The sequence below is a fragment of the Microbacterium longlingense genome (assembly GCF_058349825.2).
Window position 1 is genome coordinate 55,415 of record NZ_JBYRJA020000007.1, and the last position, 104,113, is coordinate 159,527.

The window sequence follows — 104,113 nt, forward strand, 5'->3', positions numbered from 1 at the left end:
CCCCGTCGTACGTCCGGTGAGGGCTCACGGCGCCGGGCGTGACGGGGTGCCGGTCCGCGAGCTCGCCGAGCCCCCCGGTGATGAGCGCATAGGCGACGGGGGCAGGATCTGGCATGGTGCTGTTCCTCTTCTCGATGGATCCCGGGCGCGACGGTCGCGACGGGAGCGGATGGGGGCCGGGTGTCAGCGCAGCGCGTACCGGGCGATCGCGGCCGGTCCGGCCAGGTCGAAACCGGTGGACGCGGACAGCGCAGGGTGGCGGAGTGCCACGTGGGCGTCGCGCCAGTACATCCCGATCGCGTGCCCCTCGAAAGCGGTGCTCGAACCGCTGATCAACGACAGCGCGTGCGTGGCGTCCGCGGCCTCCTGCACGGCCGCCGACAGGTGCGTTCTGGCCGCGGCCATCACCGGGGGCGTCACCGCCTCCGCTCTGGCGCACGCGTCGAGCAGGTCTGCGGCGTGCAGCAGGGTGCGCTCAGCGCCCTCCAGCCGGTGGACGGCGCGCACGAACGTCGCCGGAGCACTCGACGGCGGCGGGTCAGCGGGCGTCGCGAACGGCAGCGGCGGGCGGGCGGGCGGGTCGGTCAGCCGCCGCGCCACCGCGGCCGCGAGGGCCGATGCCGCCCCGATGCCGCACGCCGCCAGCCCGAAGCTGGTGCGCAGCGGCTTGGGCACCCGCAGCGCCAGCGTGTCGCCGCGGCCGTCGCGCTCGAGCTCTGATCCGGTCATCAGCTGCCCGCGGACCACCTCGACGTCATCCGCGACGAGGGTATGGCTGGCGGTGCCGCGCATCCCGATCGCATTCCACGTCTCCGCCACCGTGAAGCAGCTCATCGGCAGCACCAGGAAGACCCGGCCGAGATCGTCGTGCTGCGCGTCGACCGTGCACCATGTCGCGTGCGACGCATTCGACGCGTTGGGCCACCGACCGGAGAGCAGCAGGCGCGTGCCATCGACACGGACCCGCGCGTCGAGCCCGCCGTACACGCCGCAGAACAGGATGCTCGGATCGTCGTCGGCGCTCGGATCCGCCGCCCACGGCGACCGGGGCACGCACTGCGCCGTGGCCGCATGCGAGTTCGACACCACCCCGTTCCACGCGGCAGCGGGGTGATAGGGCGCGAGAGCCAGCGCCATCCGCACCACCGCGACCACGCCACCGCCGAACCCTCCCACGCGCCGGTCGGCGGTGAGGCGGAAGCAGCCGAGCCCGCTGAGCAGCGCCACGACCCGGTCCGAGACGACGCCGGCGCGGTCTGCGGGCAGTGCGTCGGCGCGGAGCTCGTCGGCGTGCGCGTGGATGCCGGCGACCACATCGTCCAGCCAGCGCTCGCCGAGCGCGGCGGAGACCCCGATCTGCGGCGCGGCGGCCGGGATCGCGCGTGCCTGGTTCATGGTGACGGGTGCTCTTTCCATCCGATGCCGACAAAGTTAGGCCAGGCTTACCTGACACGTAATAGTCTGTGTCACGCGTGCGGCTGTGTCGGTTGCCGTGGCAACAAGGACGGAGATTCGCGGATGTCGATCACGATGCTCCCGCTCGTATCGCCGAGCCGGGACTCCCGGCCGGGATGGCGCGACGGGGAGCTGTTCCACGGCCTCGACGAACACGACTTCTCGTGCGTGCGCTCGTGCCTGGGCGCACAGGTGCTCACCCTCGGCCGCGGCAGCCGGGTGCTCTCCAGCGCCGAGAGCGACGGCCGCATCGGCGTGCTGCTGGCCGGCGTCGCCCTGGACAACACCGAGACCATCGAGGGAGCCAGCTCGATCACCGACGTCATCGCCGCGGGGGGCCTGTTCGGCGACGGCTGGGACTCCGAGCACAGCGCATCGCGCGTGGTGGTGGCGGCGACGGAGGTCCGGGTCGTGTTCCTCCACTCCGAGCGGCTGGTCGGCGGATACTCGCGATGCGCCGTGCGCCCGCGCGTGGTCGACAACTTCCTGCGTGCAGTCCTCGCCAAGAACACCCGGCTGCGCGAGCACCTCGAGCTCGTCTCGCAGCGCTCCCTGCGGGAGCGCGTGCTGGCGTATCTGCGATCGCACGAGGGGGCGTCGGCGGGCGCGGTGTTCGAGATCCCGCTCTCGCGCGCGCAGCTGGCGGAGTACCTGCACGCTGATCGCGCGGCCCTCTCGCGCGAGCTCTCCCGGATGAGCGCAGAGGGCATCCTGGTGTTCCACCGCAACCGCTTCCGCCTCGCCCCTGCCTAACTCAGGCAGAGTCTGCGCACGGCGCCCGAAAGCCGCGCGGGAAAGCGTTCGCGCGGGTTTTTGCCTGAGTTGGGGATAGCGGCGCGGGGCGCGCCTAGGCTGAGGAGATGTCCGCCTACACCTGCGTCCTCTGGGATGTCGACGGCACGATCGCCGACGCATCCGCCGGCATCCTCCCCCGCCTCGCCGAGGTTCTGGAGTCCTTCGGAGTGCCGCGGCCCCCTGTCGAGGAGCTCACCCACTGGATCGGGCCCCCGCTCGGAGAGTCGTTCCGCGATCGCGCCGGCCTCGGCCCGGAGGGGGCCGTCGAGGCGGTGCGCCGCTATCGGGCGCTCTCCTCGCGCTCGGACTACGCCGAATCCGTCCGGCTGTATCCCGGCGTTCCCGAGCTGATCCGCGAACTGCACGCCCGGGGCGTCCCGCAGGCGACCGCGAGCTCCAAGCCGCGCGACCAGGTGCAGGCCATCCTGGACCACTTCGACCTCACCCGCTACTTCACCGTCGTGGAGGGAGCGTCATCGGATCCCGACGTACTGGACACGAAGAGCACCGTGCTGGGCCGTGCGCTCTCCCGGCTGGAGGCAGAGGGAATCGACCTGTCCCGGCCGGTGCTGATCGGAGACCGCCATCACGACGTCGAGGGCGGGGCGGAGTACGGCGTTCCGGTGATCTTCGCCGCGTGGGGCTTCGGCGAGCCCGCCGAAGCGAAGGGAACGGTCGCCACCGTGACCGACACCGCCGAGCTGCGCAGCCTGCTCCTCGGCTGACCGACGCGGGCATGCCGCCCGAAAAGCATGAAGCCCCGGCGCTGGCCGGGGCTTCATTGTTGGTGGCTCAAAGAGGACGAATGTTCTCCGCCTGCAACCCCTTGGGACCCTGAGCGACGTCGAACTCGACGCGCTGGTTCTCCTCGAGGCTGCGGTAGCCGTTGGACTGGATGGCGGAGTAGTGCGCGAAGACGTCTGCACCACCCTCATCGGGGGAGATGAAGCCGAAGCCCTTCTCCGCGTTGAACCACTTGACGATGCCCTGGGTGCTCATGAATTGCCGTTCTTCTGGGGGGATTTCATCGATGATGAACGCATCGATGGTGCCCACGCTAACCGAATGAGTCCCCGGATCACGCATTCTCGTGCCGCGAAGGGGCAAAAGTTGCATGAATGTTCTTTCGCGAGCCCCCTGGCGAACGGAAAAACACCGCAGCCTCCGACGCGGGGGGCACGGCGGAGGCTGCGATGGACGGGATGCGTCGGAAACAGGTTACATCCTTGTCCCCCACATGGGGGACAAAACGCGCACCAAGATCCGCAAACTTCCAACCCGCAGAACATAGACAACCCATAGGTCACCCATAGTCTTTGCGGGGCGTCCTCGGCGTGACCGCTCAGACCGACCGTCGAAACTCGGGTTATCCCATCCGCCGAGCGCCGCTCGCAGAGACACGGAGGACCCCATGCCCGCCGGATTCCCCGACCCCGTCCACACACCCAGCGGCCCCGCGTACGAGGGCCGCCTGCTCGACCGCCCAGACGAGGAGGTCGTCGACCAGGGGGTCGGCTTCGATCTGCGCACCCTCCTGAACCGGCGGTCGATGCTGGGACTCTTCGGCATCGGAGCGGGGACCGTGGCCCTCGCCGCATGCGCACCGGCCGTGACCGCTGCCCCCGCGGCGAGCCCCTCCTCCTCCGCAACGCCGTCGTCGAGCGTGAGCCCGTCCGCGGCTCCCGCAGCGACCGCGGAGCTGCCCGCCGGAGAGATCCCGGACGAGACGGCAGGCCCCTACCCCGGGGACGGATCCAACGGGCCGGACGTCCTCGAGGAATCCGGCATCGTCCGCGCCGACATCCGTTCCAGCATCGGGCAGAATGCCCCCGTCGCGGGCATCGCGCTGACCTTCGCGCTGTCGCTCACCGACATGTCGGGCGGAGACCGTCCGTACCAGGGGGTCGCCGTGTACGCCTGGCACTGCGACGCCGCGGGGCGCTACTCGATGTACTCGAGCGGCGTGGAAGGAGAGACCTGGCTCCGCGGCGTGCAGATCGCCGATGCCGACGGCCGGGTGAGCTTCACCTCCATCGTGCCCGGCTGCTACACAGGCCGCTGGCCGCACATCCACTTCGAGGTCTATCCCGACCTGGCAGCGACGTCGGACGCCGCCAACGCGATCGCCACGTCGCAGCTCGCCCTACCCGAATATATGCTCGGCGACGTATATTCCGACCCCGCCTATGCCGGATCGGCCCAGAACCTCGCCGGCGTCACTCTCGACAGCGACAACGTCTTCGGCGAGGACGGCGGCGTGCTGCAGCTCGCGACCGTCACCGGCGACGCATCGTCGGGATTCACCGCGACGCTCGCGGTGCGGATCGACCCGACGACCGAGCCGGCCGGGGGCGGGATGCCGGGCGGGAACGGGCCGAACGGCGGCGACGCACCGGGGCGCTGACCCCGCCGTGAGCCGGGCCGGGCGAGATCGATCCGCGCGCCCGGCTCACTCGGCGTCGTCGGCCAGATCCGCGTCCGTCACGACGTTCCCGGTCTGGTGGGGGCGGATCCAGGGATCCGTGTCGTAGCCCTGCCGACGCGCCTCGGCGAGGTACTCCGCCTCGATATCCTCCGGCACCCGGTAATCGCGGGCCAGGAGCCACAGGAACTTGTGGTCCGGCGTGCCGACGAGCGCGTAGCGGTAGTCCTCATCGATTCGCAGCACCCAGTAGTCGGCGCGCGTGCCTGGCACCCAGCGCAGCACCGCCGGGAGGAAGCTCACCCGGAGCCGGCCGGCGTGGTCCTCGTCCGGCACCGCCTGGCCCAGCGCCTGCACGGGCTTGCCGTCCTCGTCGATGCACCGGTTGTCGACGGTCACCGTGCCGTCATCCCGCAGCGAGTACTCCGCGGTGACGTCGCGCGCGCCGTCGTCTTCGAATCGCATGGGCAGCCGTCCGATCTCGAACCACCGCCCCAGATACCGCTTCAGATCCAGATCGTCCACCGAGGTCACGTCGTCATCCGTCATACCCCGATCCTCCGTCAGGTCCGGCGCCGGCGGAACCCCCGCGGCGACACGCTCAGAAGACGTGCAGGAACCGCCTACGCCGTCGCCGAGATCGCATCGCGCAGCGCGTCGACGATCGTCGACTGCCACTGCAGCACGTCGTGGCCGGAACGATACTCGCGGTAGTCGATGAGCGCTCCCTGAGCGCGCAGCAGCGCCGCCGCCGGCCGCGCCCGCTCGACCACGATCGTCTCGACCGCGCCGGCCTCGATCAGCACCGGCGCGCCGGAGGTCGCAGCGGAGCGCTCCTCGAACCATCCGGCGTCCCGCCGCCAGGGCGTGAGCGGGGCAGGCCACCAGAACGACGGCGACTGTGCGACGGCAGCGCGGACAAGACCCGGATGCCGGGTCGCGCACGTCGCGGCGAAGAGGCCGCCGAAGCTCTGCCCCGCGATGATCCATGCCGTATCGGGAACCACGCCGGACGCCGCGTCGCGGACGGCGGCGAGAAGCGCGGCGGAGTCCGCATCGCCGGTGTAGTCGAGCTCCCGCTGCACAGGGCCGCCGGATTCGAGGAAGAGCACGTGCACGTCAGGGAACTCCCCCCGCTCACGCCGGGCGGCGATCTCCGCCGTCACCGGGAACGCACTGCGCCAGACCTCGCCGTCCACCAGCAGGATCACCGGGGAGCCGTCGTCTGCGGCCGGGGTCTTCCAGTGGTGCAGCGCCAGCAGCTCGCCGTTGCCGGGGCTGGGCACGGCGGGCAGCTCGGTCGTCTCCCGCGGCGCGCTCCGCCAGAGCGCTGTCTGCGGCGCCCGCGGGCCGCGCGCGACGGCGTGCGCGGGGATCTCGCGTCCACCCGTCGCCATGCTCGCCTTGCTCGGCATCCGTTCTGCGGCGAAGACATCCGTCTCCGCAAAGCGCGACACAGCCGCGATGACGCGGATGTCCACGCGACCGTGCAGCACCGGCGGCACCGGCTGGGGGAGCACGACGAACAGGTAGCCGGCCTGCCAGTCGTCCGGCATGCGCAGGGTGAGCGCGTGCACCTCGCTGCCGGAGATGCGCTCCAGTCTGGTGTCCTCGATGTCGAGCGGGTCGCTGACGTGGTTCAGCTGGACGACGACACCGTGCGGCGCAGCGCCGATCCAGATGAAGGTGACGCGCATCCAGCCCTCGTCGTCTGCCTCGATCAGCGGGGTGCCGATGCTGCGCACCCGATCACGGAAGCGCTCGACGATGCCGGCGCGCTCCTCCGGCGCGGCATCGTCCAGCGCGGCGCGCACGGCCTCCACGGCCTCGGATCGTGCGCGCGGCAGGGGCCAGGAACGCATCGTGTGGGGCGGCGTGGACCGCGCACGACGCTCAGCGACGGCTGCCTCAGGACTCCGCACGATCGGCCTCTCTCTCCGGCGGTGACGACCCGGCGGGGCAGGGTGCCGCGCACGGGCGCGTGATCGCCCTGCTCAGGGTACCCTTACCACCGGCGCGCCCGAGGAGCCGAGGGTCCGGCCGTGCGCGGCCGGCCAGCCTAGGGCCAGCGCAGGTCGAGGGTGTCCTCGACCCGAGCCCGCTCCGCTGCGACGTCGAAGTCGGCCGCCGGCCAGTGCGGGCAGATGCCCTGCAGGGTGTCGATCACGATCCGCTGCACGGCAACGCGGGCATACCACTTGGCATTGGCCGGCACCACGTACCACGGGGCATCCGGGGAGTTCGTCCGGTCGATCGCGGTCTGGAACGCGGCCATGTACTCCGGCCACAGCACCCGCTCGTCGACATCGCCGCTGTTGTACTTCCAGTGCTTCGCCGGCTCGTCCAGGCGCGAGAGCAGCCGCTCCGCCTGCTCCTGCGGGGACACGTGCAGCATGATCTTCACGATCCGGGTGCCCTCGTCGACCAGGCGGCGCTCGAAGTCGTTGATCGCGCCGTAGCGCCGCTCGATCTCCTCCGGCGGCGCGAACGAGCGCACCCGCTGGATCAGCACATCCTCATAGTGGGACCGGTCGAACAGCCCGATCACGCCGGGGCCGGGCGTGCGCGGCTCGACACGCCAGAGGAAGTCGTGCGCACGCTCCTCGGCGGTGGGCGCCTTGAAGGCGCTCAGCTGGAGCCCATAGGGTTCGAGCTGGGCGAAGACGTGGTTGACGATGCCGCCCTTGCCCGCGGCGTCCATCGCCTGCAGCACGACCAGGACGCGATCCTTGGCGCCGAGCCTGCTCTGCGCGAAGAGCTTCTCCTGCAGCTCGCGCAGGTCCTGCGCGCGCAGCTGCAGCTCAGCGAGCCCCTTCTTCTTCCCGCCGGATGTGCCGGGAGTGGCGTCCGGGTCGACGTCGCGCAACGCGAAGCCCGGCGAGACCCGCAGCAGTTCGGCGACATCGGCATCCCAGAACGACGAGGACATGGAGCTCCTTCCGATCCGACGCAGCGCCGCTCAGCGCTGCTGGTCGGACAGCTTATCGAGGGCCTGGGCGATCCGCGCCACCACGTCGGCGGCGACCGCCGCGTCGGCATCATCGATCTCGTCGATGGTCGCGACGAGCGCGGCGTGGTGTCCCCCGACGGCGATCCCGACCTGCTCGAGCGCGGCGGGGGTCGGCTTCAGGTGGTGTGCTCTCCGGTCCGTGGGGTGCCGCACGCGCTCGACATACCCTTTGCTCGCGAGCCGGTCGACGACGTTGGTCACGTTGGCGCTGGACGTCCCCAGCATCGGGATGAGATCTTTCGGGCTGATGTCGCGCCCGTCGCGCGCCGCCTGCACGAGGTACCGCAGCGCACGCAGGTCGAGGCTGGAGAGACCAGAGGCGCGCAGCGCGCGGATCTCATGCACCCGTTCGGCGCGGGCCAGGCGCAGGAGCGCCGTACTCAGCGCCCGGCCTCCCGCTGTCGCCGGAGGATCGGCGTAGAGGTGCTCTTCCTCGTTCCGGATGATCGTCTTCGGCATGGTCCGTCCCCCTGGTGCTCGCCTCATCGCCCTGCGCGGTCACGCGACGGCGACGACCGCGGCCATCGCGTCGACGAGAGCCGGGAATCGTCCGACCCCGGCGCCCTTCGAGTCGAGGGAGGTGAACCCGTCGCCGTCCCGCTCGATGCTCCCGAGGAAGACTCCCCGACCGCTGCCGACCCAGAACCCCGGTTCGACCTCGGCCCAGGTGACGGCATCCGTCGATGCTGCGGCGTTCTCGCCGGCGATCATCGTCATGTTCGCGACTCCATCCTAGAGGCGTGGTCTTCGTCGAGTGCGCCGTCTGTTCCCTGCGCGTATCGCCGCATGGCGACACGACAGGGGCGGCCCGCGACGGCGTCTGCGGGCCGCCCCTGTGCGGTGAGCGGTGCGCTCACTCGGTCTTGCTGCGGCGTCCCGTGATGAGGCCGTAGATCAGCAGAACGACGACCGATCCGCCGATCGCCAACGCCCAGCTCTCGATGGAGAAGAACTTCTCCATCGACGCGTTGAAGATCAGGCCGCCGAGCCAGCCGCCGACCATGGCGCCGATGACGCCCAGGACGAGGGTGGCGATCCAGCCTCCGCCCTGCTTGCCGGGCAGGATCGCCTTCGCGATCGCTCCGGCGATGAGTCCCAGAAGCAGGAATCCGATGAAGCCCATGATGTCGTCCTTGTCTGTCGTGTATCCCGATGTCGCATCCTCGAACCGCGGCAGCGGCGGATGCTATTCGCCCAGCACGTCCTTCGCGGCGTCCTTGACCTTCTCGCCCGCCTTCTTGGCGTCGGCCTTGACCTGGGTCGCCTTGCCCTCCGCGACCTTCTCGTCATCGCCGGTGATCTTGCCGACCATCTCCTCGGCCTTGCCCTTCAGCTTGTCCATGCCGGCAGACATCTTGTCCTCAACGCTCATGACTTCCATCCTTCATGTGGGAGTAACTGAATTATTCATCGTGTAACTAATTCAGTGTGTGATCTACTTTCTAACAGCGATCATCTCGCGGATCAAGCGCTCTCAGGAGATGCTCAGCGTCCGTCACGGCGGGCGGGATGAGGCAGGCTTGTGGCGTGAGCGTGTGGGTGTGGTCCGCGAAGATCGGTGTGCTGTTCGGGCTCGTGGTCTTCGCCGCGGTGTTCGTCCCGGCGGTCGTGGTGCAGTACCGACGCTACGGCGGCCTCAGCTTCCGCCGGCTTCTCGGCACCGCCGCGGTCAGCGTCTACATCGCCGCCCTCGCGAGCTACACCTGGCTCCCGCTGCCGGACGAGAGCAGCGCGGCCTGGTGTGCGCAGTACGGCGTCGACGGCATGCAGCTGCGTCCGTTCGCCTTCGTCGACGACATCCGGACGGAGGTCGCGGACGTCGGAGCCCGGGCAGCGCTGACGTCGAGCGCGGTGCTTCAGGTCGTCTTCAACGTCGTCCTGTTCCTGCCCTGGGGCGTGCTCGTGCGCGGCTACCTGCAGCGATCGATCGGGATCGCGACGCTGAGCGGCGCGCTCGCCTCGCTCCTGATCGAGGCGACGCAGGCGACCGGGCTGTGGTTCGTCTACCCGTGTGCATACCGGTTGGCCGACGTCGACGACCTCATGGCGAACACGCTCGGCGCGTTCCTCGGCGCGCTGATCGCCCCGGCGCTGCTGTTCTGGATGCCGCGGCGCGAGGCCCTGAGCTCGCGCCGCCTCACCCCGCGCCCGATCACCGCGTGGCGCCGCCTGCTGTCGATGCTCATCACCTGGTCTGCGGTGACCATCACGTCCGGCGTGGTGAGCGTGAGCATCCGTTTCGCGATTCTCTCGTTCGGCGGCGAGATCGACACGACGCTGCTCGAACGGGTCGACCTCGGGATATATGCCGCAACCGTGATATTCCTCATCTACGTACCTGCGGTGCGCGGGGACGGCTCGTTCGGCCAGCGCATCGTCTGGCTGGCGCCGCGCTGGCCGGGTGGCGATGGCAGCCTCTGGCGCGGGACGCTCGTCCGGCGGGTGCTGCGTGCGAGCGTCGTGGCCGTGCCGATGGTGCTCGACGCGGCCTTCCCCGAGTCCGTCGCCGGCGTGCTCCTGGCGATCGTGTTCCTGGGCTCGATCGTCACCGTCCCTTTCACCGTCACCAGACGCGCCCTCTCCGGCTGGATCAGCGGCGCCGTGATGGTGGATGTGCGCAGCGAGACGCCACCGTCCCCCGACACCGCAGCAGGCGCCTGACACCGGGGCAGGCCGTTTCCGCCGGAAACAGCCTGCTGCGGTGTCTTTTGCCTGTTCTGGCGCGGCTCATCTTTCGGAGAGCACCAGCACCCTGTCGATGCGCCAGATCGTGACCAGCAGGCCCGCCAGCGCCAAGATGCCCGCTGCCACCGCAACAGGAACGAACCCGAAGACCCCCGCGGCCACCATGCCCAGGCCGCCGGCGATCACCATGAGGATCGCTGTGACGGTGGTGAAGAAGGTGAAGTCGGTCCCCGCGCTCTCCGGCCGGGTGAGATCCATCGAGATCGTATAGACGATCGCGAAGGCCGCGCAGAACGCGGCGTTGGCGAGGGCCACGACACCCAGCACCACCCCGGGGGAGGTCTGCCCGAGCGCGATCGGCAGCACCCCGAACGTCGCCACGACCTGCAGCACACCGAGCCAGATCAGTGCGCGCCGGCGGCCGATGCGCGAGACCAGATACCCGGCGCCGATCCCCGCGGCGATGCCGACGCCGCTGCCGCCGATCACCACGACCACCCCGATCTGCCCGGCGTCCCACCCCGCCGCCACCAGGATCGGCCGAACCAGGTTGTATGCCACGGTGAACCCGACCGTGTAGGCCGGAATCAGCAGCAGGCACCACCAGCGCACCGCCGGACGTGCGAAGAACGCCAGCGCAGACCCGAGGGTGACTCGCGGCGCCGGCAGCGCCGCCGTGGTCTCCCGCTCTCGCCAGGCGAGGATGAGCGGGAGCGGAAGGAGGCTGAACACCGCCAGCACGAGCGCGGCGACCTGCCAGCCGGCGAACTGGTAGATCACCAGTACCAGCCCGCCGCCGACGACCTGGGCCACCGCGGAGCCGGCCGACTGGAAGCCGTTGCCGATGCCGCGCTCCGCCGGGCGCAGCAGGCGCACCGCGGCGGCATCCGCGGCGATGTCGTGGGTCGCCGCAAGCAGGAACAGCAGCGCGAACATCCCCAGCAGCGCACCGAAGTCATCAGCCGGATCGAAGAGCGCCAGCGTCGCGATGCCGAGCCCCAGACCGGTCTGCGTCACCAGCAGCCAGCCACGGTAGTGTCCGAGGCGCGACGAGCCGAAGCGATCGACCAGCGGCGCCCAGAGGAACTTCACCGTGAGGATGATCGCAATCCCGGCCGCAGTGCCGATCGCTGCGAGAGGCACCCCCTGGGCCTGGGCGATCGTGAGGAACGCGTAGGTGAAGAACCCGAGACTGAGGTTCTGCGTGCCGTACAGGGCCGCGATGAGGGCGAGTCGGCTGCGGCGCCCAGCGGATTCCGGCGATGGCGCCTCTTCCGAGGCCGATTCTGCGGTGTCGGTCGTTGTCATCTCAGTGCTCCTCGACGAGATCCGGTGATGCGGTAAGGGGATCGGCGAGCGTGTCGGGCCCCTGCGCCGCCACGAGCTCGCGGTAGCGGGCGCAGTCGCGCAGCAGCTCGTCGTGCGTGCCGGTGCCCGCGATCTCCCCGCGATCGACGACGACGATGCGATCCGCATGCTGGACCGTGCTCAGCCGATGCGCAATGACGATCACGGTGCGCGCGGCGGCGAGCGTCGACAGAGCGGCCTGGATCCGGTCTTCGGTGCCGGGGTCGACCGCGGCGACCGCCTCGTCGAGGATGAGCACCGGGGAGTCCTTCAACAGGGCGCGGGCGATCGAGAGGCGCTGCCGCTGACCGCCGGAGAGGTCGGACCCGCCGTCCGCGAGCACGGTGTCGAGTCCATTCGGCAAGGCGGCCACGACGTCGTCGCACTGCGCTGCGCGCAGAGCCGCCGCGATCTGCTCGTCCGTGGCATCCGGCCGCCCGAGCACGAGATTCGCCCGCACCGTGTCGTCGAAGAGGTAGACGTCCTGGAAGACCGTGGTCACCGCCGCCGTCACACCGGAGCTGCCCAGCGCGCGCACGTCGGCTCCGCCGATCACGACCGCTCCGGCATCGACGTCCCACAGCCGCGCGATCACGCTCGCGATGGTGGACTTGCCCGACCCCGACGCACCGACGAGGGCGGTGACACGCTGCTCCTCCGCACGCAGCGATACTCCGCGCAGCGTCTCCTCGTCGCCGTAGCCGAACGACACGTCTCGCAGCTCGACCGCACACCCCTGCGGCCGTGCGGGGACGGCCGGCTCCGGCAGCTCCGGAGCGTCCCAGACCTCCCCGATGCGCGCGGCGATCTGCTGCTGGCTGCGCCGGTATCCGGCGAGCGCGGTCAGCTCCTGAATGGGCTGGTACAGAGAGAGCGACAGGAGGAGGAACGCCAGGAGGCTCGCCGGGCCGACCGAGCCTGCGGCGAACAAGGCCGCGCCGACCGCGATCAGGAGCACCTGCCCCGACTCCACGGCGATCGAGCCGAGGGTCGTCGCGGGAGTCGCCTTGACCGACATCGCGATGCTCGCCCCAGCCAGCCGCTCCACGGCGTCGTCGTAGCGCTGGGCGACCGACGATTCCGGGTTTCCCCGGAGCACGGCGGCACCGCGCGCCTGCTCGAGCATCACGGCGGTCGCATCGTGACGGGCCGCGTGCAGATCGGCGAACACGCGGTGATAGATCCGATCGCTCCACACCGTGAGCGCCCAGAAGACGGGGATGCCGGCAAGCGCGGCGAGCGCGAGTCTGGCGTCGATGATCGACAGCACGATGATCGCGCACACCGGCTGCACGAGCGCCGCGAACACCTGCTGCGGGATGTTCTGGAAGTCGACCATCGGGATATCGCTCGTGACCACGGTTCCCACCCGCCCGCGATCGACCCGCTGGAAGAACCCCAGCGGCACACGGCGCAGCCGGTCCAGGACCGACAGCTGCAGATCCGCCTTGGACCGCGCTGCCAGCTGCCACACGAGACCGTTCGCCCACACGGACGCCCCGAGCCTGGCGATCAGCGCGAGGACGAGGGCGCCGGTGATCGCCCAGACCAGCTCCGCGTCCAGCCCGGTCCTGCCCGGGAGCGCCCCGACGGCGGCGAGGATCGCGACCAGCACGGCGATCACGGGGGCGCCGCGCAGCAGGGACTCCCCGACCAGGCGCACGAACCCGCGGCGGACGAGCGGTCGCCAGCTGTGCCCGTACAGGGTGCGCCACTGCCGGAGGAAGCCCATGGACCCCACACCGGTGCGCACGATGGCCTCGGGCCCCTCCCCGCCTCCCTGGGCGCTGGGCCCGTCCGTGCTCCGCTGCGCCGCGCCGGTCGGGTCCGGCTGCCGCTGCGCATCCTGGCCGGCACCGGGCTCGCCCGCCGCCTCCAGGCGCCACCCGTCGGATCGGAGGTACGCCTGCCACAGCTCGCGGTAGGGGCGATGCCGGTCGAGCAGATCGGCGTGGGTGCCCTGCGCCGTGATCCTGCCCTCGTCGACGAAGGCGATCGCGTCGCACCCGGTGATCGTGGCCAGCCGGTGTGCGATCGCGATCACCGTGCGGCCTCGGGTGAGCGCGGCGATCGCGTCGAGGGTGCGGCGTTCGGTCGCAGCGTCGAGGGCCGCGGTCGCCTCGTCGAGCACGATGACGGGGGCGTCCTTCAGGAGCGCGCGGGCCACCGCGATGCGCTGCCGCTGACCGCCGGACAACTCGGTTCCCCCGGCGGTCAGCGACGTATGCCAGCCCTCGGGGAGGTGCTCCGCCACGTCAGCGAGCTGGGCATGCCGCGCGGCGCTCTCCACCTCGGCGTCGGAGGCCGAGGGACGCGCGATGCGGATGTTGTCCAGCAGGGAACCCGCGAAGACGTACTCGTCCTGCTGGATGAAGGCCACGGTCCGGGCGAGCACCGTTGCGGGGATGTCGCGCACATCCACCCCGCCGATCGTGACAGCGCCGCGGTCGACGTCGAAGAAGCGGGCGAGCAGCCGGGCGACGGTCGACTTGCCGGACCCGGTGCGGCCGACCAGCGCCAGGGAGGTGCCGGCGGGGATGCTCAGTCCGATGTCGTCGAGCACCACCTGGCCGTCGCGGTATCCGAAGCCCACACCGTCGAAGGCGATGTCGAAGCGATCGGGTGTGCGGGGCTCGGCCGGTTCGGTCAGCTCGTCCTCTGCGAGGATCTCCTGCACCGCGCTCGCAGAGAGCTGCACCCGGGCGATGATGGTGGCGAGGGTGCCGACCAGGCCGATCACGGGTGTCAGGTAGCCCAGCCCGAGCAGGAGGAACAGCACCATCGTCGGCAGGCCGACCGTGCCGTCGATGAGCCGGATCCCCGCGCCGGGGATGAGCAGGGCCACGGTGAACGCGGTCGCCACGCCCATCGCCGCGACGAGCCATCGCAGCGCACCGGATGTCGCGGCGTCCTGCAGCTGTGCGCCGCGGCGCACGGCCTCGCGCGCACGGTCGTCATCGGCATCGGCACGCACGTAACTGCGGATCAGCACGATCCCCTGCAGGTAGCCCATCACCGCGCGGTTGAGGACGAGGGCGTGCGCAGCGAGCTCACGGTTGTTGCGCTGCGCGAGCATCATGCCGACGGCGGAGATCGCCACGAGCAGCACCAGTGATACCAGGGCGATGAGGGCGAGACGGGCATCGACCACGAACAGGACGATCGTGGTCGCCACCGGCACCGATATCGCAGCGGCGCCATCGGGGATGCCGTGGGCGAGCGCCTCCTCGAGCTGTTCGACGTCATCGTGCAGCACCTTCTTCATCTCGCCGCTCGATCGCGCCTGCACGCGGCCCAGGGGGAGCCGCTGCAGTTTGTCGCCGAGGGCCAGGCGCAGGTCGCGAAGCGCGCGGTAGGCCGTGACGTGCCCGACGTGCACGGCGATGCCGTTCGCGGCCGCACGGACCACAAGGGCCACGGCGGTCCACAGCACGATCCCGGGGATCGCCGCCGGGTCGTCTTCGACGAAGAGGGCGACGGTGACGGCGTAGACCGCGATGTACGGCGCGAGCGAGCACGCGGCGCCGATCATCGAGGCGAAGGCTGCGGTGACAAGACCGGCGCGATGACCGCGGATGGCCGCCGACAGCGTGGCCGGCAGCCGGCGAGGAGGTTTGGTAAGGCTCACCTGAGTGAAAATAGCGATCGGTGCGCAATAAATCAATAGTCGTGTATTTATTTGCCGACGCCGTCGGGCCATGCGCGTCCGGCTCCTAGGATGAGGGGATGAGCGCCGCGCCGAAGGGGAAGCCGCGCGGCCGGGGCCGGCCGGCCCGTGACGCGGGACTCGCGCTGAACCGTGACCTGATCGCCAGAACAGCCTTGGACATCGCCGGAGCCGAGGGCTTTCCTGCACTCACCATGCACCGGCTGGCACGTGAGCTCGACGTCACCCCGCGCGCGCTCTACAACCACGTGCGCGACCGCCAGGACGTCGTCGACGCCGTCGCGGCCCTCATGATGCAGGAGCTCCCGGAGCCCACACTCGATCCCGCGGACTGGCAGACCTCGCTGCGCGACGCGTACCAGCGCGCACGGACGGCGTACCGCCGGTTTCCGCGCGCGCTGCTGATCCCCATGGACGAGACGGTGAGCGCCGGGGAGATCCCCCCGAAGCGCATCCTGCTCGCCGAGGACATGCTGCGCTTCTTCGTCGGCATCGGCCTGACGCTCGAGCAGGCCGTCGCCGTGCGCGGGGCCTTCCTCGTCGACGTGTTCGGCTTCGTCCTCACCATCGACTACCGGTACGACACCGCCGACCCCGTCACCCGCGCTGCGATCGCCCAGCCCGTTCCGGCGGCCTGGCTCGCTGCCAGACCAGACGTCTCCGCTCCGCTTTCGCTCGCCGCCGCCAGCGGCACCGCCCCCACGAACGACGAGATGTTCGACGCCTTCGTCGACCTCCGCGTCCGCGCTATCGAGACGCTCCTCCCTGCACCGCCCCGCGGGTGACCACCGCCCCGCGGGTGACCACCGCCCCGCAGGTGACCACCGCCCCGCAGCGCCAGAACAGGCGGGCAGCACCGGGGCAGGCTGTTTCTGCCGGAAACAGCCTGCCCCGGTGCCTTTTGCCTGTTCTGGCGCGGAAGGTGGCTTGCCATAACGGCAAGCGACCTTTATCGTTGCCGTCATGGCAAGCAACGTCGAATCGGAACGGCCCGGCGATGCCTCGCTCTCGGCGTCCGCCGCGCAGGACGCCCTCGCCACAGTGGGGGCCGACGGCGCCCGGCTCGCCGACCGGATCGTGACGCCCTGGTGGTATCACCTGACCCTGGGCGCTGTCACCGGCGCCCTCGTCGGCGCCCAGGCCCTGCCGGTGACGCTGTCGATGGCGCTCATCGTGGCGGCGATCGTCACGATCCCGGTGCTCATGTCGACTTACACCCGCCGCTACGGCGTGTGGGTCTCACGACCCATCGGCCGTGGCTCGCGCGCGCTGCTGTACGTGATCATCGCGGCCCTGATCGTGCCGATGGTCGCGGCCCTCGGCCTCCGGATCGTTGGCGCGAGCGCATGGTGGGCACTCGTGCCCGTCGGGGCGGCCTGCGCGGCCACGGTCGTGCTGGGACGCTGCTATGACGCCGTCCTGCGCAAGGAACTGCGCAGGGGCGCGGCGGTATGACCGCCGCACCGGCGTTCAACGAGGTCGTTCACGCGCCGATCCGGCTGCGTGTCTGCGGTCTGCTGCGCCATATGGTGGAGCTCGAGTTCGCCGTGATCCGCGACACCCTCGGCCTCACCGACGCCCATCTGTCGAAGAATCTCAAGGTTCTCGCCGACGCCGGGCTCGTGATGCTGCGCAAAGAGCGCTCCCCGTCGCGCGCCGACTCCCGACGCCTCACCTGGGTGGCCCTCACCCCCGCGGGCAACGCGGCTGTGGAGGGGCACCTTGCCGCGCTCGCGCAGATCGCCGGGGGCGAGCCTCTGAGCTGAGCCGCCCGCAGCGCCAGAACAGGCGGACAGCACCGGGGCAGGCTGTTTTCGGCAGAAACAGCCTGCCCCGGTGCCTTTTGCCTGTTTTGGGGCGGGATCAAACAGGATGACGTTGCCCGGCCCCGGCCCGGCGGAAGCGCGGGTGCAGCAGCACGAACGCGGCGACGAGCCCCATGATCGCCATGCCTACGATGATCGGCAGCGGCGGCCACACCCCGTAGAGCAGGGTGCTGGCCGTCGGCGCGACGACGAAGGTGAGGCCGTTGGTCGCGCCGATGAGACCGGCAAGACCGCCCTGCTCGTCGCGGCTCATGAGGAGCGTCGGCCCGGCGGTGTAACCCGGCATCGCGATGCCGAGCCCGAGACCGATCAGCAGGATCGCCACGAGCAGGGGCCACAGCCCGAGGTCCGGGACGAGCAGCGTGAAGCCCAGGAAGGCCGTGACCGTCCCGACCCGGAGCAGCGTGGCAGGCGACCACCCGCTGCGGGGCACGATCACCGCCTGGGCCACGACCATGCCGATGCCCGCGGCGAGCAGAGACCCCCCGGTCACGACACCGGTCATCTCGCTGCCCAGCCCCAGGCGGTCCTGCACGACGAAACCGATGAGGACCTGCATGAACCCCAGCGCGGTGAACATGCCGAAGCCGGCCAGCAGGAACGGCCAGACCCGGGTGTCCGTGGGACGCACCCGCGTCGGGTCGGCGATGAGCGTGTGCCGCGGCTCACGCCGCAGTCGCACGGCGACCAGCACGAGCGCCACCGCGAGCAGCACGGGCACGACGGCGATGGGGGCGAGCAGGCCGAATCCGGCCAGCGCTCCGCCCACCACCGCACCGCCCACCATCGCCACGCCCTGCACCGCTCCCACGCCGGCCATCCCGCGGGTGCGCGTCTGCTCATCGTGGGTGACATCGGCGATGTACGCCTGCGCGGTGGGCGCGATCGCCGAGATCGCCGCGCCGAACCCGACGCCGCGCAGCAGCACGAACAGCGCGAACAGCACGCCGCCGGAGAGCGCACCGCGCATGCCGGCGGCCGCGACGAGCGCGAACAGCGTCATGACCACGACCGCGATCCCCAGCGCCAGCGTCAGCACGCGCTTGCGCCCCCACGACTGCGACCGCCGCCCCCAGAACTGGCTGCTGAGGACGACCATGGCCGCCGCGACGCTGATCGTCACCCCGATCTGCCACGCGCCCAGGCCCACGTCGCGCGCGAGCGGGGCGATGATCGGGTTCAACGTCATCTGGCCGAGGTAGGCCAGAAAGACGGTCGCGAGCAGGAGCGGGATCTGCGGCCGCTCTCCGCGCGGTGATGCCACGGCGGCAGCGGCGGATCCGGTGGCGCTCACGCTCGTGCCCGCAGATCCGGCACGGTCCTCCGGTCGGTGACGGCGATCACGGCGCGACCACCGTGATCGTCCCGACCATCGGCGGATGCGGGGTGCAGTGGTAGCCGAACACCCCGGCCTCGTCGAAGGTGTAGCGGAACTCGCCCTCCGTGACGATGTCGCTCGCGAAAAGTCCATCGTCCGAGACGACATCGTGGGGCATGCCGGCGGAGGTCATGTCCCAGACCACGGTGTCGCCCGCCGCGATCTCGAGCTCGGCCGGCACGAACCTCAGTCCGTCGATGCTCACGACGTGCTCGGTGCCGGGTGATCCGCATCCGGCGAGAGCGAGGGCGAGGAGCGGTGCCACGAGCGCTGCGGCGAGAGGAGGGCGGTGGGACATGGGGGTTCCTTCCGGATGGTCGGTGTTCTTCAGCGGACGTATCGGATCGGCGCGGTCATGCCCGCGGCGAAGTGGTAGGCGTTGTGGCAGTGGATCATCCACCGGCCGGGGTTGTCCGCGTCGAAGTCGAGCACGGCGGTCTGGCCGGGGAGCACGACCTCGGTGTCGCGGCGCAGGCCGCCGTGACCGCGCGAGGCGAAGGTGTGGCCGTGCAGGTGCATCGGGTGCCACATGGCGGTGGCGTTGGTCATCTCGATGCGGATGCGCTCACCGACCCTGGGCCGCATCGCCGCGGCGCTCTCCCCGGCGATGCCCCAGACATAGGCGCCGGGCACCTGCATGAGCTCGAGCCGCCACACGTCGTCCGGCTCGCGCTCGTCGAGCATCGCCGCAGCGGCGGGCCGCAGGTCGGCGTCCGTCACGATGTGCCGGTCGAGCTCGGGGATGCGGGTCGCCGCGGCACCGCTCGGCGTCGCGCCGACGGCATCTGCGCTCGCGATCACGGCGAGCGCTGCCCCGCCCGTGCCCCCTTCCGCGCGGGCGACGAAGGGCCACGCACCGGAGGCCAGGTCGACCAGGAGATCGACGCGCTGCGCGGGGGCGATGAGCACCGCGTCCGCCGCGCAGGGCTCCGCGTCGAAGCCGTCTGTCGCGATCACGGTGACCCGATGACCGGCGAGGGCGACCCGGTAGGGCGTCTCTGCTGCCGCGTTCACCACCCGCAGGCGCACCAGCGACCCCGCCACGACCTCGATGCGCTCCGGATCCTCGGGGGGACGACCGTTGACCAGATGCACCGGATAGGAGATGTGCTGCACCGGCCCGCCCAGCAGCGCGGAGGAGCCCATCCCCTGCGACACGAGCGACGCCGCGACGCTCCCGGGATGGGCGGGCGCTGCGCTCTCCCCGCCGTGCCGGTGGCTGTGACCCTCGCCGGTGCCGCCGAGCGCGGCGAGCACCTCGGCCGGGGTCGTGACGTCGAGCAGCCAGTCGTCGAGCACCAGGACGACGTCGACGTCGGCGCCGCTGCGGTCGTCCGGGTCCTCGACGACGATGGCCCCGAACATGCTCCGGTCGGCCTGCAGGCCGGTGTGGGAGTGATACCAGTAGGTGCCGTGGTCGGGCAGCACGAAGTCATAGGCGAACGTGTCGCCGGAGGCGATCGGACGCTGGGTGTCCGGCGGCGCGCCGTCCATGTCGTTGCGGATGCGCAGGCCGTGCCAGTGCACGGAGGTCTCCTCGGGAAGGCGGTTCTCGACCTGCACCGTGAGGCGGTCGCCGCGCGACGCGCGCAGCACCGGACCGCACGCGGCGAGCGCGGCGTCCGCCGAGTACCCCCAGGTGCCGGTCATCCGGCCAGACGGGAACGGAACCAGCCCGCTCTCGGCGATCAGACGCTGGCGTACGACGGCGCCGCTGCGCGGCCGGCGCTCCTCGGCGGCGGCCACCTCCGGGTCCGTGGCGAGGATGTCGGAGGGTTCCCCCGAACCGCAGGCCGACACCGCGCCGATGCCCGCCAGACCGAGCGCGCCGATGCCGCCGGCGCGCAGCAGGCCGCGCCGGGAGATCGCTGCCGTCATCGGTCCGCTCCTGCCGTTCGCGCGCGCAGGGTGCGCAGCGGCACGACGACCGGCAGCCCCGATTCGCGGTCGTGGGTCACGGCGGCCTCGACGTCGAAGACCGCGCGCACGAGCTCCGGCGTCACGACGTCGGCCGGTGCGCCCGCGGCGAGCACGGCACCGTCGCGCATCGCGATGAGGTGGGTGGCATAGCGCACCGCCTGAGACAGATCGTGGATGACCGCCACGACGGTGCGCTCCCGCTCAGCGACCAGGGTGCGACACAGTTCCAGGACGTCGAGCTGGTGGGCCAGGTCGAGGAACGTCGTCGGCTCGTCGAGCAGGAGCACCGGGGTCTGCTGGGCGAGGACCATCGCGATCCACACCCGCTGTCTCTGGCCGCCGGACAGGCGGTCGACCGGGAGCGCAGACAGCTCGGTGACCTCGGTGATCGCCATCGCGTCCGCCACGGCCGCCTCGTCGAGCGCCGACCAGCGTTGCAGGAGGCGCTGGTGGGGGTAGCGTCCGCGGGCGACGAGCTCGGCCACCCGGATGCCGTCCGGCACCCGGGCGTGCTGAGCGAGCAGCCCGAGCCGCGCCGCGAGTTCGCGGGTGCTCAGCCCGCGGATGTCTGCGCCGTCGAGGATGACGCGCCCGGCACGCGGCGGGAGCTGGCGCGCGAGCGCCTTCAGCGCCGTCGACTTGCCGCACCCGTTGGGGCCGACGATCATCGTGACCGATCCGGTCGGGATCGTGAGGTCGAGGCCCCGTGCGACCGGGGCGCGACCGTATCCGAGTGTCACCGATTCGAGTGCGATCATCGCCGCGATGCCTCCCGGAGGATGAGCCAGAGCAGATAGGCGCCGCCCAGCACAGCGGTGACGACACCCGCCGGAACGGAGACGGGGAAGAGGTGCGCCGCGGTGATGTCGGAGACGGCCAGCAGCAGTGCGCCGGTTGCTGCGGCGCCGGTGAGGGTCGCGCCGGCGGACCCGGCCAGGATGCGCGCGAGCTGCGGAGCGACGAGCGCCACGAACGCGATGGGCCCGGTGATGCTCGTGACAACAGCGGTCAGCAGCACGCCGACGACGAGCAGCGCGATCCTGCCGCGCTCGACCGCCAGACCCGTCGTGCCGGCGATGACGTCGCCCAGCTCGAGCTGGTGCAGGGCGGGCGCGAGCATGCCGGCGGCGACGAGAAGCGCGATCACCCCCAGCGATACCGGGACGATCTGAGCCCACCGCACGTCGGCGAGCGTGCCCTGCCCCCAGATGCTCGCGGTGGTGGCCACCGACGTCGACATGCGCAGCAGCAGGATCGTGTTGACCGCGGTCAGCGCAGCGGAGACCGCGATGCCCACCACGACGAAACGCATGCCGGACAGTCCGCGGCGGTAGGCGAGCAGGTAGACGACGGCGGCCGCTCCCAGACCGCCCACGAGCGCCAGGCCGACGACGGCCAGCGGGTGCTCTCCCCACTGCAGCGCCACCAGGGCACCGGTGAAGGCTCCGGCGCCCAGGCCGATGACATCGGGGCTGCCGAGCGGGTTGCGGGTGAGCGATTGGAAGATCGCCCCCGAGACGCCGAGCGCGGCCCCGAAGACGAGTCCTGCCACGGCACGCGGCAGGCGCCATTCCAGCACGACCGTCGCCGAGAAGCCGGTATCGGCACCGCCGAGGATCGCCCAGACCTCGCCCAGCGGAACACCGTATGCGCCGAGCGCTGCGCCGAGGAGGAAGGTCGCCGCTCCCCCCAGAACGGCCACCAGGACCAGCAGGAGCACGCGTGTGTTGACCACGGCGGACAGACCGGTGATGCGCAGGGTGCGCCGCCACCGACCGAGCTCCACGTGCGCGGCGGAGACCGCCCCGCGGTTCGCTCCAAGGATCGCCGGCATCAGCGATCCTCCGGCTCTCGTCCGCCTCGCGCGAGGAGCGCGAGCACCGGTGCGCCGATCAGTGCCGTGACCAGGCCCGCCGGGGCCTCCCCCGGCGGGATCAGCACGCGGCCGATCATGTCGGCGATCAGCAGCAGCAGGGCTCCGGCGACCGCGCTGAAGCCGAGCGCCCAGCCGGTCCGCGGACCCACGAGCGCCCGCGCGACGTGCGGCACCATGAGCCCGACGAACAGGATGGGGCCGGCGAGCGCCGTGGCGCCTCCCGCGAGCAGCATGACGGCGATCGCCGCGCCCAGGCGGGTCAGGCCCACGGGCACGCCCAGGCCGCGGGCCGCCTCGTCCCCGAGGACGAGCTGGGCGAGCTGGCGGGCGATGAACACCACTACGACGCCTCCGGCGGCGATGACGACGGCGCCCTGCGTGATGGTGGTGAGGTCACGGCCGGCGACCGTGCCGGACATCCAGCCGCGGAGCACATTGAACCGCCCGGGGTCGAGCACGGCGAGCGCGGTGGAGATGCCCAGGAGCACCGCGGAGATCGCGACCCCGGCGAGCAGGATCGTGAACGGGGACCCCTTCCCCACCGTGAGGGACAGCGCGTAGACGAGCATCGAGACCAGGAGCGCACCGGCGAGGGCGAAGCCCACGTATCCCTCGAAACCCACCACACCGATCACGCCGACCGCGATGACGACGGCGAGTCCGGCGCCCGCATTGACCCCCAGGATCCCCGGATCGGCGAGCGGGTTGCCGAGGAGCGCCTGCATCACCGCACCCGCCACGCCCAGCGCGGCGCCGACCAGCAGCGCGGTGAGCGCCCGGGGCAGGCGCATCTCGAAGACGATCGTGGCGACCGCGTCGTGCCCGGCGCCATCGCCGCCCCGCAGCACATCGAGGATCTGCCCCGGCGGCGCGTCCCCCGCCCCGACGAACAGGCTCAGCACGGCCATCACTGCCGTCAGCAGCACCCCGCCGCTGAGCAGCGCCAGGCGTCCCCCCGGACCGCCCAGGCGCTCCGCCGACCGCGGCGGCCGGGCCCGTTCGCTCCGTGGCCCCGTGCCCATCTCCGCATCGATGCCCGGGGCGACGGCGCGCGACCCGGCCTCAGCCCGCATCGATCCGCCAGCGGAGCGACCCGCTGCGCTCCGCCCAGAACCCGGCGTAGGTCGGGCTCGTCCCGAGAAGGGTCTCATGATCGCCCACCGCCTCGACGGCGCCGTGCCCGTCGAGCACGACGATCTGATCGGCCTGCCGGATGGTCTGCAGCCGGTGCGCGATCACGATCAGGGTCTTCGAGCCGGTGAGCTCCGCCAGGCCGCGCTGGATGAGCGCCTCGCTCTCGATGTCGAGTGCTGCCGTCGCCTCATCGAGCAGCACGATCGGGGCGTCCTTGAGCAGGGCGCGCGCGATCGAGACGCGCTGGCGCTCGCCGCCGGACAGGGTGCCGCCGCTCTCGCCGATCGGGGTGTCGAATCCCTGCGGCAGCCGCTCGGCGATCTCGGTCACCCCGGCACGGCTGGCCGCATCGGCCACCGCATCGTCCCCGGCATCCGCTCGTCCGAGCCGGATGTTCTCGCGCAGCGTGTCCTCGAACAGGTAGACGTCCTGGAACACCACAGAGACGCGGGAGAGCACGCCGGCTGTGCCGATCTCGCGCACGTCCTTCCCGCCGATCCGGATCGCCCCGGCGTCGACGTCGAAGAACCGCGCGATGAGGCGGGCGAGCGTCGTCTTGCCGGACCCGGAGGGACCGACGATCGCCGTCATGGTGCCCGGCTCGACGCGGAACGACGCGCCGCGCACGACGGGCGCCCCGGGGACGTAGGAGAAGGCGACGTCATCGAACTCGACCGAGGCATCCGCCGGCTCCACCGGCGTTTCCGGCTCGGACAGCAGCGGCTCTGTGATCAGGCGGTCGATCTCGCGCAGCGTGCGCAGCGCCATGTCCAGGCCCTCGCCGAAGGGCAGCCCGTGCATCGCGAACCAGGTGGTGACGATCTGCAGCATGAGCAGCGCGATGAAGGTCGGCGCATCGAGGACGCCCGCCGTCACCCGCGCCACGGCGATCGCGATCACCGCGAACATCACCGCGTAGGTGAGGAAGCCGTAGACCGCCATCCCCCGGCCCCGCGCGGCCAGCGCGCGCTCCGCGGCCGTCCGCTGCTGCCCGATCACGCTGCGCACGGCCCGCTCTGCCAGCGAGTCCGGCCCCGCCGCCCGTACCGCCGGCTGCGCCGCGGCGAACTCCAGCACACGAGCGGCGCCCTCGTGGTTCATCTCGTCGACATGTCGTTCCAGACGCTGACCGCGCACCCGGGTGATCGTCCACACGGCAACGACCAGCACCACGCCCGCCAGCATCGCGGCGCCGACCACCGGGTCGACCAGGAGCACCGCAGCGCCCACCACGAGCGGGGCGACGACGGCCTGGAGAACGGCGCGCAGGATGGACTCCGGGGCGTTGGCCGCGAAGGTCACGCCGCGGGCGGTGAGGTGGCTGATCGCTCCGGCGCGCTCGGTATCGAACCAGCCGAGCGGCAGCCGCATGATGCGCTCGCCGATCACCTCGTGCATCCGCAGGATCAGGGTGGCCCCGGCGCGCTGACCGAGCACGGTCCCCGTCATCTCCAGCGCCACGGCAGCGGCCCCGAAGCCCGCCACCCACCACAGCACCGGCAGGGCATCGGCCGGCTCGCCGGAGAACAGCGCCCGCGAGAGCGGGATCAACGACAGCAGCAGCGCGGCGACGCACAGGGCGGCCGCGACCGCCACCACGAGGTACGCCCCCAGGCGCCGCCGGGCCGGGCCGTCGGCGAACCGGAACAGCAGTCGGATCATCGTGCCTCTCCTCGTTCTGCGGCCGGTCCTGCCGGGTCCGCCTCGGTCCGCTCCTGCACGACGGGTGCGTGCTCCCGGCCGTGCTGGTAGGCGTTCCACATCCGTGCGTAGAGCCCGGCTGTGCCCTGCAGCGCGTCATGCGTGCCCCGCTCGACGATGCGCCCGCCATCGAGCACGAGGATCTGATCCGCGCCGATGATCGTGTGCAGCCGGTGCGCGACCACCAGCAGGGTGCGCCCCCGCATCAGGGCGGCGAGCGCCTGCTGGATCGCGGCCTCGGAGTCCGGGTCGGCGAACGCGGTCGCCTCGTCGAGCACGAGCAGCGGCGCGTCCATGAGCACGGCGCGCGCGATCGACAGCCGCTGCCGTTCCCCGCCGGACAGCCGTGCCTCATCGCCAACGATCGTGTCGTACCCGTGCGGCAGGTGCAGGATCCGCTCGTGGATCTGCGCGGCGACCGCGGCATCCACCACCTCGCCGTCGTCGGCGTCCGGTCTGGCCAGGCGGATGTTGTCGCGCACGGACATGCGCATCAGATAGGGCTGCTGGAAGACGAACGCCACACTCCGGTAGAGCTGCTGCGCGGTGAGGTCGCTCGTGTCGGCGCCGCCCAGTCGGAGGGTGCCCTCATCCGGGTCGAGGAGGCGGGGCACCAGGGCTGCCAGCGTCGACTTGCCGGAGCCGGATGGTCCGACCAGGGCCGTCACCGTGCCCGGCTCCAGCGCCGCCGTGACATCCTGCAGGGCCTGCGGACCGTCGGCGTAGGCGAAACCGACGCGATCGATCTCGACGCGCTCCCCGGAGGGGAGCAGGGCGGGGTCGCCGGCGGGGGCGGCGGGAATGGCGAAGAAGTCCGCGATGCTCTGCGCTGCGCCCGTGGCCTCGCGCAGGAACTGCCGCATCTGAGCCAGCAGGTACAGCGGGCCGGCGATGTTGGCGGCCAGCAGCACCGAGGGCAGCAGCAGGATCGGATCAAGACCGGCGAAGACCACCAGCAGGGCGGTGCCGACCGCAGAGGCGACGATCGCGAACGCGGGCGCCGTGAACGCCATGATGAGGGCTGATCCGTAGACGGTCTGCTCCATCCACTCGCTGTAGCAGCGGTGGTGGCGGGCCGCGGCGTCCTGAAATCGGCGCGGCCCGCGCGCGGACGCCTCGAAGACCTTGATCGGCGCGATGCCTCGCACGAACTCGACGACGGCCGCGTTGAGGTCGGCGAGGGCGCCGTTGTACTGCTCGAAACGCTGGGTGAGGTCCTTCATCATCAGCGGCATGCTCGCGACAGCGCACACGAGCGGGATAAGCGCGATCAGGCCGATCCGCCAGTCGAGCGCGAACAGCACGACGAGGCTCGCGATCGGTCGCACGACGCCGTTGGCGGTGTCGGGCACGACGTGCGCGATGAGCTGGTGCACCTTGGACACGTCGTCCTGCACCACCTTCTTGATGCGGCCGGATCCCGCCCGCGAGAACCAGTCCAGACGCAGGCGCAGCGACTGGGTGATCTGGCGCTGGCGCAGGTGCTCGGCGAACCGCGCGTCCGCGATGTGGCTGATGCTGTACCCGGCTGTGCTCAGCGCCTGGGCCGCGATGATGCTCGCCATGAGCCAGCACAGGACCATGAACGCCCGCGCACCGTCGGTCTCGTCACCGCCCAGCGCCGGGGACAGCGTGCGGGCGAGCTCGATCGCCAGGAGCACCGGCGCGATGCCGGCGATCGCTCCGAGCGCGGAGAGCACACCGGCCACGATCACGCGCCCGCGCACGGGCGCCGCGAGCTGGAAGAAGGTCACCCGCTGCCCGGTGTCGCTCTGCGCGGGTGCGTGATCGGTCATGCGTCAGCCCCCGATGGCCGCGCGGAAGTCGGACCACCGCGCATCGGCGTCTGCCGCGGTGCCCGGCGCGCCGGATCCGGCGGCGAACCCGGCGAGGTCGCGCAGCACCCAGTAGGTGTAGAAGGCGCTGCCGCCGCTCCAGAGGTCGCCGTCGACGACCACGGAGTGCCCGGCCTGCACCGCACCGAGCGAGGCGTACAGCGGCAGACCGGTGATGCCCTCCAGGTTGTACTGCGCCGCCACGGCCACGGCGAGGACGTCTGCGTCGTGATCGGGCAGCTGCTCCGGGGAGAACGGCGTCCAGCCGCCGAACGCACTGCCCTCGGCCGGAACCTGGTCCTGAAGCGCCGGACCGCTGAACCCGGAGTCGGCGATCGCGGCGTGCAGCGAGTTCGCGGCGTCCATGTACAGGGGCATGTTGTCCTGCGCCCACGACATCAGCACGGACAGCGCCTGGGGCGCGTCACCCTGGGCCGCGGCGTTCTCGGCGGTGAGCGCGTCGAGAGCGGCCGCCACCTGCGCTGCCTGGTCGGCCCGATCGAAGTACTCGCCATAGGCCGCGATGATCTCCTGGCCGGGGGCGGTGTACAGCGCACCGATCGTGGGGGCGACCGAGGAGTAGTCCGGTGCGGCCATACTGAAGCCCTCGGCCGACGTGGCCACGATGAGGTCCGGTTCGAGGGCAGCGACCTCCTCCAGCTCGGGATAGAACGACGTGGTCGAGACGATCTCGATCCCCTCGCCCTCGAGGATCGCGCGGGGGATGGTGGTGCGCCAGGAGTCGAACACCACCTGGGGTGTGATGCCGATGCTCAGCAGGTTGAGCGCGGCGGGCTCGTCCAGCGCGACGACCATCTGCGGGTCGGCCGGAATCGTCGCCTCGCCGGTCTCGCTCGTGATCGTACGGGTCTCCCCCGCGGCGGCCGGAGCGGCGGTGTCGGTCTTCGGAGCGGCGGCGGCGCACCCCGAGATCAGCGCGGCGAGCGCGACGGATGCGCCGACGGCGGCAACGCGTCGGGAAGCGGATGCTGGCACAGGTGGTCCTCTCTCGGTGCGGACGACGCGAACGGGTTCGGTCCGCTGTCGGATTACTAGAACAGAGTTCTAGTCACGCCAAAGATATGCTGAGGCTTACCTAACCTGCAAGTCTGCGACCGCGGGGCCGGATCAGGGCAGGCGCGACTCGAGCCCGGCGATCAGCGCGTCGATCAGCATGCGGTAGTACTCCGCGTTCAGCGCGCGCCCCGCCCCGTCCGGGTCGTCGGACAGCGGCGCGATCACCTCGTCGATCATGCGCCCCATGCCGGCGCTCTCGCCCCGGAGCGCCTCGAACTCCCGCCGCATCGCCGCGTGATCGCGCGGGCCGTCCTCACCGCTCTCCAGGCGCTCGTCGCCCATCATCACCGTCATGACCGCGGAGTTCACCAGCATCGCGTAGACCATCGCGGGGCGATCGAACCCGGCCTCGGCCAGCTTGGAGACGCCGATGTCGAAGTGCGATCGCACCGCCGCGAAGGAGGGGCCGTGCATCATCAGCCACTTGGCCGAGCCGGGGAACTCGCGCAGCATCGGGTAGATGTCCAGCAGGAAGCCGCGGAAGACGTCCTGCCAGGGCTGGGCAGGATCCGGCGGGTCGAGGTGCCCGGCGAGACGCTCGATGACGCCGCGGATGATCTCCGGCCTGCCGCCGATGTGGTGGTAGATCACGGAGGGGGCAACATCGAGAGCCGCCGCCAGGTCGCGTACCGTCCAGGCGTGCAGCCCGCGACCACGCGTGAGCTCGACCGCCTGGTCGACGATCTTCGTCGGGGTCAGCCCGACACGGCGATCGGGACCCTTGGGGGCAGCGGCGGTTCCCATCCATTCAGGCTAATCGGGCCGGCGGCGCGACGGGCCCGCGCCAGCCTCCGGCGCGTCTCGCCGCGCGCCAAGAGGCCATCAAGCAACCCTCGTTGACAGTGGTCCCCCCAGCACCTAGCGTTGACACCATGGAGTCAACCCAGGTTGCTAATACCGCCGCAGACACGAGCGATCCGCGTGCCGGCCTGCGCGCGGTGGCCTCCCTGCGCGCCCTCACCGAACGCCTGGAGCTCGCGCAGGTGGAGGCAGGGCTGCGCGCCGGGATGACCTGGCAGGGCGTCGCCGACGCCCTCGGCGTCACCCGCCAGGCCGTGCACAAGAAGTACGCCAAGCGCATCGACCAGACCATCCCCGTCCCCCGGAGGAGCTCATGAGCCGCTTCGTCGACATGGCCGCCACCGGCCACAACCTCTCCCTGATCGCGATGGAGGAGGCATCGCGCTATGGCCAGCGCACCGCCGACATCGACCACATGCTGCTCGCCCTGACCGTGAGCGAGCAGACCGCCGGGCAGGTGCTGCGCGGCCTCGGCGTCACGCTCGACGCCGCCCGCGGAGCGCTCGAACGGCAGCACGCCGACCAGCTCGCATCCCTGGGCGTCGTCGCCGATCCGCCGCCGGGACCCATCGTCTTCCACGAGACCGGCGACTACACGTGGGGCGAACGCGCCCTCGCGATCATCCGCCGTGCCGGCAACAGCGGCGCAGACGCCGCCGCCGTCCTGAACGAGCTCCTGGACGAGCCCAGCGGGCTGATCGAGGAGCTGCTGCGCCGCTGCGGCACGACGACGCAGACCGTGCGCTCGCGCCTCGCCGAGGCGCAGCGCATTCCCGCACACCCGACGCCGGCCTCCCGCGACGCCCTGGAACGGCGCGGGACCGCTTTCGCGCCGGCACCCGCCGACCGGGTATGGGCGCTGCTGAGCGACCCCGCGCGGATGCCGGAGTGGAACGCCGCGCTCGGCACGATCATCGACCCGCCCGCCGAACCCGCGCCCGGTGCCGCATGGTTCGGCACGGCGCGGGAGCACCGTCCGGACGGCAAACCGCTGGCCGTGCGCGCCGATCAGCGGCGCCGACGCATCGAGCTCTTCCGATGCGATGAGCCGCGCACGATCACGTGGCGGCTGTCGCTGCCCGATTGCCCGCGTGCGAACAAGCAGCGCATCTCGGTCGAGCTCGAACCGGCCTCCGGGGGGACCCAGCTCGTGGTCTCGGTCGCCTGGGAGCGCCACCCCGCTCGTCGCCGGATACCGGTCCTGGCCTTCCTCCTGCGGCCGCTGCAGCGGTTCGCCCTGTGGATGCAGACCACGCAGCTCGGCATCGGGATCGGCCGGGTCTTCCGCGAGACCGCCTCCCGGCCGGGAGCGGCCTGACAGAGCACCCGGCGGACGGGCGTCCGCCTACTCCGCCGGCTCTTCCGGAGCGCCGGAGCCCGGCCGGGGGCCGCCCTCGCCGGGCGCTCCCCCGAAACCCGCATCACCGCCGGGCGCGCCTCCGAAACCGCCGGGCATGCCGCCCATCCCGCTCATGCCGCCCTCTCCGGCGACGGCGCTGCCGAGCGTCTGCCCATCGGCGACCACCGCGTAGGTCTCCCCGGCACGGACATCCGGTGAGGAGAGAATGAGGCTGCTGGCGCTCTTGGCCACGGTGACATCCGCGATCACATCGCCCGCTTCGTCGATGACCGAGACCGATTGTCCTGCCGCGAGCTGGGCGCTCACGAGCACCCATCCCTGCGCGTCCGCGCTCGGTGTCTGCTCCATGCTCCCGGGGCCGAGCGCCACGAGCGTTCCCCCGGTGACCGAGAGCTCGCCGTTGGCGTCCAGCGATCCGTTGCCGCCCATCGTGGGGCCGTTCACCACGATGGTGCCGCCACTGATCGTCAGGGTGCCGTTGGAGTCCAGCCCGTCGCCCTCCGCGTCGACACGGACATTCCCGCCGCTGATCTCGAGTCGTTCACCGGTGTCGCCGAATCCCTCTCGCCCCTGGGCGGCAGTCGTCCCGGTCAGCAGCGCCTGCAGTTCGGCGTTCCCCGATGCATTGAGGCCGTCATCCGTCGCGGTGACGTCGACCGTGCCGCCGCCGATACCGATGTTCGCCGCCTCGATGCCCTCGGTCGAGGCCACGACCGTGACCGCGGTCACCGGGCCGTCCGGAGCCTCCCCGATCGAGACCACGGCCTCGCCCTTCAGGCCGTCGTCGACGACGGACACCGTGACGCGTCCTCCGGCGACCACCACATCGGTGAAGGCCTGGAGCCCGTCATCGCCGGCGGTGACGTCGACCGTGCCGTCCGCGATGAGGATGTAGCCGCGCGTGGCGTCGATGTCGGCGGCTCCATCGTCACCGTCGCTCTTCAGCCCGTCACCGCCCGCCGAGACCCGGACCTCGCCGCCCTCGACGACGAGGGCGTCTTTGCCGCGGAGGCCGTCATCGGCCGCCGTGACGTCGAGGGAGCCCCCCAGGATGACCAGGTCGTCCTTCGACGTGATGCCGTCGTTGCCGTTTCCGGTGACGGTCAGGGAGCCGCTGCCGCTGATGGTGAGATCCTCTGCCGAGAAGATCGCTGCGTTCGCCTCGGCGTCTGCGGCGTACTCTGCGGTGTCGGCGACGCTGTTGACGCTGCCCGGAGCAAGGTGGATCGCCGCATCGTCTGCCGTCTGGATGTCGATGGCCGCGCCGGCGTCATTGGCGATGTCGACGCCGTCGAGGATGATCGTCACCAGTGCGTCGTCCGGCGCAGCCACCACGACCTGGCCACTCAGCTCTCCGCTGAGCCGGTACACGCCGGCGGCGGTGATCGTCACGGTCGAGCCGCTGACGGTGACACCGTCCCCGCCGCCGGTGGCCGTGTCGCCGGCGAGCACGACGTCGACCGCATCCGCCTCGTCCCACTCGTCGGTGTTGACCGTGGTGTAGTCGGCGTTCTCCGCCATGACGGCCTCGGGCGCGAGATCGCCCGCGGCCGCGGTCAGGGTGGCTGCCGGGGCCTGCGTGGCGGCGGCACCGAACGCCGACGCCACCGGTTCTGCCGAGCACCCCGCGAGCAGGACGCCGGTGGCCAGGACTGCGGTGGTGAGGATCAGGGCGGGACGTTTCATGATGTTCTCCGTGCTTCGGCGGTGGTGCGGACATGATCGGTGTTGCGCGGGCGCGGGACGCCAACGTCTGCCGACGCGAGGGGGCCGCTGAGGCTGCGCGCCCATTTGTTGCGCGGCAGGTCGGGGCGCAGGGCAGCCGTGCCGGTGCCGAACTTGCTGATGCCGCTCGGCCGATGCCCCGTGCGCCAGAGCGCCCTGTCCAGGCAGCTCGCACCTCCAGGCGACTTCGACTCGACGATCACGTGGTCGCGGAGCCGGGTGCGGCGGTCTGCGGCGTCCGCCCATTCCACATCGACGTCGACCGTGGCGCGGCTGCCGTCCGGCAGCAGGAGCGTGGCCCGGCGATAACGACTCACCAGTGAAGCCCGCAGCCGGTCGACGATCGCGGGGTCATGCCCCTGGTCGCCGAGGATCCCGGCAGCGAACGCACGGCCCGCTGCCGTCAGTCGCGCCCGGTCGGCCGGATCCCAGGCGATCCGCTGCTTGATCGTACTGCCGCGCCCGTTCTTGGTCTTCACCTCGAGGAAGCAGCCGCCGGTGTCGAGATAGCTGCGGGTGCGCAGCTTGAATCGGCGACGGCGGCGCTGGGCGGTCAGCCGATAGGCCAGATGGTCTGCGGTGTCGAAGTAGACCGAGTCATAGCGGAACTCCCGCACGCCGTCGATCTCCAGGACACCGGTGCGCTGGTCGATGCCGCGCAGGATCGCCCGCGCGTCGTGCGCGGGAATCAGATACTTCCGGTCGACCCGCGTCATCAGTGCTGCCGCCCCCACCAGCTCGTCCAACGACACCGCCCGCAGACCCGCGAGCGGAAGCAGCGTGGTCATGACAGGGACTCCGCCCTGGCCTCGTCACGCAGCACCGCACGCGCAGCATCCGCGCGGGCGATGCGGGGCGGCGCGGCGTCCCGCGAACCGGTGCCGCTATGCCCCGGCACGGCGGCATGCCCGACCGGGGCGGGGATCCGGTACCGGACGTCGACGAGCGTGCTGTCGTTCACGAGGTCCAGACTCTGCACGGTCAGCGCGGTGACGGTTCCGCCCAGGCGCTGCCCGAGCTCGGCGCGCAGCTCCTGCTCATCGGCGATGGCACGGTCGAGGCGGACCACCTGCTGGCGGCTCCGTGCGAGCAGCGCCGGGTGGTCGGCGAACCACATCACCGCCACCACGAGGACGATCAGTGCCGCCGGAAGCGCGACGCTGGTCGTCGCCAGACCCGCGATGAGCCCCATCGCGAGCGCGGCGAAGTAGTAGGCCACCTCGCGCTGCGAGATCTCCGTCGACCGCAGCCGGATGATGCTGAGCACCCCGAACAGCCCGAGCCCCAGACCCACTCCGACCTCTGCCGTGCCGAGCACCGTCGCCACCGCCAGGACCCCGACATTCACGCCGAGGAAGGCGACCACCAGATCACGCCGCCGGTGGCGCCGGTAGTACACGCCGAGGACGAGGATCAGAGCCGCCGCGAGATCGACGGCGGCGAGGATGATGCTGGCAGTGGTCATGGGAACTCCTTCTGTCCGGGAGAGACGCGCTCTCCCACCCCTTCAGCCTTCCCGCCGGCCCCGTCCGGTGCGTCGCCCTGGCGCAGGCATTGCCCGTACAGCGAACGCGGTACGCCGGATGCCGCGTCGGGGCGATCCGGTCGCGCAAGCACTCGACCAGAATGAACACATGGCAGCCACCGAGACCCCGCCGCGCGGTGTGTCAGACGCACGCTGGCGCCTGCCCGCCTGGGCGGGCGATCTGCTGGGCGGCCTGGTGGTGATCATCACCTCACTGGTGCCGGGCCCGCGGCCTCCGATGCCGCACGATCCCATCGGCATGCTCGTCCCGGCGCTGACCGTCGCGGCGCTCGTCATGATCCCGCTGCGTCGGCGCTGGCCGATTCCGGCCCTGGGAGCCAGCGTGGTGCTCTACGGCATCACCGTCGTCGCGAGCACGCCGGCGACCGGCATCGGGATCGTCGCGGTGATCGCCGCGTACAGCACGGGGGCACGCACGTCACGCCTGGCGACGCTCGCCGCCGGAGGGGCAGCGACCGCCGTCGTCGCCACACTCAGCCTCACCGTCGCCGACTTCGGCGTGATCGACCCGCGGGTGTTCCAGATCGCCGCCGGGATCGCCGTGGCTGCGGCTCTCGGCGACAGCTCCCGCTCCCACCGGGAGTTCCTGCGGGTCGCGACCGAGCGGGCGGAACGCGCGGAACGCACCCGCGAGGCCGAGGCTCAGCGCCGGGTCGCCGAGGAACGCCTGCGCATCGCACAGGACCTTCACGACACCGTGGCGCACCAGATCTCGGTGATCAGCCTGAGCGCCGGGGTCGCCTCTCATGCCCTCGAAGGCCGTCCGGACAAGGCCAGGACGGCGCTGGGCACCATCCGCACCGCCTCACGCGAGGTGCTGGCCGAGATCGGCGACCTGCTGCGCTACCTGCGCGCCGACGCGGAGCCCGCACCGCCCCAGCCGGGGCTCGACGACCTCGACGCTCTCGTCGCGCGGGTCTCCGACGCCGGGCTGCGCGTCGACCTGCAGCGCGCGGGAGCACTGGATCGCGTACCGGCGCCGCTCGGCCGCGCCGTCTACCGCATCGCGCAGGAGGGCCTGACCAATGCGCACAAGCACGGCTCCGGTCGGCGGGCCGTCGTGCGCATCGTCGCGGAGGACACCGCGGTGACCGTGACGGTCATCAATCCGATCTCCAACAGGACCCGCAACCAGCCGGAGCCGCCCAGCGGCGGGCTCGGGCTGACCGGCATCCGCGAACGCGTCGCAGCAGTGCGCGGATCGGTGACGGCGGGAATCTCGGACGGGGCCTTCACCCTCGCCGCCCGACTGCCGCTGCGACGGGAGGACCGCACATGATCCGGGTGCTGGTGGTCGACGACCAGGCGCTCATTCGCCAGGCCGTCACAGACATCCTGAGCGACCACGACGACATCGACGTCGTAGGGGAGGCCGTCGACGGGGCAGCAGCGGTCGAGCAGGCGCGCATCCTGCGTCCGGACGTGGTGCTCATGGACATCCGGATGCCGTTGGTCGATGGCATCGAGGCGACCGCGCGCATCTGCGCTGAGCCGGAGAACGCCGACACCCGGGTGCTGATCCTCACGACCTTCGAGGAGGACGAGTACGTCCTCGCCGCACTGCGTGCCGGTGCGGGCGGCTTCCTCGGCAAGGGCGCGGAGCCCGAGGAGATCGCCCGCGCCGTGCAGGCTGTGCACGCGGGCGACGCGCTGCTGTCGCCCGCGGCGACCCGGAGCCTCATCACGCGATACGTCGCCGGCCCCGGCGCAGCACCGAGCGCCGCCGCGCGGCCCGAGCTCGACACCCTGACGGAGCGGGAGCGCGAGGTGCTCCTGCTGGTCGCCCGGGGGCGGTCGAATCAGGAGATCGCCGCAGAGCTGTTCATCTCACCGCACACCGCGAAGACGCACGTCAACCGCATCATGGCCAAGGTCGCTGCCCACGACCGCGCACAGCTCGTGATCCTCGCCTATGAGAGCGGCCTGCTGGTTCCCGGCGCCTAGTGTCGCGGGTCGTTAGTTCCTAAATGTTTGGTGATTCGGGAGAACTGGCTACGGAGAGTTCTCCGGCTCCGGCATTGACGCTCTGGGATGGTGATCCAGACGACGCGAATACCGTGGTTTCGCGCTCAAATTACACATTTTTCACCGCGTACCTGAGTGGTGTCTCATACGCGTCGGCGCGCGTGTAGCACGAAGAGAATCCATCTCGCCGCACGTCGACACGTGCCTATGATCCAGTCGGCTCGTTCTCCGGATTATAGGCGGAGAAGCCGTTGACAATGCGGAATCGAGGCCCGACCTCTCGCTGGACTGTGCGCACGAGATCAAGGCCTTCTTGATACCAAGCGCGGCCGACTTCGATATCGGGCCAACGAATCTCTGAGATCGGATTAAGCACTGTCTCCCAGACTTCATTCCATTCTCGGAGACGGTGTCGAGTATCGGGAGAGAGCTCGAGGCCGGTAAGAAGCATGCGGCCGGACCACCATTCCGGCCAGAGCTTCACGACAACGACGGGTCCTTCCTCCGCTGTTCCCATGCGAGACACACTACAGACGCGGGAGGACGAGGCAGGCATGACGCCGGCGATGTCCAGCTGCCGGGCGGGGGAAGCTCCAACGACCAGAGAATGCGGAGCACCGTATCAAGTGTCGGATTCGGTGATGCTGTTCCGGGTAAGCGCGATCGAGCTGCCGCAGGAACGCGAGGAACTCGTGCCAGCGATGCTTGGGCTTGACCGCGCCGCTAACGTGTCCGGTCCCGGTCTCCGCCGCCGCAAACAATGTCGTCCTGCCGTTCCCTGCCGTTCCCTGCCGTGCCGCTTGTCGTCATGGGTGCGTTTCTCCGCGTCGCCGATCCGCACATTCGCCACACCCTCCGCCGCGACCAGCACGATCCGACCCTCAGTGCCGGCCGTCTTCTCCGAGCCCGTCTGATCGCGTTTCGGCGCGTTGCTCATCGTGATCTCTCATCCCGTCTCGCACGCCCTTGCGCACGGCGAGATAGACGAGGTACGCCATGACGGCGAGCATGAGCGCTGTCAGAGCCAGTGATGTCAGCGGATCCATCGACTTTCCTCCCTCAATGCGCTTTCCACCCTAACGAGCGTCCCCAGCCGGCGGGCATCACCCTGCTTTCACCGGGCGGGGAGACCGGCCGAGACAGCGGCCGGGACGGATGCCGCGGTGACGGGGGCGCTGCCCGCGCCGTTGACGAGGGGGATCACGTCGCGCGCCACGCGCTCGAGCTCCTCCCGCACCGGGGAGGCCTGCAGCAGCAGGGTGTCGACGCCCGCGTCCTGGAAGGCGAGAATGCGCTCTGCCACCTGTTCCGGCGTGCCGACCAGGTTCGGACGCAGCCCGCGATTGGACACCGAGTAGTCCCGGAGATCCGGAGCATGCTCCAGCTGCGACTTGGAGATGAAATCCCGGTAGGACTCATATGCCGGCCCCTCGGCGACATCCGTGATGCGATCCAGCTCGGCCAGGGCCTCTGCCTCGGTGTCGCGCACGATGATGTACGCGGCCATGCCGACGTGCCGCAGCGGCAAGAGCCCGGCCTCGGCCCGGCGCCCGCGCATCTCATCGATCTTGGTGCGCAGCTCCTCGACAGTGCCCCCGTGGGTGACGTAGGCGTCGGCGAACCGCGTGATCGACGCCTTGCCCGCTGGCGACTCGCCACCGGCGTACACGACAGGCTGACGCGCGGGCTTCGGCTGCAGGTACGCGTCCTCGATGCGGTAGTGGTCCCCGGCGAACCCGAACCCGTCGCGCTCCCAGAGGCCCCGCAGGACGGCCACGAACTCCTCGGTGCGCGCGTAGCGATCATCGTGCGCACTGAAGATGCCGCCGTACTGGGCCGCCTCCTGCGCCCACCACGCCGAGACGACGTTGAGGCTGAACCGTCCGCCGCTCAGGGCGTCGAGCGTGGCGACCTGCTTGGCCGTGATGGCCGGCAGATGGAAGCCCGGACGCACCGCCGTCATGATCTCCAGGCGCTCGGTGCCGGCGGCGAGCACCGTGGCCACCGTCCAGGCCTCCAGGCTCGGCGCATCGATGCCCTTGATGTCGTTGAGGTTCAGCTCCGGCACGAGCGTGAGGTCGAAGCCGTGGCTCTCCGCGAACCGGGCCAGCTCCAGGGTGTAACCGACGTCGACCGGTACACCCTCATCGGCGACGTTGCGCAGCCAGCCCCCGAAGATGGGCGTCCAGTAGCCGAACCTCATGCCGCCTCCCGCGATTCCCCGCCGGCCACGCCGCTCTGCTCCCCCAGCAGGTCGCCCAGGTATCGGGCGATGCGGCGGGGGCCGGAGACGGGCGCCGAAGCGTCGACCTCCGGGTTGTAGTTGGTGTTGGTGTTGATGTCGTACGTCACCGTGCGTCCATCGTCGGTCTCGATGAACTCGATGCCCGCGATCTCGACGCCGGCCGCCGCCAGCAGCGCCTCGTAGCGGCGGATCAACGGGTGCTCCGCGGTGATCTCCGCGCGCAGCGAGAACAGCTCGGCCGGGCCGTCCAGCACGCAGGCGTCGCCGGCCTCGGCGGGATCCGGGATCGCGCACGCCTCGGCGGGGCACAGCTCGAAACTGCCCCCCGAGGTGTCGACACGCACCGCGTAGAGGAAGCGCCCGCCGGCGAACTCGGCGCGCGTGATGAACGGCTCGCTGCCCACCAGAAGCTCCTGCACGAGGGTGATGCCGTCGACCGGTTCCTCGAACGCGGGCCCTGTCACGTAGTCGGCGAACGCCCCGTGATCGTCGAACCGCCGCACCCCCAGGCCCTTGCCGCCCTGGTTGTGCTTGACGATGAACGGCGCGGGGAACGCCCGTGCTGCCTCGATCAACCCGGCCGGGCCCGGCACGGCGACCGTTCTGGGCACATCGAAACCGTGAGACCGCAGCAGCGCGTGCTGCGCCGCCTTGCTCACCTCGAGCTCCAGGACCGCGCTGCCGTTGACGACCCGGCGCCCATGCGACTCCAGCCAGCGCAGCAGCGCGCGCCCGTGCTCCTTGGCCCGGTCGTTGCCGCGGGTGTGCGCCGAGGCGCTCAGCCGCGACCAGTAGACGCCGTCGGCCGGCACCGCGTCGAGGTCGATGATGCCGGCCGCATCCGCGGTGACCAGCACCTCCTCGACCGGCACCCCCTCCGCAGCGAAGGCCGCCCGCAGCGGCGGGAACCAATCCGGGTTCTCATGGACGACGTACACCCGTGGCGATGACGCACTCACGACGCGGCCCCCACGGTCTCCGGCCGCTGCGCGCCGATCGCCCACACATAGGGCACCGGGGTGCCGTTGATCGCCCAGTCGCCCACGATGCGCTCCTTGAAGATCACCGGGTTGTGCGAGGAGACGGTGCGCGCATTGCGCCAGAACCGGTCGAGCTTCTTCGCCTCCGACGCCGCGGAGGCGCTGAGCGCGTTGAACAGCTTGCTGGTGGCCTCCAGCGCGATATCGACGAGCACGATCTGCCCCTGCGCGGAGTCCAGCTCCGCCCGCTGATTCGCCCGTTCCTCGGCATCCGGGTCGTCCCGGAAGTGCGCCAGGTAGGCGTCCTGCGCGGATCCGGCGGCGCGCACGGCGATCGCACGAGCGGCGAACGCCTGCGCTGTGGCGACCCCGACGGTCTGCTGCACCAGCGGATCGTCCCCCCAGCGGGCCGCAGAGCCGTGGCTGAAGACCCGGTTGCGCAGCCGGGCGTGCTCGGCCACCTCACGCGCCGCGGCATCGACGATGCCGGCGAGCGTGGCCAGATGGACGAGCTGATAGAACGCGGTCTGATAGCGGAAGCGGTCGGCGAACACGGTGATGTTCTCCGGCTCGACGCGGGCACCCGCGAGCAGGGTGGTCCCGGAACCCGTCGTGCGCTGACCGAAGCCGTCCCAGTCGTCGCTGATCGTCACGCCATCCTGCCGCGCGTCGACGATCGCGATCACCGGCACGCCGTCCTCCGCGCGCGCGGCATAGACGTCGAGCCACTCGGCGAAGATGCTGCCGGTGCTGTAGTACTTCGCTCCGGTGACCACCAGACCGCCGGTGTCCGGGTCGGCGGAGACACGGGTGCCCACATCGCCCACCAGCACGTCTCCGACCTCCGTCCAGGCGTTGCCGACGATGTCCCCCGCCACGAACCGCGCGAACCACGCCGACTGATCGCTCGTGACGTGCTGGTTCAGGCGGTCCTCGACGAAGGCGAAGTGACCGCGCAGCGCCTGCGGGATGTTGGAGTCCGCCGCGGCGAGCTCGGCGAGCAGCTCGATGAGCTGCGGCAGCGAGGCCCCGGCGCCGCCGAACGCCCGCGGAACCCGCACGGCGCCGAACCCTGCCCTCTTGAGCAGCTCGATCTCCTCCCGCGGCAGCCTGCGCTCCCGTTCCCGCTCGACCGCCCCGGCCGCGATGCGCGCGAAGATCGGGCGGAAACGCGCCGCGAGCTCGTCGTCGTCTGCACCGAGCGACACGTCATCGCGACGACTCTCCAGAACCTGGGTCATGTGCTTTCCGTCCTCTCGCAGCCCGGCCCTCTCGCAGCACCGGCATCGGCTCTCCGCACGCTAGCGCCTGACCGCGCCCCGCTCACGGGTGAGCGCCTGTGTGACGTCATGATCCGGCCCACAGCGCAACACGCGGCAATACCGGGTAACACGCGCTGCCGATGGTTGACAGCACCCCCAGCCGCTCCGAATAGTGCCGTCAGGAGCCAGACCCGTCCGAGCCGCCGCGGCGAGGGGGATACCTGTCCCGGCCGGCCACGGTCCCCATCCGCTGCCCGCCATCCATCGCCCGCCAACCGCCAGCCCTCAGGGAGTGACCACCATGTCCGAGCCATCCACCATCCGCGAACCACTGACGTTCGCGTACTGGGTGCCCAACGTCTCCGGCGGCCTCGTTGTCTCGACCATCGAGCAGCGCACCGGCTGGGACTATGACTACAACGTCCGCCTCGCGCAGACCGCCGAGCGCGTCGGATTCGAGTACGCGCTGAGCCAGGTGCGCTACCTGTCCAGTTACGGCGCAGCGCAACAGCACGAGTCCACGTCCACGAGCCTCGCGCTGCTCCTGGCGACCGAACGGCTGAAGGTCATCGCCGCCGTGCATCCCGGGCTGTGGGAGCCGGCGGTACTGGCCAAGTTCATCCTCACCGCCGACCAGTTCTCGCACGGACGAGCCGCGATCAACGTCGTCTCCGGGTGGTTCAAGGACGAGTACACCAAGCTGGGCCTCCCCTGGCTCGAGCACGATGAGCGCTATCGCCGCGCCGCGGAGTTCATCGAGGTCGTTCGCCGGCTGTGGACCGAGGAGAACGTGCAGTTCCACGGCGACTTCTACCGCGTCAACGACTTCACCCTGCGTCCCGGCCCCTACCCGGTGCCGGGACGATCGCATCCCGAGATCTTCCAGGGCGGCAACTCCACCGCCGCCCGCTTCAACGGCGGCGCCCACGCCGACTGGTACTTCTCCAACGGCAAGGACTTCGACGGTTTCACCGAGCAGTACGACGAGGTCACCCGGGTCGCCGCGGAACACGGCCGAACGGTGCGCTTCGGGCTCAACGCCTTCGCGATCGTCCGTGACAGCGAGGCGGAGGCGCGTGAGCAGCTGCGCGAGATCATCGCCCAGGCCGACGCCGAGTCGGTCGAGGGCTTCCGCCGTTCCGTGCAGCAGGCGGGGGCATCCACCCACGACCGGAAGGGGATGTGGGCCGACTCCGCGTTCGAGGACCTCGTGCAGTACAACGACGGCTTCCGCACCCAGCTGTTCGGCCCCCCGGAGCAGGTCGCGCGCCGCATCGTGGAGTACAAGAAGCGCGGCGTGAACCTGTTCCTCCTCGGCTTCCTCCACTTCCAGGAGGAGCTGGAGGCTTTCGGCGAGCAGGTCATCCCGATCGTCCGCGAGCTGGAGGCCGAGCTGGAAGCCGAGCTGGACCGCACCGGCGCCGCCGCTCTGCCGCGCTGACCTCCGCGCAGCGCAGGGCCGGTCGCCAGACCCCGCACCCCGCCCTCGCCCGGGCGACCGAGACCCCCGACATCTGAGGAGACCCCATGTCCACCCCCGTCCCCACCCTCACCCACGCGCCGGACCGCCTGCTCGACCGCTGGACCGACGCACCCCGACCCCGCACCGCAGACGACTGGCTGGCGCGAGCCCAGGAGGTCGCGGACATCCTGGCCGCCGACGCCGTCGAACGCGACCGTGCCGGGGCCTCGCCGCGCGCCGAGGTGCAGCTGCTCAAGAACGCCGGTCTGGTGACCGTGCTCGGCCCCGCCGCGCACGGCGGGGCCGAGCTGCCCTGGTACGTGGTGAACCGGATCGTGCGGATCATCTCGCGCGCCGATGGCTCGATCGGGCAGCTGCTCGGCTACCACTACCTCTGGGCCTGGGCGGTGCGCCTGGTGGGAACAGAGGCGCAGATCGCCGCCGTCGAGGAGCTCTACACCACGGGGGCGCTGTTCTTCGGCGGTGCGGTGAACCCGCGCGACAGCGATCTGGTGATCACCGAGGACGACGACGAGCTCGTGTTCACCGGCCGCAAGTCGTTCTCGACCGGGGCGGGTGTGGCCGACCTCGTGGTGCTCGAGGGCGTGCTGGCCGGCACGGACACCCACGTGTTCGCGATCGTGCCGGCCGATCAACCAGGCCTCGTGTTCGGCGGCGACTGGGACAGCCTCGGCCAGCGTCTGACCGAGTCCGGTTCGGTGGAGATCCGTGATGTCCGGGTGGACTGGTCCGCCGCAGCCGGCTTCGTCGACCGCGTGTATCAGCCGCTCGTCTACAACACCCTCAACGTGCCCGCCCTGCAGGCGGTGTTCAACAACATCTATCTGGGCATCGCGCAGGGCGCTCTTCAGGCTGCCGCCGCGTACACGCGCGAGCACACCCGCGCGTGGCCCTATGGCGGCGAGGGCAAGCAGCGCGGCTCTGAGGAGTTCTACGTGCTCGAGGGATACGGCGACCTCAGCTCACGGGTGTGGGCGGACGAGGCGCTGATCGATATCGTCGACCAGGAGATCAGCGCGGTCCTGCATGCCCCGCGCGCAGAGCTCACCGAGCGCCGTCGCGGCGAGATCGCGGTGCGCGTCGCCGCCGCCAAGCTGCGCATCATCGAGGACGGCCTCGATGTGGCGACGAAGATCTTCGACCTCACCGGCGCGAGGGCCAGCGCCAACCGCGTGGGTCTGGACATCTACTGGCGTAATCTGCGCACGCACAGCCTGCACGACCCGATCGCCTACAAGCGGCACGAGGTGGGCCGCTTCGCGCTGCTCGGCGAGGTGCCGCAGCCCAGCTGGTACAGCTGAGGCGCGCACCGGCGCGGGACAGCCCCTTCCCCTCACGGCAGAACAGCCGGAGAGGGGGAAGGGGCGAGTTGGCCGCCAGCGGGTCGGGCGGGTACCCTCGGTGCGGGAGCCCTGTTCTGATCCCCGGCACGATGCCGGAGGACCGGGGCTCGTCCTGCGGATGGGGAAGTGAGGTGAGTGTCCGATGACCGGAGATAGTCATAGGCCGGGCACCGCGCCAACTTCCTCTCCCGCTCGTAGCTCTCGCTGAGCGGCAGGTGAGGTTCGCGCGGTTTCCGGCGCGAGTCCTCCCCTGTCGGCATAAAGGGCGCCCCGTGGATCGCGGCGGCACGGCATCGTCGTGCCCGCCAGAGGCCCACGCGTGCCCGATGCGAGAAAGAGAGTCCTGCGATGACGAACGAGCAGGCACAGGCACCGACCGCCGTGATCGACACCATCACGCAGTCCCTGAACGACCGAGACCTCACCCGGCTGGCCGCAGCCGCCGGCAAGCTGACCACGTGGCAGTTGGTCGGCGTGATCGAAAGGCTGAACCAGCGCCAGCGCGCGGTCGTCTACCGGCTCCTGCCCAAGCAGCAGGCCCTCGATGTGTTCGAGGCCCTGGATCCGTCGATCCAGGGGGAGCTGGTGGAGGCGCTGAAGGACAGCGAGGTGGCGACGCTGTTCGCCGACCTCCATCCGGATGACCGCGTCTGGCTGATGGACGAGCTGCCGGCGCTCGTCGCGCGCCGCCTCATGCAGGGTCTGCCGGAGCGGGAGCGGCAGCTGACCGCCGAGGTGCTCGGCTACCCGCAGAGGTCCATCGGACGACGCATGAGCCCGGAGGTGATCTCGACCCACCCGGAGCTCACGGTCGGCGAGACGCTGACGCGCCTGCGGCCGCGGGTGCACGACGCCGAGACCGTCTATACGCTGCCCGTGCTGGATCACGAGCGTCGCGTGGTGGGCGTGGTGACCCTGCGCGACCTGCTCGGCGCCGACGATCCCACCCGCGTCGAGGCCGTCATGAACGACGCGCACACCGCGCTCGCAACAGAGGACGCCGAGGTCGCCGCCCGGCGCTGCGCCGACCTGGGCGTGCTGGCGCTGCCTGTTGTGGACAGCGAGTCGCGGCTCGTCGGCATCTTCACGATCGATGACGCGGTGCGCATCCTCGAGCGCGAGGAGAGCGAGGACGCGGCCCGGCAGGGTGGCTCCGAGCCGCTGAACCGCCCGTATCTGTCCACGCCGGTGCTGAGCATCGTGCGCTCCCGGGTGGTCTGGCTGCTGGTGCTCGCGATCGGGGCGACGCTGACCGTCAAGGTGCTGTCGGTGTTCGAGGCGACTCTCGAGCAGATGACGGTGCTCGCGCTGTTCGTTCCGCTGCTGATCGGCACCGGCGGCAACACCGGCAACCAGGCCGCCACGACCGTCACCCGCGCTCTCGCGCTCGGGGATGTGCGGCCCCGCGACGTGATGAAGGTCTTCACCAGGGAGCTGCGCACCGGCACCCTGCTCGGCCTGCTGCTGGGCGGGATCGGCTTCGCGATCACCAGCGTGGTCTATGAGCCGAGCGTCGGACTGGTGATCGGGCTGACCCTGGTGGCGGTATGCACCGTCGCGGCCACGATCGGCGGGATCATGCCCCTGGTCGCGCGGGCGATCCGCGTCGACCCCGCGGTGTTCTCCAACCCGTTCATCACCACCTTCGTCGACGCCACGGGCCTGATCATCTACTTCCTGATCGCCCGGGCGGTGCTCGGCCTGTAGGCGCGGCCCGGACGGGGCCGCGTCCGGTCTGAACAGGGCCGGGGCCGCTGCGGATTCGATCCCGCAGCGGCCCCGGCTTTGGTTCAGATTCGTTGCTTCTTCTTACGAAATCGACCGAAGTCGGGTCCAACTCCTCTATCGTGGAACGGTCAGAGAGAGGTGTGACGATGCGGACGACGAATTCTCCGAGTCCCGGAGAGCTGTTCCGACTGGTGCGGACCGGCGATGCGTCGTCCCGTGCCGACCTCGCCCGCCTCACCGGGATGAGCGCGTCGACGGTCGGGATGCGCGTGGACGAGCTGATCGCTCACGGCTACGTCGAAGAGGCCGGCCAGGGCGCATCGCAGGGCGGCCGCCGGCCGCGCCGCCTCGTGGTGCGCACCGGCGATACCGTCGTCGCGGCCGCCGATCTGGGCGAACGGCACGTCACCATCGTGCTGATGAACCGACGCGGCGAAGTCCTCGCCGACCTCATCCGGCCGCTGTCGCTGCTCGACGGGCCGGAGCCGACCCTGGCCGAGACGTGGCGCAGCGCCCAGGAGCTCGCCGAGACCCTGCCGGTCCCGGTGCGCATCGAGGGCATCGCGATGAGCCTGCCCGGCCCGGTCGACTCCCGCGACGGCCGCCTCCTGGCCCCGATGCGCATGCCGGGCTGGAACGGCGTGATCGTGGCCGACCTGCTGCGCGAGATCACCGGCCTGCCCTGCCACGTCGACAACGACGCCAACGCCCTCGCCCTGAGCGAGCGCACGGCGCGGAACCGATCGGTCGACGACCTCGTCTTCGTCAAGGCCGGGAGCGGGATCGGCTGCGGCATCATCGCGGGTGGCGTGCTGTACCGCGGATTTCGGGGCGTGGCCGGAGACATCAGCCACGTCGCGATCGCCGGAGCTCCGCCGGTCATCTGCTCCTGCGGCCGCGCGGGGTGCCTGGACGTGGTCTCCAGCGGATCGGCGATCGTCGACGCCCTGCGGGAGACCGGCGTCGAGGTGAACCACCTCGAGGACGTGCTGGCCCTCGCGGCCGACGCGCACCCGCGGGCCACCAGCCTGCTGCGCGAGGCGGGTCAGCGCACCGGAGACGTGCTGGCGACCATCGTGAACTTCTTCAATCCGCAGGTGCTGGCCCTGGGCGGCCAGCTCGCCACGGCGGAGGCGTTCGTCGCCGGTGTCCGGCAGGCGATCTACACACTGTGCCTGCCGATGTCGACCGACCTCCTGGAGATCAGCGTCGCCGCGGGCGGGCCGCTCGGCGGCGCGCGGGGGATGGGCGACGCGCTGCTGGCCGAGCTGCTGGGACCGGAGCGCGTGGATGCGCAGATCACCCCAACTAACTCCGATAAACAATAAACTAAGCGGTGTTTATCAAATTCACTAGTTAGTTTCTTCTTCTTTGACCTAAGCTGGGTCGCGTGATCGACCGCCCCCTTCCCCGTATCGCGATCGCCGGCATGGCGATCGAGTCCAGCACCTTCTCTCCCCACCGCGCCGGAGCGCGCGACTTCCAGCGCGTCGAAGGCGACGCACTGGTCCAGCGCTACGCCGCGCTGCGTGAGGGCCCGCTCGCGGACGCCGCGCACTGGCTCCCCGTCTACTACGCCCGATCGATCCCCGGCGGTGCCGTGCTGCGCGAGGTCTACGACGAGATCAAGACCCGCATCCTCGACGGCCTGCGCGACCTCGTCGCGCAGGCGCCGCTGGACGGGCTCTTCTTCGACATCCACGGCGCCATGAGCGTCGACGGCATGGACGACGCCGAGGGCGATCTGATCACCGCGATCCGCGAGGTGATCGGCACGAACACCGTCGTCTCGGCGTCGATGGACCTGCATGGCAACGTCTCAGACGCCCTCGTCTCGCAGGTCGACCTGATCACCTGCTACCGCCTCGCGCCCCACGAGGACACCTGGGAGACGCGCGACAGAGCGATCCGAAACCTGGTCGACGCCCTCCAGCGCGGCGTCACCCCGCGCCGGGCGCACGTGACCGTGCCGATCCTCCTGCCCGGCGAGAAGACCTCGACGCGCGTCGAGCCGGCCAAGAGCCTGTACGCCCGCATCGACGAGGTCGAGCAGCGCCCCGGCGTGACCGACGCGGCGATCTGGATCGGCTATGCCTGGGCGGATGAACCGCGCTGCCACGGCGTCGTCGTCGTCACCGGCGAGGACGACGCCGCGATCACCGCGGCCGCGGAGGAACTGGGGCGCGCCTTCTGGGACGCCCGGGACGACTTCGCGTTCGTCGGACCGCCCGCGACCCTCGCCGAGGGCGTGGACGCCGGACTCGCAGCAACCGAGATCCCCTATCTCATCAGCGATTCCGGGGACAATCCCGGCGCCGGCGGCACCGGGGACGTCACCTGGACGCTCGCACAGCTGCTCCAGGATCCGCGCCTCACGGCCGAGGGCGCCCCCACCGTCCTGGTCGGCTCGATCTTCGATCAGGAGGCGATCGCACGCCTGCGCGCTCACGAGGTCGGCGAGACCGTGACCATCACCGCCGGGGCGCGCGTCGATGACGGGCCGCACGGCCCCGTCACCATCACCGGCGTGCTTCACAGCCGCCATACCGGCGATGTGGACGCCGGGGAGATCGTCGTGATCCGCGTGGGGGGCCTGCATGCCATCGTGACGGAGTATCGCAAGGCCTACCACGACGTCGCGGACTTCACGGCGATCGGCCTGGATCCGCATACCGCCCAGATCGTCGTGACGAAGATCGGCTACCTGGAGCCGACGCTCTACGATCTCCAGCGCGGTTGGACGCTCGCGCTGACCCCCGGCGGCGTGGATCAGGAGCTCGAGCGCCTCGGCCACCAGCGCATCCAGCGCCCGATGTTCCCGTTCGATCGCTTCGACACGGATCCTGACCTGGGCGCCCGCCTGTTCGGCTGACTCTCTTCGTCAGTTCGTTCGTTATTAGATTAAGTTAGTTACAAAGCCGTAATAACTTTGCGTTATTAATTGCACTTACTTCGTGCACCATGAAGTACGACATCGAGATTGCAGCAACCTGCTCTCGCGCGATGGACAAACAAGGAGGTTTTATGCGCACTTCAGCGACGCGACGCCTGATCGCACCACTGAGCCTGATGGCCGCTGCCGCTCTCGTCGTGACCGGATGCACCGCATCCGACACGACGCCGGCGGGTGGATCGGAGGGCTCCGTCCCCGACTCCGTCAGCTATGCCCTGCCCGCCGGCACCGGACCCAACTGGATCCTGCCGATCTCGAGCCCCGACACGATGGCCACGCACAACAGCGCCATCAAGGCCACCATGTGGCCGCGTCTGTTCGAGTACAACGGCACCAGCGGCGCGATGGAGTGGGACCAGAAGGCATCCGCTGCGAAGGAGTACACCTTCAGCGACGACCACCTCTCGGTCACCATCACCCTGGCCGATCTGACCTGGTCCGACGGCGTTCCGGTATCCGCGCGCGACGTGGAGTTCTGGTACAACCTGGTGCGCTTCAACGCCGAGAAGACCGGCGGCTACTCCGCCGGCCGTATCCCGGACAACATCACGGCGTTCGAGATCGTCGACGACAAGACCTTCACCCTCACCTTCGATCAGGTCTACAACGAGGAGTTCCTCCTCGCCAACCAGCTCAGCCTGGTCTACCCCATGCCGCAGCACGCGTGGGACAAGACCAGTACCGACGGCGAGATCGGTGACTTCGACCGCGACGCCGCCACGGCCGTCGAGGTCTTCGACTACCTGTTCTCCGAGGCGAAGGACATGAAGACCTACGCCACGAACGAGCTGTGGCAGACCGTCTCCGGCCCCTACCAGGTCAAGAGCTGGTCGGACTCCGGCGAGGTCCAGTTGGTCGCCAACGAGAACTACACCGGCGAGGACACCCCCTCGATCACCACCGTGACGTTCCTGCCCTTCACCTCCGCCGACGCCGAGATGAACGCCGTCCGCGCCGGCGAGGTGGACTACGGATACATCACCAGCGCACAGCTCACCAGCGAGCAGCAGTTCGTCGACCTCGGCTACCGGGTCGAGCCCTGGGCCGGCTGGTCGATCACCTACATGCCCTACAACTTCGCCAACCCGGAGAAGGGCGCCTTCTACCAGCAGCTGTACGTGCGTCAGGCCCTGCAGCACGCGATCGACCAGGAGACCATCTCCGAGGTCGTCTGGCACGGCGCCGCCACCCCGGACTACGGCCCCGTGCCGCAGACCCAGGACTCCGCGTTCCTCTCGGACGTGCAGAAGAACAACCCCTACCCGTTCGACCTGAAGAAGTCCGAGGAGCTGTTCAGCAGCCACGGCTGGACCAAGAACGCCGACGGCATCTTCGAGTGCACCGACCCCGGCACGGGCGACGCGCAGTGCGGCGAGGGGATCGCGGCAGGCCACACCGCCGAGATCGTCGTGACGACGCAGAACGGCTCGCAGGAGACCGACAACATGATGGCGGAGATCCAGTCGTCGCTGGCCAAGGCCGGCGTGAAGATGACGATCGACGCCAAGCCGCTGGACTCGGTGCTCACCGAGGCCCAGTCCTGCAAGGCAGAGGGGTCGACCTCCTGCACGTGGGAGCTCACCTTCTTCGGCACGGCCGGCTCGTGGTACTTCCCGGCCTACCCGACCGGTGAGCGCGTCTTCGCGAAGGAGACGAAGTGGAACGCCGGGCAGTACGACAACCCCGAGGCCGAGGCGCTCATCAACCAGATGACCGCGTCGACCGACACCGAGGTCGCACAGAAGTACTCCGAGCTGCTGGCGGTCGACCTGCCCGTGATGTGGATGCCGAACCCGGTCTACCAGGTCTCGGTCATCAAGGACGGCCTCGACGTGGCGCACCAGGACCCGGGTGCGTCGTTCTTCCCGCAGCGCTGGTCCTGGACCGACTGAGCGCGGTCACCGACGAGTAAGGCAAGACATGGTGCAAGCAGCGCGGAGCACGAAGCCGGCGATCGGCAATCGCTTCGGAATATGGCGATTCCTGGCCAGACGCCTCCTTCAGGGCGTCGTGGTCATCCTGATCGTGACCCTCATCGTCTTCGCGCTGCTTCACCTGGCCATGCCGGAGGGCCCCGCTCTCGGGATCCTGGGCATGCAGGCCACACAGGAGCAGATCGACGCATTCAACGCCGAACACGGCTATGACCTGCCGCTGTGGCAGCAGTACCTCGTCTTCCTCTCGCAGCTCGCCGTCGGCGACCTGGGCGATTCGTTCAAGCTGAACCGCCCGGTCGCCGACGCGATCGGCCAGCGTCTGCCGAAGACGATGGTGCTCGCCCTCATCTCGATGCTCGTCGCGCTGGTCATCGCGATCCCGATGGGCATCTACCAGGCGGTGCGTCGCGGCAAGATCGGCGACTACGTCCTGACCACGTGGAACTTCGTCATCTACTCGACGCCGTCGTTCTTCCTCGGCCTGATCCTGGTGATCGTCTTCGCCCAGTGGCTGCGCTGGGTGCCCGCCCTGGCCCCCCAGGGCGACACGGTCGGACAGGTCCTCGCCAACCCCGCGGGACTCGTCCTGCCGGTGGCCACGGCGGCGCTCGGCATCATCGCCACCATCTCGCGCTACATGCGCTCTGCCACGATCGACAATCTCAGCGAGGACTACGTGCGCACCGCGCGCGCGAAGGGCACGCCGATGGCGGTCGTCGTGCGCCGCCACGTGGTGCGCAACTCCCTCACCCCCGTCATCGCGATGCTCGGGTACTACCTGCCCGTGATGTTCGGCGGCATGATCGTCGTCGAGTCGCTCTTCAACTACCCCGGCATGGGGCTGCTCTTCTGGACCAGCGCCCAGACCGGCGACTACCCGGTTCTGCTCGGCTGCGTGATGGTCATCGCGATCGCCACCGTCGTCGGCTCGCTCCTGGCCGACCTCGCCCAGGCCCTGCTCAACCCGCGCACCCGAGGAGAGCTGTCATGACGACCGCCACTGTTTCCGCGGCCGGCGCGTCGGCGACGCCCCTGCGCCGCGGCCTGCGCCGCTTCCGCCAGAACCGGCTCGCGATGTTCGGGCTCGCGATCCTGGTCCTGTTCATCGTCTTCTGCTTCCTCGGACCCCTCGTGCATCCGACCGACCAGGTGCACACCGACCTGAAGAACGCGATGCTGCCTCCCGGCTCTCCCGGGCATCCGCTTGGCACAGACGATGTCGGCTACGACGTGCTGGGCCGGCTCATGATCGGCGGGCAGGTCTCGATCCTGATCGGCCTCGCTGCGGGCGTGCTCGCCACCGTGATCGGCACCCTGTGGGGCGCGCTCTCCGGCTATATCGGCGGACCCGTCGACGCGATCATGATGCGCATCGTCGACGCGGGCATCGCGATCCCGGCGACCTTCCTGCTGCTGATCCTCTCGGCGATCATGCAGCCCAGCGTCCCGCTGATGATCCTCGTGATCGGTCTGGTCTCCTGGCTGGTTCCGGCTCGCCTGGTGCGCGCAGAGTCGATCTCGCTGAAGTCGCGCGAGTACGTCCTCGCGCTCCGTGCGATGGGCGGGACCCATTCCCGCGCCGTGCTTCGCCACATCGTGCCCAACACGGTCGGCACGATCGTCGTCAACGCCACCTTCCAGGTGGCCGACGCGATCCTCCTCGTCGCATATGTCTCGTTCCTGGGCATGGGCCTGCAGAAGCCGGCCACCGACTGGGGCGCCATGCTCACCGGCGGGATGCAGTACACGTACTCCGGCGGCTGGTGGCTGATCTTCCCCGCCGGCCTGTGCATCGTGCTCATCGTCGTCGCCTTCAACGCGATCGGCGACGGCCTGCGCGACTTCTTCGACGTGAAGGGACGCGACCGATGAACGCGGCCACCCCCCTGCTGTCCGTACGCGACCTCTCGGTCACCTTCCGCACCGACGACGGCCCCGTCGAGGCCGTCACCGGCATCGACCTGGAGATCCGCTCCGGCGAGGTGCTGGCGCTGGTCGGCGAGTCCGGGTCGGGGAAGTCCGTCACCGCGATGGCGATCCTCGGGCTGCTGCCCTCCACCGCGACGGTGTCCGGCTCGATCGCGCTGGCCGGCCGCGAGCTGACAGCGCTCAGCGAGGCGGAGCTGAACAGCGTGCGCGGCCGCGAGATCTCCATGGTGTTCCAGGAGCCGATGACCGCGCTGAACCCCGCGATGCGGATCGGCGACCAGATCGCCGAGGCGCTGCTCAACCACGGCGCCAGCACCCGCTCCGAAGCGCACCAGCGCGCCGTCGAGCTGCTGCGCCGCGTGGGGATCCCCGAGCCGGAGCGCCGGGCGTCCGGCTTCCCCCACGAGATGAGCGGCGGACAGCGCCAGCGCGTGGTCATCGCGATCGCCCTGGCCTGCGAACCGCAGCTCATCATCGCCGACGAGCCGACCACCGCCCTGGACGTGACGGTACAGGCCGAGATCCTCGACCTCATCCGCGACCTCGCCGCCGAGCGCGGCACGGCTTTCCTCCTCGTCACCCACAACATGGGCGTCGTGGCCGACGTGGCCGACCGTGTCGCGGTGATGTACCGCGGCGACATGGTCGAGGTCGGCACCACCCAGCGCGTGCTGCAGCAGCCAGAGGCCGCGTACACCGAGCGCCTTCTCGCCGCGGTGCCACGCCTGCCGGAGGTCGCAGCGCTTCCCGCGGCGACCACCCCCGACGCGACCCCGGATCCCGGCCGGGTCGCCGCCGCCGTGCTGTCGCTGCGCGAGGCGAGCGTGACCTACCGCAAGGCCGGCAAGAGCTTCACCGCGCTCGATGCGGTGAGCATCGAGATCGCTCCCGGCGAGATCCTCGGCCTCGTCGGGGAGTCGGGGTCCGGCAAGTCCACGCTCGGGCGCGTCGCGCTCGGGCTCGCGCCGATGTCGGGCGGCGAACTGCGGCTCTTCGGCGAGCGCCTGGGGCGCGGCGGCCTGCGCGGACGCGCGGAACGGCGGCTGCGCGGACGCGTCGGAGCGATCTTCCAGGACCCCGGGTCGAGCCTGGACCCGCGCACGACGATCGGTGAGGCGATCGCCGAGCCCCTGATCGTGCAGCGCGCCGCCCGTCCGCTCGCGCGACGGGAGCGCGCCGCGCGCGTCGCAGAGCTGCTCGAGGCGGTCGAGCTGCCTGCGGCCTATGCGCGCCGCTACCCGCACGAGCTCTCCGGAGGCCAGCGCCAGCGCATCGGCCTCGCCCGGGCGATCGCCCTCGAACCGGAGCTCATCATCGCCGACGAGCCGACCAGCGCCCTGGACGTCTCGGTGCAGGCAGCGGTGCTCGAGGTGCTGCGCGCCCTGCAGGAGCGGATGAACTTCGCCTGCCTGTTCATCAGCCACGACCTGGCCGTCGTGCACGAGTTCTCCGATCGCGTCGCGGTGATGCGCGCGGGCCGCATCGTCGAGCTCGGCAGCACGGACGACGTCCTGCTGCGGCCGACGCACCCCTATTCACAGCAGCTGCTCGCCTCGGTCCCGGTGCCGGATCCAGTGCAGCAGGCCGAACGCCGACGGCTGCGCCTGCAGGTCGGGAGCCCCGCATGAACCGTGACATCGCCCTGGAGCTCATCGCGCAGGGCCCGGCCGACGTGCGCGTGGCCACCGGGATCGGCGCTCGGCGCGTCGAGCTGTGCCAGGCGCTCGCGCTGGGCGGTCTGACACCGTCGATCGCGACCGTCGAGCACGCTGTCGCCGCGGCCGGCGGTGCCGTCGAGGTGCACGCCCTGATCCGGGTTCGACCGGGCGGTTTCCGCTACACGGCTGACGAGGTGGCTGTCATGGCCGACGACGTGCGCGCCACCGTGGCGGCGGGCGCGGCGGGCGTCGTGGTCGGCTGCCTCGATGAGGCCGGAGCGTTCGACCGCGACCAGATGCGCCGCCTGCGCGACGCCACGGGGGACGCCGGCTTCGCCGTGCACCGCGCGATCGACGTCGCGGCCGATCCGCTCGCCGCGCTCGACGCGCTGATCGAGCTGGACGCCGACCGTGTGCTCACCTCCGGTGGCGCCACGACGGCTCTCGCCGGGCGGGAGGTGATCGCCGCGCTCGTCGCGCGCGCCGACGACCGGATCGACATCATGGCCGGCGGCGGCGTCTCGGCCGCGGCGGTTCCGGAGATCCTGGCCACCGGCGCCGGCAGCATCCATTTCTCCGCGAAGCGCACCGTGACAGACCGCAGCGGGGTGAGTCTGGGGTCCGCCGAGGCGGACGGCGTCGGTTCCTACGAGGTCGCAGACCCGGCCGCCGCCGCGCTGATCGCCGCGGCGGTACGCGCGTGCGCATCGAGCACCGGCGGTGCCGCTCGATGACGCAGCGCACCGTGCTCGGTCTCGATGTCGGGGGCTCGAGCGTCAAATTCCGACTGTCCCCTGCCGATGCCAGTTCCGGCCTGCCCGACGCTCTGGCGCAGGGCAGTGCGCCGACGCCGGGCGACGATCCGGTCGCCGGGCTCGCCGCGATCGCGGCCGGCGCCGCGGCCGGCACCGACCTGGCAGCCGTCACCGTCGCCGTGGCCGGGACCGTCGACGAGGCATCCGGCATCGTGCTGCGCGCGGCGAACCTCCCCGCCCTCGACGGTTGTGCGCTCGGGCCGGGGCTCGCCCACCGGCTGGGCGTTCCCGTCTCGGTCGTCAACGACGGCCGAGCCGCTGCCGTCGCGGAGGCCCGCTGGGGTGCCGGCGTGGGACAGCGCGATGTGTTCACGCTGGCTCTCGGCACGGGCATCGCCGGATCGCACATCGTCGACGGCGCCGTCGAGAGCGGCGCCCACGGCATCGCCGGCGAGCTCGGGCACATCGTGGTCGACCCCGGCGGGGCGCCGTGCGCGTGCGGGCGCCGCGGGTGCCTGGAGACGATCGTGGGCGCACCAGCGCTGCGCGCCGCCTGGCACCGGGCCGGCGGCGCGGGGTCCCCGAAGGATCTTCTCGCCGCTTACGAGGCCGGCGATCCGGCGGCGGCGGGGGTCGTCGAACGTGCAGCGCAAGCGCTGGCCGAGGCGATCCTCACCCTGCTCGCGCTGGTCGATCCCGGCGCCATCGTGATCGGCGGCGGGCTCGCGAGCGCGCCGCACCGGCTGGTCGAGCGCGCAGCCGCCCTCGTCGGCGAGCGCGCGACATTCCACCGCGTCCCGCCGGTGATCCCCGCTCAGCTCGGCCGCTGGGCCGGGGCCGTGGGGAGCGCCGCCGAGGCGCGGGAGCTCCTGCACGCGCCGTCATCGCGGTGACCGGGGCCGGCGTGGCGAGCGCCGGTTCCCCCTCCGCGGCCGAGATCCGTTCGTAACACTTACGAAACCATCCGTACCGTATCGTTGTGCCATGTCCTCCGAAGCCGAGAAGCACGGGCGCCCCACCGACGAAGATCTCACCCGTCGGATCCTGGAGAGCGCCGCGGAGCTGCTCGGCGAACGGGGCTACGCCGCGCTGAGCGTCGAGCGCGTGGCCAAGACGGTGGGGTGCGGCAAGACCGCGATCTACCGCCGCTACCCCGACAAGGCCGCCCTCGTCGCCGCCGTGCTGCGCTCCCAGGTGCACGTGGGCACGACTCCGGACAACGGCGACGTGCGCGCCGACCTCCTCGAGCACGCCCGGCAGAACCAGCGCAACCAGGAGCTCTCACCCGAGCAGAGCCACGGACTGCGCGCGATGTTCGAGCCCGACGTCTTCCCCACCCTGTGGGAATCCTTCTTCCGGCACCGCCGTGCGCAGGGCATCGAGATCATCGATCGCGCCATCAGCCGCGGTGAACTCCCCGAGGACGTCCACCATGACATCCTCCTCGACACGATCGCCGGGCTCACCCTGTACCGGCAGTCCGTCAAGCGCATACACATCGATCAGCGCCACTACGTCGACATCATCGACGCTCTCGTCAGCTCCCCGCCTCGTCGTCTCCCCGACATCCAGTGAACAGGCCTGCCATGCGCACCGACTCTCCTCCCGTCACCCAGTCCATGCCCCGCGTCAGCGCCCGCGCCGTCGTCGGCTTCCTCGTGTTCTGCGAGCTCGCCAGCGGTTTCGTCCAGGGCTTCTACACCCCGCTCCTGGGCGAGATCGCCCGCCACCTCGAGGTGAGCGCCGCCGACATCACCTGGTTCCTCACCGTGCAGACGCTCGCGGCCGCGGTCTGCGTGCCCCTGCTGTCCAAGCTGGGCGACATCTTCGGCCACCGCCGGATGCTGCGCATCGCCGTCGTCGCCGTCCTGATCGGCACCCTGATCACGGCGTTCCTGCCGAGCTACCCCGTGGTGCTCGCCGCGCGCGTCCTGGTCGGCCCGCTCGCGGTCTGGCTGCCGCTCGAGGTCGCCCTCGTGCACAATCGCATCAAGGGCGAGACCGCCCGCACATCGATCGGCCTGCTCGTGTCCTGCCTCACGGGCGGCGCGATCCTCGGCACGATCTCCGCCGGCGTGTTCTCCGCTGTGCTGCCCAGCCTCACCCTGACCCTGCTCGTGCCGGTGCTGTTCGTGCTGGTCAGCACCTACGCGGTGTTCTTCAAGGTGCCGGAGTCGAACTCGCGCGCCGAGACGCGCATCGACATCCTGGGCTTCGTGGGGATCGCCCTGGCGATGGTCACGCTGCTGTTCGGCCTCCGCCTGGCGTCCGCGCAGGGCTTCGGGTCTGCCGCGACGATCGGCACCCTCGCCGCCGCTGTGGTGATCTTCGCCCTGTGGGTGCTGTGGGAGCTGCGCACCGCAGCCCCGGCCATCGACGTGCGCCTCATCGTCTCCCCCCGGCTGGGCCCGGTGTACCTGACCGCTTTCCTCTTCGGCATGGTCATGTTCGGAGGGCAGGCGCCGCTGACGACGTTCCTGACGACCGATCCCGCCGAGAGCGGCTACGGCTTCGCTGCGACGGCGGGCATCGCCGCCGCGGTGACGGCGGTCGTCACCATCCTCGCCACCATCGGCGCGGCGACGTTCGCCCCGATCGCCCGCCGGATCGGCATCCGCGCCGTGCTCGTCGCCGGGGCCGCCCTCGCCGCCGGCGGATACCTGATCCAGATCGTCTTCCACGACGAGCTGTGGCAGATCTTCCTCGTCGCAGCGATCACGGGCATCGGCATGGGCTTCCTGCTCGGCGCGCTGCCCGCGCTCGTCGCCGAGCTCGCGCCGAGCGATGCGACCGGCATCGCAACCGGCGTCTACAATTCCCTGCGTACGCTCGGCGGCTCCGCGGCGGGTGCCGTGTTCGCCGTCGTGCTCGCCGGGTTCACGGTCGCCGGAACGCTGAACCCGTCCGTCGGCGGTTACATCACGATCTGGGGCATCTCCGCCGGCGCCTTCTTGATCGCCTCGTTCGCACTTGCATTCATGCGTATGCCGGAAACCCTCCCCACGAAAGGCTGAACCATGACCATTCCCGATTTCACCGCCGATGCCGCGACGATCCTGCCGGATCTCGTCGCGCTCCGTCGCGCTCTGCACGCCGACCCGGAACTGGGGCTCGATCTGCCCCGCACCCAGCAGAAAGTGCTCGCCGCGCTCGACGGCCTTCCCCTCGAGATCACCACCGGCACCCGCACCACGTCGGTGGTCGCGGTGCTGCGCGGCGCCCTGCCCGGACCCGTGGTCCTGCTGCGCGGGGACATGGATGCGCTGCCGATCGACGAGGCGACCGGTCTCGACTACGCATCGACCAACGGTGCCATGCATGCGTGCGGCCATGACCTGCACACCGCTGGCCTCGTCGGAGCCGCCCGGCTGCTCTCCGCCAGACGGGACGAGCTGCACGGATCGGTGATCTTCATGTTCCAGCCCGGCGAAGAGGGCTTCGGCGGAGCCAAGATCATGCTCGAGGAGGGACTGCTGGACGCGGCGGGAGAGCGCCCGGTCGCGGCGTACGCCATCCACGTCGCGCCCGGCCCGTACGGTGTGTTCGCCACCCGCCCCGGCGCGGTCGCCGCCGCATCGAGCCAGCTGCACGCCACCGTGCACGGGCGGGGCGGTCACGGCTCGCAGCCGCAGCAGACCCTGGACCCGGTTCCCGCCGCGGCCGAGATCGTGCTCGCGCTGCAGAGCTTCGTGACGCGCAGCTTCGATGCGTTCGATCCGGTGGTGCTCTCGGTGACGCGCCTGTCGACCGGCGACGGAGCGGTCAACGTGATCCCGGAGTCGGTCGAGATCGCCGCGACCGTGCGCAACATGTCGGCGGCATCTCTCGCCGTCATGGCGGAGGGACTGCCGCGCGTTGTCGAGGGCGTGGCCGCAGCCCACGGCCTCACCGCCGATGTCGTGTTCGAGACAGCGTACCCCGTGACCGTGAACGATGCTGCCGAGACCGAGGAGACCGTCGCATCGCTGCGTGACGCCTTCGGTGAGCAGCGGGTGATGATCATGCCGACCCCGCTGATGGGATCGGAGGACTTCGCCTTCGTGCTCGAGGAGGTGCCCGGCACGTTCCTGGCGCTGATGACCTCGCCGCCCGACGCCGACCTGGCCACGGCCGAGTGGAACCACTCGCCGCGCGTGATCTTCGACGATGCCGTGCTGGGAGACCAGGCCGCCGCTCTCGCGACGGCGGCGTTCGCACGCACAGCGCGCTGAGACGAGCAGGTCGCGGGGACGCCCGTCCCCGCGACCGCGAGTCCCGGCGCCGCACCGGGCGGCGGGACTCGCGGCGACCTCAGGCGACGCGCTCGTGAACGCTGATGAGCTCGATCTCCGACAGCGCTGCCGGGCTGGTTCCCAGCGCGTGGCACACGCGAAGGATGGTGTCGAGGGTGGGGTTGGCGTCATGACCGGCCGGGGTCCGGCCACGCTCCAGCGCGCCGTACGTCGGCACGGATACGCCCGCCCGCAACGCCACCTGCTCCTGGGTGAGGCAGAGCTCCTCCCGCATGCGGATCAGCTTCCTGCCCAGCCGAAGACCGGCGTCGTGTCGGCGCTCATTGTGCTGTTCTTCCGTGAGCATTGCGATGTCCTCTCCGCGATCGTGTCCCGTATGTGCGTTGGAATGCCGGCCGTCCGGAGGCGGCACACCCGACGACGGATCGCCGAGCGTGCGCTGCCCGCGATGGACTGCGCCGGCCACCGCGCCGCAGAGGGATCAGCCTCTGCTCGTCAGCGTGCCGCAGCACGGTGAGCTTACGCGGAGCGGAAGCCCCATCCGTTCGTCGTGACATGACACTTTCCTCCCAATTCCAGGCCCTGACTGTCAACAGCGCCGATCAGGTCTAGCCCCAGGGCGGCTCTTGGCGACACGCCGGTCGGCGATTTCGGCGTGGTGCGCCGTCGTGCTATTCCCGCGAGGCTCTCGCCCGGCACCACCGCCGGACGTTCGGCGGGCCGGAAAAACCCCGAGAAACCGCCGGTCTCGGGGCAGATCGCGTGATCCGAGGCGCGTCGTCCGGAGGGCCAACGGCGGCGCCCGGAGGGCCGGGACGGCGGTCCACGACGACCGCCGGGGGCGCCGCGAGCACCGATTACTTGATTCTTAAGTGAACAATTCGTGTCGACCTCTTGAGCTTCCCGGGAACGGAGCTGAGACTGTATGCGGCGGAATGCGACACGCAGTCCGTAGGCTCTCGCCGGAGAGTCCCTTCACCGGAAGGGAAAGACCATGGCAATCGGGCAGGTTCAGATCTCACTCGCAGCCACGGAAGAGCGGCCTGCCGCACGTCCAGCGGAGGACGGCAACGCGAACGCCGAGGAGTTCCGCGCATTCGTGCGCGACTACGCACCCATGATGCGCGCCTACGCTCGGAGGCTGCTCTCGGATCCGGCATCGATCGACCAGGTCGTGCAGGAGACCTTCATCGTCGCGTGGGAGAGCCTGCCGAGTCTTGAGCGCAGCATGCCGACGACGCACCGCCTGATGCAGGTGCTGAGCCAGAAGGCGATCGACTGCATCCCGGCGGAGGGCACCCCCGCTCCGCCGGAGAACACACGTCCCCGTCCGGAGCAGGAGACCTCGGCGTCGCCCGACGACCCCTGGCACAGCGTGGATGCGCTGCGCAGCGCCGTCCAGCAGCTGCCGAAAATCCAGCGCGAGTGCTGGACGCTGTGCGAGATGGGCGGATATCCGTGCGAAGAGATCGCGGCGGGACTCGGCCTGCCGCTCGCCGCGGTGCGGCGGGTCCTCGCCGAGGCGCGCACGGGCATCATCCTGCGGATGTCCGGGATGGCCTGACCCGCCACGGCCGCCGCGACGACGACACCGTGCCACCGACGACGATGTGCATGACAGACGAAAGAGATACCCACTAACCTATGGATGACCTCAACCTCTGGCTGGCCGACCGCGGCGACGAGCTGTGGACCTGGATCGTGCTGCCGCTCGTGGTGCTGCTCGGGCTGTACTTCACGGTGCGCTCCGGCGTCGTGCAGTTCCGTCTCATTCCGGAGATGTTCCGGACGCTCACCGACAAGACGCCGCGCACCGAGGACGGCCGGCCCCAGTCGGTGTCGGCCTTCCAGGCCTTCACGATCTCGGCCGCGTCCCGCGTCGGGGTCGGGAACATCGCCGGGGTGGGCACCGCGATCGCCATCGGCGGCCCTGGCGCGGTGTTCTGGATGTGGCTCATGGCCTTCGTCGGCGGGGCATCGTCGTTCATCGAGTCCTCCCTCGCGCAGCTCTACAAGACCAGGGACAGGGACGGATTCCGGGGCGGACCGGCGTACTACATGCAGCGGGGACTCCGGGCACGGTGGATGGGCGTGCTCTTCGCCATCATCCTGATCGTCTGCTTCCCGGTGGCATTCAGCTCGCTGCAGGCCAACACCATCCAGGCGACGATCTCTGGCAGCTTCGGCGACGACGCCGCCGACTGGCTCCCCCTCGTGATCGGCGTCGTGCTCGCCGTGCTCACCGCGCTGGTGGTCTTCGGCGGGATCCGCCGCATCGCCTCGGTCACCCAGGCCCTCGTCCCGCTGATGGCGCTGGGCTATCTGCTTCTGGGCCTCGTGATCGTGGCCATCCACATCGACCGCCTGCCCGAGGTCTTCGCGACGATCTTCACCCAGGCCTTCGGTCCCAACGAGGTCGTCGGCGCCGCCCTGGGCTACATCATCCTCACCGGCGTGAAGCGCGGGATGTTCTCCAATGAGGCCGGTCTCGGTTCGGCGCCGAACGCGGGGGCGAGCGCAGCGGTCACGCATCCGGTCAAGCAGGGTCTGGTACAGACCCTGGGGGTCTACTTCGACACGTTCCTGGTCTGCTCGATCACCGCGTTCATCATCCTGGTCTCCGTACCGGATCTCGCCGGCGCAGAGCCGGGCATCGGCCTCACCCAGGGTGCGGTCGTCGGGGCGCTCGGCGAGTGGTCGAACGTGCTGCTGAGCATCATCATCTTCCTGCTCGCCTTCAGCTCGATCCTGGGCAACTACTACTACGGCGAGGCGAACATCGAGTTCATCACGCGCGCTCCTGCCGCACTGCTCGGCTACCGAATCCTCGCCGTTGTCGCCGTGCTGGTCGGAACGATGGTCACGGCAGACGTGGTCTGGAGCTTCGCCGACGGTGCGATGGGACTGATGGCCATCGTCAACCTCATTGCGATCGCCCTGCTCTCGGGCGTCGCCTTCCGGCTGCTCAAGGACTACACCCAGCAGCGCCGGGAAGGCCGGGACCCGGTGTTCACCCGGGATCGCCTGCCGGACGTGCACGGCATCGAGGTGTGGGAGACCGAGCTCGACGTCACCGGCCCCATCCGGCTCCCGAAGCAGCCCCGCGGACGGGCGCGCGCGCCGAAGGCATAGCGCGCGGCGCGCACCGGGCCGGTGAGCGCCCGGGTGCACGGCCCCCTGCCATTCCCTGGGACGTCGACGGGGGCAATGCAGACCGTGGCAGCGAAGCGGTTCGGCACCGCACGACATCGTCGGGCCCGAGGACGTCAGATCGCCCCGCGGGGGGTCCCGGGCATCAGGGCTGAGCGATCGCCGCGGAAGTCCAGTGCATCCAGCGCGGCATGCACGGTGCGGTGGGTGAGCTGCCGGTCGATCGGCGGAAGGCCGGGCAGGATCACGCGCATGATGAGCGGGCCGGTGAGCAGATCGGCGATCCACCCGGGATCGGCCATCGCCGAGATCTCCCCGCGGGTCAGCGCGCGGTCCAGGATCACCCTCGTGTATGCCCGCCGGGGAGCGAGGTAGTGCAGGAAGAACGGTGCGCCGAGCGCGGGATCGGCCTCGACCTCCGCCAGCCAGCCGGCGAGACCCCGGGTCACGACCGCATCCGTGAAGAGCCGCTCCTGACGAAGCTGCACGTCGAGAAAGTCCCCGACGAGCGTGCCGGTGTCCACGTCCTCGTCCAAGCCGTGCCGAGCGGACAACAGATGCGGCACGACCTCGGCGAGACCGGAGAAGCGCCGGTAGAACGCCGGCTTGTTCGTTCCCGCGCGTTCGACGACCGCATCGACGGTGACCTTCGCGTAGCCTCGTTCGCCGACGAGCTCAGCGACGGCCCGCAGGATCGCCTGATCGATCGACTCTTTACGAGGTCGGCCCGCACTCACCATAATGTAACCAACCGTAACGTAATTGTCGGGAACGGCAGAGCGAGAGGGGGGACCACCGTGTACAAGCGGATCGTCCGGGCAAAGGTCCGCGACACCTTCGACAGGATCAACCAGGGGGACTACATGACGATGGTCGCGGGTCTCGCCCCGGCCTTCGAGTACCGGTTCCACGGCCGGCATGCCTTGGGCGGCGTGCGCACCAGCCGCGCGACGATGCGGCTGTGGTGGGAGCGCGTGATGCGGTTGCTGCCCGGCGCTCAGTTCGAGATCCTCGACGTGCTGGTCGACGGCGGGCCGTGGCGCACGCGCGTCGCCGTCCGCTCGCGGGTGTCCGGCGACCTCCCCGGCGGCAGCCGCTACGAGAACACCGTGTTCCAGTTCATGACGCTCCGCTGGGGACGCATCACCTCCGTCGAGACCGTCGAGGACCTGCAGGTCCTCGAACGCGCTCTGGACGCCGTGGCCCGCAGCGGTATCGACGAAGCGCACGCCGCTCCCCTCGTGGACTGAGCCTCCCGTCGGGGGCGCGTGCGACCGCGGCGACGATGCCGGTGCTGCACACGCCACCGTCTGCCGTGCGCAGCACCGGCCCCGTCACGCCACGGCGGTGCCGTCCAGCTCGACCATCTGGCCCGGCACCGCCAGGCGCATCACGCCGAGCATCGTGGTCGCGGGCGCGACGCCGGCAGCCGCCAGTCGGGCGGCGAGGATGCCGTAGTGCGGAAACAACGCGTCGATATCCGTGGTGTAGACGTTCACCCGCACCAGATCCGCCAGCGTCATCCCCGCTTCCCCGAGAACTCTCTCCAGGTTCGCCACCGCGAGCGTCAGCTGCCCGGCCATGTCTCCGTCGTGCTCTGGACGTCCGGCTGCGTTCATCGCCGTCTGTCCGGAGATGTAGAGCGTGCGGGTCTCCCCTGAAACCAGCTCGCCCTGGTTGAACCCCCTCTCCACCGACCAGGTGACCGGGTTCACTGCGGTTCTCTCTCGGGCCATGTTCGCCTCCCTTTCTCTGCACACGCGACACTCCGCGGCTCGGCAGCCGCCGATTCTGACGTCGCCCTTCCACACTTCCGTTGAATCACGACATCCTGTGTCAGGTTTTTTCGGTGAAGATGGGCAGGTGCGTGCGGATCGCCTGGTCTCCCTCATCCTGCTCCTGCGTCAGCGCGGTCGTCTGACGGCCGAGACTCTCGCGCGCGAGCTCGAAGTCTCGACCCGCACGGTGCTGCGCGACATCGAGGCCCTCTCCGCGGCCGGCGTGCCGGTCTACGCCGAGCGCGGCAGGCACGGCGGATTCGCCCTGTTGCCGGGGTTGCGCACCGAGCTCACCGGGCTCACTCCCGACGAAGCGCTCGCGGTTCTCGCCGCCGGCTCCGGGCGAGGGGAGCAGATCTTGGGCCTCGGGTCGGCGCTCGCCTCCGCGATGCGCAAGGTGACGGACACCTTGCCCGAGAACAATCAGGCCTCCGCGCGGGATGCAGCGCAGCGGTTCCTCATCGAACCGGAAAGCGACCTGCTCTCGCGCAGAAGAGACAACGAGCGCATTCCCGAACCCGTGCTGTCCGCGGTGCGTGGTGCGGTGCTCGCCGGACGCCGCCTGCGCATCCGCTACACCGGCCTCGGCCGCGAACCGAGGTGGCGCACCGTCGATCCGCTCGGTCTGGTGACCGTGCGCGACACGGGGTATCTCCTGGCCACGGCCGGGGGTGCCGACCGCACCTACCGGCTGTCACGCATTCAGGAGGCCGAGCAGCTCGCCGAGCCGGCGGCACGACCGGCTCACGTCGATCTCGACCGGATCTGGCGGGAGCGGAGCGTCCGCTTCCGCGCGGGGGGTGATCAGCTCACCGCGACGCTCCGCGTCAACCCGGCCCGCCGTGAGGAGCTCGCCGACACGGCTCTGGCCATCCGATCCGAGACGGCGGACGCGGAGGGATGGCTGCTGCTCGAGGCCACCTTCCAGGACCTCCGGCACGCCGTCTGGGCGCTCTGGCAACTGGACACCGACGCAGACGCGCAGGCACCCGCCGCCCTGCGCGCCGCTCTGCGCGACCGCGCCGCCACGGTGCTCCGCCGCTATGCGGATGCCCCCTGAGCTCACCGGGACGCCGGGGGCCGAGAAACACAGCCGCGGTGGCGGCGCGCACCACCCCTGCCTGCGTCAGACCGTCTCGCGGGGCGGCTCCGCCGTGGGGACGGTGACCGTGCACCGCGGGCACCGTCCCCTCTCGGCTCTGCTGCCGGGATCGGTCAGCTGTACGCCTGCGTCCGCTGCTCGACGACGAGGTGGACCAGCGCGAACATCCCCTGTCCCGGAGCGGCGAGCGCCTCGTCCAGTGCGGCAGGGATCTCGGCGTCCCGCGTCACGCGGATGCCGACTCCCCCGGAGGCGCTGGCCATCCCCGCGAAGTCGGGGTTGACCAGCTGGGTTCCCGAGATCCGTCCGGGGTGGTGGCGCTCCTGATGACTTCGAATGGTCCCGTACTCCTGGTTGTCCATGACGATGATCACCGGGGTCGCACCGTACTGACGAGCGGTCGCAAGCTCTTGCCCGTTCATCAGGAACTCGCCGTCGCCCGCGACCGTGACCACCTGCCGGCCGGGGTGCCGCAGCGACGCCGTCACCGCGCCGGGGATCGAGTACCCCATGGATCCGTTCCCGGCGCTGACCATGGCCGGGTAGTGCCGGGTCGGGAAGTAGCGGTGCACCCAGTTGGTGTGCTCGCCGGCGCCGAAGGTGACGATCGCGTCGGGCTCGAGGCGCGGCACGAGGTTGGCCATGAGCGTGTCCATCGACGCGATGCCCGCCCCGGGCTCCCGCGGCGGGAGGGCGCTGAACTGCTCCTGCTCCGCACGCATGCGCGCGGTCCACCGCGCCCACCGGGATCTCGGCTCGATCCCGAGCCCCCGCAGGTCGCGCACGAACGCGGCCGGCTTCGCGAGGATGTGATGCGACACCGCACCGGAGCGGCCGCGGAGCTCGGGGTCCATCGAGACCAGGATGTTCTCGCGCGCCCACCCTTGACGCGCGATGTACCCATTGGTGACGACGTCGCCGGGAAGAGTGCCGACGAAAAGCAGCAGGTCGGTCTCCTCGAACAGGTCGAAGGTGGGCTTGGGGCGTCCGTACCCGATCGGCCCGACGTAGGAGGGTGAGTCGAACCCGACGATCCCCTCTGTCCGCCACTCACTGGCCGCGGCGATCCCGCGCTCTTCGAGCCAGGCGGTCAGATTCCGGCTGGCCGCCGTTGTCCAGTCGTTGCCCCCCGTGACGAACAGGGGCTTCTCCGACCGGTTCAGCGCGTCGACCAGCGTCGCGGCGTCGCCCGCGGATATCCCTCCGGACGCGACGGGGATCCGCGGGTGCCGCACGGCGGGGACCTCTTCGCGGATGATGTCCTCGGGGAGCCCGACCACCACCGGGCCGGGACGCCCCGATGTGGCGACGAAGATCGCCTCGGCGACCGTCGCGGCAGCACGGTCGGCAGAGTCCAGGACCAGTACGCGCTTGACCCCCGAGTCGAACCAGGATCGTATGTCGAACTCCTGGAACGCCTCCCGGTCGCGATGCGCCATCGGGATGAGACCGACGAACAGGATGAGCGGGGTGGAGTCCTGCCAAGCGGCGTGCACACCCACCAGCGCGTTCGCCGCGCCAGGGCCGCGCGTGACCATCGCGACGCCGGGCAGCTGCCCGAGCTTGCCCTCGGCTTCGGCCATGTAGGCCGCACCGCCCTCGTGCCGGCACACCACCGTGTCGATCGTCGAATCGTGGAGGCCGTCGAGAACCTCCAGGTAGCTCTCACCGGGCACCACGTAGACGCGCGGGATCCCGTGGTCTTCCAGGGTGCGGACGATCGCGTGCCCTGCCGTCTCCTGCGCGACACCGGTCACCGCTGCGCCCCGCTCACGCAGGAGCTGATCACCGGCACGGCCGCGTCCACAGCGGCGACGATGCGCGCGCGGAGAGCGTCGGTCGCACGGTGGTCGACCACGTCGGCGTTCTCCGCGAACACGCCCACCGGGAGGGAAACAGCCCGGAAGAAGGCGAACAGCGGGCGCAGCTGATGGTCGACGGCGAGCGAATGCGTCATGTTGCCGCCGATGGCCGTGAGGAGGACGGGGGTTCCCTCCAGCGCATCCTGGCCGACGAGGTCGAAGAAGTGCTTGAACATCCCGGTGTACGTGGCGCGGTAGAGCGGGGTCGTGACGACGAGCACGTCGCTCGCTTCGACATCGTCGATCGCCGCGGCCGCCCGCGGCCCGAGCTCGCTGCGCCGGAGCGCACCACCCAGCTCCGGGGCGATCTCGCTGAGGAGGATCCGGCGCGGTGCGAGAACGAATCGGCGCCCCAGTTCTTCGACGACGGCATCGAGGAGCGCGGTGGTACGGGAGGGCTCATGCGGGCTGGCGGAGAGCGCCACCAGGTTGAGCGCTGTCATGGGCGGTTCCTCCTCAATCACAGTCGGCGGTCGGCGAGCGCCGGAAAAGCACGCCGGTAGGCGTGCAGGTCGGCCAGGTCGATGTCGACGGCAAGCACCTCGTCACCGGAGCCGGCCTGTGCCAGCACCTCGCCCCGTGGCGAGACGATCTGGCTGTGACCGCCCAGCGTCACGCCGCCGTGGGTGCCACCGGTGTTGCACTGCACCACGAAGGCCTGATTCTCGATCGCGCGGGCGCGGCCGAGGACCTGCCAGTGCTCGCGGCGCGCAGCCGGCCACGCGGCGGGAATCGTGAAGAGCGTGGCACCGGCGCTCGTGAGTTCCCGGAAGAGCTCCGGGAAGCGCAGGTCGTAACAGGTGGCGAGCCCGAGCACGACCGGGCCACCGGGACGGTCGAGGGTCGCGGTCGTCACCTCGGTGCCGGCGTCGATGAGTGTGGGCTCGCCCTCCCCGAAACCGAAGGGATGGATCTTGCGGTACTCCGCGACGCGCGTGCCGGCCGGCCCCAGCACGACAGCCGTGTTCCACAGGCCGCGGCCGCCAGCCCGGTGGGGTGGGCCGCCATCGCCGTCCTCCGCGCGCTCGATGATCGAGCCGATGTGCACCACCGCGCCGGCCGTGCGCGCGGCATCGGCGAGGGCCGTGATGGTCGGCCCTCTCAGGGTCTCGGCGCGCTCCCGCCACGCGGAGAAGAAGAAGTACCCTGGCGCCCAGAGCTCTGGCAGGACGATGAGGTCGGCGCCGCGCTGATCGGCGACGAGTTCCGTGACGCGGTGCAGGCGGTCGGTGACCGATTCATCGTCGTCGTACGCGACCTGTATCGCGCGGACGTTGACGGAAGTGCGATGGTTCGCGGGGGTCATGGGGATCGTTCCGTTTCGACGGGGCGGAAGGCGAGGCTGATCACGTCACTCGGCGAGGGATCGGTCGCTGATGGCGTGCCACGCACGGTTGTGGTAGACGAGCGGACGCCCGTCACGGTTCTGCTCGTGGGTTCCCTGGGCACCGGATTCCAGCGCGTGGACGATGACGATCGTCGACGCCCCGACGGTGACCTGGTGGATGATGCGCCCGCGGATCCACGACTTGGCGGTGTGGAACAGCGGCTCGCCGGAGGGCAGCCGTGTCCATTGGCCGGTGTCGGCGAAGCGGTCGACGCCGCTGGTGGCGCCCAGCTTGGCCAAGTGCAGCTGATCGGCGCCGAGCAGGTGCACCACGACCGTCTCGCTGTTGCGGATCACGGGCGTGGCCGACGACAGCGCCGACAGCGAGAACATCAGCAGGGCGGGATCGGCGCTGAGCGAGCTCACCGATGTGGCCGTCATCGCCACCGGCCGTGTGCCGTCGTCGGCGGTGAGGAGAGCGACCCCCGCCGGGTAGTTGCGGAAGAGGTCTTTGAAGATCTCCGGGCTGAGTCCGTCTGCGACCTCGACGGTCGACAGGGAGAGGGTCTCTTCGGTCGCGTACTGAGTCATTTCGATGTCCTGGGGGCTGGGGTCGAGCCGGCGGGCCCGGCACGGCGAAGGTCGGCACGGTCGTCCGGCGCCGCCCATCGGGGCGGCGGCGGAACGGGATCCGGGCGGTGCGACCGGTGGGGGTGCCGGTCACACCGCCGCGGGGCGTCCGCTGGTCATGCGGACGGGAGAGCGGCCAGCTTCTCGTGGATCAGCGGCAGCACCCTCTCGCCGAATACACGGATGTCCGGCACGTAGTCGACGAAGGTCATGAGCACGCCCGCGACGCCGGTGTCGCGCTGCAGGGTCGCGATCTGCTCTGCGACGTTCTCGTAGGATCCGTGGATCACCGGGAAGCTCATGAAGGTGAGGTTCCCTTCTTCCGCCGGCGCGGTGAGCCCGTTGACGAAGTGCGCGCTGGTCCCTCCGGTCTGCGGGTCGAGAGACGCACTGCCGGCGACGTTGCGCAGCGCCTCGACGTCCTGGCCGGCGACGATGCTCTGCGTTTTCGCGAGCGCCTCCTCGTCCGTCTCGGCGGCGATGATGGTGAACAGCGCGTAGGTGCCGACGGTGCGGCCGACCTTCTCCGCCTCTTCGAGCATGGGCCGGGTGATCGTCGGCAGCAGTTCGCGGTCGCCGAAGACGAAGTTGTAGTCGCCGTAGTGGGCCGTATAGACCTGGCCCTTCGTGGACTGGCCGGCCGTGACGATCGGAAGCTCGCGCCCCGAGCTGGGGAAGCAGGTGGCGTCGTCGATGTCGAAGAACTCGCCGGCGAACGTCACACGACCGTCACGCCAGAGCCCCCGCATGATCTGCACATACTCGGCCGCATAGTCGTAGCGACGCTCATAGTATTCGTCGCCAGGCCAGAGGCCCATCGGGTCGTACTCCGGCCGGTTCCATCCCGTGACGAGGTTGACGCCCCCGCGACCCTGGGCGATCTCATCGAAGGTCGCGAGCTGGCGGGCGGCGATCACCGGCGGGATGCCGAGGATCGGGACGGTGGCGAAGACATCGATCTTGCTGGTCTCGGCGGCGATGCCGGTGGCGAGGATGATCGAATCGAGGCATCCGTCCCAGTAGCCGGTGGTGCCTCCGAAACCGCGGTACTTGATCATGGAGAGCACGAAGTCCAGGCCGATGCTCTCGACCTCCTTCGCGATGGCGAGGCAGTGCTCATAGGTGGGCTCGTACTGCGGCGCGTTCTCCGAGATGATGTACCCGTTTTGGCCGTTGGGGAGGAATACTCCGAGTTTCAGGCTCATTCTGTTCTCTCTTTCGGTGCAGTGACGCTCGACGCCGGTCAGGCCATCGAACCTCACGAATGTTCGGTGTTCGGTCAGGCGATCGCGGCCTCGTCGGCGCGCGGTGCCGACGCGGTGCGAACGGAGGAGGGGACCAGGGCAGACGGATAGCGGGACAGCGGCCGCAGGGCGGCGTACATTCCGCTCGCCACGATCACCGTGGCGATGGGGCCCCAGGTCGCACCCCAGGGGAAGGCGCTGGTGAGGAAGATGCCGATGGCGGTGGCCACCACCCACGCCACCAGGCCTGGCACATACACCCGCCGGTAGCGGTCATCGGCCAGGAGGCCGCTCTCGCCCGAGGAACGGGTCAGCAGGATATGGGTGAGCGCGATCGCCACCCACCCGCTGACCAGAACACCCTGCCAGGCCAGCGCGATGAGGAGGTACTGGATGACCGGGAGCAGCATCAGCGCGAAGATGATCGCGGAGGACAGCAGCACCCACACGAAAGCCGGCAGCCGCACCCGGAACAGCCGCTGACCGAACTCCTGGAGGTTCGCGGCGCCGATGTAATAGTTGGCGGTGTTGATGCGGGTCTGGAAGACCAGGATGATCAGCAGGCCGATCGGGCCCATGAGCGCGACAAGACCACCCGACAGCCCGGTCTCAGAGACCTCGAGCCCCGGGATCGTGAAGGTCAGGAAGATGCCGACGAGCGCGTTGACGCCGTAGGTGAGGATCCAGAAGGGCCAGGTGAAGGTGTACCGGGAGTGGAAGGAGATGTCCGCCCGCTTGCCGAGCGCTGCGTAGTCCATCACGTACATCATCAGGACCCAGACACCGAGGTACGCCGAGAATGTCGCCAGCCAGCCCGGGCCGCCCGCAGCGAGGGGCAGCGCGGGAACATCGTGGGTGAGCCAGTTGCCGGTGAACCCGTGTTGCACCCCGGCCCAGACGACCATCACGACGAGGCCGATCAGATAGAGCGGCAGCAGCCACCCGTTGAGCTTGTCGAGGAAACGACGCACGCCCCCGAGGACGAGCGGGGTGGAGTAGCCCACGACGACCAGGCTCCAGACCCACTTCTCGCCGCCGAACGCGGTCTGGAAGGCGTGCACGACGATCTCGCCCTCGAAGACGGCGTAGTAGATCGCCGTCAACGCGAGGATCACCGCGGCGATCACGGTGCCGGCGTTGCCGAGGATGGTGCGGGAGAACCGGGCCACGGTCGCGCGGTTGGTGATGGAATGCCGGGCGAGCACCCGGTTGATCAGGCTGTAGACGACGATCGTCAGCGCGAGCCCGATGAGGGCGTCCCTGGTGCCGAACGCGACGGCCATCGCCGCGCCGATATAGAGCATGAACATGGCGCTGGCGATGCCGTAGAACGCCATGAACAACGACCATCGGCCCATCTGGTCGTCGTCGGTATCTCGGGGTTCCATGGGCTTCTCCTTTGAAACGTGGAACAGGTGAGGGGAGGGGAACAGGTGACACGAATGCGGGTGGGGCCGAATGAGCGGCACCCCCTGTGGTGCGTCGCGCCGGCGCCGCCCTGGCGCCGGCGCGACGGGTCAGCGCAGCGGCAGGGCGACCGGTCGGATGGGGGCGCCGGTGGCACCCTTCAGCCGGATCGGCGCGGCCATGACGCAGAACTCGTTCACGTCATCGGCGGAGAGCTCCTCGAGGTTGAGCAGCTCGATCATCGGCACGCCCGCCTCGGCGAGGAAGTGACAGTGACCGGGGAGCCAGTTGTCCTCGTGCTGGCTCGGCCCGACCTCGACGCACTCCTGATCGGCGCCGATGACGCTGATCCCCTGTGCTGTGAGCCACCGCGCAGCATCGAGACCGAGTCCCGGAGGGTTACCGAGCGTTCGCGATCCGTCCGGCCAGAACGCCATCCGACCGGTGCGGACGAAGACGACGTCGCCTTCGCCGATGCTCAGGCCGGTGCGCGCGAGCTCCTGCTGAATATCGGCGACGGTGATCGCATAGGAGTCCTCGAGGCACGTCACCCCCTTGAGCTTGGCGATGTCGAGCATGACGGCGCGGGCGATGATCGGGGGGATGACATCCACGCCGCCCTTGGTCCAGTTCCGGCTGCCGAGGTTGTCCTGCACGCTGAAACCGTTGTAGATGCGGCCGTCGACACCGAAGTGGTTGAGGGCGTCGATGTGGGTCCCGGTGTGCGTGTAGAGGAAGACCACGTCGCCCGAGTAGCAGACGTGCCGGTTGACCTGCTCCCCCGCGCCGTTCAGGTTGTCGACGACGGTGCCGTCCGGGGTGTGGCTCATGAAGATCTGGTACGAGGGGTCACCCGCTGCCTGGAAGCTGGGCATGCCGACGAAGTAGTCGACGCTGAGGTCGTACGTCCGCGAGCCATCGACCCTGGCCAGGATCTCCGCGGGCGACGTGCGGGCGAGCAGGTTGAGCGCACCGAGCTCGTCGTCGGGACCGAACGGGCTCTCCCCGATCCGGATGTCCGCGCGCACGTCAGGCCTCCGCCCGGACGAAGTCCACGACGGCCCGGCTGCGGACGCGGGGGAGGAGCTGCTGCACGATCTCCTCGTGGAAGGGGTCGGTGGAGTAGGCCTCCAGGTCCTCCCAGGTCGCGAAGTCGGTGATGAGCACGCCGTCCCACGGGTCGCCGTTGTCGTTCGGCTCGCCGACGTGACCCCCGAGCTCCCAGCTGCGGATCATCGGAAGACGCTCAGAGAGCTGGGAGAGAAGGTCGAGGATGTTCTGCGTGTCGCGCGGCTCTGCCGCCTGCCACATAAAGACGTGCCTGATCATCGTTGATCCCATCTGTCGTCTGGGCCGCCGGGGCCGCTGGGGGTGCGTCTCATCGGAGAGCACCGGGTGTTGACACCATTCTGAAAGTGCGGCATTCATACGTCCAACACATGGTTGTGCTCACACTCATCACCGAGGATGATTGATGCATGGACCTGCAGCAGCTTCGCTATGTCGTCGCGGTCGCCGAAGAGGGCAATTTCACGCGCGCCGCTGCCCGCTGCTATGTCGCGCAGTCCGGGCTGAGCCATCAGATCAAGAGCCTGGAGGACGAGCTCGGGGTCGCCCTGTTCAACCGCACCAGTCGCCGCGTCGAGCTGTCGCCCGCCGGAGTGGCGTTCCTCGATCATGCGCGGGCGGCGCTGAAAGCCGTCGACCGCGCCGCTGCCGATGCGGCGGCGGCGGCCGGACTGATCCGGGGCCGCCTGAGCGTGGGCGTCATTCCCACGGTCACGGCCGTCGATGTGTCGGGGGCACTCAAGGCCTTCCGCCAAGCCCACCCGAACGTGCACATCGCCCTGCAGGTGGCGGGCAGCGATGAGCTCGAGCAAGCGATCGGCCGCGGCGACGTCGACGTCGCCCTGCTCGGCCTCCCGGAGAACCGCAAGCCGCGCGGGGTGACGTCCCACCACCTGGGTTCGGACCGGCTCGTCGCCATCGTCAGCCAGGAGCACGCGCTCGCCCGCCATGCCGAGGTGACCCTGCACGACCTGGCTCAGGAGACGTTCGCCGATTTCCCCGCCGGCACACCGGCACGCGCCGAGAGCGATCTCGCGTTCGCCGCGGCCGGCATCCATCGGGAGGTGGCGTTCGAGTCCATGGCCACCGGGCTCACGATCGACCTGATCCGCCAGAACCTGGCCGTGGCCCTGCTTCCCTCGCGATACGCGCCGCACAACCCCTCGCTCGCCCGCATCCCGATCAGCGACGGGCCCTCGCGTTCGGAGTATCTCGCGTGGAGCACGTTCCACCCCAGCCCGGCGGCGGCAGCCTTCATCGACATCATTCTCGGGAAGGGAGCCCGCCGAGACGCGGACGCCTGACCGCGGAACCCGGCGGGACGCCCCGCAACCTCACCCCCGAAAGTCGACCGGGCTCGCGGCGACGAGGTCACGGGCCAGCTCGGCCGCAGGCCGGTGAGGCTCCTCCCGCAACCACCAGGAGATCACTCCGGCCATGCCGGCCGCGGTGTAACGCGCGGTCAGCTCCGGGTCGCCTTCCAGGTTGTCCCTGGCCCGCAGCGCACGCAACGCCGTGACAGCGAGGGCGTCTTCGAGAGCGCGGAGAAAGTCTCGGTCATGGGCGAGCAGCTCGCCGTACACGTCACGGCGATCCGCGATGAAGGTGATCATCTCCCGGAAGGCATTCTCATTGACGGCACGTTTCGAGTCGCCATCGCGCACCGCGGATCGCGCGAGCGATCCCGCCATCTCGATGACTTCGGCGAGCGCGATGATGGCGAGATCACTCATCCCGGAGAAGTGAGCGTAGAAGGAGGACCGGGTGACCCCGGCACGCCGCACCACCGCCGTCACCGTCACCCGCCCCCGGGGGCTCTCGTCGACGAGCGCCCGGTAGGCCTCCACGAGGAGGCGCCGCGTGCGCAGCACACGCGGGTCGTCGTTGCCCACTCGCCGCGCGCGCAGCTCGTCCTGCTTCTGAGCGTCGGCATCCGGGGAGTTCGCGTACACGACGCCGATCTTAGATCGGCATCATGCCAAACCGGGCCCGTGTCGTCGTCCGGATTCTCTCGGCCGCACGCAGCGGGTCCGGCCGAGAGGATCAGCGTCGGGAATCCGGGCCGGTCACGCGGGTGCGTAGCCGGGGCGCAGCGGCGGAGGAACCACGCCGGCGGGAATCGGGCAATCGTACGGGGTCTCGGCGATCACCGACGCGAACTCGGCTCGGGCGGCGGCGAGGAGCTCGGAGTCGGTGAACAGGTCTGTCGCCGTCGCCGCCATCGCGGTGGCCGCGTGGACCATGCCCTTGTGCGCGGCGGGGCTCTTACCCTGGGCGACGAACTGCCACGTGTGCGGCGGGGTCCCGACGGCGTGCGTGCCACCGATGATCTGCACGGTGGGCACCACCCAGCTGACGTCGCCCACGTCGGTGGACCCGGTCATCTGATGCCGGCGCTCCGGGTCGTTCAGCGGGCTCACCCCGTCGAAGAGCGCGGGTGCATCGTCCCCCACCCCCAGCTTGCGACGAGCAGCATCGACGGACTCCTGCGGAAGTGCCGCCTGCAGTGCACGCGCATGCACCTGATCCGCGTCATCGAAGGGAACGCCGCCGAGCTCCCGGACGTTCTGGTAGAGGGCGATCTCAAGAACGCGGTTGGGCAGCAGCTCGGCGCACGCCCCGTCGAAGACGACCTCCAGCTGGGTATCAGTCATGAGCGCCGCCCCCTCGGCGATACGCGTGACCCGGTCGAACAGCGTGCGCATCGTGGCCACGCGGGCAGAACGAACGATGTAGTAGAGCTCCGCGGTGGGCTGGACGACGTTCGCCGACGGACCTCCGGCGTCGGTGAAGGCGTAGTGGATGCGGTCGGTGTCCTCCATGTGCTCGCGGAGGAAGTTGACCCCGATGTTCATCAGCTCCGCAGCATCGAGCGCGCTGCGCCCATGCTGCGGGGCCGCACCGGCGTGCGAGGGGACGCCGCGGAAGCGGAAGTATGCCTGCGTGTAAGCGAGGCTCAGCCACTGCTCGGTCGACATGGCATCCATCGGATGCCATGTGATGGCGGCGTCGACATCCGCGAAGGCATCACCGATCACCATGAACGTCTTGCCGGCGGCACCTTCCTCGGCCGGGCAGCCGTAGTACCGCACGGTCCCCGCAACGCCGGTCGACTCGAGGTGGCGGGCCACGGCAACCGCGGCCAGCAGCGAACCAGCACCCAGCAGATTGTGGCCGCAGCCATGACCGGCGCTGGACGTGCTGCCAGGGTCTGGTGCTGGCGCGGCCGCCCCGGCCGCCTGACTGAGCCCGGCAAGCGCGTCGTACTCGCCGAGGAAGGCGATCACCGGACCGCCGGAGCCCCACTCGGCGGAGAACGCGGTGGGCACTCCGCCCACGTGCTCCGTGATGCGCGCGCCGAACTCCCGCGCGGCGGCGATCTGGCGCGCGACGGAACGGTGTTCCTCCCACCGCAGCTCCGGGTCATCCCAGATCTCGTCACTGAGACGAGTGAATCGCGGACTGAGCTCATCGACGAGCGGGGCCAGCTGCGCGACCGAACTCGCGTCTTCGACAGATGTCGTTGTCATCGTCCCTGCCTTTCTTTCCGTGCCGGCCTCATGCGGCCGGCTGGGGGTTGTCTTTCTCGGTTGTCGTCTTCGCGCCGCCGGGGAGGAAGAGCGCCAGCAAGATGGTCAGGATGACCGCGATCGCGATGCCGAACGGCGCGAGCACCGGGATGAGCGGGGTCAGGAGGAGGGTGACGGTGAGCGCCACGCCAACAGCGATGAGCAGGGTGCGCGGTTGCGGGTTGCTCGCCACCAGCTGCACGATCACAGCGCCCATGATCGCCGGGAGCACGAAGGTCTGGACGCTGGTGGTGATCTCCGGCGGGATCAGCGCGAGCAGGAGGCTGCCGAGGACTCCCACGAAGATCGCCAGGGAGAGCAGATGGGTCAGCGCCGCGCCGCAGATGGCGAGAGCCGCCGCGAGCTCACCGCGTTTCGTGCCCGGCCGGGCGTCGATGCTCGACTGCGCAACGATCGCCGCGGGGAGCAGCTTGTTCGAGATGTTGCCGATCATGAAGGCCTGGTACATGCTCGCCGGGCCCAGGATGGGAAAGTACGACAGCGGCTCGACGAACCAGATCACCCCGAAAGCCGCGGCGATCGCCAGCACGCCCGTCACGATCCATGACGGCGGAACGCCGAGCTGGAATGCGACGATTCCCGGCCCGGCGATCACGACGATCATGGCGCCGATCATCGTGATCCTCCCCCACCGCGAGGTCGTCTTGTCGAAAGCGGACCAGGCCGCTGTTGCGTCTTGCTCAGGAGCTGTGTGCGTGGTCATGAGTGTCCTCGTCTGAGTGGGGTCGCGGTCAGGCGATGCCTGCGCCGCTGACGACTATGCCGACGACGATGCCGACGATGAGCGCAAAACCGAGGCCCCACTCGCGGAGCCAGCTCTGGCCGGTCTTCTTCGCAACCCAGAGACAGATCAGCATCGTGAGAGCGCTCGCGGTCACCACCGTCGCGGCAGCGATGCCCCTCGTCAGCTGCTGGATCCCGAAGGTGGCGAACGCTCCGATGAGCGCCGCTGCGGGGATCACGGCCATCGCGGTGGCCGCTCGTCCGGTGGTCTTCGTGGCAAGCTTGCCTGTCCCCCTCTTGAGGAGAGGAGTGGCGATAAGAGTGACGATCATCCATCCGCTGCCCGCGATGCCGAGGCACAGCAGGACGGTGGCGAACACGGCCTGCGTGTAGCCCTCACCGCCGAGGGCGACACCGCGGGTATCGGCGACGATGCCGGCGCCGGCGACTTCGAACGCCGCCGATCCGATGAGACCGATGCGGGTGAGCGCGCCGGGTGTTCCGAACACGCTCAGCAGGGTGACCGCGACGAGGACGACCGCCAGCGACGGTCCGATCGAGACGACCGCACCTGCGCGGAACGAACGGCGTACGTCGTGAGGGCTCATGCCGACCGCAGGAGCGGCCTTGCGTACAGCCAGGTAGTAGATGACTGTCTGGGTGAGGATGAGGCCGAAGACGCCGACGACGGCTATCCACAGCACGGGGGAGTTGGCGACGGCGAGAATATCCGTCGAGTCCGAAACAATGGTGGCAGAAGGCAGATTCATGGGGACTCCAGAGGCGGAGATGGTCGCCACGCGGGAATGCGCAGCGAAGGTGCCTGCCCGCTCTGTCCTTGAGCCTGAGAGTGTCGCGCTTGTGACGCTTCTTCCCCTTCGGCGGGCCCCACGTCGGGCCGCTCTCCAGAGTTCCCCAGCCGCGGGTCCTGGTGCCTGAGAGATTGCGGGTACTTGCCCCTTCGGCGTCCGCTGCTGCGGAACTCTCCCCGACGGCTGTTCGACGACCGGTCGCCGCCGTGGAGCTCGGTGGCCGGTGCGAAGGGTGTTCGGTTGTGTTGCACACATTATGGACAGTGTCCGATTGCGTGTCTGTATCGATCCTGTAACAGCCGCGTTACCGATCGCCGCCCTGCGCCGGAATCTCTCAGACTCCGTGCCGAGACGAGCGGCCGCGCGTTCGACTCGGACGACGTCGTGCCCGTGCACCATCGGACGGCGACGTCACCAGGCGATACACAGAAACACTCCGCGGCCTCGAAGAGGCCTGAACGAGTGCATCGAGCCCACGGTGGCTCTCACCGTCGTCGCATGTCTCAGCCGGCGCATAAGCAATCGAAAGCTGCCGTTCTCGGCGCTCGCGCGGCCACAGCATCGATGTGCGGCGACGAGGCGTACCCGGCCATCGACCGCAAGGCGGCTGCGTTGTTCTCGCGACTCGCGCAGAACCGTCCGCTCTTCAGCGGAAACACGCGGTTGTCCCGCGCCCTGACGTTCGCCTTCCTGCACATCGGCGCGACGCGTCGCCGCCACGGACGACGAGGCCTGGGACCGTGTGCTCGCCGCTCCACGTCGCGGCGCCCCCTCCGCCCGGGGAGGGTCCACGCCGCTGCTCACCACCCGCCGGGGATTGCGGCGGCTCCCTTGACAGCGTCGGAGCTGCCTGCGTAGGCTCGCCGCGCAACCGAATACCGGGCCGCGCATCGTCTCGGGAGAACGCCGCATCGCCGGCTGCCGTAGGAGCAACCCCTCTCCGGAATCTCTCAGGCCCCCGTACCGAGACGATCAGGCCACTCTGAAAAGCGGTGCGTCGAGCACCCGCCGACGGGGCAAGCGCGAACCGCTCGCGTGAAATCTCTCAGGCCAATGACAGAGGGGGAGGAACTCACCCATATCCGCACGCCGTGCAGACCCAGGAGTTCCGCCATGTCACCCACCCCTGTTTCCACGATCGACTCTGTTTCCCCGATCGATCCCCTGACCGCGCCCCTCGCCCTCCTCGACCCGGCCGTCGCATCCGCGATCGACCGTGAGCTCGAACGTCAGCGCACCGGCCTGGAGATGATCGCGTCGGAGAACCACGCCCCCCTCGCGGTCATGCAGGCACAGGGCTCCGTCCTCACCAACAAGTACGCCGAGGGCTACCCCGGGCGCCGCTACTACGGCGGCTGCGAGTTCATCGACGAGGTCGAGACCCTGGCGATCGAGCGGGCAAAGGCCGTCTTCGGGTCGGCGTACGCGAACGTGCAACCGCACTCGGGCGCGCAGGCCAATGCGGCCGCCATGCATGCGCTCCTCACGGCGGGCGACACGATCCTCGGGCTGGACCTGGCGCACGGCGGGCACCTCACCCACGGGATGCGGCTCAACTTCAGCGGGCGTCTGTACCGCGTGGTGCCGTACCACCTGCGTGCAGACGACTTCCGTATCGACATCGACGAGGTGCGCGAGCTCGCCAGGGAGCACCGTCCCCAGCTCATCGTCGCCGGCTGGTCTGCGCACTCGCGCGTCATCGACGTGGCCGCGTTCCGCGAGATCGCCGACGAGGTGGGCGCGTTCCTGCTCGTCGACATGGCGCACTTCGCCGGACTCGTGGCGGCCGGGGTTCACCCCTCCCCCGTGCCGCACGCCCACGTGGTCACCACCACCACGCACAAGACCCTGGGTGGGCCGCGCGGCGGACTCATCCTGACCGACGATCCCGGCATCGCGAAGAAGATCAACTCCGCTGTCTTCCCGGGCCAGCAGGGCGGCCCCCTCGAGCACGTCATCGCGGCCAAGGCGGTTGCGCTCGGGGTCGCCGCGACAGACGACTTCCGCGAACGACAGGTCCGCACGGTCGACGGGGCCAGGGCGCTGGCCGCACGGCTCACCGAGCCCGACTGCGCAGCCGCCGGGATCTCGGTGGTCGGCGGGGGGACAGACGTGCACCTGGTGCTCGTCGATCTCCGCGCGTGCGTCCTCGACGGGCAGCAGGCCGAGGACAGGCTCGCCAGCGTCGGCATCACCGTCAACCGCAATGCGGTTCCGAACGACCCCCGGCCCCCGATGGTCACCAGTGGCCTGCGCATCGGCACGCCCGCCCTCGCGACGCGCGGATTCGGCGAAGCGGCCTTCCAGGAGGTCGCAGACGTCATCGCCCGCGCCCTCATCGCCGCGGACGGCGACGACCTCACCCCGCTGCGCGCCCGCGTCGACGCGCTTGCCGCGGCGCATCCGCTCTACCCCGGGCTCGCGCCGTTCTCGGCGACGAGCGCATGAACGTCGGTGTCTTCGACCTGTTCACCGTCGGCATCGGGCCGTCCAGTTCCCACACGGTGGGCCCGATGCGGGCTGCCGCCGACTTCATCGCACGCATCGACGCCCACGAGGCCGACACGATCGAGGTAGCCCTGTACGGCTCGCTCGCGGCGACCGGACGCGGACACGGCACGCTGACCGCGGTGCTGCTCGGCCTGGAGGGGTGGCGCCCCGAGACGGTGCTGCCCGCGCAGGTCGAGTCCCGCCGCGCGGCGTTCGAGAATCACGAGGGGCTGCTCCTGGGCGGAGTCCGCACGATCGCGTTCTCAGAGGACGACATTCGGCTCGATCCCTTCACCGAGCTGCCGGGGCACAGCAACGGCATGCGGTTGCGCGCCCTACGGGCGGACGGCACGGTTCTCGACGAGGCCGTCTACTACTCCACCGGCGGAGGATTCGTGACCCGCGAGGGCGACACCGCGCAGGCGGCCGCCACCGCAGCCCCGACCCCGTACCCGTTCGAGACAGCGGCCGAGCTGCTGGCGCACTGCGATCGCCTGGATGCTCCGATCTCGGAGGTCATGCTCCGCAACGAGACCGCAGCGCGCGACCCGGAGGACGTGCGTAGCGGCATCCTCCACCTCCGCGACGTCATGGTGGACTGCGTCGCACGCAGCGTCCGTCGTGACGGCGTGCTGCCCGGCGGCCTGCGCGTGCGCCGGCGCGCGCCGGAGTGGCACGCGCGACTCCTCGCACAGGACCCGGACGGCAGCGACCCGGCCCTCTGGCAGGAGTGGGTGAATCTGGTCGCGCTCGCCGTCAACGAGGAGAACGCCTCGGGGGGTCGCGTCGTCACGGCCCCGACGAACGGTGCTGCCGGCATCGTCCCCGCGGTGCTGCACTACGCCACGCGCTACACCCCGCAGGGCCAGCGGCTCGGCGCGGATGCGGTGACGGTTCCCTTCCTGCTCACCGCGGCGGCGGTCGGGGTGCTCTTCAAGGCGCGCGCGTCCATCTCCGGCGCAGAGGTCGGCTGTCAGGGCGAGGTCGGATCTGCCTCGTCCATGGCCGCGGCGGGGCTCGCCGAGGTGCTGGGCGGCACGCCCCGTCAGGTCGAGAACGCCGCCGAGATCGCGATGGAGCACAACCTCGGGCTCACGTGCGATCCCATCGGCGGCCTCGTTCAGATCCCCTGCATCGAGCGCAACGCGATCGCGGCGGCGAAGGCCGTGAACGCCGCAAAGATGGCGCTGTGGGGAGACGGCTCACACCGCGTCTCCCTGGACGATGTGATCGCGACGATGCGCGAGACCGGTCGCGATATGAGCAGCAAGTACAAGGAGACGGCGATGGGCGGCCTCGCCGTCAACGTCGTGGAGTGCTGAGGGATGCGGGTTCGGGCGGATCGAGCACCGACCATCCCTTTCCGGGCGGTGTCGCCCGGAAAGGGATCACTCATAGCCGTAGGCGTCGAGGGCGCGACGCAGCGTGTTGGGCGACCGGAACCCGGAATGCCGGCTGGCCTCGGACAGCGACATGCCGGGTGATCGCGCGATCATCATGGCGGCGGTTTCCGCGCGGCGCCGGCGAAGGGTCTCGGCGAGCGAGTACGGCTGCCCCGCGAAGGCTTTGAAGAGGGTGCTCTTGGAGACTCGCAGCTGGGTGGCGATCCCGTCTGGCCCCAAAGCCGGGTCCGTGTGCTGCTCGTCCACGATGCGCGCGACGGCCTCGACGATCGTGTCTGCGGGCACCACGAGCGACTTGATCAGAGCTCGGGCGATGCCGTTGAGCATGACCTTCACGGCAAACGTTATCGCCGGGTCGGAGACCGGTTCTGCCGCGATCGTAGCTTGAAGGGCGGAATAGGTCGCGGCGAAGATGGCCGACTCCGGGTAACCGACGCGCAGGGTGTCGGCGGAGAGCGTCAGCGGAGCGACTTCGTCCGCATCGAAGCTGAACGCCAGAGCTTCCACCGGCGTGGTTGCCGAGAGCCGAACCAACTCGTCGTCCGGGAAGAACACGACCACCGCCCCCTCGAGAGCGGCATAGCGATGCGCGGCCGCCGTGACAACCAGGTTGCCACGGGAAACGAAGACCACCACATAACGGTGCGCTCCCACATCCGCGCTCGGCCGCCAGAGCGCGGAGCCGCCCGGGCACGAGACGGAGAGGATCGCGAAACGATCGAAACGCATCACCCGGGCGACCGTGGCCGCCGGATCCAGAGATTCGAAAAACACCCCGCCCTCCCCATCATCCGGCGCAGTTCCTCCGGGCGCATTCGTCTTGGGTCGAAAACCAGCAGCCGTCGCTCATCGGCTGTGGGACGGGGTGGCCCCTCGAGCAGGGGCCCCATGTTGGGCATGACGGACACCATCATTCTCGAGATTCGGGGGCGAGAGCTCGCCCGGATTCCGGTTGGTGATCCCGCAACACGGCGCGCCGCGTTGCGGGATCACCTGACTCCTACCTTGCCCGCACCGCACCGGATGCGCACTCCGCGATGGCGTTGTCCCCCCCCGGCTGGTGGCGATGCGATCCGGATCGTCCAGCTACGGGGCTGAGCACAGATCAGCAACGATCGCACAGGGCGGATGAGCGCCGTGCGCGTGCGCTGGGCACGTGGGTAGTAGGTGCGATGCGTCAGCAACGCCGAGGATGCCAAGAACCACACGGCGCAACCCACGACTTATGTTATCGGATACCGCCCCTAAATGAATATCGGGATTCAATTTATCCAATTATAGCTGGCATCTGGTCGCTCCTCCAGATGGCAAACATCATTGCACATGATGAGCATCGCGGTTGGCTTGTCACTGGCCGTATAAGTTCCACTAAACGACCTGGATTTCTTGACCTGCCACGTGACAGTCACCGTCGTGCCGCTCGGAAGGACCTCATCCGAATTTCCCGTCGTCAGCCTGAAGAAGGCATTGGGATTGGGGCTTGTCGGACCACCCCATCCCCTGAGGCTCACAGCAGCAAGGCCCGCAGGTGACAATACTTCTACGGTGTCCGCGATGGCCGTGTAGTCCCCGTACGTCCGATCAGGGTCGCCTCCAGTGTCCAACCACCTACCCCTCGACTCGATCACAAAAGTTCTGAGATCCAGGGGTTGACTTCCTATGTAGGTGAAAGACGCTGTCATTCGCACCTTAATGTCCGGAAAGTCGGACGGGTCATAGAGGTACCCGACGGCGGTACCCGGCCCGAAGTCCTCTGTGATCGTCGGCTGGTCAACCGGTTCCGTCGAGATCCGCGCGTCCCGGAAGTCTGCCGCGTTAGCGCAGTATGGCTCCTCGTTTTCACCGCCTGTCGTCGCCGCTGCGAGCGGCGCGGTCACCGATGCCGCGATGACCGGCAACGACCATGCCGCCCCCTTGACAACTGTTCGACGTGTGACCGTGGATGGCTCTGGCGTTTTATTCTTCATGTCTCCCCCAACTCCGTGGTGCGCCGGAGCACGCAAACACTCCGGATCGATTTCTGGTCGCCCGAACGGAGCGACCTTGTCAGCGTTGCAAACTGCGGCGTTGCGCTATTGCCACGGACGGCTGAATACTCTCGTTGACGAAGAAGACTGACCGCGATGGCGCACCCGCGTCTCTGCGGGACCGCCTCACAGCCCCAGAAGCACGATGCTCGCGAGCGCCGTTCCGATTGCCACCAGGGTCGAGATCGCACCGAGAGCGAAGGGCCGCCAGCCCGTCGCGATGAGCTTGGCGATGTTCACTCCGAAGCCGAGACCCAGCATGGCGGCGGTCAGCAGCACGTTCGCTGCGAGGTCGGCCGCCTGCAAGACCTCGGGCGAGAGCGGCAGCACCGTCCGCACGACAACAGCCGCGAGGAAACCCGCCACGAACAGCGGGATCAACGGCGGGCGCTTCGCGTTCACATCACGGCCGGACCTTCTGCTCTCCGCAGCGCTCACCGACATGATCAACGGCGCCAGCAGCACCACGCGCCCGAGCTTGGCGACGACGGCGACCGTCAGCGCCGCCGCACCGATCATGCCGCCGGCGGCAGCGACCTGCGCGACCTCGTGAACGCTGGCGCCCACCCAGACGCCCGCCTGCAGGTCGGTCAGCCCGAGCAGCGGCGAGAGCACAGGCAGGGCCAGCATGGCGATGGTCCCGAAGATCGTCACGAGCGCGATGGCCTGGGCCGTGTCCTCCTCCGCCTTGCCCTCCGGGTCGACGATGCTGCTCATGGCCGCGACCGCCGACGCACCGCAGATCGAGAACCCGGTCGCGACGAGCATGCGCGTCACGCGCGGAACCTGCAGCAGACCCCCGATCCACACGGTGCCGAGGAAGGTCACGACCACGGTGATCAGCAGCACCGCGATCCCCGGCCCGCCGATCTGCATCAGGCTCGTCAGCGACAGCTTGAATCCGAGCAGGACGATCCCCAGCCGCAGGAACTTCTTCGACGTCCACGAGATGCTGCCCGCCGCCGAGGCCGGCACGACGCGGAGATTACCCAGGACCGCTCCCACGACGATCGCGATGAGCAGCGCAGACAGCACCGGCACCGCACTGGCGAACCAGAGGATACCCAGCGCAGAGACCAGCGTCACCACGGCGACGGGCGCGTGCGCACGGACAGCGGGGAGAATCATCGACGTCACGGGTCCAGCCTGCTGGCTTTCCGTGCGCTGCGGAACGCCCAAACCCCTCCGTGGGGCATAGGCTTCGTCTATGCCCCACGGCCCCGCATCCCCGGTAGGCCCCGCATCCCCGGAAGACCCCGCAACGCCGGAAAGCGGTTCGCCGGAGCTGGACGCACGGATCACCCTCGCGGTGCTGCGACAGCTGGTCGAGCTCGAGGCACAGGGATCGCTCGGGGCGGTGGCGCGGCACCTGCGACTGAGCCAGCCCACGGTGTCCGCCAACCTGGCGAAGCTCGAGGCGACCGTCGGCTTCCCCCTGCTCTCCCGCGGGGCCGGCGGCACGACCCTGACCCGAGAGGGGCGGGCCGTCGCCCAGTCGGCCGCCGGCGTCCTGGCGGCCAGCCGCACGCTCGCCCAGACGATCGCCGACGTCCCCCGGCAGCGCTCCGGACGGCTGCGCATCGCGGCAAGCCTCACGATCGCCGAACAGCTCGTCCCCCGCTGGTTGGCCGACCCCCGCATCTCGGGGTGGATCACCCCCGGCCAGGTGACGCTGTCGGTGGGGAACTCCGAAGAGGTCATGACCTGGATCTGCAGCGGCGCGGCCGATGTCGGCTTCGTCGAGGGGAACCGGATCAGGGCGGGACTGGCGCGCCTCTCCGTCGGCCGCGATGAACTGCTGGCGGTCGTCGGGCCACGGCACCCGTGGTTCGATGACACGCCGACGGTGACGCCGGCCGACCTCGTGCGGGCAGGACTGGTCGTGCGGGAGCGCGGCTCCGGCACCCTCGAGGTGATCGAGGACGCCCTGCGCGCAGCCGGCGTGACACTGCCCGCACGACTGCCCGCCTTCGGCTCCACCTCGGCGATTCTCACCGCCGTGCGCCACGGCGAAGCCGTCGCCGTGGTCTCCCGGCTCGCCGTGGACACCGACCTGGCACGGGGAACGCTCCGGGCCGTGGCCGTCTCGGGAGTCGGATTCACTCGCGCGCTCAACGCGGTCTGGCGCGATGACGTCCCGCAGCGTGCAGATGCCGCCGGCCTGGTGCGCAGCGTGCGATCGCACCGCGGCCTGCTGCCGCAGGATCGCGGCGGATCGAACGCGGACGATCCCGCAACGACACCCCCCGAGCCTGCAGCCTGAGCGCCCGGGGTCTGAGAACCCCGGCCGGAGGATCCCGGCGGGGGAGCTCCCGGGCGAGGAGGGCATCCCAGCCGGGCCGGGCCGGGCTGCCCTCCTCGCACGGGAGAGTCGTTCAGAGCCGGAACACGCCCCGCGGGATGGCATCGACGAGATCGCGCGCGATCGTGCCCGCTTCCTCCTCATCCAGGCGTCCGGTCACGACCAGCTCAGCGAGCCATCCGGCGTCCATCCGGCGGGAGACGTCGTGCCGCGCAGGGATCGACAGGAATGCCCGGGTGTCGTCGATGAAGCCGCTGGTCTTGTAGAAGCCCGCCGAATCGGTGACCCCCTCGCGGAAGCGCCGAATGCCGTCCGGGCTGTCCAGGAACCACCACGGCGCTCCGGCGAAGACGGAGGGATAGAACCCGGCCAGCGGCGCGATCTCCCGTGTGAACGCCGTCTCGTCGACGGTGAACAGCACGATGCGGAACGTCGGGTTGGTGCCGAAGTCGCCGAGCATCTCCCGCAGCGGCTCGGTGAACCGTGTCGACAGCGGCAGGTCGTGACCGGTGTCCGGACCGAAGCGCTGCGTCGTCGGACGGTGGTGTCCGCGCAGGACACCGGGATGCAGCTGCATCACCAGACCGTCCTCGCTCGCCATCCGGGCCATCTCCCACAGCATGTGTCGGCGATACGCCGTGGCCTCCGACGGAGTCGCCTCGCCCGCGAGGCCCGCCCGGTGGATGCGTTCGAGCTCTGCTGCACCGAGGCGCGTCGCCCAGGCGTCGAGAACGCCGCTGTCGGTGGCTGTCGCACCCAGCGCGCGGAAGTGGGTGCGACGGTCTTCCAACGCTCGGATCAGCCCCGCCGCCGTTCCGGTGTCGATGCCGCTCGCGGCGGTGAGCTCGTCCAGCGCGCTCCGCCAGGCGTCGGCCGCCGGGTCGAAGAAGCGATCGGGACGGAAAGTGGGCAGCACCCGCCCGGTGAAAGTGTCGTCTGCGCCGAGCATGGCATGCGCGCTCAGCGTGTCGGCAGGGTCGTCCGTGGTCGCGAGCACCTCGATTCCGAAGCGATCCATCAGCGCACGCGGGCGTGAGGCCGGGTCGGCGATCCAGCCGGCGATCGCGTCGAAGAGCTCATCGGCGTTGGCCGCGGACGGGTGCTCGTCGATCCCGAACACCGAGTGCAGGGTGTCCTCGAACCACGCGCGCACCGGGGTTCCGGCGAACAGGGTCCAGCCCGAGGCGAAGCGGCGCCAGATGTCCCGGGCGTCGGGCGCGTCGACGCCGCGACCGAGCTCGTCGAGCCCCAGTCCGTGCGCGTGGAGGAGTCGCAGGACGTAGTGGTCCGGGACGATCAGCAGGTCGGCCGGATCGGAGAACGCCGCGTCCTGCGCGAGCAGGCCGGCGTCGACGTGCCCGTGCGGAGAGAGGATGGGCGCCGCGCGCACGGCCTCATACAGGTCTCTGGCGATGCGGCGGGTTGCGGGGTCGGCCGGGAACAACCGGTCGGGGCTGAGGTGCAGAAGCACGGGGATTCCCTTCTTCACGCGGGTGCGCGGTCGACACGACGGATCTGACACCCAGAGGATCCATCGGTTGTGTCAATCGCTTGCCGCCCAAGATATCAGGCAAAAACAGTCCTTGCGGACCTATTTGGCAATCGGTTGACATCTGGTTATGCTACACGAAACGACCAGTCCCAGCGCAGCATTCGGAAAGGACGACCCCATGAAGATCGACAGGGCCGAAGTCATCGTGACGAGCCCCGACCGCAACTTCGTCACCCTCAGGCTCACCACGTCCGACGGCGTCGTCGGAATCGGTGACGCGACGCTGAACGGCCGGGAGCTCGCCGTCGTGGCGTACCTCGCCGACCATGTGGTCCCCCTCCTCATCGGTCGCGATCCGCAGCGCATCGAGGACACCTGGCAGTTCCTGTACCGGAGCGCCTACTGGCGCCGCGGACCCGTGACCATGGCGGCGATCGCCGCCGTGGACATGGCTCTCTGGGACATCAAGGGCAAGGTCGCCGGCATGCCGGTCTACCAGCTGCTCGGGGGAGCGTCGCGCACCGGCCTCCTGGCCTACGGCCACGCCTCCGGGAAGAGCACGGCGGAGCTGTTCGACTCGGTGCGGTCGCACCAGGAGCAGGGCTACCGGGCCATCCGCATCCAGACCGGCGTTCCCGGACTGGAGTCGATCTACGGGATCGCGTCGAACGCGACCTTCGCGGCGAACAGCGGGGTGCGCTACGACCACGAGCCGGCGCAGCGGGGTGCGCTCCCCAACGAGGAGGACTGGGACACCCGCAGCTACCTCCGCCACGTGCCCACGGTCTTCGAGGCCGTCCGCAACGAGTTCGGGCCCGAGCTGCCGCTCCTCCACGACAGCCACCATCGGCTGACGCCGATCCAGGCGGCCAGCCTCGGCAAATCCCTGGAGCCCTACGACCTGTTCTGGCTGGAGGATGTCACGCCCGCCGAGAACCAGGAGGCCCTTCGCCTGGTGCGGATGCACACGACCACACCGCTGGCCATCGGGGAGATCTTCAACACGGTCTGGGACTACCAGCAGATCATCCGAGAGCAGCTGATCGACTACGTCCGCAGCGCGGTGACCCACACCGGCGGGATCACCCATCTGAAGAAGGTGCTCGACTACGCTGCCCAGTACCAGATCAAGTCCGGCATGCACGGGCCCACCGACATCTCCCCCGTCGGGATGGCAGCGGCCATGCACCTCGGGCTCGCCATCCATAACTTCGGCATCCAGGAGTACATGAAACACGGCAGCAAGACGGACAGCGTCTTCCAGCAGTCGTTCACGTGGGCGAACGGCTACCTGCACCCGGGCGACGCGCCGGGCCTCGGCGTCGAGCTCGACGTCGACGAGGCCGGACGCTACCCGTACCAGACGGCATATCTCCCCTACAACCGGCTGGCCGACGGCACCGTTCATGACTGGTGACCTTCGCGTCGTCGTGATGGGGCCGAGCGGCGCCGGCAAGACCGCTGTCGCGACGCGACTGGCGACAGCGGTCGATGCGACCTTCGTGGACGCCGACGACCTGCACCCGCCGGCCAATCGCCGCAAGATGTCCGACGGCGTCCCGCTCGACGACGACGACCGCTGGCCCTGGCTCTCGGCCGTGGGGGGCACGCTCGCCACGAACAACAGGATCATCGTGGCCTGCTCCGCGCTCAAGCGGGCATACCGCGACGTCCTGCGCCGGGCGGCCCCCGACGTGCGCATCGTCGCGCTCGAGGCTCCGCCGGAGCTTCTCGCCCGCAGGGTCGAGCATCGCGATGACCACTTCTTCCCGTCTTCCCTGATCGCATCGCAGCTGCAGGCCTATGAGTCCCCCGGCCCGGACGAGGCAGCTCTTCACGTCGACGCATCCGACGACCTGGACACGATCGTCGAGCGGATCTCCCGGGAGTTCTGTCCGAACCCCGAGACAGCACAAGGCCCGGTCGCCTGACACCGCGACAGAACCTCCCGGCGGATCGATCCGCCGGGAGGTTCTTGGTCTCTCATCTCCGCTGCTCGCGTCCGAGTCGTCCGGCCGCCTCTCCCCCGGGCGAGCCGGTCACGCCACGACGGGGTCGGCGCCGGTGATGAGGCCGGACTGCTCGTAGAGCGACCTGATGTGCGTCAGCGCCTTCAGCCCGGCCTCCGCACCCAGCCAGAAGGGCTCGGTGTCCGTCAGCCGCGCATAGAAGTCGTGGATCAGCTTGCGGTGGGAGGTGCCCCAGTAGGCGCGCTCTCCGGTCGCCGTCTCGTCATCCACGACGACGACCTTCCGCCCGTCGCTGTATCGGACCTCCAGACCGTCGCGCATCGACAGCGTCGCCTTCTCGGTGACGATGTCGACGGTGACCGGCAGGTTGTCCGGACCGCACAGCGTGGCATAGAACACCGACGCCGCCCCACCCCGGTGCCGGAGCACGAAATCGGCCGTGTCCTCCACCTCGATCCAGGGCGCCAGGGAACGACGGCTCGCCGCCCCCTCCACGGACTCGACCTCGCCGACGAGCCACTCGACGAGGTCGAGGGTGTGGATGGCCTGATTCATCATCAGGCCCCCACCGGATCCGGCCCAGGTCCCTCGCCACGGCCGGTCGCGGTAATAGGCCGGGGAACGGTGCCAGCACACGGTCGCCGACGCGCCGAGCACCGCTCCCAGCTCGCCGGAGCGCAGCATCTCCTTGCACGCCTGGGCTGAGGCGTTGTAGCGGTTCTGGAAGCACAGTCCGAACCGGGCGCCGCTCTCCTCGACCTCCCGCAGCAGGGATCGCCCCTCCGCCACGGTCCGCGCCAGCGGCTTCTCGAGGATCAGCGCGGAGCCGGAGCGCAGCACCTCCCGCGCGAGAGCGTGATGGGTGTCATGCGGGGTCGCCAGGTGCACGACGTCGGGCGCCAGCGCACGCAGGGCCGCCGCCAGGTCGGCGAAGCCCGGGGCCTGTGCCTGCTCCGACGCCGCGGACAGGCGCCCGGGATCCACATCGCACACGCCCACCAGCCGAGCATCGGGGTGCTCCTGGATCGCGGCGATGTGGACGCCGGCGATGTCGCCGCACCCGACGACGAGCGATCGGATCACCGGGTGCTCTCGTTCTGACGCGGCGCCCGCCGCGCCTTCCGCGCTTCGTGCTGCGCCGCCGGGGAGATGAGGTCGATCTGCGGATGGTCCTTCTGATCGGTCGGCGGAATGACGTCGGAGGTCTCGACGAACCAGCGCAGCAGGGCCTCGCGCAGTTCGGCGCGGATGCTGTCCGTCTCGGGGCTCCCGGCGAGGTTGTGCAGCTCCTGCGGGTCCTCCCGGCGGTTGTAGAGCTCGTCCGGCTCCTCGAACCGGTAGATGTAGGTCCAGTCCGCAGAGCGCACAGACACCGCTCGGCCCACCGTTTCCGGTCGTTCCTGCTGCAGTCTCGTCTTGAGCTCGTACGGGAAGGTCAATGAGCCGCCGGCGCGCGACATCTCATCGCGGCGGAACCCGCCCTCCGAGAAGGCGTAGGCCCGGTGCGTCGTGCTCTCACCCTCGATCAGGGGCAGCAGGCTGCGGCCGAACTGCGGGAAGTCCACCTCCTCGCCCGCGAGACCGAGGATGGTCGGGAGGATGTCGACCATCTCCACGAGGGAGTCCACCACCTGACCCTGGGGCAGGCCCCCACCCCCGATGATGAGGGGGTTGCGCAGCAGGACGTCATCGAGGCCGGACGGCCATTTCTCGATCAGACCGTAGTCGCCCAGGTACTCGCCGTGGTCGGTGAAGAAGCAGACCACCGTGTCGTCGGACTGGCCGCTCGCATCGAGCGCGTCCAGAACGCGGCCGAACTGGCTGTCGACCCGGGAGATCATGCCGTACTGAGTGGCGACGATCTCGCGCCACATGTCGTCGCTCACGTCCTCGATGCCGTACATCTCGCGCATACCGGGCATGAACTGCGGTTCGTGCCCGGTCTTGTGCGCCCGCGGGAGCGGCATCCGGGACCTGTCGTGCATCGAGAACCAAGGCTCTTCGACGGTGAACGGGCAATGCGGGAAGATCAGCGGCAGGAACAGCACCCAGGGCTCCTCCGGCGGCGCCTCGAGCCACATCTCGGCCGACTGGATGGCGGCCTCGTCGTAGTCCAGGGCCTCCTCTGCCGGCCGCTCGCCCCGATAGAACAGCCGGTCGAAGGTCCGCTCCGGTTCGGCGTCGCTGACCTCGGACTTCCAGATTCCGCGGGCGCCGGACAACGGCTCGATGATCGTGCCGTACTCGTCTACGGACAGCTCGGTGGCTCCGTCCTGGAAGAGGTGCCCGCGCGGAGCCAGCCACGTCACGTGATAGCCCGCGTCCTTGAGGGACTTGAACAGGTTCGGCCAGCCCGGTTCGAGCATGCGATTGAGGGTCCTGTTGCCCAGCGTGTGCGGATACAGCCCGCTGAACATCGACACGCGGCTGGGGGTGCAGACCGAGTGCTGCGCGAACGCATCCGTGAACATGGTCGCCTCGGCAGCGAAACGATCGATCCGCGGCGTGCTCGCCAGCTCGTTACCGAAGGCGCCAACGGCGTCGGCACGCAGCTCGTCCGGCATGAAGAGGATGAAGTTGGGTTTCTTCCGTGCGTTCATAGTGCTCCCGCCAATCGCGTTCGTCTGTTGTCTGTCTGTTGTGCGGGTCCGTGCCCGGGGGCACGGACCCGGGCTGCTACCGGGGCGTCCGCGCCGGGGCGCGGAGCTCCTCGGACATCTCGGTGATCAGCGCCGCGAGCACCGCATCGTCGGCGACCCGCTCGTCGAGCATCCTCAGCGCCCCCCGGGCGTCGCCCCCCGTCACGGCCGGGGCCTGAGCGGATCCGATGCCTTCGCGCAGATTCGCCACCCAGGCGGCGATCGGGCGTGCCGCTCCCTCGAGGTGATCCCTGTTGCCCCGGCTGGACAGGAGCACCGGAACGATCCGGGCACGCAGCTTGGCGGTGACGTCGGTGTCGATCTGCGAGAGCCGGTGCTCGATGCGGGCGTTCAGGAAGCGCCGCGTGAGCTGCTCCCGGTACTCCGGGAGGTTGAGCCCCTCCGCGCTCTGGCTGGCGACGGCCGCGTCCCAGAACTGCTCGACCCATCCACGGCAGGTTTCATCACGCATCGCCTCGGCGACGGTCGAGGCTCCGCGCAGGAGGCCGGTGCACGCGAGCAGCGTGTGCGCCCCGTTCAGCATCCAGAGCTTGCGCCTCTCATACGGGACGACGTCGGCCACGAACTCGGCGCCACGCTGCTCCCACTGCGGGCGGCCACCGGGGAACTCGCCAGCGAGCACCCAGCTGGAGAACGGCTCCGTCGCGACCGGCGCTTCGTCGCGGTAGCCGGTGAGACGCTCTGCCTCCGCCGCGAGCGCCGGGGTGGTGCGCGGGGTGATCCGATCGACCGATGTCGAGACGAAGGAGACGCTGGAGCCGATCCACTCCGCAAGCCCCGGGAAGGCGACCTGCGCGGCCTCGCTGAGCCCGCGGGCCAGAACCGTGCCGTTGGCGGGCAGATTGTCGCAGGGCACGACCGTGATCGGGCCGGCGTCGGCGCGGCGGCGCAGTTCCAGGGCCAGGAGCAGACGCCCCAGAACGGTCCGCGGTGCCGGGGATGCGTCGAACGGTCTTCCGGCCGATGCCGCGAGGGCCGCCAGGTCGTCGCGCAGCTCGTCATCGTGCGGGTCGAGCTGCCCGCTCTGCGTGAGCCGGTACCCGCTCTCGGTGATCGTCAGGGTGATGACCGCGACATCGGGAGAGGTCGCGAGACGCGCCAGGGCAGCCACGTCGTCACCGTCGAGCGCCTCGCCGATCGCGGGAACGACCTGGGCGCGATCTCCGTCGTCGTCCCGCTCGACGAGCGTGTAGAGACCGTCCTGGCGCTGCAACGATGCCACCAGTCCGCGCGAACGCACCGAGAAGGCCGCGATCCCCCAGTCGGGGTCCGCCGCCGTGTACCAGGCCTGGTGCGCACGGTGGAAGGCTCCGAGGCCGATGTGCAGCACCCGTGCCGGGCGGCGCGTGAGTCCAGCAGAATTCATGCGCAATCGCTTGCCAGATAGAGCGACCGCATTCATCAAGAACAAGCCCTTCCCTGCGCAGGGCGGGCGATGTGCACCCACCGGCCTGACGGCCAGGCATCACGCGAAAGTACCCTCAGAGGCCCCGCCTGGCGGCAGTGTTTCAGGGAAGTTCCCCGGGGAGGGGCGGTGACGCGGTCGCGGCGCAGAGATCGTTCAGTAGGGCTCACGCCTCCATTCAACTGCTTCACCGGTGTAGTGTCAACCGGTTGCCAATCCGCTCAGTCCTTCGCGGGCCCTGTCGACCCCCGCACCACCAGTTCGGTGGGGATCTGGCCAGAGGTCGCCGTGTCCGCTGCCGGCGCTGCACCATCGTGCGGGGCGATGGAATCCAGGAGCCGGAGCACCGCGCGGCGCCCCACCTCGAGCAGGGAGGTGCGGATGGTCGTCAACGGCGGTGACGTGAAGTCGGAGCCGAAGATGTCGTCGAAGCCGACCACGCTCAGCTCGTCGGGAACCACGATGCCGGCCGCTTGGGCCGCGCGCATCAGACCGACGGCGATGAGATCGTTGTACGCCAGGACGGCCGTGACACCGGCGGCGCGGACGCGCGGCAAGGCCTCCTCGCCGCCCGAGAGCGTCGGCGACTCGGACGGGATCTCCACGACCCGCATGCCGAGCGCGACCGCCTGCTCGAACACCAGCCGCCACCGCGTCGCATTCATCCACGAGGTCTGCGGTCCGGAGATGAATCCGACCGACCGATGCCCGAGCCCGCTGAGGTGCTCGAGGGCCTCGCTGATTCCGAGCGCCATCTCGGGAACGATCCCCGGCACTCCCTCGACCTCGCGATTCACCAGGACGAGCGGTGCACGATCGGCCAGGTTCCGGATCGCCGCGTCGTCGAGACGGGTCGAAGACAGGATCAGTCCGTCGACCGAGGGGCCGATGCGGTCGGCGGCCTCGGCCTCCCGCTCGCCGGACTCCTGCGACTCGGCGAGGATCAGCACGTATCCCCGCTCGGCGGCCGCGGACTCCGCTCCTCGGGCGACCGAGAAGAACATCGGGTTCGTGATGTCGGCGACGAGAAGGCCGAGCATGTTCGTCCGCCCCGTCGGCAGCGCGCGCGCCATCGGATTGATGCGGTAGTTCAGCTGCCGGGCGGCCTCCTGGATCTTCGCCTCGGTCTTCTCGTTGATCCGCCCCGGCTTGTTCAACGCCCGCGAGACCGTCGAGGGGTTCACCCCCGCCAGTTTGGCGATGTCGTAAATCGTCGCAGCGGATCGTCCCCGCGTCGGCCTCGTCCCCTCGCCGGGGGCGTCCCCCTGCTCCTCGCCGTCCACGAGCACTCCATTCATCCTTCGGTGAGGTGATTCTAGCCGTCGGGTCGCGGCCGCCCCGGCCCGCAGGTCAGGCGGCCCAGTCCCGCGATTCCGCCTTCAGTGCGCGGCGCGCGGCGCGGCGTTCTGCCTGAAGATCGGGGTCCGGCACCGGAGAGGCGAGCAGCAGCGACTGCGTGTAGGGGTGCTGCGGGTGGTCGGTGACCTGCTCGGCGTCGCCCTGCTCGACGATGGAGCCCCGATACATCACGGCGACCCGATGACTGATGTGACGGACGACGTCCAGGTCGTGCGAGATGAACAGATACGCCACGCCCGTGTCCTGCTGGATCTGGAGCAGGAGGTCGAGCACCCTGGCCTGCGTGGTGAGGTCGAGCGCGCTCACCGGCTCGTCGCACACGATGAGCTTCGGAGACAGCGTCAGCGCGCGGGCGATCGCGACACGCTGTCGCTGGCCACCGCTGAACTCCCGCGGCAATCGCGTCGAGGCATCGGCCGGCAGGCCGACCTGAGCGAGAGCGGACTCCACCCGGGAGCGTGCTGCACCCGCATCGACTCCCTGCACCTTGAGCGGCTCCGACAGGATGTCCCCGACCCGGAGCGACGGGTTCAGCGACGTGTAGGGGTCTTGGAAGACCACCTGCAGGTCCGTGCTCAGCCGGCGTCTGGTGCGCCGGTCGGCCTGGCTGATGTCCGCGCCGTCGAACATGACCGTCCCGCCGGTCACCGGCGCCAGGCCGAGCAGCGCCCTGCCCAGCGTCGTCTTGCCCGACCCGGACTCGCCGACGAGACCGAGCGTCTCCCCGGCGGCGATCGATATCGACACCCCGTTGAGGGCCCGGAAGCCGGCGGCACGCCGCGATCGGCCCGGATACTCCACCACGAGGTCCTGGGTGGTGAGGAGGTCGCGCTCGTCGCGCGTCGTCTCGGTGTCAGTGATCATCGGAGGTGCCTTCTCCTGAAGCGTGGTCGATGCGCAGCGGGGTGAGCCGCGGCTTTCCCTGGAGCATGGAGTTCAGGAGCGAACGGGTGTACGGCTCCTGCGGGTCCCGCAGGACCTCGCGCACGCTTCCCTTCTCCACGACGCGTCCGTCCTGCATGACGGCCACATGGTCGCAGAGGTCCGACACGACACCGAAGTTGTGCGTGACGACCACGACGCCGATGCCGAGCCGCGCGATGAGGTCGCGGAGCAGGTCGAGCACCTCGGCCTGCACCGTCACGTCCAGCGCCGTCGTCGGCTCATCGGCGATGATCAGGTCGGGGTCGCAGCTGACCGCACCGGCGATGAGCACACGCTGTGCCATACCGCCCGAGATCTCATGCGGGTATGCCTCGAAGGTACGCTCCGGGTTGGCGATGCCGACGGTCGTGAGCAGCTCCAGGGCACGTGCCCTGGCCTCCGCCTTCGACAGCCCGGCGACCCTCTGCATCGGCCGCACGAGCTGATACCCGATCGTGAAGTTCGGGTCGAGGTTGCTCATCGGCTCCTGCGGGATGTACGCGATGCGCGAACCCCGGACGGCGTCGATCGCCCTCCGGCCGGCGGGCGCCGCGTCCGGCACGAGCGTCGTGCCCTCGAACGTCACGGCCCCCTGGGTGACGAGCGCCTCGGCGGGCAGCAGCCCCAGGATCGCGAACGCGGTCTGCGTCTTTCCCGAGCCCGATTCTCCGATCACACCGAGCACCTCGCCCCGGCCGACGTCGAACGACACGCCACGCACCACGGGCTTGATCCCGCCGGATTCGTCGGGATACCCGACCTCCAGCCCCGACACCCTGAGCAGGCGATCCGCGCCGCCCTCGTCGAGCCGGGGCACCACGTGCTCCTGTGCCAGGGCGGCGCGCTCGCGGCGGCCGAGCCGGAAGCTGGGCCGGTCCTCGAGCGCGTCGCGCAGGGCGTTGCCGAGCACGACCAGGGAGCCGACCGTCAGCGCGATCGCCGCACCCGGCCAGAGCACCAGCAGCGGGGCGGCGTAGATGTTCAAGAAGCCTTCGCTGAGCATCCGTCCCCAGGTCGGGGTGACCGGGTCGCCCAGCCCCAGGAAGTCCAGACCGGCCTGGATCGAGATGGCCAGGCCGGAGACGATCGCCGCCTGGATGATCACCGGGGCCCGCACCACGAAGAGGATGTGCCGGGCGATGATGCTCAGGTCTCCGACGCCGGAGACACGGGCGGCGTCGACGTACAGTTCGTTTCGCACCGTCAGCACGGCCGACCTCGTGAGCCGGAAGAAGCCCGGCGCGAGCATCAGCCCGAACACGGTCATCGAGATCCACACCGACGGTCCGAGCGCGGCGCGCACGGCGAGGAGCACGATGATGCTGGGGAGCGCGATGATGACGTTGGTCAGCCAGCCGGCCGTGGAGTCGAAAGGCCCGCCGTAGTAGCCGGCGATGAGGCCGGCCGGCAGCCCGACCACGATGGCGACCGTCGCCGCGAGCAACGCTGCCAGCAGCGTGGTCCGGGTGCCCACGAGCAGTCTGCTCAGGATGTCGCGCCCCGCGCTGTCGGTGCCCAGCCAGTGCGCGGGGTCGGGCGCCGCGAAGGCATTGGCCAGGTCGGAGAGGTTCGGGTCATAGGGGGCGACCATGCTCCCGAACACCCCGGCGGCGATCACCACCGTGAGAACCGCGATCGCTGCTGCGCCGAAGGGGTTCCGCAGCAGCCTGCGGACGACCCCGGAGGTGCGGATCTGTCTCGGTTTCACCACGATCAGTGACGTCCGTCCTACGCCCTCGGTCATCGGTCAGCCTCCGTCCGGTTCCGCGCTGATGCGGACACCACTACCTCGTGGATGATGCTTCTCATGATCTCCGCGCCTTCGGGTTGGCCCATCCGACCGTGAGGTCGACGAGCAGGTTGACCACCACGACGACGACGACGACGTACACGATCACCGCCATCAGCACCGGCATGTCTCCGAGCGTCGTCGACGACACCGCCAGGGATCCGATGCCGGGCAGGGAGAAGATCCGCTCGATGATCACCGCGCCGCCGAGCATGCCGATGAATCGCAGCGAGAGGACCGTCAGCCCGGCCGGCGCCGCGGCGCGGAGCACGTGACGGAACAGGATCTCCCGGCCGGGGAGCCCTCTGCTCCGCAGGGTCCGGACGTAGTCCATCCCCAGCTGACCGATCACCGCGGAGCGCACCTGCTGTGCGGTGGAGGCCAGGGTGCCGAAGGTCAGGGCGGCGACGGGCAGGATCAACGACACCATCCACCCGCCGACGCTCTGACCGATCGGAACATAGCCCGTCGCGGGGAAGATCGACAGCTGCACCGCGAGCGTGGTCACGAGGACCACGGCGACCAGGAACTCCGGGATCGCCTCGCCCGCGATGGACAGCGTCTGCATGGCACGGTCCAGCCAGCCCCGCCGGATCGCCGCGATCACGCCCAGGAGCGTCGCCAGCACCGCCGCGAGGACGATGGTGATCAGCACGAGCGAGAGCGTCGTCGGCATCCTCGTCTGGATGACCGTCGTGACCGGCTGATGCGTGAACCAGGAGGTGCCCATGTCGCCGCGGAGCGCGCCGAGAGCCCAGCCGATGTAGCGCTGGACCAACGGCTCGTCCAGCCCCAGCTCCGCTTCCTTCGCCGCGACCTGCTCGGCCGTCGCGTCCTCGCCCAGAATGTTCCTGGCGACGCTGCTGGCAGAGAAGTAGAGCAGGAAGAACGTCGCTGCCGAGACCGTGATCAGGACGAGCACGCCCGACCCCAGGCGTCTCAGGACTAACGTCAGCATGAGAACCCCGCTGTTCTTTGGATGATGCGCATCAGTCGCTCCGGTTCCTGCCGTCGAGCCGGGCCGCTCAGCCCGAGGTCTTCGGCGCGTAGGAGTAGATCGAGGGAACGCCCTGGGCGACCTGCGGCTCGACCGTCGTCTCGGGATCGGTGAAGTACAGGTTGAACGGACGGTAGAACGGCAGGAACCACGCCTGGTCGACCAGATACCGGTTGAGGCTCTGCGCGGCTTCGGCGCCGTCGTCCTCCGCGTGCTGGATCTTCTCCAGGAGCGCGTCGACCTCCGGGTCCGTCACCCGGAACGGGTTATAGGTGGCCTCCGGTGCGATGAGCTGTCCCACCGCCGTCCACGTGTCGCCCTGGAAGAGGTTGTACCAGGCGAGGGGGAACTTCCCGCTCGTCATGTCTGCGACGTAGCTGCTGAACGGAGCGCCGACCCAGTCGACGGTGATGCCCACGTTCTTGAGATCCTGCTCGATCGCGGCGAGCATCGCCGGGTCCATGCTGTCCAGGGCCGGGACCTGGAGGGTGAATCCGTCGCCGTAACCGGCCTCCTTCAGCAGGGCGATGGCCCGATCCGGGTCGAAGGGATAGGCGTCGTCGAGCTCCGCGACATACGCGGAGGTCTGCGTGCCGAAGACCTGGCTGGTGACCTCGCCGGCACCGAGCTGCACGGTCTGCAGCATGGCGTCCTTGTTGATCGCGTAGTTCAGCGCCTGACGGACGCGGACGTCACCCAGGGCCGCGGCCATCGTGCCGTTCCGGTCGAAGAGGTTGATCCCGCTCCAGTTGACCGGGTACTGATACTCGGTCATGCCGGCGTCGCGCGCCTGGTTGGCGTTCTTGGCGGTGAGCAGGACACCGTTCACCTGCCCGGAGACGAGCGCGTTGACCTGGGCGGTCGCGTCGAGCAGCGGCTTGATGATGATCCGGTCGTACACCTGCAGGCTCGGGTCGCGATATCCCTCGCGCGCGACGAAGGTGTACTGCGATCCGGGGATCGTGCTGGCGACGTCGAGCGTGTAGGGACCGGTGCCGTCCGGTGCGCTCGCGAAGCCCGCGTCGAAGGTCGCCGGGTTGCCGATGAACCCTGCCGCGTTGCCGAGATACTGCAGCAGCGAGGGGTTCGGCGCGGAGAGGCGAAGCTCCACGGTGTCGTCGTCGACCACCTCGACGGATTCGACGGCCGCAAGCGTCGACGACTGCGGCCCGTTGCTGTCGCGGAAACGATCGATGTTGGCCTTGACCGCTGCCGCGTCGAGCGGCGAACCGTCGTCGAAGACGACATCGTCTCGCAGGTCGAGGGTGAGCACGGTGTTGTCGTCGTTGTACGACCACTCGGTGGCGAGCATCGGCACGAGCGTGCCGTCCGGTTCACGCCGCAGCAGGGAGTCGTACACGGGCTGCAGGTACTGCAGCGGAGGGCCGATGTGCGCGAGCGCCGGATCGAAATTGGCGGTCTCGACCGAGTTGCCCAGCGTGAGCGTGCCGCCGGGGCGGGTGCTCTCGGTCGGTTCCCCGGCATCGGCGGCGCAGCCGCCCAGCGCGAGCGCGAGCGCAACCGCAGCGGCTGCTCCAGCGCGGGTTCGGATCTTGGACATCCTTCTTCTCCCTTGGTGAGGACTACATTGGCCTTCGGGTTTCGCATCCCCGCACACGCGGGGTGTGCGGGGACGCCGGTGGTGAAGCTGGTCAGCGGTGGACATCAGGGATTCGCGGCGCTCCGGGTCCGCGGACGGTCGGGATCAGCGAGAGCGGGTGACGGCTTCCACATCCTTGTAGTCGCCGTTCAGAACCCGGCTCACCTCCACCGGCCCCCCGATCGTCGCGGAGATGTAGACCGCCCGGACGGTGGCGAGCGCCCAGAGGGCGTCCTCGACCGTGACGCCGGGGTCGGTGGCGTTGCGCAGGGCGTCGACGATGTTGCGGTACTGGCGGGTGTGGCCGGGGATCAGGCCGGGCTCGATGTCGCGGCGGACGTCGGGGAACTCGCTCGCCGCGAGGTCGCCCTCGTCCCGGGAAAGCCCGAACGGCGCCACCGGGCCTGTCCACGCGTCCGCGGCGTGGAAGTACTCGATCGACTCCTCGTCGAGGACCACCGACCCACGATCGCCGTGGATCTGCGTCCGGGAGTTGACGCTCGGATAGGCCGCCGTGGTGGCGAGCAGCGTGGCGAGCGCGCCGGACTCGAACTGGATGATGGCGGCGGCGGTGTCCTCGACCTCGACATCGTCGTGCGCGAGGAGCGCGGTCATCGCGGAGACGCTCTTCGGGCGCCCCATGAACCACAGCAGGAGGTCGAGACTGTGCACGCCCTGGTTCATCAGGGCGCCGCCCCCGTCGAGACGCCAGGTTCCGCGCCAGTCGCCGGAGTCGTAGTAGCCCTGACTCCGCCACCAGGCGCAGATCGTCACCGCCGAGGTCAGCCGGCCGAGCCTGCCCCGGACGATCGCGTCCTTGATGGCCACCGAAGCCGGATCGAACCGGTGCTGGCTGATCACGGATGCCATCACCCCGTTGCTCCGGGCGATCTCGGCGAGCTCGAGCAGGGCGCTGCCCTGCTCCTCGCTTACATCGAGCGGCTTCTCGACGACGACGTGCTTGCCGTTGCGGAGTGCCGTCGAGGCGACCTCGACATGCGTCCCGCTCGGCGTGCACACCGCCACGAGGTCGATCTCCTCGCCGGCAGCGTCCAGAGCCTCAGAGACCGAGGCGTACAGCTGCGGGCGAGGCCGGCCGGCATCCGCGATGCGCTGGGCCAGCTGCGTCCGGGCGGTCGCGTCGGTGTCGACGAGGCCGACGATGACCATGTCGTCCTGGTTTCCGATCACCGTGGCATGCACCGCGCCGATCACGCCGCATCCCACCAGGGCTACTCGTACAGGTGCGTTCATCGTGTCTGAACTCCGATCTCGTTGAGGATCTTGCCGAAAGCTCTGGCGGCGTCGCCGAAGGGTCGCGGTCCGGAGAATCCGCCGAGCTCGTGGGCTTCGGCGAGATGCGGCTCGAGAGATGCGAAACCCGCGTATCCGCGGTCGACGAGCGCCTGCACGGTCTCCGCGATCTGGCCGACACCGGCACCGGCCGGGACGACGGTGCCGTCGGGCCGTGCGTCCTTCACCTGCAGATACGCGATATATGGCGCGAGCGCGGCGAATCCCTCGTCATGCGGGCGCTGAACACCGACCTGCACGAAGTTCGCCGAGTCCCACGCGAGGCGGAACGCATCGGAGCCGACAGACTCGACCAGGTCGAGAATGCGATCCGGCACGTCGCCGTAGATGCCCTTCTCGTTCTCGTGCACGAGAACGATCCCCCGCGCGGCGGCGTCCGACGCGAAACGGGAGAGGGCACCGAGCACGCGCTCACGGTAGACGGTCTCCGTGCTGCCGTCCGGGCGGTAGAACGAGAAGATGCGTACATAGCGCGCACCCAGGGTCTGTGCGACGCCCAGCACTCTCGCCAGCCTCCTGGCCTCCTCCTCCGGATCCTCCGGAGCCGGCACCTTGCCGATCGGCGAGGCGACGGCCGAGACGGACAGCCCCGCCGAGGAGATGATCCGGTAGACCGCCATGAGGGCCTCATCCGACCACTCGACGACGTTCTGGCGCCATGCGCTTCGCACCTCGACGTGGTTGATGTCCAGCGCCTTGAGCACGGCCATCTGGATCCACGGGTCCGGGTCGATCTCGTCGCCGAATCCGGATATCGACAGTGATCCCGTCATGGTCGCAGCTCCTCCGTTGGTTGCGTGATTGTCAGAATAGGGGCTTCGCGCGGATAATGCAATCGGTTGCCAAAAACTTCTTGTCCTCCCGATTCCTTGCCGGAACCGCAGCGGTCGGGCGGCTACGCGCCCCCGCCGCGGCGGGAGAGCACGCCCGCTTCGACCCGCGTGACGAAATCCAGGTTGGCGCGGGTGCGCTCCTCCAACGGCTGCTCCGTCGAGAAGTCCTCGACCGTCAGCCAGCCGTCATACCCGACGGAGTACAGGGCCTCGAGGTACGAGCGCAGCCGCGCCTGACCGCTCCACAGCGGCACCCACTCGCAGTGCAGGACAGCAGCACCGTCCTCATCCGGCTCCCCCTCGAACCACCGGCCGTTCTTCACGTGCGCGTGAGCGAGGTACGCGCCCAGGATCTCGAGAGCGGCGCCGAAGTCCTCGTAACCCTCCACCACGGCGTTGCCCATGTCGTGGATGACGCCGATCGTGGCCGGGTCCAGCCCCTCGACAAGGCGACGTGCCGCAGAGGCGGACGCCGTGATGCTGCCCTGATGCATCTCCACGACAGCCATCACGCCGAAGTGCTGCGCCCGCCGGCTGACCCACTCCAGCCGCCGGCGCGTGGCATCGAAGGCCTCGGCATAGGTTCCCGGAACGTACGCCGGCGCATTGATGCGCACCCGGCCGGCGCCGAGCGCTGCCGCGCCAGCCAGGACGCGGTCGATGTCGGCATCCGCAGCGCTCACGGCGTCGAGGTAGCTCGCCGCGGCAGAGACCCGGAGGCCCTTCGCCGCGACGATCGCGGCGATCCTGGCCGCCTCGGTCTCGATGCCGGTCACGGGCAGCTGGGCGCGATTGCCCGTCCAGAACCCCGGCCCGTCCTCCGAGGCTGGCGCGACATCGACGATCCCGAACTCGATACCGTCCCAGCCCTGCTCTGCAAGGTTGTCGATCGCCTCTTCCGGCGACCAGGTCGGTGTGGATGCAGTGAACACGGAGAGCTTCATGGGGATCCTTCCTGAGGGGCCGGGAACGCGGGGCCGGCCCAGCCGGCTGCCGTCGTCCGGGCCAGGGTAACCCCTGGAAACGAGGCATGGCAAGCGATTGACAGCGTCGCCTGCCCCGCGCGTCGGAACGCGGAGCCGATGCGCGAAACGCTGTGGCTCTCGGGAAATCAGAACGCCGCTCCGCAGGAATATGGCAATCGGTTGCTTATCTGTCTCTCCCGGCGTAGCGTAAGGCTCAGGAAGCTCTCGGCCTGCCGGCCGGTACGAAAGTGGGAATGAGTCATGAGGTTTTCGGTCTTCACCGCGTCACTACCCACGTGGACGCCAGAGGAAGCAGTCCAGCGACTCGCCGGACAGGGATGGGACGGCATCGAGTGGGGCATCATCGACGTGCCGCCGCTCCAGGGCGACACACCGACCTTCTGGGCCGGCAATCTCGCCCACCTGCCCTCGACCGGCATCGAGTCGCAGGTGGACCGCATCGCCGCGATGACGCGCGATGCGGGGCTGGAGATCTCCGCACTCGGGGCCTACGCCGACGCCAGCTCTGAGAACATCCAGAAGATCGACCGGCTCTTCGGGATCGCCGCCGCGCTGGGCGTGCGGAAGATGCGCGTCAACTCTCCGATGCTGGCGACGGGCGAGTCCTATCCGCAGCTGATGACGGAGACGCGCAAGAACTTCGCCGAGATCGCGAAGCTGGCAGAGCGGCACGGCGTCAAGGCGCTCGTGGAGACCCACCACCGGCTGCTGACCGCGTCGACCTCGTCCACCCTGCGGCTGATCGAGGGTCTCGATCCGGAGCACGTCGGCGTCATTCACGACCTCGGCAACACGGTCATCGAGGGGCAGGAGGACTACGTGGCCGCGTTCCAGATGCTCGGAGACTATCTGGCGCACGTGCACGTCAAGAACGCGGTCTGGAAGGCCCTCCCCGAGAAGGACGCTCTGGGCGCCACGGTCTACGAGCATGACTGGGCGACGCTGCGAGACGGTCAGGCCAGCGTCTTCGACTACTTCGCCGCCCTGCGGATCGTGGGCTACGACGGCTGGGTCACGGTCGAGGACTTCTCGGAGGAGCTTCCGCTCGAGGAGCGGACCGCCGACAACCTCGCCTACCTCAAGGCCGTCCAGGCCCAGGTGGCCGCCGCCCCCGTCGACAAGCTCCGAACCGACGATCTGGTTCCCGTGATGAACACCTTCCTGAAGCGCTGAGCCACCGAGCAGCAGGCTGCGCGAAGCCCCGCGCGGAGAGGCACACCCTCTCTGCGCGGGGCTTCGCGCTGCCCGATCCCGGAGGACTCGCCGTCTGTCCGCTGGACGAGCTGCCCCGCTACGCGGCGGCGGGCGGGACGCGGTGGTGCCAGTCGGTGCGCTGCTGGTAGGCGTGGGCGGCGCGCAGCACCGTCTCATCGTCGCCGGGGCGACCGACGATCTGCAGCCCGATCGGCATGCCGTCCGACGTGAAACCACACGGCACAGAGATCGCCGGAGCACCCACGAGGTTCGCCATCCGGGTGAACCGGTTGCCCGCTCTGGCGGCATGCCCGGTGCCGTGCGTGTGCGGCGGACGCTCACCGAACGCGTGCGGCGGCGCGGCGGCCGTGGGGAGCACGAGCAGGCTCACCGCGGACATCTCGCGGCGCAGCTCCTCGCGGAACACTGCCCGCACCCGCATCGCCCGCAGGTAGTCCTTCGCCCTGACCGTGCTGGCCAGGGCCAGCCGCGATCGTGCGTTCTCGCCCAACCGCTCCGGATGGGCGAGATACAAATCCTCGTGAATCGAGTACGACTCCGCGAGGACGATCGTCGAGTGTGCGGTCTGGGCGTGTTCGAGGAGGGGGACGGTCACGTCACCACGCACCATCCCGGCATCGGCGA

Annotated in this window: 97 protein-coding genes and 3 riboswitches (1 of these 100 only partly in view); of the genes, 36 read left to right on the plus strand and 61 right to left on the minus strand. The window is 69.9% G+C overall.

From position 1 onward, the window contains the following. Positions 1 to 115, minus strand: the 5' end (the start) of a protein-coding gene (locus AC3RXY_RS11330) for a cupin domain-containing protein (RefSeq protein ID WP_491511031.1). The gene continues 227 nt to the left of window position 1, outside the view; the window shows 115 of its 342 coding nt (coding positions 1-115); the start codon lies at positions 113 to 115; its stop codon lies off the left edge, out of view. A gap of 68 nt (positions 116 to 183) precedes the next feature. Next, entirely contained in the window at positions 184 to 1,395 is a 1,212-nt protein-coding gene (locus tag AC3RXY_RS11335) for an acyl-CoA dehydrogenase family protein (RefSeq protein WP_491511032.1), read from the minus strand. A gap of 123 nt (positions 1,396 to 1,518) precedes the next feature. Between AC3RXY_RS11335 and AC3RXY_RS11340 the strand changes: the two genes are divergently transcribed. Together AC3RXY_RS11340 and AC3RXY_RS11345 are read left to right on the plus strand one after the other, a co-directional pair. Continuing rightward, on the plus strand, positions 1,519 to 2,208 hold the full coding sequence (locus AC3RXY_RS11340; protein ID WP_491511033.1) for a Crp/Fnr family transcriptional regulator: 690 nt from the start codon (positions 1,519 to 1,521) through the stop codon (positions 2,206 to 2,208). A 107-nt stretch (positions 2,209 to 2,315) separates the two neighbouring features. Further along, positions 2,316 to 2,975 carry an HAD hydrolase-like protein gene (locus AC3RXY_RS11345; protein WP_491511034.1) on the plus strand — a complete coding sequence of 220 codons (660 nt, stop codon included), beginning with the start codon at positions 2,316 to 2,318 and terminating at the stop codon, positions 2,973 to 2,975. Between the two features lie 67 nt (positions 2,976 to 3,042). On the opposite strand, the gene AC3RXY_RS11350 is transcribed toward AC3RXY_RS11345, so the two are convergent. After that, complete coding sequence (locus AC3RXY_RS11350) at positions 3,043 to 3,249, minus strand: cold-shock protein (RefSeq protein ID WP_491511035.1); 207 nt, start codon at positions 3,247 to 3,249, stop codon at positions 3,043 to 3,045. 412 nt (positions 3,250 to 3,661) lie between these two features. On the opposite strand from AC3RXY_RS11350, the gene AC3RXY_RS11355 reads away from it, so the two are divergent. Next, positions 3,662 to 4,654: an intradiol ring-cleavage dioxygenase gene (locus tag AC3RXY_RS11355; RefSeq protein ID WP_491511036.1), complete on the plus strand. Its 993-nt coding sequence runs from the start codon at positions 3,662 to 3,664 to the stop codon at positions 4,652 to 4,654. Positions 4,655 to 4,699: 45 nt separating this feature from the next. Here the strand turns inward: AC3RXY_RS11355 and AC3RXY_RS11360 are convergent, their stop codons facing one another. The 7 genes from AC3RXY_RS11360 to AC3RXY_RS11390 all read right to left on the minus strand — a co-directional run bounded on the left by AC3RXY_RS11360 (position 4,700) and on the right by AC3RXY_RS11390 (position 9,054). After that, positions 4,700 to 5,221, minus strand: coding sequence for a lipocalin family protein (locus tag AC3RXY_RS11360; RefSeq protein WP_491511037.1), 522 nt, complete (start codon positions 5,219 to 5,221; stop codon positions 4,700 to 4,702). Between the two features lie 74 nt (positions 5,222 to 5,295). After that, the gene (locus tag AC3RXY_RS11365) at positions 5,296 to 6,594 is read right to left on the minus strand and encodes an alpha/beta hydrolase-fold protein (protein ID WP_498224676.1); all 1,299 of its coding nucleotides are present in this window, start codon (positions 6,592 to 6,594) and stop codon (positions 5,296 to 5,298) included. Between the two features lie 137 nt (positions 6,595 to 6,731). Further along, positions 6,732 to 7,601, minus strand: coding sequence for a PPK2 family polyphosphate kinase (locus AC3RXY_RS11370; RefSeq protein ID WP_491511039.1), 870 nt, complete (start codon positions 7,599 to 7,601; stop codon positions 6,732 to 6,734). Between the two features lie 30 nt (positions 7,602 to 7,631). Next, entirely contained in the window at positions 7,632 to 8,141 is a 510-nt protein-coding gene (locus AC3RXY_RS11375; RefSeq protein ID WP_491511040.1) for a MarR family winged helix-turn-helix transcriptional regulator, read from the minus strand. A 39-nt stretch (positions 8,142 to 8,180) separates the two neighbouring features. Beyond that, the gene (locus AC3RXY_RS11380) at positions 8,181 to 8,399 is read right to left on the minus strand and encodes a hypothetical protein (RefSeq protein ID WP_491511041.1); all 219 of its coding nucleotides are present in this window, start codon (positions 8,397 to 8,399) and stop codon (positions 8,181 to 8,183) included. A gap of 136 nt (positions 8,400 to 8,535) precedes the next feature. Next, positions 8,536 to 8,805 (minus strand): GlsB/YeaQ/YmgE family stress response membrane protein, encoded by a 270-nt coding sequence (locus AC3RXY_RS11385; protein WP_491511042.1) that lies wholly within the window; start codon positions 8,803 to 8,805, stop codon positions 8,536 to 8,538. A gap of 63 nt (positions 8,806 to 8,868) precedes the next feature. After that, complete coding sequence (locus AC3RXY_RS11390) at positions 8,869 to 9,054, minus strand: CsbD family protein (RefSeq protein WP_491511043.1); 186 nt, start codon at positions 9,052 to 9,054, stop codon at positions 8,869 to 8,871. A gap of 155 nt (positions 9,055 to 9,209) precedes the next feature. Here AC3RXY_RS11390 and AC3RXY_RS11395 point away from each other — a divergent pair, with 155 nt between their 5' ends. Next, positions 9,210 to 10,343 carry a VanZ family protein gene (locus tag AC3RXY_RS11395; RefSeq protein ID WP_491511044.1) on the plus strand — a complete coding sequence of 378 codons (1,134 nt, stop codon included), beginning with the start codon at positions 9,210 to 9,212 and terminating at the stop codon, positions 10,341 to 10,343. 66 nt (positions 10,344 to 10,409) lie between these two features. Here AC3RXY_RS11395 and AC3RXY_RS11400 read toward each other — a convergent pair whose 3' ends face one another. Together AC3RXY_RS11400 and AC3RXY_RS11405 are read right to left on the minus strand one after the other, a co-directional pair. After that, positions 10,410 to 11,675 (minus strand): MFS transporter, encoded by a 1,266-nt coding sequence (locus AC3RXY_RS11400; RefSeq protein WP_491511045.1) that lies wholly within the window; start codon positions 11,673 to 11,675, stop codon positions 10,410 to 10,412. Between the two features lies 1 nt (position 11,676). Beyond that, positions 11,677 to 15,342 carry an ABC transporter ATP-binding protein gene (locus tag AC3RXY_RS11405; protein WP_491511046.1) on the minus strand — a complete coding sequence of 1,222 codons (3,666 nt, stop codon included), beginning with the start codon at positions 15,340 to 15,342 and terminating at the stop codon, positions 11,677 to 11,679. Positions 15,343 to 15,440: 98 nt separating this feature from the next. On the opposite strand from AC3RXY_RS11405, the gene AC3RXY_RS11410 reads away from it, so the two are divergent. The 3 genes from AC3RXY_RS11410 to AC3RXY_RS11420 all read left to right on the plus strand — a co-directional run bounded on the left by AC3RXY_RS11410 (position 15,441) and on the right by AC3RXY_RS11420 (position 17,147). Next, positions 15,441 to 16,166 (plus strand): TetR/AcrR family transcriptional regulator, encoded by a 726-nt coding sequence (locus AC3RXY_RS11410; RefSeq protein ID WP_491511047.1) that lies wholly within the window; start codon positions 15,441 to 15,443, stop codon positions 16,164 to 16,166. 178 nt (positions 16,167 to 16,344) lie between these two features. Then, a complete protein-coding gene (locus tag AC3RXY_RS11415) occupies positions 16,345 to 16,836 on the plus strand; it encodes a hypothetical protein (protein ID WP_491511048.1) in 492 nt (163 codons plus the stop codon). Then, positions 16,833 to 17,147 (plus strand): transcriptional regulator, encoded by a 315-nt coding sequence (locus AC3RXY_RS11420; RefSeq protein ID WP_491511049.1) that lies wholly within the window; start codon positions 16,833 to 16,835, stop codon positions 17,145 to 17,147. The genes AC3RXY_RS11415 and AC3RXY_RS11420 overlap by 4 nt, the downstream gene beginning before the upstream one ends. Before the next feature lie 97 nt (positions 17,148 to 17,244). Here the strand turns inward: AC3RXY_RS11420 and AC3RXY_RS11425 are convergent, their stop codons facing one another. The 10 genes from AC3RXY_RS11425 to AC3RXY_RS11470 all read right to left on the minus strand — a co-directional run bounded on the left by AC3RXY_RS11425 (position 17,245) and on the right by AC3RXY_RS11470 (position 28,872). Beyond that, positions 17,245 to 18,501 carry an MFS transporter gene (locus AC3RXY_RS11425; RefSeq protein ID WP_491511050.1) on the minus strand — a complete coding sequence of 419 codons (1,257 nt, stop codon included), beginning with the start codon at positions 18,499 to 18,501 and terminating at the stop codon, positions 17,245 to 17,247. A 46-nt stretch (positions 18,502 to 18,547) separates the two neighbouring features. Next, positions 18,548 to 18,883 (minus strand): cupredoxin domain-containing protein, encoded by a 336-nt coding sequence (locus AC3RXY_RS11430; protein ID WP_491511051.1) that lies wholly within the window; start codon positions 18,881 to 18,883, stop codon positions 18,548 to 18,550. Between the two features lie 29 nt (positions 18,884 to 18,912). After that, positions 18,913 to 20,463, minus strand: coding sequence for a multicopper oxidase family protein (locus AC3RXY_RS11435; RefSeq protein ID WP_491511052.1), 1,551 nt, complete (start codon positions 20,461 to 20,463; stop codon positions 18,913 to 18,915). Next, the gene (locus tag AC3RXY_RS11440) at positions 20,460 to 21,263 is read right to left on the minus strand and encodes an ABC transporter ATP-binding protein (RefSeq protein ID WP_491511053.1); all 804 of its coding nucleotides are present in this window, start codon (positions 21,261 to 21,263) and stop codon (positions 20,460 to 20,462) included. Before AC3RXY_RS11440 ends, AC3RXY_RS11435 begins: the two co-directional genes overlap by 4 nt. Next, positions 21,260 to 22,339 (minus strand): FecCD family ABC transporter permease, encoded by a 1,080-nt coding sequence (locus tag AC3RXY_RS11445; RefSeq protein ID WP_491511054.1) that lies wholly within the window; start codon positions 22,337 to 22,339, stop codon positions 21,260 to 21,262. The genes AC3RXY_RS11440 and AC3RXY_RS11445 overlap by 4 nt, the downstream gene beginning before the upstream one ends. Then, positions 22,339 to 23,454, minus strand: a complete 1,116-nt coding sequence (locus AC3RXY_RS11450) for a FecCD family ABC transporter permease (protein WP_491511055.1) — start codon at positions 23,452 to 23,454, stop codon at positions 22,339 to 22,341. Before AC3RXY_RS11450 ends, AC3RXY_RS11445 begins: the two co-directional genes overlap by 1 nt. After that, positions 23,444 to 25,177 carry an ABC transporter ATP-binding protein gene (locus AC3RXY_RS11455; RefSeq protein ID WP_491511056.1) on the minus strand — a complete coding sequence of 578 codons (1,734 nt, stop codon included), beginning with the start codon at positions 25,175 to 25,177 and terminating at the stop codon, positions 23,444 to 23,446. Before AC3RXY_RS11455 ends, AC3RXY_RS11450 begins: the two co-directional genes overlap by 11 nt. Then, entirely contained in the window at positions 25,174 to 27,012 is a 1,839-nt protein-coding gene (locus tag AC3RXY_RS11460; RefSeq protein WP_491511057.1) for an ABC transporter ATP-binding protein, read from the minus strand. Before AC3RXY_RS11460 ends, AC3RXY_RS11455 begins: the two co-directional genes overlap by 4 nt. Positions 27,013 to 27,015: 3 nt before the next feature. Further along, positions 27,016 to 28,047 carry an ABC transporter substrate-binding protein gene (locus AC3RXY_RS11465; protein WP_491511058.1) on the minus strand — a complete coding sequence of 344 codons (1,032 nt, stop codon included), beginning with the start codon at positions 28,045 to 28,047 and terminating at the stop codon, positions 27,016 to 27,018. A gap of 132 nt (positions 28,048 to 28,179) precedes the next feature. After that, on the minus strand, positions 28,180 to 28,872 hold the full coding sequence (locus tag AC3RXY_RS11470; RefSeq protein ID WP_491511059.1) for a TetR/AcrR family transcriptional regulator: 693 nt from the start codon (positions 28,870 to 28,872) through the stop codon (positions 28,180 to 28,182). Positions 28,873 to 29,000: 128 nt separating this feature from the next. Between AC3RXY_RS11470 and AC3RXY_RS11475 the strand changes: the two genes are divergently transcribed. Both AC3RXY_RS11475 and AC3RXY_RS11480 read left to right on the plus strand, forming a co-directional pair. After that, positions 29,001 to 29,246, plus strand: a complete 246-nt coding sequence (locus tag AC3RXY_RS11475; RefSeq protein WP_491511060.1) for a hypothetical protein — start codon at positions 29,001 to 29,003, stop codon at positions 29,244 to 29,246. After that, positions 29,243 to 30,247 carry an SRPBCC family protein gene (locus AC3RXY_RS11480; RefSeq protein ID WP_491511061.1) on the plus strand — a complete coding sequence of 335 codons (1,005 nt, stop codon included), beginning with the start codon at positions 29,243 to 29,245 and terminating at the stop codon, positions 30,245 to 30,247. The genes AC3RXY_RS11475 and AC3RXY_RS11480 overlap by 4 nt, the downstream gene beginning before the upstream one ends. 27 nt (positions 30,248 to 30,274) lie before the next feature. On the opposite strand, the gene AC3RXY_RS11485 is transcribed toward AC3RXY_RS11480, so the two are convergent. From AC3RXY_RS11485 to AC3RXY_RS11495, 3 genes are read right to left on the minus strand one after another with little or no spacing between them, the layout of a single operon-like run. Continuing rightward, entirely contained in the window at positions 30,275 to 31,975 is a 1,701-nt protein-coding gene (locus AC3RXY_RS11485; protein WP_491511062.1) for a carbohydrate-binding domain-containing protein, read from the minus strand. Beyond that, the gene (locus tag AC3RXY_RS11490) at positions 31,972 to 32,802 is read right to left on the minus strand and encodes a polyphosphate polymerase domain-containing protein (RefSeq protein WP_491511063.1); all 831 of its coding nucleotides are present in this window, start codon (positions 32,800 to 32,802) and stop codon (positions 31,972 to 31,974) included. The genes AC3RXY_RS11485 and AC3RXY_RS11490 overlap by 4 nt, the downstream gene beginning before the upstream one ends. Then, positions 32,799 to 33,479 (minus strand): DUF4956 domain-containing protein, encoded by a 681-nt coding sequence (locus tag AC3RXY_RS11495; protein WP_491511064.1) that lies wholly within the window; start codon positions 33,477 to 33,479, stop codon positions 32,799 to 32,801. The genes AC3RXY_RS11490 and AC3RXY_RS11495 overlap by 4 nt, the downstream gene beginning before the upstream one ends. Before the next feature lie 169 nt (positions 33,480 to 33,648). Between AC3RXY_RS11495 and AC3RXY_RS11500 the strand changes: the two genes are divergently transcribed. Next, positions 33,649 to 34,839 carry a sensor histidine kinase gene (locus AC3RXY_RS11500; RefSeq protein WP_491511065.1) on the plus strand — a complete coding sequence of 397 codons (1,191 nt, stop codon included), beginning with the start codon at positions 33,649 to 33,651 and terminating at the stop codon, positions 34,837 to 34,839. Beyond that, on the plus strand, positions 34,836 to 35,504 hold the full coding sequence (locus tag AC3RXY_RS11505) for a response regulator transcription factor (RefSeq protein ID WP_491511066.1): 669 nt from the start codon (positions 34,836 to 34,838) through the stop codon (positions 35,502 to 35,504). The genes AC3RXY_RS11500 and AC3RXY_RS11505 overlap by 4 nt, the downstream gene beginning before the upstream one ends. A gap of 226 nt (positions 35,505 to 35,730) precedes the next feature. Here the strand turns inward: AC3RXY_RS11505 and AC3RXY_RS11510 are convergent, their stop codons facing one another. From AC3RXY_RS11510 to AC3RXY_RS11530, 5 genes are all read right to left on the minus strand, one after another. Then, positions 35,731 to 36,081: an immunity protein CdiI family protein gene (locus tag AC3RXY_RS11510; RefSeq protein WP_491511067.1), complete on the minus strand. Its 351-nt coding sequence runs from the start codon at positions 36,079 to 36,081 to the stop codon at positions 35,731 to 35,733. 325 nt (positions 36,082 to 36,406) lie between these two features. Continuing rightward, positions 36,407 to 36,571: a hypothetical protein gene (locus AC3RXY_RS11515; RefSeq protein ID WP_491511068.1), complete on the minus strand. Its 165-nt coding sequence runs from the start codon at positions 36,569 to 36,571 to the stop codon at positions 36,407 to 36,409. Positions 36,572 to 36,639: 68 nt separating this feature from the next. Further along, positions 36,640 to 37,728, minus strand: a complete 1,089-nt coding sequence (locus AC3RXY_RS11520; protein WP_491511069.1) for an LLM class flavin-dependent oxidoreductase — start codon at positions 37,726 to 37,728, stop codon at positions 36,640 to 36,642. Beyond that, positions 37,725 to 38,729 (minus strand): ATP-grasp domain-containing protein, encoded by a 1,005-nt coding sequence (locus AC3RXY_RS11525; protein ID WP_491511070.1) that lies wholly within the window; start codon positions 38,727 to 38,729, stop codon positions 37,725 to 37,727. Before AC3RXY_RS11525 ends, AC3RXY_RS11520 begins: the two co-directional genes overlap by 4 nt. Continuing rightward, positions 38,726 to 39,991: an acyl-CoA dehydrogenase family protein gene (locus AC3RXY_RS11530; protein ID WP_491511071.1), complete on the minus strand. Its 1,266-nt coding sequence runs from the start codon at positions 39,989 to 39,991 to the stop codon at positions 38,726 to 38,728. Before AC3RXY_RS11530 ends, AC3RXY_RS11525 begins: the two co-directional genes overlap by 4 nt. Positions 39,992 to 40,313: 322 nt before the next feature. On the opposite strand from AC3RXY_RS11530, the gene sfnG reads away from it, so the two are divergent. The 14 genes from sfnG (at position 40,314) to AC3RXY_RS11600 (ending at position 58,009) form a co-directional block, all read left to right on the plus strand. Continuing rightward, positions 40,314 to 41,453 (plus strand): dimethylsulfone monooxygenase SfnG, encoded by a 1,140-nt coding sequence (sfnG, locus tag AC3RXY_RS11535; RefSeq protein WP_491511072.1) that lies wholly within the window; start codon positions 40,314 to 40,316, stop codon positions 41,451 to 41,453. Between the two features lie 86 nt (positions 41,454 to 41,539). Next, positions 41,540 to 42,796: an acyl-CoA dehydrogenase family protein gene (locus AC3RXY_RS11540; protein WP_491511073.1), complete on the plus strand. Its 1,257-nt coding sequence runs from the start codon at positions 41,540 to 41,542 to the stop codon at positions 42,794 to 42,796. Positions 42,797 to 43,186: 390 nt separating this feature from the next. After that, positions 43,187 to 44,545 (plus strand): magnesium transporter, encoded by a 1,359-nt coding sequence (gene mgtE, locus AC3RXY_RS11545; RefSeq protein WP_491511074.1) that lies wholly within the window; start codon positions 43,187 to 43,189, stop codon positions 44,543 to 44,545. 167 nt (positions 44,546 to 44,712) lie between these two features. Further along, positions 44,713 to 45,894, plus strand: coding sequence for an ROK family protein (locus tag AC3RXY_RS11550; RefSeq protein WP_491511075.1), 1,182 nt, complete (start codon positions 44,713 to 44,715; stop codon positions 45,892 to 45,894). Positions 45,895 to 45,956: 62 nt separating this feature from the next. Beyond that, complete coding sequence (locus AC3RXY_RS11555; protein ID WP_491511076.1) at positions 45,957 to 47,438, plus strand: M81 family metallopeptidase; 1,482 nt, start codon at positions 45,957 to 45,959, stop codon at positions 47,436 to 47,438. A gap of 152 nt (positions 47,439 to 47,590) precedes the next feature. After that, positions 47,591 to 49,411, plus strand: a complete 1,821-nt coding sequence (locus AC3RXY_RS11560) for a peptide ABC transporter substrate-binding protein (protein ID WP_491511077.1) — start codon at positions 47,591 to 47,593, stop codon at positions 49,409 to 49,411. Between the two features lie 28 nt (positions 49,412 to 49,439). Next, a complete protein-coding gene (locus tag AC3RXY_RS11565) occupies positions 49,440 to 50,447 on the plus strand; it encodes an ABC transporter permease (protein WP_491511078.1) in 1,008 nt (335 codons plus the stop codon). Continuing rightward, entirely contained in the window at positions 50,444 to 51,328 is an 885-nt protein-coding gene (locus AC3RXY_RS11570) for an ABC transporter permease (protein ID WP_491511079.1), read from the plus strand. Before AC3RXY_RS11565 ends, AC3RXY_RS11570 begins: the two co-directional genes overlap by 4 nt. Further along, positions 51,325 to 53,013: a dipeptide ABC transporter ATP-binding protein gene (locus tag AC3RXY_RS11575; RefSeq protein ID WP_491511080.1), complete on the plus strand. Its 1,689-nt coding sequence runs from the start codon at positions 51,325 to 51,327 to the stop codon at positions 53,011 to 53,013. The genes AC3RXY_RS11570 and AC3RXY_RS11575 overlap by 4 nt, the downstream gene beginning before the upstream one ends. Then, complete coding sequence (locus AC3RXY_RS11580; RefSeq protein ID WP_491511081.1) at positions 53,010 to 53,777, plus strand: copper homeostasis protein CutC; 768 nt, start codon at positions 53,010 to 53,012, stop codon at positions 53,775 to 53,777. The genes AC3RXY_RS11575 and AC3RXY_RS11580 overlap by 4 nt, the downstream gene beginning before the upstream one ends. Then, positions 53,774 to 54,691 (plus strand): ROK family protein, encoded by a 918-nt coding sequence (locus AC3RXY_RS11585; RefSeq protein WP_491511082.1) that lies wholly within the window; start codon positions 53,774 to 53,776, stop codon positions 54,689 to 54,691. Before AC3RXY_RS11580 ends, AC3RXY_RS11585 begins: the two co-directional genes overlap by 4 nt. A 91-nt stretch (positions 54,692 to 54,782) precedes the next feature. Next, on the plus strand, positions 54,783 to 55,373 hold the full coding sequence (locus tag AC3RXY_RS11590; protein ID WP_491511083.1) for a TetR/AcrR family transcriptional regulator: 591 nt from the start codon (positions 54,783 to 54,785) through the stop codon (positions 55,371 to 55,373). An 11-nt stretch (positions 55,374 to 55,384) separates the two neighbouring features. Continuing rightward, positions 55,385 to 56,812, plus strand: a complete 1,428-nt coding sequence (locus tag AC3RXY_RS11595) for an MFS transporter (protein WP_491511084.1) — start codon at positions 55,385 to 55,387, stop codon at positions 56,810 to 56,812. Positions 56,813 to 56,815: 3 nt separating this feature from the next. Then, positions 56,816 to 58,009 carry a M20 metallopeptidase family protein gene (locus AC3RXY_RS11600; RefSeq protein WP_491511085.1) on the plus strand — a complete coding sequence of 398 codons (1,194 nt, stop codon included), beginning with the start codon at positions 56,816 to 56,818 and terminating at the stop codon, positions 58,007 to 58,009. Positions 58,010 to 58,088: 79 nt separating this feature from the next. Here the strand turns inward: AC3RXY_RS11600 and AC3RXY_RS11605 are convergent, their stop codons facing one another. Then, positions 58,089 to 58,376, minus strand: coding sequence for a helix-turn-helix transcriptional regulator (locus tag AC3RXY_RS11605; protein WP_491511086.1), 288 nt, complete (start codon positions 58,374 to 58,376; stop codon positions 58,089 to 58,091). Positions 58,377 to 59,024: 648 nt separating this feature from the next. Here AC3RXY_RS11605 and AC3RXY_RS11610 point away from each other — a divergent pair. Both AC3RXY_RS11610 and AC3RXY_RS11615 read left to right on the plus strand, forming a co-directional pair. Next, complete coding sequence (locus AC3RXY_RS11610) at positions 59,025 to 59,594, plus strand: RNA polymerase sigma factor (protein WP_491511087.1); 570 nt, start codon at positions 59,025 to 59,027, stop codon at positions 59,592 to 59,594. A gap of 80 nt (positions 59,595 to 59,674) precedes the next feature. After that, a complete protein-coding gene (locus AC3RXY_RS11615; protein ID WP_491511088.1) occupies positions 59,675 to 61,162 on the plus strand; it encodes an alanine/glycine:cation symporter family protein in 1,488 nt (495 codons plus the stop codon). Positions 61,163 to 61,296: 134 nt separating this feature from the next. On the opposite strand, the gene AC3RXY_RS11620 is transcribed toward AC3RXY_RS11615, so the two are convergent. Further along, entirely contained in the window at positions 61,297 to 61,920 is a 624-nt protein-coding gene (locus AC3RXY_RS11620) for a TetR/AcrR family transcriptional regulator (RefSeq protein WP_491511089.1), read from the minus strand. 57 nt (positions 61,921 to 61,977) lie between these two features. Here AC3RXY_RS11620 and AC3RXY_RS11625 point away from each other — a divergent pair, with 57 nt between their 5' ends. Continuing rightward, on the plus strand, positions 61,978 to 62,430 hold the full coding sequence (locus tag AC3RXY_RS11625; RefSeq protein ID WP_491511090.1) for a nuclear transport factor 2 family protein: 453 nt from the start codon (positions 61,978 to 61,980) through the stop codon (positions 62,428 to 62,430). An 84-nt stretch (positions 62,431 to 62,514) separates the two neighbouring features. On the opposite strand, the gene AC3RXY_RS11630 is transcribed toward AC3RXY_RS11625, so the two are convergent. Then, positions 62,515 to 62,916, minus strand: a complete 402-nt coding sequence (locus tag AC3RXY_RS11630; protein WP_491511091.1) for a RidA family protein — start codon at positions 62,914 to 62,916, stop codon at positions 62,515 to 62,517. 127 nt (positions 62,917 to 63,043) lie between these two features. Between AC3RXY_RS11630 and AC3RXY_RS11635 the strand changes: the two genes are divergently transcribed. Continuing rightward, the gene (locus AC3RXY_RS11635) at positions 63,044 to 64,018 is read left to right on the plus strand and encodes a helix-turn-helix transcriptional regulator (protein WP_491511092.1); all 975 of its coding nucleotides are present in this window, start codon (positions 63,044 to 63,046) and stop codon (positions 64,016 to 64,018) included. Between the two features lie 155 nt (positions 64,019 to 64,173). Here AC3RXY_RS11635 and AC3RXY_RS11640 read toward each other — a convergent pair whose 3' ends face one another. The 8 genes from AC3RXY_RS11640 to AC3RXY_RS11675 form a co-directional block, all read right to left on the minus strand. Further along, complete coding sequence (locus AC3RXY_RS11640; protein ID WP_491511093.1) at positions 64,174 to 65,817, minus strand: thiamine pyrophosphate-dependent enzyme; 1,644 nt, start codon at positions 65,815 to 65,817, stop codon at positions 64,174 to 64,176. After that, entirely contained in the window at positions 65,814 to 66,365 is a 552-nt protein-coding gene (locus AC3RXY_RS11645; protein ID WP_491511094.1) for an NAD(P)H-dependent oxidoreductase, read from the minus strand. Before AC3RXY_RS11645 ends, AC3RXY_RS11640 begins: the two co-directional genes overlap by 4 nt. Before the next feature lie 17 nt (positions 66,366 to 66,382). After that, on the minus strand, positions 66,383 to 67,228 hold the full coding sequence (locus AC3RXY_RS11650; RefSeq protein WP_491511095.1) for a carbon-nitrogen family hydrolase: 846 nt from the start codon (positions 67,226 to 67,228) through the stop codon (positions 66,383 to 66,385). A gap of 45 nt (positions 67,229 to 67,273) precedes the next feature. Next, on the minus strand, positions 67,274 to 67,840 hold the full coding sequence (locus tag AC3RXY_RS11655) for a flavin reductase family protein (protein ID WP_491511096.1): 567 nt from the start codon (positions 67,838 to 67,840) through the stop codon (positions 67,274 to 67,276). Between the two features lie 155 nt (positions 67,841 to 67,995). Then, a complete protein-coding gene (locus AC3RXY_RS11660) occupies positions 67,996 to 69,084 on the minus strand; it encodes an LLM class flavin-dependent oxidoreductase (protein WP_491511097.1) in 1,089 nt (362 codons plus the stop codon). Positions 69,085 to 69,158: 74 nt separating this feature from the next. Then, entirely contained in the window at positions 69,159 to 70,511 is a 1,353-nt protein-coding gene (locus AC3RXY_RS11665; protein WP_491511098.1) for a purine-cytosine permease family protein, read from the minus strand. 129 nt (positions 70,512 to 70,640) lie between these two features. After that, positions 70,641 to 71,558, minus strand: a complete 918-nt coding sequence (locus AC3RXY_RS11670; RefSeq protein WP_491511099.1) for a cyclase family protein — start codon at positions 71,556 to 71,558, stop codon at positions 70,641 to 70,643. 1 nt (position 71,559) lies between these two features. Continuing rightward, complete coding sequence (locus AC3RXY_RS11675) at positions 71,560 to 71,859, minus strand: Dabb family protein (RefSeq protein WP_491511100.1); 300 nt, start codon at positions 71,857 to 71,859, stop codon at positions 71,560 to 71,562. A gap of 149 nt (positions 71,860 to 72,008) precedes the next feature. Here AC3RXY_RS11675 and AC3RXY_RS11680 point away from each other — a divergent pair, with 149 nt between their 5' ends. Next, positions 72,009 to 72,902, plus strand: coding sequence for a LysR family transcriptional regulator (locus tag AC3RXY_RS11680; RefSeq protein ID WP_491511101.1), 894 nt, complete (start codon positions 72,009 to 72,011; stop codon positions 72,900 to 72,902). A gap of 30 nt (positions 72,903 to 72,932) precedes the next feature. On the opposite strand, the gene AC3RXY_RS11685 is transcribed toward AC3RXY_RS11680, so the two are convergent. The 4 genes from AC3RXY_RS11685 to AC3RXY_RS11700 all read right to left on the minus strand — a co-directional run bounded on the left by AC3RXY_RS11685 (position 72,933) and on the right by AC3RXY_RS11700 (position 76,681). After that, on the minus strand, positions 72,933 to 73,550 hold the full coding sequence (locus tag AC3RXY_RS11685; RefSeq protein ID WP_491511102.1) for a TetR/AcrR family transcriptional regulator: 618 nt from the start codon (positions 73,548 to 73,550) through the stop codon (positions 72,933 to 72,935). Between the two features lie 114 nt (positions 73,551 to 73,664). Continuing rightward, positions 73,665 to 75,128: an amidohydrolase gene (locus AC3RXY_RS11690; protein WP_491511103.1), complete on the minus strand. Its 1,464-nt coding sequence runs from the start codon at positions 75,126 to 75,128 to the stop codon at positions 73,665 to 73,667. Positions 75,129 to 75,156: 28 nt separating this feature from the next. Continuing rightward, the gene (locus AC3RXY_RS11695) at positions 75,157 to 75,891 is read right to left on the minus strand and encodes a hypothetical protein (protein ID WP_491511104.1); all 735 of its coding nucleotides are present in this window, start codon (positions 75,889 to 75,891) and stop codon (positions 75,157 to 75,159) included. Positions 75,892 to 75,919: 28 nt separating this feature from the next. Further along, positions 75,920 to 76,681: a DUF5058 family protein gene (locus AC3RXY_RS11700; RefSeq protein ID WP_491511105.1), complete on the minus strand. Its 762-nt coding sequence runs from the start codon at positions 76,679 to 76,681 to the stop codon at positions 75,920 to 75,922. A gap of 143 nt (positions 76,682 to 76,824) precedes the next feature. Next, positions 76,825 to 76,912, minus strand: a riboswitch (glycine riboswitch). Positions 76,913 to 77,609: 697 nt separating this feature from the next. Beyond that, a riboswitch (glycine riboswitch) is annotated at positions 77,610 to 77,699 on the plus strand. Beyond that, positions 77,700 to 77,793: riboswitch (glycine riboswitch) on the plus strand. It abuts the riboswitch before it with no gap. A 43-nt stretch (positions 77,794 to 77,836) separates the two neighbouring features. Here AC3RXY_RS11700 and glyA point away from each other — a divergent pair. Both glyA and AC3RXY_RS11710 read left to right on the plus strand, forming a co-directional pair. Further along, the gene (gene glyA, locus AC3RXY_RS11705) at positions 77,837 to 79,171 is read left to right on the plus strand and encodes a serine hydroxymethyltransferase (RefSeq protein ID WP_491511106.1); all 1,335 of its coding nucleotides are present in this window, start codon (positions 77,837 to 77,839) and stop codon (positions 79,169 to 79,171) included. Further along, positions 79,168 to 80,535 carry an L-serine ammonia-lyase gene (locus AC3RXY_RS11710; protein WP_491511107.1) on the plus strand — a complete coding sequence of 456 codons (1,368 nt, stop codon included), beginning with the start codon at positions 79,168 to 79,170 and terminating at the stop codon, positions 80,533 to 80,535. The genes glyA and AC3RXY_RS11710 overlap by 4 nt, the downstream gene beginning before the upstream one ends. Before the next feature lie 66 nt (positions 80,536 to 80,601). Here AC3RXY_RS11710 and AC3RXY_RS11715 read toward each other — a convergent pair whose 3' ends face one another. The 3 genes from AC3RXY_RS11715 to AC3RXY_RS11725 all read right to left on the minus strand — a co-directional run bounded on the left by AC3RXY_RS11715 (position 80,602) and on the right by AC3RXY_RS11725 (position 83,771). Continuing rightward, entirely contained in the window at positions 80,602 to 81,390 is a 789-nt protein-coding gene (locus AC3RXY_RS11715; RefSeq protein ID WP_491511108.1) for a hypothetical protein, read from the minus strand. Between the two features lie 488 nt (positions 81,391 to 81,878). Continuing rightward, entirely contained in the window at positions 81,879 to 82,583 is a 705-nt protein-coding gene (locus AC3RXY_RS11720; protein ID WP_491511109.1) for a hypothetical protein, read from the minus strand. Between the two features lie 186 nt (positions 82,584 to 82,769). After that, on the minus strand, positions 82,770 to 83,771 hold the full coding sequence (locus AC3RXY_RS11725) for a YeiH family protein (RefSeq protein WP_491511159.1): 1,002 nt from the start codon (positions 83,769 to 83,771) through the stop codon (positions 82,770 to 82,772). A 79-nt stretch (positions 83,772 to 83,850) separates the two neighbouring features. Here AC3RXY_RS11725 and AC3RXY_RS11730 point away from each other — a divergent pair, with 79 nt between their 5' ends. Continuing rightward, positions 83,851 to 84,906 carry a LysR family transcriptional regulator gene (locus AC3RXY_RS11730; protein WP_491511110.1) on the plus strand — a complete coding sequence of 352 codons (1,056 nt, stop codon included), beginning with the start codon at positions 83,851 to 83,853 and terminating at the stop codon, positions 84,904 to 84,906. 112 nt (positions 84,907 to 85,018) lie between these two features. Here AC3RXY_RS11730 and uxaC read toward each other — a convergent pair whose 3' ends face one another. Then, the gene (gene uxaC, locus AC3RXY_RS11735; protein WP_491511111.1) at positions 85,019 to 86,416 is read right to left on the minus strand and encodes a glucuronate isomerase; all 1,398 of its coding nucleotides are present in this window, start codon (positions 86,414 to 86,416) and stop codon (positions 85,019 to 85,021) included. Positions 86,417 to 86,615: 199 nt separating this feature from the next. On the opposite strand from uxaC, the gene manD reads away from it, so the two are divergent. Together manD and AC3RXY_RS11745 are read left to right on the plus strand one after the other, a co-directional pair. After that, entirely contained in the window at positions 86,616 to 87,854 is a 1,239-nt protein-coding gene (manD, locus tag AC3RXY_RS11740; protein WP_491511112.1) for a D-mannonate dehydratase ManD, read from the plus strand. Next, entirely contained in the window at positions 87,844 to 88,368 is a 525-nt protein-coding gene (locus AC3RXY_RS11745; protein ID WP_491511113.1) for a gluconokinase, read from the plus strand. Before manD ends, AC3RXY_RS11745 begins: the two co-directional genes overlap by 11 nt. 108 nt (positions 88,369 to 88,476) lie before the next feature. On the opposite strand, the gene AC3RXY_RS11750 is transcribed toward AC3RXY_RS11745, so the two are convergent. The 11 genes from AC3RXY_RS11750 to AC3RXY_RS11800 form a co-directional block, all read right to left on the minus strand. Further along, on the minus strand, positions 88,477 to 89,490 hold the full coding sequence (locus AC3RXY_RS11750; protein WP_491511114.1) for a Gfo/Idh/MocA family protein: 1,014 nt from the start codon (positions 89,488 to 89,490) through the stop codon (positions 88,477 to 88,479). Next, positions 89,487 to 91,007, minus strand: coding sequence for a sulfatase family protein (locus tag AC3RXY_RS11755; protein WP_491511115.1), 1,521 nt, complete (start codon positions 91,005 to 91,007; stop codon positions 89,487 to 89,489). The genes AC3RXY_RS11750 and AC3RXY_RS11755 overlap by 4 nt, the downstream gene beginning before the upstream one ends. A 76-nt stretch (positions 91,008 to 91,083) precedes the next feature. Continuing rightward, positions 91,084 to 92,433 (minus strand): mannitol dehydrogenase family protein, encoded by a 1,350-nt coding sequence (locus AC3RXY_RS11760; RefSeq protein WP_491511116.1) that lies wholly within the window; start codon positions 92,431 to 92,433, stop codon positions 91,084 to 91,086. 260 nt (positions 92,434 to 92,693) lie between these two features. Then, the gene (locus tag AC3RXY_RS11765) at positions 92,694 to 93,770 is read right to left on the minus strand and encodes a LacI family DNA-binding transcriptional regulator (RefSeq protein ID WP_491511117.1); all 1,077 of its coding nucleotides are present in this window, start codon (positions 93,768 to 93,770) and stop codon (positions 92,694 to 92,696) included. A gap of 52 nt (positions 93,771 to 93,822) precedes the next feature. Further along, positions 93,823 to 94,695, minus strand: a complete 873-nt coding sequence (locus AC3RXY_RS11770) for an ATP-binding cassette domain-containing protein (RefSeq protein ID WP_491511118.1) — start codon at positions 94,693 to 94,695, stop codon at positions 93,823 to 93,825. Then, the gene (locus tag AC3RXY_RS11775) at positions 94,685 to 96,499 is read right to left on the minus strand and encodes a dipeptide/oligopeptide/nickel ABC transporter permease/ATP-binding protein (RefSeq protein ID WP_491511119.1); all 1,815 of its coding nucleotides are present in this window, start codon (positions 96,497 to 96,499) and stop codon (positions 94,685 to 94,687) included. The genes AC3RXY_RS11770 and AC3RXY_RS11775 overlap by 11 nt, the downstream gene beginning before the upstream one ends. A 61-nt stretch (positions 96,500 to 96,560) precedes the next feature. Beyond that, positions 96,561 to 97,502 (minus strand): ABC transporter permease, encoded by a 942-nt coding sequence (locus tag AC3RXY_RS11780; RefSeq protein WP_491511120.1) that lies wholly within the window; start codon positions 97,500 to 97,502, stop codon positions 96,561 to 96,563. A 67-nt stretch (positions 97,503 to 97,569) separates the two neighbouring features. Then, the gene (locus AC3RXY_RS11785; RefSeq protein ID WP_491511121.1) at positions 97,570 to 99,102 is read right to left on the minus strand and encodes an ABC transporter substrate-binding protein; all 1,533 of its coding nucleotides are present in this window, start codon (positions 99,100 to 99,102) and stop codon (positions 97,570 to 97,572) included. Positions 99,103 to 99,246: 144 nt separating this feature from the next. Further along, positions 99,247 to 100,395 (minus strand): Gfo/Idh/MocA family protein, encoded by a 1,149-nt coding sequence (locus AC3RXY_RS11790; RefSeq protein WP_491511122.1) that lies wholly within the window; start codon positions 100,393 to 100,395, stop codon positions 99,247 to 99,249. Next, entirely contained in the window at positions 100,392 to 101,228 is an 837-nt protein-coding gene (locus tag AC3RXY_RS11795) for a sugar phosphate isomerase/epimerase family protein (protein WP_491511123.1), read from the minus strand. The genes AC3RXY_RS11790 and AC3RXY_RS11795 overlap by 4 nt, the downstream gene beginning before the upstream one ends. A 122-nt stretch (positions 101,229 to 101,350) precedes the next feature. Further along, positions 101,351 to 102,232, minus strand: coding sequence for a sugar phosphate isomerase/epimerase family protein (locus tag AC3RXY_RS11800; protein ID WP_491511124.1), 882 nt, complete (start codon positions 102,230 to 102,232; stop codon positions 101,351 to 101,353). 282 nt (positions 102,233 to 102,514) lie between these two features. Between AC3RXY_RS11800 and AC3RXY_RS11805 the strand changes: the two genes are divergently transcribed. Then, a complete protein-coding gene (locus tag AC3RXY_RS11805; RefSeq protein ID WP_491511125.1) occupies positions 102,515 to 103,447 on the plus strand; it encodes a sugar phosphate isomerase/epimerase family protein in 933 nt (310 codons plus the stop codon). 118 nt (positions 103,448 to 103,565) lie between these two features. Here AC3RXY_RS11805 and AC3RXY_RS11810 read toward each other — a convergent pair. Then, the coding region (locus AC3RXY_RS11810; protein WP_491511126.1) for an amidase family protein at positions 103,566 to 104,113 on the minus strand (548 nt) is incomplete at its 5' end.

What these genes read in the sequence shown, in the direction of transcription:
- AC3RXY_RS11435 (WP_491511052.1), bottom strand. Translation starts at nt 20,463, where the DNA reads ATGACGGCAGCGATCTCCCGGCGCGGCCTGCTGCGCGCCGGCGGCATC.
- AC3RXY_RS11450 (WP_491511055.1), bottom strand. Translation starts at nt 23,454, where the DNA reads ATGCGGGCTGAGGCCGGGTCGCGCGCCGTCGCCCCGGGCATCGATGCG.
- AC3RXY_RS11500 (WP_491511065.1), top strand. Translation starts at nt 33,649, where the DNA reads ATGGCAGCCACCGAGACCCCGCCGCGCGGTGTGTCAGACGCACGCTGG.
- AC3RXY_RS11575 (WP_491511080.1), top strand. Translation starts at nt 51,325, where the DNA reads ATGAACGCGGCCACCCCCCTGCTGTCCGTACGCGACCTCTCGGTCACC.
- AC3RXY_RS11565 (WP_491511078.1), top strand. Translation starts at nt 49,440, where the DNA reads ATGGTGCAAGCAGCGCGGAGCACGAAGCCGGCGATCGGCAATCGCTTC.
- AC3RXY_RS11335 (WP_491511032.1), bottom strand. Translation starts at nt 1,395, where the DNA reads ATGAACCAGGCACGCGCGATCCCGGCCGCCGCGCCGCAGATCGGGGTC.
- AC3RXY_RS11440 (WP_491511053.1), bottom strand. Translation starts at nt 21,263, where the DNA reads ATGATCGCACTCGAATCGGTGACACTCGGATACGGTCGCGCCCCGGTC.
- AC3RXY_RS11485 (WP_491511062.1), bottom strand. Translation starts at nt 31,975, where the DNA reads ATGAAACGTCCCGCCCTGATCCTCACCACCGCAGTCCTGGCCACCGGC.
- AC3RXY_RS11700 (WP_491511105.1), bottom strand. Translation starts at nt 76,681, where the DNA reads ATGAATCTGCCTTCTGCCACCATTGTTTCGGACTCGACGGATATTCTC.
- AC3RXY_RS11350 (WP_491511035.1), bottom strand. Translation starts at nt 3,249, where the DNA reads ATGAGCACCCAGGGCATCGTCAAGTGGTTCAACGCGGAGAAGGGCTTC.
- AC3RXY_RS11775 (WP_491511119.1), bottom strand. Translation starts at nt 96,499, where the DNA reads ATGACCGAGGGCGTAGGACGGACGTCACTGATCGTGGTGAAACCGAGA.
- AC3RXY_RS11605 (WP_491511086.1), bottom strand. Translation starts at nt 58,376, where the DNA reads ATGCTCACGGAAGAACAGCACAATGAGCGCCGACACGACGCCGGTCTT.
- AC3RXY_RS11720 (WP_491511109.1), bottom strand. Translation starts at nt 82,583, where the DNA reads ATGAAGAATAAAACGCCAGAGCCATCCACGGTCACACGTCGAACAGTT.
- AC3RXY_RS11380 (WP_491511041.1), bottom strand. Translation starts at nt 8,399, where the DNA reads ATGACGATGATCGCCGGCGAGAACGCCGCAGCATCGACGGATGCCGTC.
- AC3RXY_RS11355 (WP_491511036.1), top strand. Translation starts at nt 3,662, where the DNA reads ATGCCCGCCGGATTCCCCGACCCCGTCCACACACCCAGCGGCCCCGCG.
- AC3RXY_RS11755 (WP_491511115.1), bottom strand. Translation starts at nt 91,007, where the DNA reads ATGAACGCACGGAAGAAACCCAACTTCATCCTCTTCATGCCGGACGAG.
- AC3RXY_RS11725 (WP_491511159.1), bottom strand. Translation starts at nt 83,771, where the DNA reads ATGATTCTCCCCGCTGTCCGTGCGCACGCGCCCGTCGCCGTGGTGACG.
- AC3RXY_RS11360 (WP_491511037.1), bottom strand. Translation starts at nt 5,221, where the DNA reads ATGACGGATGACGACGTGACCTCGGTGGACGATCTGGATCTGAAGCGG.
- AC3RXY_RS11470 (WP_491511059.1), bottom strand. Translation starts at nt 28,872, where the DNA reads ATGGGAACCGCCGCTGCCCCCAAGGGTCCCGATCGCCGTGTCGGGCTG.
- AC3RXY_RS11585 (WP_491511082.1), top strand. Translation starts at nt 53,774, where the DNA reads ATGACGCAGCGCACCGTGCTCGGTCTCGATGTCGGGGGCTCGAGCGTC.
- AC3RXY_RS11655 (WP_491511096.1), bottom strand. Translation starts at nt 67,840, where the DNA reads ATGACTCAGTACGCGACCGAAGAGACCCTCTCCCTGTCGACCGTCGAG.
- AC3RXY_RS11630 (WP_491511091.1), bottom strand. Translation starts at nt 62,916, where the DNA reads ATGGCCCGAGAGAGAACCGCAGTGAACCCGGTCACCTGGTCGGTGGAG.
- AC3RXY_RS11520 (WP_491511069.1), bottom strand. Translation starts at nt 37,728, where the DNA reads ATGAGGTTCGGCTACTGGACGCCCATCTTCGGGGGCTGGCTGCGCAAC.
- AC3RXY_RS11495 (WP_491511064.1), bottom strand. Translation starts at nt 33,479, where the DNA reads ATGACCACTGCCAGCATCATCCTCGCCGCCGTCGATCTCGCGGCGGCT.
- AC3RXY_RS11375 (WP_491511040.1), bottom strand. Translation starts at nt 8,141, where the DNA reads ATGCCGAAGACGATCATCCGGAACGAGGAAGAGCACCTCTACGCCGAT.
- AC3RXY_RS11660 (WP_491511097.1), bottom strand. Translation starts at nt 69,084, where the DNA reads ATGAGCCTGAAACTCGGAGTATTCCTCCCCAACGGCCAAAACGGGTAC.
- AC3RXY_RS11595 (WP_491511084.1), top strand. Translation starts at nt 55,385, where the DNA reads ATGCGCACCGACTCTCCTCCCGTCACCCAGTCCATGCCCCGCGTCAGC.
- AC3RXY_RS11730 (WP_491511110.1), top strand. Translation starts at nt 83,851, where the DNA reads ATGCCCCACGGCCCCGCATCCCCGGTAGGCCCCGCATCCCCGGAAGAC.
- AC3RXY_RS11805 (WP_491511125.1), top strand. Translation starts at nt 102,515, where the DNA reads ATGAGGTTTTCGGTCTTCACCGCGTCACTACCCACGTGGACGCCAGAG.
- AC3RXY_RS11680 (WP_491511101.1), top strand. Translation starts at nt 72,009, where the DNA reads ATGGACCTGCAGCAGCTTCGCTATGTCGTCGCGGTCGCCGAAGAGGGC.
- AC3RXY_RS11430 (WP_491511051.1), bottom strand. Translation starts at nt 18,883, where the DNA reads ATGTCCCACCGCCCTCCTCTCGCCGCAGCGCTCGTGGCACCGCTCCTC.
- AC3RXY_RS11760 (WP_491511116.1), bottom strand. Translation starts at nt 92,433, where the DNA reads ATGAATTCTGCTGGACTCACGCGCCGCCCGGCACGGGTGCTGCACATC.
- AC3RXY_RS11765 (WP_491511117.1), bottom strand. Translation starts at nt 93,770, where the DNA reads ATGAATGGAGTGCTCGTGGACGGCGAGGAGCAGGGGGACGCCCCCGGC.
- AC3RXY_RS11615 (WP_491511088.1), top strand. Translation starts at nt 59,675, where the DNA reads ATGGATGACCTCAACCTCTGGCTGGCCGACCGCGGCGACGAGCTGTGG.
- AC3RXY_RS11530 (WP_491511071.1), bottom strand. Translation starts at nt 39,991, where the DNA reads ATGACCCAGGTTCTGGAGAGTCGTCGCGATGACGTGTCGCTCGGTGCA.
- AC3RXY_RS11385 (WP_491511042.1), bottom strand. Translation starts at nt 8,805, where the DNA reads ATGGGCTTCATCGGATTCCTGCTTCTGGGACTCATCGCCGGAGCGATC.
- AC3RXY_RS11550 (WP_491511075.1), top strand. Translation starts at nt 44,713, where the DNA reads ATGCGGACGACGAATTCTCCGAGTCCCGGAGAGCTGTTCCGACTGGTG.
- AC3RXY_RS11590 (WP_491511083.1), top strand. Translation starts at nt 54,783, where the DNA reads ATGTCCTCCGAAGCCGAGAAGCACGGGCGCCCCACCGACGAAGATCTC.
- AC3RXY_RS11780 (WP_491511120.1), bottom strand. Translation starts at nt 97,502, where the DNA reads ATGCTGACGTTAGTCCTGAGACGCCTGGGGTCGGGCGTGCTCGTCCTG.
- glyA (WP_491511106.1), top strand. Translation starts at nt 77,837, where the DNA reads ATGTCACCCACCCCTGTTTCCACGATCGACTCTGTTTCCCCGATCGAT.
- AC3RXY_RS11510 (WP_491511067.1), bottom strand. Translation starts at nt 36,081, where the DNA reads ATGCCTGCCTCGTCCTCCCGCGTCTGTAGTGTGTCTCGCATGGGAACA.
- sfnG (WP_491511072.1), top strand. Translation starts at nt 40,314, where the DNA reads ATGTCCGAGCCATCCACCATCCGCGAACCACTGACGTTCGCGTACTGG.
- AC3RXY_RS11745 (WP_491511113.1), top strand. Translation starts at nt 87,844, where the DNA reads ATGACTGGTGACCTTCGCGTCGTCGTGATGGGGCCGAGCGGCGCCGGC.
- AC3RXY_RS11420 (WP_491511049.1), top strand. Translation starts at nt 16,833, where the DNA reads ATGACCGCCGCACCGGCGTTCAACGAGGTCGTTCACGCGCCGATCCGG.
- AC3RXY_RS11560 (WP_491511077.1), top strand. Translation starts at nt 47,591, where the DNA reads ATGCGCACTTCAGCGACGCGACGCCTGATCGCACCACTGAGCCTGATG.
- AC3RXY_RS11770 (WP_491511118.1), bottom strand. Translation starts at nt 94,695, where the DNA reads ATGATCACTGACACCGAGACGACGCGCGACGAGCGCGACCTCCTCACC.
- AC3RXY_RS11675 (WP_491511100.1), bottom strand. Translation starts at nt 71,859, where the DNA reads ATGATCAGGCACGTCTTTATGTGGCAGGCGGCAGAGCCGCGCGACACG.
- AC3RXY_RS11445 (WP_491511054.1), bottom strand. Translation starts at nt 22,339, where the DNA reads ATGCCGGCGATCCTTGGAGCGAACCGCGGGGCGGTCTCCGCCGCGCAC.
- AC3RXY_RS11410 (WP_491511047.1), top strand. Translation starts at nt 15,441, where the DNA reads ATGAGCGCCGCGCCGAAGGGGAAGCCGCGCGGCCGGGGCCGGCCGGCC.
- AC3RXY_RS11515 (WP_491511068.1), bottom strand. Translation starts at nt 36,571, where the DNA reads ATGGATCCGCTGACATCACTGGCTCTGACAGCGCTCATGCTCGCCGTC.
- AC3RXY_RS11690 (WP_491511103.1), bottom strand. Translation starts at nt 75,128, where the DNA reads ATGACAACGACATCTGTCGAAGACGCGAGTTCGGTCGCGCAGCTGGCC.
- AC3RXY_RS11570 (WP_491511079.1), top strand. Translation starts at nt 50,444, where the DNA reads ATGACGACCGCCACTGTTTCCGCGGCCGGCGCGTCGGCGACGCCCCTG.
- AC3RXY_RS11455 (WP_491511056.1), bottom strand. Translation starts at nt 25,177, where the DNA reads ATGATCCGACTGCTGTTCCGGTTCGCCGACGGCCCGGCCCGGCGGCGC.
- AC3RXY_RS11665 (WP_491511098.1), bottom strand. Translation starts at nt 70,511, where the DNA reads ATGGAACCCCGAGATACCGACGACGACCAGATGGGCCGATGGTCGTTG.
- AC3RXY_RS11610 (WP_491511087.1), top strand. Translation starts at nt 59,025, where the DNA reads ATGGCAATCGGGCAGGTTCAGATCTCACTCGCAGCCACGGAAGAGCGG.
- AC3RXY_RS11645 (WP_491511094.1), bottom strand. Translation starts at nt 66,365, where the DNA reads ATGACAGCGCTCAACCTGGTGGCGCTCTCCGCCAGCCCGCATGAGCCC.
- mgtE (WP_491511074.1), top strand. Translation starts at nt 43,187, where the DNA reads ATGACGAACGAGCAGGCACAGGCACCGACCGCCGTGATCGACACCATC.
- AC3RXY_RS11695 (WP_491511104.1), bottom strand. Translation starts at nt 75,891, where the DNA reads ATGACCACGCACACAGCTCCTGAGCAAGACGCAACAGCGGCCTGGTCC.
- AC3RXY_RS11505 (WP_491511066.1), top strand. Translation starts at nt 34,836, where the DNA reads ATGATCCGGGTGCTGGTGGTCGACGACCAGGCGCTCATTCGCCAGGCC.
- AC3RXY_RS11475 (WP_491511060.1), top strand. Translation starts at nt 29,001, where the DNA reads ATGGAGTCAACCCAGGTTGCTAATACCGCCGCAGACACGAGCGATCCG.
- AC3RXY_RS11580 (WP_491511081.1), top strand. Translation starts at nt 53,010, where the DNA reads ATGAACCGTGACATCGCCCTGGAGCTCATCGCGCAGGGCCCGGCCGAC.
- AC3RXY_RS11490 (WP_491511063.1), bottom strand. Translation starts at nt 32,802, where the DNA reads ATGACCACGCTGCTTCCGCTCGCGGGTCTGCGGGCGGTGTCGTTGGAC.
- AC3RXY_RS11785 (WP_491511121.1), bottom strand. Translation starts at nt 99,102, where the DNA reads ATGTCCAAGATCCGAACCCGCGCTGGAGCAGCCGCTGCGGTTGCGCTC.
- AC3RXY_RS11710 (WP_491511107.1), top strand. Translation starts at nt 79,168, where the DNA reads ATGAACGTCGGTGTCTTCGACCTGTTCACCGTCGGCATCGGGCCGTCC.
- AC3RXY_RS11650 (WP_491511095.1), bottom strand. Translation starts at nt 67,228, where the DNA reads ATGACCCCCGCGAACCATCGCACTTCCGTCAACGTCCGCGCGATACAG.
- AC3RXY_RS11390 (WP_491511043.1), bottom strand. Translation starts at nt 9,054, where the DNA reads ATGAGCGTTGAGGACAAGATGTCTGCCGGCATGGACAAGCTGAAGGGC.
- AC3RXY_RS11460 (WP_491511057.1), bottom strand. Translation starts at nt 27,012, where the DNA reads ATGACCGATCACGCACCCGCGCAGAGCGACACCGGGCAGCGGGTGACC.
- AC3RXY_RS11795 (WP_491511123.1), bottom strand. Translation starts at nt 101,228, where the DNA reads ATGACGGGATCACTGTCGATATCCGGATTCGGCGACGAGATCGACCCG.
- AC3RXY_RS11790 (WP_491511122.1), bottom strand. Translation starts at nt 100,395, where the DNA reads ATGAACGCACCTGTACGAGTAGCCCTGGTGGGATGCGGCGTGATCGGC.
- AC3RXY_RS11345 (WP_491511034.1), top strand. Translation starts at nt 2,316, where the DNA reads ATGTCCGCCTACACCTGCGTCCTCTGGGATGTCGACGGCACGATCGCC.
- AC3RXY_RS11480 (WP_491511061.1), top strand. Translation starts at nt 29,243, where the DNA reads ATGAGCCGCTTCGTCGACATGGCCGCCACCGGCCACAACCTCTCCCTG.
- AC3RXY_RS11620 (WP_491511089.1), bottom strand. Translation starts at nt 61,920, where the DNA reads ATGGTGAGTGCGGGCCGACCTCGTAAAGAGTCGATCGATCAGGCGATC.
- AC3RXY_RS11400 (WP_491511045.1), bottom strand. Translation starts at nt 11,675, where the DNA reads ATGACAACGACCGACACCGCAGAATCGGCCTCGGAAGAGGCGCCATCG.
- manD (WP_491511112.1), top strand. Translation starts at nt 86,616, where the DNA reads ATGAAGATCGACAGGGCCGAAGTCATCGTGACGAGCCCCGACCGCAAC.
- AC3RXY_RS11415 (WP_491511048.1), top strand. Translation starts at nt 16,345, where the DNA reads ATGGCAAGCAACGTCGAATCGGAACGGCCCGGCGATGCCTCGCTCTCG.
- AC3RXY_RS11600 (WP_491511085.1), top strand. Translation starts at nt 56,816, where the DNA reads ATGACCATTCCCGATTTCACCGCCGATGCCGCGACGATCCTGCCGGAT.
- AC3RXY_RS11340 (WP_491511033.1), top strand. Translation starts at nt 1,519, where the DNA reads ATGTCGATCACGATGCTCCCGCTCGTATCGCCGAGCCGGGACTCCCGG.
- AC3RXY_RS11370 (WP_491511039.1), bottom strand. Translation starts at nt 7,601, where the DNA reads ATGTCCTCGTCGTTCTGGGATGCCGATGTCGCCGAACTGCTGCGGGTC.
- AC3RXY_RS11540 (WP_491511073.1), top strand. Translation starts at nt 41,540, where the DNA reads ATGTCCACCCCCGTCCCCACCCTCACCCACGCGCCGGACCGCCTGCTC.
- AC3RXY_RS11800 (WP_491511124.1), bottom strand. Translation starts at nt 102,232, where the DNA reads ATGAAGCTCTCCGTGTTCACTGCATCCACACCGACCTGGTCGCCGGAA.